Annotated in this window: 98 protein-coding genes, 1 tRNA gene, 1 other RNA gene, 3 pseudogenes and 1 riboswitch (2 of these 104 cut by a window edge); of the genes and pseudogenes, 46 read left to right on the top strand and 57 right to left on the bottom strand. The window is 68.7% G+C overall.

Features of this window, described 5'->3' with window-relative positions; all coding sequences use genetic code 11:
* Positions 1–387, bottom strand: partial view of a dihydroxy-acid dehydratase gene (gene ilvD / locus WS78_RS14670; protein ID WP_059574779.1) — the beginning only. 1287 nt of this gene lie to the left of the window's left edge; the window shows 387 of its 1674 coding nt (coding positions 1–387); the start codon lies at positions 385–387; the stop codon falls past the left edge of the window.
* A 172-nt stretch (positions 388–559) separates the two neighbouring features.
* On the opposite strand from ilvD, the gene WS78_RS14660 reads away from it, so the two are divergent.
* Together WS78_RS14660 and lgt are read left to right on the top strand one after the other, a co-directional pair.
* Positions 560–1531, top strand: a complete 972-nt coding sequence (locus tag WS78_RS14660; RefSeq protein WP_059574851.1) for a LysR substrate-binding domain-containing protein — start codon at positions 560–562, stop codon at positions 1529–1531.
* A 107-nt stretch (positions 1532–1638) separates the two neighbouring features.
* The gene (lgt, locus tag WS78_RS14655; protein ID WP_038745204.1) at positions 1639–2529 is read left to right on the top strand and encodes a prolipoprotein diacylglyceryl transferase; all 891 of its coding nucleotides are present in this window, start codon (positions 1639–1641) and stop codon (positions 2527–2529) included.
* A 389-nt stretch (positions 2530–2918) separates the two neighbouring features.
* On the opposite strand, the gene WS78_RS14650 is transcribed toward lgt, so the two are convergent.
* The 5 genes from WS78_RS14650 to WS78_RS14630 all read right to left on the bottom strand — a co-directional run bounded on the left by WS78_RS14650 (position 2919) and on the right by WS78_RS14630 (position 5315).
* On the bottom strand, positions 2919–3656 hold the full coding sequence (locus WS78_RS14650) for an SIMPL domain-containing protein (RefSeq protein WP_038745300.1): 738 nt from the start codon (positions 3654–3656) through the stop codon (positions 2919–2921).
* Positions 3657–3853: 197 nt separating this feature from the next.
* The gene (locus tag WS78_RS14645) at positions 3854–4315 is read right to left on the bottom strand and encodes an EVE domain-containing protein (protein WP_038745202.1); all 462 of its coding nucleotides are present in this window, start codon (positions 4313–4315) and stop codon (positions 3854–3856) included.
* 75 nt (positions 4316–4390) lie between these two features.
* A non-coding RNA gene (gene ssrS, locus WS78_RS14640) (6S RNA) lies at positions 4391–4572 on the bottom strand.
* A gap of 81 nt (positions 4573–4653) precedes the next feature.
* Positions 4654–4968 (bottom strand): cell division protein ZapA, encoded by a 315-nt coding sequence (locus WS78_RS14635; protein ID WP_038745200.1) that lies wholly within the window; start codon positions 4966–4968, stop codon positions 4654–4656.
* Complete coding sequence (locus tag WS78_RS14630; RefSeq protein ID WP_038745198.1) at positions 4965–5315, bottom strand: hypothetical protein; 351 nt, start codon at positions 5313–5315, stop codon at positions 4965–4967. Before WS78_RS14630 ends, WS78_RS14635 begins: the two co-directional genes overlap by 4 nt.
* 202 nt (positions 5316–5517) lie before the next feature.
* A riboswitch (cobalamin riboswitch) is annotated at positions 5518–5779 on the top strand.
* Positions 5780–5847: 68 nt separating this feature from the next.
* Here WS78_RS14630 and WS78_RS14625 point away from each other — a divergent pair.
* From WS78_RS14625 to cobC, 6 genes are all read left to right on the top strand, one after another.
* Positions 5848–7965 (top strand): TonB-dependent receptor domain-containing protein, encoded by a 2118-nt coding sequence (locus WS78_RS14625; protein WP_059574849.1) that lies wholly within the window; start codon positions 5848–5850, stop codon positions 7963–7965.
* 96 nt (positions 7966–8061) lie between these two features.
* Positions 8062–9063 (top strand): FecCD family ABC transporter permease, encoded by a 1002-nt coding sequence (locus WS78_RS14615; protein WP_059574847.1) that lies wholly within the window; start codon positions 8062–8064, stop codon positions 9061–9063.
* Complete coding sequence (locus WS78_RS14610; protein WP_038745196.1) at positions 9060–9884, top strand: ABC transporter ATP-binding protein; 825 nt, start codon at positions 9060–9062, stop codon at positions 9882–9884. Before WS78_RS14615 ends, WS78_RS14610 begins: the two co-directional genes overlap by 4 nt.
* A 43-nt stretch (positions 9885–9927) precedes the next feature.
* Positions 9928–10983 (top strand): nicotinate-nucleotide--dimethylbenzimidazole phosphoribosyltransferase, encoded by a 1056-nt coding sequence (gene cobT / locus WS78_RS14605; protein ID WP_038745194.1) that lies wholly within the window; start codon positions 9928–9930, stop codon positions 10981–10983.
* A 6-nt stretch (positions 10984–10989) separates the two neighbouring features.
* Positions 10990–11748, top strand: a complete 759-nt coding sequence (locus tag WS78_RS14600) for an adenosylcobinamide-GDP ribazoletransferase (RefSeq protein ID WP_059574777.1) — start codon at positions 10990–10992, stop codon at positions 11746–11748.
* A complete protein-coding gene (gene cobC, locus WS78_RS14595) occupies positions 11733–12317 on the top strand; it encodes an alpha-ribazole phosphatase (RefSeq protein ID WP_059574775.1) in 585 nt (194 codons plus the stop codon). The genes WS78_RS14600 and cobC overlap by 16 nt, the downstream gene beginning before the upstream one ends.
* A 441-nt stretch (positions 12318–12758) precedes the next feature.
* Here cobC and WS78_RS14590 read toward each other — a convergent pair whose 3' ends face one another.
* From WS78_RS14590 to cobU, 4 genes are read right to left on the bottom strand one after another with little or no spacing between them, the layout of a single operon-like run.
* Positions 12759–13673: a cobalamin-binding protein gene (locus tag WS78_RS14590; protein WP_059574773.1), complete on the bottom strand. Its 915-nt coding sequence runs from the start codon at positions 13671–13673 to the stop codon at positions 12759–12761.
* 4 nt (positions 13674–13677) lie between these two features.
* Positions 13678–14727, bottom strand: coding sequence for a threonine-phosphate decarboxylase CobD (gene cobD / locus WS78_RS14585; RefSeq protein WP_059574771.1), 1050 nt, complete (start codon positions 14725–14727; stop codon positions 13678–13680).
* Positions 14720–15664: an adenosylcobinamide-phosphate synthase CbiB gene (gene cbiB / locus WS78_RS14580; protein WP_038745184.1), complete on the bottom strand. Its 945-nt coding sequence runs from the start codon at positions 15662–15664 to the stop codon at positions 14720–14722. Before cbiB ends, cobD begins: the two co-directional genes overlap by 8 nt.
* On the bottom strand, positions 15658–16215 hold the full coding sequence (cobU, locus tag WS78_RS14575) for a bifunctional adenosylcobinamide kinase/adenosylcobinamide-phosphate guanylyltransferase (protein ID WP_059574769.1): 558 nt from the start codon (positions 16213–16215) through the stop codon (positions 15658–15660). The genes cbiB and cobU overlap by 7 nt, the downstream gene beginning before the upstream one ends.
* Before the next feature lie 64 nt (positions 16216–16279).
* Here cobU and WS78_RS14570 point away from each other — a divergent pair, with 64 nt between their 5' ends.
* The 3 genes from WS78_RS14570 to WS78_RS14560 all read left to right on the top strand — a co-directional run bounded on the left by WS78_RS14570 (position 16280) and on the right by WS78_RS14560 (position 19314).
* Positions 16280–17866 carry a cobyric acid synthase gene (locus tag WS78_RS14570; protein WP_059574767.1) on the top strand — a complete coding sequence of 529 codons (1587 nt, stop codon included), beginning with the start codon at positions 16280–16282 and terminating at the stop codon, positions 17864–17866.
* A 151-nt stretch (positions 17867–18017) separates the two neighbouring features.
* Positions 18018–18434: a DoxX family protein gene (locus tag WS78_RS14565; protein WP_038745177.1), complete on the top strand. Its 417-nt coding sequence runs from the start codon at positions 18018–18020 to the stop codon at positions 18432–18434.
* 253 nt (positions 18435–18687) lie between these two features.
* Positions 18688–19314, top strand: a complete 627-nt coding sequence (locus WS78_RS14560; RefSeq protein WP_059574765.1) for a ParA family protein — start codon at positions 18688–18690, stop codon at positions 19312–19314.
* A gap of 607 nt (positions 19315–19921) precedes the next feature.
* On the opposite strand, the gene panD is transcribed toward WS78_RS14560, so the two are convergent.
* The 5 genes from panD to WS78_RS14535 form a co-directional block, all read right to left on the bottom strand.
* A complete protein-coding gene (gene panD / locus WS78_RS14555) occupies positions 19922–20308 on the bottom strand; it encodes an aspartate 1-decarboxylase (RefSeq protein ID WP_059574763.1) in 387 nt (128 codons plus the stop codon).
* Positions 20309–20362: 54 nt separating this feature from the next.
* Positions 20363–21202, bottom strand: a complete 840-nt coding sequence (panC, locus tag WS78_RS14550) for a pantoate--beta-alanine ligase (RefSeq protein WP_038745170.1) — start codon at positions 21200–21202, stop codon at positions 20363–20365.
* A 148-nt stretch (positions 21203–21350) separates the two neighbouring features.
* A complete protein-coding gene (locus WS78_RS35905) occupies positions 21351–21542 on the bottom strand; it encodes a hypothetical protein (protein WP_145986802.1) in 192 nt (63 codons plus the stop codon).
* Between the two features lie 243 nt (positions 21543–21785).
* Positions 21786–22661 carry a segregation and condensation protein A gene (locus WS78_RS14540; protein ID WP_038745165.1) on the bottom strand — a complete coding sequence of 292 codons (876 nt, stop codon included), beginning with the start codon at positions 22659–22661 and terminating at the stop codon, positions 21786–21788.
* 4 nt (positions 22662–22665) lie between these two features.
* Positions 22666–22854: a DUF3460 family protein gene (locus WS78_RS14535; RefSeq protein ID WP_038745162.1), complete on the bottom strand. Its 189-nt coding sequence runs from the start codon at positions 22852–22854 to the stop codon at positions 22666–22668.
* Between the two features lie 209 nt (positions 22855–23063).
* On the opposite strand from WS78_RS14535, the gene WS78_RS14530 reads away from it, so the two are divergent.
* The 3 genes and pseudogenes from WS78_RS14530 to WS78_RS14520 form a co-directional block, all read left to right on the top strand.
* Positions 23064–24881: an autotransporter assembly complex protein TamA gene (locus WS78_RS14530; RefSeq protein WP_038745159.1), complete on the top strand. Its 1818-nt coding sequence runs from the start codon at positions 23064–23066 to the stop codon at positions 24879–24881.
* 15 nt (positions 24882–24896) lie between these two features.
* Positions 24897–28976 carry a translocation/assembly module TamB domain-containing protein gene (locus tag WS78_RS14525; RefSeq protein WP_059574761.1) on the top strand — a complete coding sequence of 1360 codons (4080 nt, stop codon included), beginning with the start codon at positions 24897–24899 and terminating at the stop codon, positions 28974–28976.
* A 230-nt stretch (positions 28977–29206) separates the two neighbouring features.
* Positions 29207–29437: pseudogene (locus tag WS78_RS14520) on the top strand (hypothetical protein); the annotation flags it as partial.
* Between the two features lie 360 nt (positions 29438–29797).
* On the opposite strand, the gene metG reads toward WS78_RS14520, so the two are convergent.
* Together metG and WS78_RS14500 are read right to left on the bottom strand one after the other, a co-directional pair.
* Entirely contained in the window at positions 29798–31969 is a 2172-nt protein-coding gene (gene metG, locus WS78_RS14510) for a methionine--tRNA ligase (RefSeq protein WP_038751800.1), read from the bottom strand.
* A gap of 463 nt (positions 31970–32432) precedes the next feature.
* The gene (locus tag WS78_RS14500) at positions 32433–33080 is read right to left on the bottom strand and encodes an OmpA family protein (RefSeq protein WP_038751797.1); all 648 of its coding nucleotides are present in this window, start codon (positions 33078–33080) and stop codon (positions 32433–32435) included.
* A 372-nt stretch (positions 33081–33452) separates the two neighbouring features.
* On the opposite strand from WS78_RS14500, the gene apbC reads away from it, so the two are divergent.
* The 5 genes from apbC to WS78_RS14470 all read left to right on the top strand — a co-directional run bounded on the left by apbC (position 33453) and on the right by WS78_RS14470 (position 38981).
* A complete protein-coding gene (gene apbC / locus WS78_RS14490; RefSeq protein WP_059574757.1) occupies positions 33453–34541 on the top strand; it encodes an iron-sulfur cluster carrier protein ApbC in 1089 nt (362 codons plus the stop codon).
* A gap of 131 nt (positions 34542–34672) precedes the next feature.
* Entirely contained in the window at positions 34673–35212 is a 540-nt protein-coding gene (gene sodC, locus WS78_RS14485) for a superoxide dismutase [Cu-Zn] (protein ID WP_038751791.1), read from the top strand.
* A 104-nt stretch (positions 35213–35316) separates the two neighbouring features.
* The gene (gene dcd, locus WS78_RS14480; protein WP_009892477.1) at positions 35317–35886 is read left to right on the top strand and encodes a dCTP deaminase; all 570 of its coding nucleotides are present in this window, start codon (positions 35317–35319) and stop codon (positions 35884–35886) included.
* Positions 35887–35988: 102 nt separating this feature from the next.
* Positions 35989–38268: an arginine/lysine/ornithine decarboxylase gene (locus WS78_RS14475; RefSeq protein WP_038751788.1), complete on the top strand. Its 2280-nt coding sequence runs from the start codon at positions 35989–35991 to the stop codon at positions 38266–38268.
* A gap of 2 nt (positions 38269–38270) precedes the next feature.
* Positions 38271–38981 (top strand): lysozyme inhibitor LprI family protein, encoded by a 711-nt coding sequence (locus WS78_RS14470; protein ID WP_038751786.1) that lies wholly within the window; start codon positions 38271–38273, stop codon positions 38979–38981.
* Positions 38982–39115: 134 nt separating this feature from the next.
* Here the strand turns inward: WS78_RS14470 and WS78_RS14465 are convergent, their stop codons facing one another.
* The 5 genes from WS78_RS14465 to WS78_RS14435 form a co-directional block, all read right to left on the bottom strand.
* Positions 39116–39787: an HAD family hydrolase gene (locus tag WS78_RS14465; RefSeq protein ID WP_059574755.1), complete on the bottom strand. Its 672-nt coding sequence runs from the start codon at positions 39785–39787 to the stop codon at positions 39116–39118.
* Between the two features lie 292 nt (positions 39788–40079).
* On the bottom strand, positions 40080–41489 hold the full coding sequence (gene argH / locus WS78_RS14460; RefSeq protein WP_059574753.1) for an argininosuccinate lyase: 1410 nt from the start codon (positions 41487–41489) through the stop codon (positions 40080–40082).
* A gap of 438 nt (positions 41490–41927) precedes the next feature.
* Positions 41928–44219 carry a fimbria/pilus outer membrane usher protein gene (locus WS78_RS14450; RefSeq protein WP_060821368.1) on the bottom strand — a complete coding sequence of 764 codons (2292 nt, stop codon included), beginning with the start codon at positions 44217–44219 and terminating at the stop codon, positions 41928–41930.
* Between the two features lie 772 nt (positions 44220–44991).
* Positions 44992–45735, bottom strand: a complete 744-nt coding sequence (locus WS78_RS14440; RefSeq protein WP_059574746.1) for a fimbrial biogenesis chaperone — start codon at positions 45733–45735, stop codon at positions 44992–44994.
* A gap of 7 nt (positions 45736–45742) precedes the next feature.
* On the bottom strand, positions 45743–46261 hold the full coding sequence (locus tag WS78_RS14435) for a Csu type fimbrial protein (RefSeq protein ID WP_038751765.1): 519 nt from the start codon (positions 46259–46261) through the stop codon (positions 45743–45745).
* A gap of 439 nt (positions 46262–46700) precedes the next feature.
* On the opposite strand from WS78_RS14435, the gene WS78_RS14430 reads away from it, so the two are divergent.
* On the top strand, positions 46701–47711 hold the full coding sequence (locus tag WS78_RS14430; protein ID WP_059574844.1) for a Csu type fimbrial protein: 1011 nt from the start codon (positions 46701–46703) through the stop codon (positions 47709–47711).
* Between the two features lie 69 nt (positions 47712–47780).
* Here the strand turns inward: WS78_RS14430 and WS78_RS14425 are convergent, their stop codons facing one another.
* Positions 47781–48593 (bottom strand): helix-turn-helix transcriptional regulator, encoded by an 813-nt coding sequence (locus WS78_RS14425; protein ID WP_038751763.1) that lies wholly within the window; start codon positions 48591–48593, stop codon positions 47781–47783.
* A 183-nt stretch (positions 48594–48776) separates the two neighbouring features.
* Here WS78_RS14425 and WS78_RS14420 point away from each other — a divergent pair, with 183 nt between their 5' ends.
* Entirely contained in the window at positions 48777–49532 is a 756-nt protein-coding gene (locus WS78_RS14420) for a class I SAM-dependent methyltransferase (protein ID WP_038751760.1), read from the top strand.
* Positions 49533–50113: 581 nt separating this feature from the next.
* Here the strand turns inward: WS78_RS14420 and ppc are convergent.
* Positions 50114–53098: a phosphoenolpyruvate carboxylase gene (ppc, locus tag WS78_RS14415; RefSeq protein ID WP_059574744.1), complete on the bottom strand. Its 2985-nt coding sequence runs from the start codon at positions 53096–53098 to the stop codon at positions 50114–50116.
* Between the two features lie 333 nt (positions 53099–53431).
* On the opposite strand from ppc, the gene hemC reads away from it, so the two are divergent.
* Genes hemC through WS78_RS14395 form a run of 3 tightly spaced genes read left to right on the top strand, consistent with a single transcriptional unit; the run spans position 53432 to position 57580 of the window.
* The gene (hemC, locus tag WS78_RS14405) at positions 53432–54403 is read left to right on the top strand and encodes a hydroxymethylbilane synthase (protein ID WP_059574743.1); all 972 of its coding nucleotides are present in this window, start codon (positions 53432–53434) and stop codon (positions 54401–54403) included.
* Positions 54403–56385 carry a fused uroporphyrinogen-III synthase HemD/membrane protein HemX gene (gene hemDX / locus WS78_RS14400; protein WP_059574741.1) on the top strand — a complete coding sequence of 661 codons (1983 nt, stop codon included), beginning with the start codon at positions 54403–54405 and terminating at the stop codon, positions 56383–56385. The genes hemC and hemDX overlap by 1 nt, the downstream gene beginning before the upstream one ends.
* 4 nt (positions 56386–56389) lie before the next feature.
* The gene (locus tag WS78_RS14395) at positions 56390–57580 is read left to right on the top strand and encodes a heme biosynthesis protein HemY (protein WP_038751746.1); all 1191 of its coding nucleotides are present in this window, start codon (positions 56390–56392) and stop codon (positions 57578–57580) included.
* A gap of 108 nt (positions 57581–57688) precedes the next feature.
* Here the strand turns inward: WS78_RS14395 and WS78_RS14390 are convergent, their stop codons facing one another.
* The 3 genes from WS78_RS14390 to WS78_RS14380 all read right to left on the bottom strand — a co-directional run bounded on the left by WS78_RS14390 (position 57689) and on the right by WS78_RS14380 (position 61381).
* Positions 57689–58996 carry an MFS transporter gene (locus WS78_RS14390; protein ID WP_059574739.1) on the bottom strand — a complete coding sequence of 436 codons (1308 nt, stop codon included), beginning with the start codon at positions 58994–58996 and terminating at the stop codon, positions 57689–57691.
* A 67-nt stretch (positions 58997–59063) separates the two neighbouring features.
* Positions 59064–59822 (bottom strand): SDR family oxidoreductase, encoded by a 759-nt coding sequence (locus tag WS78_RS14385; RefSeq protein ID WP_059574842.1) that lies wholly within the window; start codon positions 59820–59822, stop codon positions 59064–59066.
* Between the two features lie 119 nt (positions 59823–59941).
* On the bottom strand, positions 59942–61381 hold the full coding sequence (locus WS78_RS14380) for an aldehyde dehydrogenase family protein (RefSeq protein ID WP_059574737.1): 1440 nt from the start codon (positions 61379–61381) through the stop codon (positions 59942–59944).
* Between the two features lie 160 nt (positions 61382–61541).
* Here WS78_RS14380 and ppa point away from each other — a divergent pair, with 160 nt between their 5' ends.
* A complete protein-coding gene (ppa, locus tag WS78_RS14375; protein WP_038751738.1) occupies positions 61542–62069 on the top strand; it encodes an inorganic diphosphatase in 528 nt (175 codons plus the stop codon).
* Positions 62070–62127: 58 nt separating this feature from the next.
* Here the strand turns inward: ppa and WS78_RS14370 are convergent, their stop codons facing one another.
* The 3 genes from WS78_RS14370 to WS78_RS14360 form a co-directional block, all read right to left on the bottom strand.
* On the bottom strand, positions 62128–62715 hold the full coding sequence (locus WS78_RS14370; protein ID WP_059574735.1) for a GIY-YIG nuclease family protein: 588 nt from the start codon (positions 62713–62715) through the stop codon (positions 62128–62130).
* Positions 62716–62817: 102 nt separating this feature from the next.
* Positions 62818–64212 carry a DHA2 family efflux MFS transporter permease subunit gene (locus tag WS78_RS14365; protein ID WP_059574733.1) on the bottom strand — a complete coding sequence of 465 codons (1395 nt, stop codon included), beginning with the start codon at positions 64210–64212 and terminating at the stop codon, positions 62818–62820.
* Positions 64213–64967: 755 nt separating this feature from the next.
* Positions 64968–66146 (bottom strand): GNAT family N-acetyltransferase, encoded by a 1179-nt coding sequence (locus tag WS78_RS14360; protein ID WP_038751730.1) that lies wholly within the window; start codon positions 66144–66146, stop codon positions 64968–64970.
* A 155-nt stretch (positions 66147–66301) separates the two neighbouring features.
* Here WS78_RS14360 and WS78_RS14355 point away from each other — a divergent pair, with 155 nt between their 5' ends.
* Both WS78_RS14355 and WS78_RS14350 read left to right on the top strand, forming a co-directional pair.
* Positions 66302–68005: an NAD+ synthase gene (locus WS78_RS14355; protein WP_059574731.1), complete on the top strand. Its 1704-nt coding sequence runs from the start codon at positions 66302–66304 to the stop codon at positions 68003–68005.
* A gap of 60 nt (positions 68006–68065) precedes the next feature.
* Positions 68066–68404 (top strand): P-II family nitrogen regulator, encoded by a 339-nt coding sequence (locus WS78_RS14350; protein WP_004193987.1) that lies wholly within the window; start codon positions 68066–68068, stop codon positions 68402–68404.
* A 335-nt stretch (positions 68405–68739) separates the two neighbouring features.
* Here WS78_RS14350 and WS78_RS14345 read toward each other — a convergent pair whose 3' ends face one another.
* The 5 genes from WS78_RS14345 to WS78_RS14320 all read right to left on the bottom strand — a co-directional run bounded on the left by WS78_RS14345 (position 68740) and on the right by WS78_RS14320 (position 73800).
* The gene (locus WS78_RS14345; RefSeq protein ID WP_059574840.1) at positions 68740–69828 is read right to left on the bottom strand and encodes a porin; all 1089 of its coding nucleotides are present in this window, start codon (positions 69826–69828) and stop codon (positions 68740–68742) included.
* 782 nt (positions 69829–70610) lie between these two features.
* On the bottom strand, positions 70611–71378 hold the full coding sequence (locus WS78_RS14335; protein ID WP_082717284.1) for an ABC transporter ATP-binding protein: 768 nt from the start codon (positions 71376–71378) through the stop codon (positions 70611–70613).
* Between the two features lie 34 nt (positions 71379–71412).
* A complete protein-coding gene (locus WS78_RS14330) occupies positions 71413–72126 on the bottom strand; it encodes an ABC transporter permease (protein WP_038753552.1) in 714 nt (237 codons plus the stop codon).
* Complete coding sequence (locus WS78_RS14325) at positions 72123–72812, bottom strand: ABC transporter permease (RefSeq protein WP_038753554.1); 690 nt, start codon at positions 72810–72812, stop codon at positions 72123–72125. Before WS78_RS14325 ends, WS78_RS14330 begins: the two co-directional genes overlap by 4 nt.
* Positions 72813–73023: 211 nt before the next feature.
* Positions 73024–73800 carry an ABC transporter substrate-binding protein gene (locus WS78_RS14320; protein ID WP_038753556.1) on the bottom strand — a complete coding sequence of 259 codons (777 nt, stop codon included), beginning with the start codon at positions 73798–73800 and terminating at the stop codon, positions 73024–73026.
* Positions 73801–74176: 376 nt separating this feature from the next.
* Between WS78_RS14320 and WS78_RS14310 the strand changes: the two genes are divergently transcribed.
* Positions 74177–74875 (top strand): pirin family protein, encoded by a 699-nt coding sequence (locus tag WS78_RS14310; RefSeq protein WP_038753558.1) that lies wholly within the window; start codon positions 74177–74179, stop codon positions 74873–74875.
* Between the two features lie 785 nt (positions 74876–75660).
* On the opposite strand, the gene WS78_RS14305 is transcribed toward WS78_RS14310, so the two are convergent.
* Positions 75661–76206, bottom strand: a complete 546-nt coding sequence (locus WS78_RS14305; RefSeq protein WP_038753561.1) for a periplasmic heavy metal sensor — start codon at positions 76204–76206, stop codon at positions 75661–75663.
* A 242-nt stretch (positions 76207–76448) separates the two neighbouring features.
* Here WS78_RS14305 and WS78_RS14300 point away from each other — a divergent pair, with 242 nt between their 5' ends.
* A complete protein-coding gene (locus WS78_RS14300; protein WP_010102282.1) occupies positions 76449–77174 on the top strand; it encodes a response regulator in 726 nt (241 codons plus the stop codon).
* Positions 77158–78471 carry an ATP-binding protein gene (locus tag WS78_RS14295; protein ID WP_059574727.1) on the top strand — a complete coding sequence of 438 codons (1314 nt, stop codon included), beginning with the start codon at positions 77158–77160 and terminating at the stop codon, positions 78469–78471. Before WS78_RS14300 ends, WS78_RS14295 begins: the two co-directional genes overlap by 17 nt.
* Positions 78472–78534: 63 nt before the next feature.
* Here WS78_RS14295 and WS78_RS14290 read toward each other — a convergent pair whose 3' ends face one another.
* Positions 78535–78801, bottom strand: a complete 267-nt coding sequence (locus WS78_RS14290; RefSeq protein ID WP_004198606.1) for a double-stranded DNA-specific endonuclease — start codon at positions 78799–78801, stop codon at positions 78535–78537.
* A gap of 500 nt (positions 78802–79301) precedes the next feature.
* On the opposite strand from WS78_RS14290, the gene WS78_RS14275 reads away from it, so the two are divergent.
* A complete protein-coding gene (locus tag WS78_RS14275; protein ID WP_059574725.1) occupies positions 79302–81059 on the top strand; it encodes an ABC transporter permease in 1758 nt (585 codons plus the stop codon).
* Positions 81060–81101: 42 nt separating this feature from the next.
* On the top strand, positions 81102–82442 hold the full coding sequence (locus WS78_RS14270) for an ABC transporter ATP-binding protein (protein WP_038753568.1): 1341 nt from the start codon (positions 81102–81104) through the stop codon (positions 82440–82442).
* 345 nt (positions 82443–82787) lie between these two features.
* Here the strand turns inward: WS78_RS14270 and WS78_RS14265 are convergent, their stop codons facing one another.
* Both WS78_RS14265 and WS78_RS14260 read right to left on the bottom strand, forming a co-directional pair.
* A complete protein-coding gene (locus tag WS78_RS14265) occupies positions 82788–83294 on the bottom strand; it encodes a hypothetical protein (RefSeq protein WP_038753574.1) in 507 nt (168 codons plus the stop codon).
* Complete coding sequence (locus tag WS78_RS14260; protein ID WP_038753578.1) at positions 83291–83842, bottom strand: hypothetical protein; 552 nt, start codon at positions 83840–83842, stop codon at positions 83291–83293. Before WS78_RS14260 ends, WS78_RS14265 begins: the two co-directional genes overlap by 4 nt.
* A gap of 288 nt (positions 83843–84130) precedes the next feature.
* Between WS78_RS14260 and WS78_RS14255 the strand changes: the two genes are divergently transcribed.
* From WS78_RS14255 to WS78_RS14245, 3 genes are all read left to right on the top strand, one after another.
* Entirely contained in the window at positions 84131–84328 is a 198-nt protein-coding gene (locus tag WS78_RS14255; protein ID WP_038753581.1) for a hypothetical protein, read from the top strand.
* Between the two features lie 131 nt (positions 84329–84459).
* Entirely contained in the window at positions 84460–85878 is a 1419-nt protein-coding gene (gene otsA, locus WS78_RS14250) for an alpha,alpha-trehalose-phosphate synthase (UDP-forming) (protein ID WP_038753583.1), read from the top strand.
* Entirely contained in the window at positions 85871–86485 is a 615-nt protein-coding gene (locus WS78_RS14245) for an AAA family ATPase (RefSeq protein WP_038753586.1), read from the top strand. Before otsA ends, WS78_RS14245 begins: the two co-directional genes overlap by 8 nt.
* A gap of 154 nt (positions 86486–86639) precedes the next feature.
* On the opposite strand, the gene WS78_RS14240 is transcribed toward WS78_RS14245, so the two are convergent.
* The 4 genes from WS78_RS14240 to WS78_RS14220 all read right to left on the bottom strand — a co-directional run bounded on the left by WS78_RS14240 (position 86640) and on the right by WS78_RS14220 (position 90629).
* Complete coding sequence (locus WS78_RS14240) at positions 86640–87254, bottom strand: glycine zipper domain-containing protein (RefSeq protein ID WP_059574723.1); 615 nt, start codon at positions 87252–87254, stop codon at positions 86640–86642.
* Positions 87255–87754: 500 nt separating this feature from the next.
* Positions 87755–89128 carry an MFS transporter gene (locus tag WS78_RS14235; RefSeq protein WP_038753592.1) on the bottom strand — a complete coding sequence of 458 codons (1374 nt, stop codon included), beginning with the start codon at positions 89126–89128 and terminating at the stop codon, positions 87755–87757.
* A 123-nt stretch (positions 89129–89251) separates the two neighbouring features.
* Positions 89252–89755 carry a YbhB/YbcL family Raf kinase inhibitor-like protein gene (locus WS78_RS14230; protein WP_038753594.1) on the bottom strand — a complete coding sequence of 168 codons (504 nt, stop codon included), beginning with the start codon at positions 89753–89755 and terminating at the stop codon, positions 89252–89254.
* 493 nt (positions 89756–90248) lie between these two features.
* Positions 90249–90629, bottom strand: coding sequence for a DUF5594 family protein (locus tag WS78_RS14220; RefSeq protein WP_038753597.1), 381 nt, complete (start codon positions 90627–90629; stop codon positions 90249–90251).
* A gap of 157 nt (positions 90630–90786) precedes the next feature.
* Here WS78_RS14220 and WS78_RS37090 point away from each other — a divergent pair, with 157 nt between their 5' ends.
* Positions 90787–91143 carry a hypothetical protein gene (locus WS78_RS37090; RefSeq protein WP_038753600.1) on the top strand — a complete coding sequence of 119 codons (357 nt, stop codon included), beginning with the start codon at positions 90787–90789 and terminating at the stop codon, positions 91141–91143.
* A complete protein-coding gene (locus tag WS78_RS37085; protein ID WP_161788700.1) occupies positions 91109–91453 on the top strand; it encodes a hypothetical protein in 345 nt (114 codons plus the stop codon). Before WS78_RS37090 ends, WS78_RS37085 begins: the two co-directional genes overlap by 35 nt.
* 201 nt (positions 91454–91654) lie before the next feature.
* Here WS78_RS37085 and WS78_RS14210 read toward each other — a convergent pair whose 3' ends face one another.
* Entirely contained in the window at positions 91655–92008 is a 354-nt protein-coding gene (locus WS78_RS14210) for a hypothetical protein (RefSeq protein WP_059574721.1), read from the bottom strand.
* Between the two features lie 171 nt (positions 92009–92179).
* Here WS78_RS14210 and eco point away from each other — a divergent pair, with 171 nt between their 5' ends.
* Positions 92180–92719, top strand: coding sequence for a serine protease inhibitor ecotin (eco, locus tag WS78_RS14205; RefSeq protein ID WP_038753609.1), 540 nt, complete (start codon positions 92180–92182; stop codon positions 92717–92719).
* Between the two features lie 97 nt (positions 92720–92816).
* On the opposite strand, the gene WS78_RS14195 is transcribed toward eco, so the two are convergent.
* The 3 genes from WS78_RS14195 to WS78_RS14185 all read right to left on the bottom strand — a co-directional run bounded on the left by WS78_RS14195 (position 92817) and on the right by WS78_RS14185 (position 95136).
* A complete protein-coding gene (locus WS78_RS14195) occupies positions 92817–93968 on the bottom strand; it encodes a serine hydrolase (protein WP_059574719.1) in 1152 nt (383 codons plus the stop codon).
* 179 nt (positions 93969–94147) lie between these two features.
* On the bottom strand, positions 94148–94372 hold the full coding sequence (locus WS78_RS14190) for a hypothetical protein (RefSeq protein ID WP_038753614.1): 225 nt from the start codon (positions 94370–94372) through the stop codon (positions 94148–94150).
* Complete coding sequence (locus tag WS78_RS14185) at positions 94369–95136, bottom strand: hypothetical protein (protein ID WP_145986798.1); 768 nt, start codon at positions 95134–95136, stop codon at positions 94369–94371. The genes WS78_RS14190 and WS78_RS14185 overlap by 4 nt, the downstream gene beginning before the upstream one ends.
* Positions 95137–95163: 27 nt before the next feature.
* On the opposite strand from WS78_RS14185, the gene WS78_RS14180 reads away from it, so the two are divergent.
* Positions 95164–95646 carry an inhibitor of vertebrate lysozyme family protein gene (locus tag WS78_RS14180; RefSeq protein ID WP_038753620.1) on the top strand — a complete coding sequence of 161 codons (483 nt, stop codon included), beginning with the start codon at positions 95164–95166 and terminating at the stop codon, positions 95644–95646.
* 230 nt (positions 95647–95876) lie between these two features.
* On the opposite strand, the pseudogene WS78_RS38195 reads toward WS78_RS14180, so the two are convergent.
* The 7 genes and pseudogenes from WS78_RS38195 to WS78_RS14140 all read right to left on the bottom strand — a co-directional run.
* Positions 95877–96403, bottom strand: a pseudogene (locus tag WS78_RS38195) (tyrosine-type recombinase/integrase); the annotation flags it as partial.
* Between the two features lie 164 nt (positions 96404–96567).
* Positions 96568–96642, bottom strand: a tRNA-Arg gene (locus tag WS78_RS14170).
* Between the two features lie 558 nt (positions 96643–97200).
* The gene (locus tag WS78_RS35895) at positions 97201–97413 is read right to left on the bottom strand and encodes a hypothetical protein (RefSeq protein WP_156437517.1); all 213 of its coding nucleotides are present in this window, start codon (positions 97411–97413) and stop codon (positions 97201–97203) included.
* 78 nt (positions 97414–97491) lie between these two features.
* Positions 97492–98370 carry a tetratricopeptide repeat protein gene (locus WS78_RS14160; RefSeq protein ID WP_226377151.1) on the bottom strand — a complete coding sequence of 293 codons (879 nt, stop codon included), beginning with the start codon at positions 98368–98370 and terminating at the stop codon, positions 97492–97494.
* Between the two features lie 457 nt (positions 98371–98827).
* Entirely contained in the window at positions 98828–99307 is a 480-nt protein-coding gene (locus WS78_RS14155; RefSeq protein ID WP_226377150.1) for a hypothetical protein, read from the bottom strand.
* A 391-nt stretch (positions 99308–99698) separates the two neighbouring features.
* Positions 99699–100010, bottom strand: a complete 312-nt coding sequence (locus WS78_RS14145; protein ID WP_152611718.1) for a hypothetical protein — start codon at positions 100008–100010, stop codon at positions 99699–99701.
* A gap of 336 nt (positions 100011–100346) precedes the next feature.
* Positions 100347–100529 (bottom strand): rubredoxin, encoded by a 183-nt coding sequence (locus tag WS78_RS14140; RefSeq protein WP_038748749.1) that lies wholly within the window; start codon positions 100527–100529, stop codon positions 100347–100349.
* 279 nt (positions 100530–100808) lie between these two features.
* Here WS78_RS14140 and WS78_RS14135 point away from each other — a divergent pair, with 279 nt between their 5' ends.
* From WS78_RS14135 to WS78_RS14115, 5 genes are all read left to right on the top strand, one after another.
* Positions 100809–101216 carry a DUF4399 domain-containing protein gene (locus WS78_RS14135; protein ID WP_038748730.1) on the top strand — a complete coding sequence of 136 codons (408 nt, stop codon included), beginning with the start codon at positions 100809–100811 and terminating at the stop codon, positions 101214–101216.
* Positions 101217–101377: 161 nt separating this feature from the next.
* Complete coding sequence (locus WS78_RS14130) at positions 101378–103324, top strand: ATP-binding cassette domain-containing protein (RefSeq protein WP_038748728.1); 1947 nt, start codon at positions 101378–101380, stop codon at positions 103322–103324.
* 191 nt (positions 103325–103515) lie between these two features.
* Positions 103516–105498, top strand: a complete 1983-nt coding sequence (locus tag WS78_RS14125) for a DNA topoisomerase IV subunit B (RefSeq protein ID WP_059574712.1) — start codon at positions 103516–103518, stop codon at positions 105496–105498.
* A 58-nt stretch (positions 105499–105556) separates the two neighbouring features.
* Positions 105557–107875 carry a DNA topoisomerase IV subunit A gene (gene parC, locus WS78_RS14120; protein ID WP_059574710.1) on the top strand — a complete coding sequence of 773 codons (2319 nt, stop codon included), beginning with the start codon at positions 105557–105559 and terminating at the stop codon, positions 107873–107875.
* Positions 107876–108618: 743 nt separating this feature from the next.
* Positions 108619–109077 (top strand): CopD family protein, encoded by a 459-nt coding sequence (locus WS78_RS14115; protein WP_038748723.1) that lies wholly within the window; start codon positions 108619–108621, stop codon positions 109075–109077.
* Between the two features lie 63 nt (positions 109078–109140).
* On the opposite strand, the gene WS78_RS14110 is transcribed toward WS78_RS14115, so the two are convergent.
* Positions 109141–110025, bottom strand: coding sequence for a LysR family transcriptional regulator (locus WS78_RS14110; protein ID WP_059574708.1), 885 nt, complete (start codon positions 110023–110025; stop codon positions 109141–109143).
* A 105-nt stretch (positions 110026–110130) separates the two neighbouring features.
* Here WS78_RS14110 and WS78_RS14105 point away from each other — a divergent pair, with 105 nt between their 5' ends.
* Positions 110131–110592 carry a multidrug/biocide efflux PACE transporter gene (locus WS78_RS14105; RefSeq protein ID WP_038748747.1) on the top strand — a complete coding sequence of 154 codons (462 nt, stop codon included), beginning with the start codon at positions 110131–110133 and terminating at the stop codon, positions 110590–110592.
* Positions 110593–110689: 97 nt separating this feature from the next.
* A pseudogene (locus WS78_RS37585) lies at positions 110690–111048 on the top strand (histone deacetylase family protein); the annotation flags it as partial.
* Positions 111049–111187: 139 nt separating this feature from the next.
* Here WS78_RS37585 and WS78_RS14095 read toward each other — a convergent pair.
* Together WS78_RS14095 and WS78_RS14090 are read right to left on the bottom strand one after the other, a co-directional pair.
* Positions 111188–112396: a chromate transporter gene (locus WS78_RS14095; protein WP_059574706.1), complete on the bottom strand. Its 1209-nt coding sequence runs from the start codon at positions 112394–112396 to the stop codon at positions 111188–111190.
* A gap of 139 nt (positions 112397–112535) precedes the next feature.
* Positions 112536–113793, bottom strand: the 3' portion of a protein-coding gene (locus WS78_RS14090) for a bifunctional diguanylate cyclase/phosphodiesterase (RefSeq protein WP_059574704.1). Its footprint extends 1103 nt past the window's final position; the window shows 1258 of its 2361 coding nt (coding positions 1104–2361); its start codon lies off the right edge, out of view; it ends in the stop codon at positions 112536–112538.

Here is a 113793-nt window from a genome sequence, read left to right as displayed (position 1 = left end):
GCCCGGCATGTTCTTGTCGCAGCCGCCCACGACGACGACGCCGTCCATCCATTGGCCCTGCACGCAGGTCTCGATGCAGTCGGCGATCACCTCGCGCGACACGAGCGAGTACTTCATCCCTTCGGTGCCCATCGACATGCCGTCCGAGATCGTCGGCGTGCCGAAGATCTGCGGGTTCGCGTCGGCGGCCTTGACGGCCGCGACGGCTGCGTCCGACAGGCGCTGCAGGCCCGCGTTGCACGGCGTGATTGTCGAGTGGCCGTTGGCGATGCCGATCATCGGCTTGTCGAAATCGTCCTTCTGGTAGCCGAGCGCGTAATACATCGAGCGATTCGGCGAACGGGCCACGCCTTGCGTGATGTTCTTCGAGCGGCGGTTGTACGACATGGGGACTCCATCCATCGACTGGTTGACTGTGGGGCGGCGCGCTGCATCGGCGCGGTCCGGCTCAGGTGGGCAAGAATGCAGTTTCTCTTAGAGAATGTCCAATATATTATTCATCACTTATTAGGTCGATTTTCATATTAATCCGTCGGTCGACAAGGACGTGGAGAGCGATGTGACCCCTGATTTACGCCAATGGCGCTATTTCGTCGCCGTCGCCGACGAGCGGCACTTCGGCCGGGCCGCCGAGCGGCTCTCGATGACGCAGCCGCCGCTGTCGCAGGCGATTCGCGCGCTCGAGGACGCGCTCGGCGTCGCGCTGTTCGCGCGCACGAAGCGCTCGGTCGAGCTGACCGCGGTCGGCTCGGCGCTGTTGCCCGACGTGCGGCGGCTGATCGCCGCGGCCGACGCGCTGCCGCCTCTCGCGCAGAGCCTCGCGCGCGGCGAGGCGGGGTCGCTCGCGCTCGCGTTCGTGTCGACGGCCGACTACGGGCTGCTGCCGCAGCTGCTGCGCGAGTTCGGCGCGCGCTATCCGCACGTGCGCCTGCAACTGACCGAGGCGACGAGCGACGTGCAGATCGAGGAGCTCGTCGCGGGCCGCATCGACGCGGGGCTCGTGATTCCGCCCGTGCCGCCGCGCCATGCGGCGTCGCTGTCGTATCTGCCGGTGCTGCGCGAGCCGCTCGTCGTCGCGATGCCGGCCGACGCGAGCGAGGCGGCGGGCGACGCGCCCGTGCGGATCGCCGACATCGCGTCGCTGCCGCTCGTCATCTTCCCGCGTCGTTTGGCGCCCGGCTTTTATGACATCATTACGGGCTGCTACGGCGCGGCGGGTGTCGCGCCGCGCATCGGCCAGGAGGCGATCCAGATGCAGACGATCGTGAGCCTCGTGTCGGCGGGCATGGGCGTCGCACTGGTGCCGCAATCGCTGCGTAACCTGCGGCGCACGGGCGTCGTCTATCGCGCGCTCGCCGCTACGGCGCCCGTCGTCGAGACGGGCCTCGTGTGGCGCACGGGCGACGTGAGCCCGGTGCTCGCGGGCTTCATCGACGTCGTGCGCGGCGACGCGCAGCGGGTGTCGCCCTCCGATCCGCCGGCCGGCGTGCCTGGCCGGGCGCGCGCGGGCAGGCTCGCGGCGCGCCCGTGAACGTTCGCGCGGCGCGCCCGTCGAACCGCGGTTGCCGCATGCGCGTCGCCTCGAACGTCGGCGTCGCCGTGCGTGCCGCATCGATTCAGAACCATCAACGCTAACTCATGATCATTCATCCGAATTTCGATCCCGTCGCGATTCACCTCGGCCCGCTCGCCGTGCGCTGGTACGGGCTCATGTATCTCGTCGGCTTCATCCTCGCGATCGTCGTCGGGCGGTTGCGCCTGAAGCTGCCGTACGTCGCCGCGCAAGGCTGGAGCGCGAAGGACATCGACGACATGATGTTCTACGGCGTGCTCGGCGTCGTGCTGGGCGGCCGGCTCGGCTATGTGCTGTTCTACAAGGCCGGCTACTACTTCTCGCATCCGCTCGACATCTTCCGGGTGTGGGAGGGCGGGATGTCGTTCCACGGCGGCTTCCTCGGCGTCACGTTGGCGATGGCGCTGTTCGCGTGGCAGCGCAAGCGCCACTGGCTCGAAGTGACCGACTTCGTCGCGCCGATGGTGCCGACGGGGCTCGCGGCCGGGCGTCTCGGCAATTTCATCAACGGCGAGCTGTGGGGCCGCGTGACGAGCCCCGACGCGCCGTGGGCGATGCTGTTCCCGGGCGCGTCGCGCGACGACGCCGCGTGGCTCGCCGCGCATCAGGATCTCGCGGCGAAGTGGGATCTGAACGAGGTGTTCCTGTCGCACCAGATGCTGCCGCGGCATCCGTCGCAGTTGTACGAAATCGCGCTCGAGGGCATTGCGCTCTTCATCGTGCTGTGGTTCTTCTCGCGCAGGCAGCGGCCGATGGGCGCGATCTCGGCGCTGTTCCTGATCGGGTATGGCCTCGCGCGCTTCACGGTCGAATTCGCGCGCGAGCCGGACGATTTCCTCGGTTTGCTGACGTTCGGGCTGTCGATGGGGCAGTGGCTGTCGCTGCCGATGATCATCGCGGGCGTGCTGATGATGGTCTGGGCGTATCGGCGCGGGGGCGTCGCGAAGACGGCCTGATCGAGCGGCGCCGCGCGGCTGCGTGCGATCGCGCGGCCGCCGGCCCGGCGCGAACGGCGTGGGCGGCGGGCCGCGCTTGCGCGTACGCTGATTGCGGCGCACGGCGCACGGCGCACGGCGCACGGCGCACGGCGCACGACGCACGACGCACGGCATACGGCACATGACGCGCGGCGTACGATGCGCACCGTGCCGATACGCGGAACGCCGGGCCTGCCTTTCACGCGCGCAACGTGCGGCCAGCGCTCGTGATCGCGAGCAATCGAACAACCTGCGACATGCGATCGCAAGTTCCGACATGCACGAAGCGCAATAAAAAACGCCGGCGAGAAGCCGGCGTTTCGTCGACGGCGGGCGGCGCGCCACATTGCCGCCCGCGCCGCTTCATTTCACTTCATCTGCACCGAACCGTTCACGTTGACGGTCACGGTCGTCTTGCCGCCTTCGACGGCGATCGGCGCGCTCGCCTTCGCGCTGTCCATCGCGGGCGCGGCCATCGCGAACATCCGCGGATACGGCTGCACGTTGCGGCCGCTGCCGACGTTCACTTCACGGATCGAATAGTTGCTGTAGCCGAACGCGCGCGTCGCTTCCTCGGCGCGCGTGCGGAACGCCTTGATCGCTTCCGACGTGAGCTTTTGCTCGGCCGCGCGCTGCGCTTCGGGCGACAGCGAGAACGCGACGTTGGCCACCTGCATCATCGGGCTCAACTGGCCCGCGAGCTTCGACGCGGCCGCGAAGTCGTGCGACTCGAGCACGACCTCGGTGCGGCCGCGCCACGCGGAGATCTTGCCGTCACGGTCGATGCTCGGCGACACCGAGAATTCGCCCGTGCGCGCGGTGACGCCCGATACGCCGCGCGCCTGCGCGAGCGCCGCGTCCGCGCGCTTGTTCAGCTCGGCGGTCAGCGTGCCCGGATCTTTCGCCTGTTGTTCGTAGAACAGCGTGATGTCGACGACGTCCTGCGGAACATCGGTGCTCGCCTGCGCGGACAGCGACAGCACGCCCGCGGGCGGCTGCATCTGGCCCATGCTTTGCGCGCGCGCCGCGGACGGGGCGAGCGCGAAGGCGATCGGCAGCGCCGCCGCGAGCGTGACGGCAACGGCTAGAGCGGATTTTTTCGTCATTGTTGACTCCTTGAGCGTAAGCGCGCACGCGACATGCGGCGTGCGGGGCGCGGACGGACGCCGCGCTTCTTTCGAAACGCCCGGCGGATGCGGCACTGCATCTGTCGAGCGCCCGTTAGGCTGTCGAAAGCGGGCCGAGGTTCCGGCCGGCGCGGCTTCGCGCGCCGGGTCTGACAATGTTTGACGTGGCCGCCGCGTCACTTCATCAGGCGCTTCGTGATGAAGCGCCATTCTTCGGGCGTGACGGGCGTGATCGACAGCCGGTTGCCCTTCGCGAGCACGCGCATGTCGGCGAGTTCCTCGTGCTCGCGCAATGCGCCGAGGGAAACGAGCGGCGTCTTCTTGACGAAGCGCACGTCGACGAGCACCCAGCGCGGGGATTCCTGAGTCGACTTCGGATCGTGGTACGGACTTTGCGAATCGAATTGCGTCGGATCGGGGTAGGGCGTCGACGTGACTTCCGCGAGCCCCGCGATGCCGGGCTCGGGGCAGCTCGAGTGGTAGAACAGCACGCCGTCGCCGATCCGCATCGTGTCGCGCATGAAGTTGCGCGCCTGATAGTTGCGCACGCCGGTCCACGGCAAGGTTTGGTCGGCGGCGGCGGCGAGGTCGTCGATGCTCGCCTCGTCCGGTTCGGATTTCATCAGCCAGTAGCGCATGGATCGCAACGACTCGACGCAATGAAAAGGCTGCACAAAAGGAAACGGCATCGGGCTTTGCCCGATGCCGTCGAATAGGCCCCCGCCTTGGCCGCTAGGCCGGCATCCTGAACCTGAGGTTCAGAATTGGTCGCAGTTAGCAGCACTTCGGGTACATCAGACAGAGTGACGCGCGCGCCCGTGCTACAAATTTCCGCAACCGTGCACATGGCATTGGTTCAAGGAATATATGACCTTGGCGAACCAGGCAGGGAAGCTGACTTAACTGTTCGAATCACCTTTGAATTCAGCGGCTTGAACGCGATAGATCAAGCAGTGGCCGAACCTGGTGAAGCATTTTACTGCACCTCGTGCTGTGCGAGCACTGCACCGAGTTGTTCATTCATTTGATGCATTGTACGCCGGATTTCTTCCGCAGGGAACGCTTCTCCGTGACGCACGCTCTGTTGCAGCCTCAGCAGCTCCGATGCGAGCGACAGCGCGGCCATCACGGCGATGCGATCGGTGCCGCGCACCGAGCTGTTCGCGCGGATCTTCGACATTTCCGCATCGACGCGCGCGACCGCCTCGACGAGCGCCGCTTCGGTTTCGGGCGAGCAGGCGAGGCGATACGCCTGGCCGAGAATCGACACTTCGATCTGCTTGGTGCTCATGCCTGTTCTCCGTGGCTCGCCGTGCCTTCGGCTTCATCGCTTGCCTGCGGCGCGAGCAGGTCGAGCTGGTTTTCCGCATCCGGCACGCTTTTCGTGCGCGGCAATTTTTCGAGAATCGCGTTGAGCTTCACTTGCGCGTCGTCGATCTTCGCCGACAGCGTGTCGCGCTCCGCTGCGAGCGCGTTGCGCTCGTCGCGCAATTGCTCGAGTTCCGAGCGCAGCGTTTGCGCCTGCGTGCGCAATTGCGCGACCTGCTCCTCGAGCGCGAGCCGTTCCGCTTGATGGCGTTGATTCAGCGCGATCAGACGGCCGATGTTTTGAGATAGGGTTTCGAGTTCGTTGAGCATGTGCTGCGTCCTCTAAAGACCCAGCATTTTAGCGCGGAATAAGCGACTTTCCGATATCTGTAACGTTTCTAGACGTAACACCCCTGCTTCTCGCCGCGAAATCTCTTCGTCGTTCGTTGATGTCGATCGTGTCGACGACACACGGCGCGACGTTTCTTGCGCTGCGTCGTCGCGCTTTCTTGACGCTGCGGCGCGCGCGCTCCTAAACTGGCGCCGCCTCGGTGCTCGCGCGCTTCGCGCGCGGTTAAACGGGAAGCAGGGCGCGACGTCCGCCGGGACCGAGCCAACCTGCGCTGCCCCCGCAACGGTAAGCGATCGCATCGAATCCGATGCAAGCCGCACTCTCGATGCGTCGGCACGGCCGGCTCGGCCGGCCGCCGGCGTGGTGCCACTGCGCGTTTCGCGCGGGAAGGCGAGGCGGTGACGTCGCGAGCCCGGATACCGGCCGCGGCGGGGAGACGGGCGCGCCCGTCTCCGTGATGCAGGGCCTGCGGGGAAGCGGGCCCCGCTGTGGCTCAACAGGATGTCGTTCATGCGTACCCGTTTCGTCCGCGCAGCGCTCGCCGCTCTGTCCGGACTGCCGTGCGTCGCGCTCGCGCAAGGCGCCGCGGCTGCTCAGCCTGCTTCAGCTGATTCTTCCGTTTCTTCTTCATCGTCTGCGATTCCAGCGGACTCCTTGTCGTCCGCGGCTCCGCCGCCTTTCGCATCCGAACCGGCGTCGGCGTCGGCAACGTCAGCGACATCGGCATCGGCATCGGCATCGGCATCGGCGTCGACATCGACATCGACATCGACATCGACATCGACGTCGACGTCGACGTCGACATCGACAGCGACAGCGACAGCGACAGCGACAGCGACAGCGCCTTCGCGTTCGACGCCCGGCGCGCAGCTCGCGCCGATCGTCGTCACCGCGCAGCGCGCGCCGCAGAAGCTTGCCGACGCGATCCCGCAGACGACGCTCTTCGATGCGCAGGACATCGCCGACAGCGGCGCGACCGATCTGCCCGGCCTGCTCGCGCTCGCGCCCGGCGCGCAGATCGTGCGCAACGGCGGGCCGGGCGCGAGCGCGAGCCTTTTCCTGCGCGGCGCGCAGCCGACACAGTCGCTCGTGCTCGTCGACGGCGTGCGCGTCGATTCGGCGAGCCTCGGGCAGGCGCAGATCAGCCAGCTGCCGCTCGACCAGATCGATCGCGTCGAAGTGGTGAACGGCAACGTGTCGTCGCTGTATGGGTCCGGCGCGATCGGCGGCGTCGTGCAGGTGTTCACGAAGACGGGCGGCGATCATCCGCCGCGCTTCGATTTCTCGGCGGGCTACGGCAGCTATCACACGCAGACGCAAAGCGCGGGCGCATCGGGCCGGCTCGATGCGGACGGCCGGACGACGTTCAGCGTGTCGCTCGCGCGCTTCAAGACGGACGGCTTCTCGTCGCTCGATCCCGCGCTCAAGCCGCAGGCCAATCCGAACGCGAACGGCTATCTGAACGAAAGCGCGTCCGCGTCGCTGCGGCACCGGTTCGACGACAGGTGGGACGCCGGCGTCACGTACTTCCAGGCGAACGGCAAGGCGAGCTTCGACGACGCATACGGCGCGCCGACCGATCTGAATGATCTGTACAGCCGTGTCCAGCAGGTGTCCGCGTTCGCGAACGGCAAGCTCGCCGACTGGTGGACGACGCGCGTGAACGTGTCGAGCGGCAAGGACCGCAGCCAGTCCGCGCTCAACGGCGCATACACCGACCACTTCAATACCGACAACCGCCAGTACACGTGGCAGAACGATTTCGCGATCGCGCGCGGCCACAAGCTTCAGGCGGGCTACGAACGGCTCGACCAGTCGTTCGAATCGAACGTGTTCGCCGCGCCCGAGCGCCACGTGAATTCCGGCTGGCTCGGCTATACCGGCCGCATCGGCGACAGCCAGTTCCAGGCGAACGTGCGCCGCGATCAATACTCCGATTTCGGCGGCGCGAACAGCTACTATCTCGGCTACGGGCTCGACGTCACCGAGCGCTGGAAGGTGTCCGCGAGCTATTCGAGCGCGTTTCGCGCACCGAGCTTCAACGATCTGTACTATCCGAACGCGGGCAATCCGTCGATCCGGCCCGAGCGCAGCCATTCGGTCGAGGCGGCCGTGCAGTATGCGTCGGATGCGGCGGGCGTCGTGCGCGTGACCGCGTTCCAGACGCGCTACACGAATCTCATCGACTATCGCCCCGGCGCGAGCGGCCCGTACTATGTGGCGCAGAACGTCGGCCGCGCGAAAGTGCAGGGTGTCGAAGGATCGTGGCAGGGGCATGTCGGCAAGACCGACGTGCGCGTTGCGGCGACGCTGCAGAACCCGGTCGATGAAACCGCCGGCCAGGATCTGAACCGGCGCGCGCGGCGCTTCGCGTCGGTGTCGGCGAATCGCTCGCTCGGCGGCTGGCGCGTCGGCGGCGAGTGGCTCGTGAGCGGCCCGCGCGACGATTACGGCAATCGTCTGGGCGGATACGGCATCGTCAATCTGTCCGCGCGCTACGACATCACGAAGTCGTGGTACGTGAGCGCGCGCATCGACAATCTGTTCGACAAGGACTACGAGCTTGCATATGCATACAACACGCCGCGGCGCGGCGCCTATGTCACGCTCGGCTGGCAGCAGCGCTGACGGCCGGCCGCGGCTTCGGCGCAGTCGGTGCCGCGCGCGCCGCTCGCGCCTTCGCGCGCGGGAGGCGGCATGAGAGCCGACGCGCGCGGCGCCGGCATGCACGCCGCGCGCGCGGCCGCGATCTGGGCCGCGCTCGCGCTCGTCGCATGCGCGGCGTTCGTCGCGTCGCTCACGCTCGGCAGCGTGCCGGTGACGCCGCTTGACGCGTTCGCGGCGCTCGCTCATCGCGCGAGCGCCGATCCGCTCGCGGCCGACATCGTCCGCACGCTGCGGCTGCCGCGCGCGCTCGCGGGCTTCGGCTGCGGCGCGCTCCTCGCGCTCGCGGGCGCATTGCTGCAGGTGCTGCTGCGCAATCCGCTCGCCGAGCCTTACGTGCTCGGCGTGTCGGGCGGCGCGGCCGCGTTCGCGCTCGTCGCGATGATCGCGGGCGGCGCATGGTGGATCGTCGACGCGGCGTCGTTCGCGGGCGCGCTCGCGTCGATCGCGTTCGTGCTCGGGCTCGCACGCCGCGAGCTGTGGCGCGGCGAGCCGCGCGACGCATCGCCGCGCCTCTTGCTCACGGGCGTCGTGATCTCGGCGGGCTGGTTCGCGCTCATCACGCTGATGCTCGCGATCGCGCCCGAAGAGCGCTTGCGCGGCATCCTGTTCTGGCTGTCGGGCGACCTGAGCGGCGCGGCGTCGCCGTGGTTCGCGCTGGCGGCGCTCGCGCTCGCCGCGTTCGTCGCGTTGCCGGTCGCGCCGCAATTGAACGTGCTGCTGCGCGGCGACACGGCGGCGGCCGCGCTCGGCGTGCCGGTCGCGCGGCTGCGTTTGCGCATCTATCTGATCGCGTCGCTCGCGGCGGCCGCGGCCGTCACGACGGCGGGCACGATCGGCTTCGTCGGGCTCGTCGTGCCGCACGCGCTGCGGCTCGCGTTCGGCAACGATCAGCGGATGCTGCTGCCCGCCTCGATGCTCGCGGGCGGCGCGGGCGTGATGGCCGCGGACCTGCTCGCGCGCACGGCGATCGCGCCCGCGCAATTGCCGGTCGGCGTGATGACCGCGCTGATCGGCGTGCCGCTGTTCCTGTGGATGCTGCTGCGGAGGGCTGCGCGATGACGACGCACCGCGCGCCGACGTCGCGCTCGGCCCGCTACGGCACGCTGCGCGTCGTGCTGAAGGCGGGCGCGCGCACGCTGCTCGACGACTTCACGCATACGTTCTATCCGGGCGAGCTGTGGTGCGTCGCCGGGCCGAACGGCGCGGGCAAGACGACGCTGATCACGACGCTCGCGGGGCTCGCGAAGCCCGCGGCGGGCCATGTCGAGGCGGACGGCGTGCCGCTCGCCGACTGGCGGCCCGAAGCGCTCGCGCGGCGGCGCGCGGTGATGGCGCAGACGCTTTACGACGCGTTCAGCGCGAGCGTGTTCGACACTGTGCTGCTTGGCCGCTTTCCGCATCTGACAGGCTGGGGCTGGGAGCGCCCCGACGATCGCGCGGCCGCGCACGCGGCGCTCGCGCGGCTCGGGCTCGAATCGTTCGCCGCGCGCGACGTGCTGTCGCTGTCGGGCGGCGAGCGGCAGCGCGTCGCGCTCGCGGCCGCGCTGTGCCAGGACGCGCCGCTGCTGCTGCTCGACGAACCGCTCGCGCACCTGGACCTGCATCATCAGATCGACTGTCTCGTCGCGCTCGCCGACTGGCTGCGCGCGGGCGAACGCACGGCGATCTTCTCGTGCCACGACCTGAATCTCGCGCGCCGCTTCGCGACGCACGCGCTGCTGCTCGACGGCAACGGCGCCGCGCACGCGGGCCCGGTGCGCGACGTGCTGACGCCCGAGCTCGCGAGCCGCGCGTTCGGCTATCCGCTCGTGCTGATCGAGCGCGACGGCCACGAGGCGCTCGTGCCCGCATGGCCCGGCGCGCCCGGCCGCATCATCTGACCGACGCGCATCGCGCGACCCATTCCACCCACGAGGCGAACCGATGACCTCCACCTACTCCCTGCCGCACATCGCCCCGCTCGACGACGCCGCGCTGCGCGCGACGCTCACGCGCACGATCGATCACAAGACGAAGCCGCCCGGCAGTCTCGGCCGCCTCGAAGCGCTCGCGCTGCAGCTCGGCCTGATCCAGCGCACCGCCGCGCCGAGCGTCGCGCGTCCCGTCATGATCGTGTTCGCGGGCGACCACGGGATCGCGGCCGAAGGCGTGAGCCCGTATCCGCAGGCGGTGACCGCGCAGATGGTCGCGAACTTCGTGGCGGGGGGCGCCGCGATCAACGCGTTTTCGGGCGTCGCGGGCCTCGCGCTCGAGATCGTCGACGCGGGCGTTGCGTCGCCGCTGCCCGAATCGCCGCAACTGGTCGGCGCGGCGATCGCGCGCGGCACGCGCAACTTCGCGCACGAGCGCGCGATGTCGCGCGACGAAGCGCTCGCCGCGCTCGCCGCGGGCGCCGCGCGCGTGCGGCATCACGCGGCGCTCGGCACCAACGTGATCGGCTTCGGCGAGATGGGGATCGCGAACACGTCGGCGGCCGCGTGCGTGATGAGCCGCCTGCTGAACGTGCCGATCGACGCGTGCGTCGGCCGCGGCACGGGGCTCGACGACGCGGGGCTCGCGCACAAGCGCGCGGTGCTCGGGCGCGCGCTCGCGCGGCACGCGGACGCGATCGAGCCGCTCGACGTGCTCGCGACGTTCGGCGGCTTCGAGATCGCGATGATGGCGGGTGCGTTCATCGAGGCGGCGCGCGCGCGAATGGCGATTCTCGTCGACGGCTTCATCGCGACCTCCGCGCTCCTCGTCGCCGACGCGCTCGCGCCCGCGGTGCGCGAATACTGCGTGTTCTCGCACGTGTCGAACGAAGCGGGGCATCGGCGCATGCTCGAGCATTTCGGCGGCGAGCCGCTGCTCGCGCTCGATCTGCGTCTCGGCGAGGGCACGGGCGCCGCGCTCGCGCTGCCGCTCGTGCGCGCGGCGGCGGCGTTCGTCAACGAGATGGCGAGCTTCGAGTCGGCGGGCGTCGCGAACCGCGATGCGTGACGCGCGATGAATCCGCTCGCCGAACTGCGCTACTTCGTCGTCGCGCTCGGGTATTTCACGCGCGTGCCGGTGCCGCGCGCGATCAGCGGCGCGGCCGTCGATCTCGCGCACGCGGCGCGTTACTTTCCGCTCGTCGGCGTGTGCGTCGGCGCGCTCGCGGCGGCCGTGCATCTCGCCGCGTCGCGCGTGTGGCCGACGGGCGTCGCTGCGCTCCTGTCGATCGCGGCGACGCTCGTCGCGACGGGCGCGCTGCACGAGGACGGCCTCGCCGACAGTTGCGACGCGTTCGGCGGCGGCTACACGCGCGACGACGTGCTGCGGATCATGCGCGATTCGCGGATCGGCACGTTCGGCGCGGCGGCGCTCGTGATCGCGCTCGCGCTGAAATGGCAGGCGCTCGCCGCGATGCCGCCCGCGCGCGCCGCGTGGACGATGATCGCCGCGCATGCGGCGAGCCGCACGCTCGCCGCGAGCCTGCTCGTCACGCTCGACTACGCGCGCGCCGAAGGCAAGGCGCAGCCGGTCGCCCATCGGATGCGCGCGAGCGCGTTGATGTTCGCGGCCGCGCTCGGTCTGCCGTGGCTGTTCTGGCCCGACTGGCGCGCGGGCGCGCTCGCGCTCGCGGTGACGCTCGCGTTGCGCGCGTGCATCGCGCGTTATCTCGACAGGCGCATCGGCGGCTACACCGGCGATTGTCTCGGCTTCGCGCAGCAGGTGTTCGAGCTCGCGATCTATCTGGTGATGCTCGGATGGATCTCGTCCTGATTCGCCATCCGGCTGTCGCCGTCGAAGCGGGCGTTTGCTACGGCAGCAGCGACGTGCCGCTCGCGGCCGACGCGGCGACGGGCGCGGCCGACGTGCTGCGCCGGCTCCGCGTGCTCGGCGCGGGCGCGGCGGGCAACGTGTGGTCGAGCCCGCTCGCGCGCTGCGCCGACGTCGCGCGCGTGCTCGCGCGAGAGGCCGGCGCGCCGCTCGAATGCGACGTGCGGCTGCGCGAGATCGATTTCGGCGCGTGGGAGCTGAAGCGCTGGGATGCGATCGGGCGCGACGCGCTCGATCGATGGAGCGCGGATCTGATGCATGCGCGCGAGCACGGCGGGGAGAGCGCCGCGCAGTTCGTCGCGCGCGTGCGGCCGGCGCTGGCGACGCTCGCCGATGCGGCGCGCGCGAGCTGGGCCGTCACGCATGCGGGCGTGATGCGCACGCTGGCGTCGCACGCGCTCGATGCCCCGCTCGAAGCGATGCTCGCGCGGCCGATCGCGGTGGGCGGCGTCGTGTGGCTGCGACGCGTCGGCCACGCGGGCGGCTGGCGGCTCGTGCATTGGGACGAGTGAAGCGTGCGTGAGCGCGCGCCGCGCTTCGTGTTCGCAGTGGGCCAATGAGGCGCTCGACGCTTGCCGGGGCGACGGCGAGCGCATCGGTTCGGATTGGCGGATTCGACGCGGCCACGATGCGCCTGCGTTCCAGTCATGGAGAGAAGGCGGCATGCGCTTGCTGAATTGCCGGCAGACGTCGCTGCTCATCAGGAATGCCGCCCACGAAATCGCGAACACGGCGAAGAAGATTCAGTACAAACGGCGCTGCGCCATGGCAGCGCCGCGATCGGACGCGATCGGCGTCGTGCGGCGCATTGCTGCGTTCAGGCGTCGACGAACGACGTCGCGCGCGTGCGCAGGCGGATCGCGGCCGCCGTTACGGTCCGGCCTGCATGCTTGCGTGCGCAACGAGTTGCGCGCGCGCTCGTATCCGGGCGACGCAGTGTGGATCGCGCCGCGTCACGGCCTCGGCCGCCGCGCGCGCGCGACGTCGAGATCCCGGCACAGCGCTTCGGCCCCTTGCGCGATGCGCGGCGCGGGTCGCGTCAGCAGATCGCCGTCGATCGCGAACAGATTGCCCCGCGCGACCGCGGCGAGCTTCGGCCACGCGCGCCAGCGCGAGAAATCGGGCAGCGCGTCGCGCGTCGCGGTCGCGCCGGCCGCCGTCGTCACGATCGCTTCCGGATTCGCGGCGAGCACCGCTTCTTCGGTGACGGACGGCGCGACCGGCTTCAGTTGCGCGAACACGTTGCGTCCGCCGCACAGCGCGATCACGTCGCTGACGATGTGGTCGCCGTTCAGCGTGATGAGCGGCTTGTCCCACGCCTGGAAGAACACCGTAACGGGCGGCCGGTTCGCGTAACGCGCGCGCAGTTGCGCGATCCGCTGCCGGTACGCGTCGGCCGCCGCCGCCGCGCGCTCGCGCGTGCCGAGCAGCGCGCCCAGCTTGTCGAGCGACGTCGCGACGTCGTCGAGGTGCCGCGGCTCGCTGAAGTAGAGCGGGATGCCGAGCGCGCGCAGCCGCTCGGTCTCGCGCTCGGCGTTGCCGTGGCGCCAGACGACGATCAGATCCGGCTTGAGCGCCGCGATCCGTTCGAGATCGAGCGCCTTGTTCGAGCCGACGCGCGGAAGCGCCTTCGCGGCGGGCGGGTAGTCGCTGTACGACACCGCGCCGACGAGCTTCGCGCCGCCGCCCGCCGCATAGATGAGCTCGGTCACGTGCGGCGCGAGGCTGACGACTCGTTGCGCGGGCGCGGCGAGCGTGATCGTGTGGCCGGCGTCGTCGGTGACGGCGATTCTCGCGTGCGCGGCGGTGACGCAGAGCGCGCTCGCGCACGCGACGGCGATACGAAGGACAGGGGCGAGCTTGGGCATCGATTTATTGCGCCGCTCCGGCGGCGTTCGTCAACGTGGCCGGCAGCGCCGGCACGCAATCGGCGAGCGCGTGTTCGAGCCGCCGCCATTCGTTCTCGAGAGCGGGCAGCCCGATCCGCACGCTCGGCGCGTGTGCGAAGTAGCGCGTCCAGATGCCGCGCGCGGCGAGCGCCTCGTGCAGCGCATGCGCGCGCGGATCGGCGGTCCAGCTGAACAGCGGCGTCGCGTGCGCGACGAAGCCGTTCGCGCGCAGCAGCGCGGCGAGGCGCGCGCCGTCGTGAGCGAGCCGCTCGCGCGTCGCGCGCTGCCATGCGTCGTCCGCGAATGCGGCGAGCACTGCGTGGCGCGCCGGGCCGCTGACGGTCCACGCGCCGAGCGCGTCGCGCAGCCGCTCCAGCAGCGCGGGCGCGGCGAGCGCGAAGCCCGCGCGCACGCCCGCGAGACCGAAGAACTTGCCGACCGAGCGCAGCACGACGAGGCCGTCGCGATGCGTATGCGCGGCGAGCGACGCGCCCGCGTGCGCGTCGGCGTCCGCGAACGCCTCGTCGACGACGAGGGCGCCGCCGCGCGCGACGAGCTGTGCGTGCCACCGCAGCAGCCGCGCGCGATCGATGCGCTCGGCGGTCGGATTGTTCGGATTCGCGACGATCGCGTAGGTGAGCGCCGCGGGCAGCGCGTCGCTGCCGCAGTCGAGCGGCGCGCCCGCGTGGCCGTGACGCGCGAACGCGGGCGCGTACTCGCTGTATGCGAGCGGCGCGACGCCGACCGTGCCGCGCTCGAACAGCGCGGGCAGCGCGCGGATCGCCGCCTGGCTCCCCGCGACGGGCAGCACGTGCGCGGCGCTCGGCGCGCCGTAGTGGCGCGCCGCGTGCGCGGCGAGCACGCCGTCGTCCTCGGGCAGCCGGCGCCATGCGTCGGCGGGCACGGGCGGCACCGGATAGCCGTGCGGATTGATGCCCGTCGAAAGATCGAGCCACGCGTCGCGCGGGATGCCGTAGCGGAGCGCGGCTTCGTGCAGGTTGCCGCCGTGCGTGATCGCCGGTGCGTCAGCCATGGTGCGTTGCAATGGTGAGCGCCGCGCCCGCGATCAGCAGCGCGAGCCAGAGAATCATCGTGCGCGCGACGAGCGACAGCGCGGCCGCGACGTGCACGGGCGCCGCGGGCTCGCCCGCGCCGAGCACCGGGCGATCCTCGAGCGCGCCGTGATAGACGGCGGGGCCGCCGATCACGACGTTCAGGCTGCCTGCGCCCGCCGCCATCACGGGGCCGGCGTTCGGGCTGTCCCAGTGGCGCGCCTGCGCGCGCCAGCAGCGCCACGCGTTCGCGGTGTCGCCGAGCAGCGCGTAGCTCGCGGCGGTGAGGCGCGCGGGCGCCCAGTTGAGCGCGTCGTCGATGCGCGCGGCCGCCCAGCCGAAGCGCGCGAAGCGCGGCGTCCGGTAGCCCCACATCGCGTCGAGCGTGTTCGCGAGCCGGAACAGCAGCGCGCCGGGGCCGCCCGCGATCACGAACCAGAAGAGCGCGCCGAAGATCGCGTCGTTGCCGTTCTCGAGCGCCGATTCGACCGCCGCGCGCGCGAGCGCGGCTTCGTCGGCGGCGCTCGTGTCGCGCGACACGATGCGCGAGGTCAGCGTGCGCGCGGCCGGAAGATCGCGGCGCAGCAGCGCGGCGGCGATCGGCGCGATGTGCTCGGCGAGGCTGCGCGCGCCGAGCGCGAACCACAGCAGCGCGACGTGCAGCGCGGCGGCGAGCGGCCACGGCAGCGCCGCGACGAGCCATGCGGCGAGCGCGACGGGCGGCGCGACGGCGGCGAGCCACGCGGCGAGGCCGGCGAGCCGGCCGCGTCGCCCGGTATTGAGTGCGCGCTCGAGCTGCGCGGCGAGCCGCCCGAATGCGACGAGCGGATGCGCGGTGCGCGGCTCGCCGACGAGCTTGTCGACGATGCAGCCGGCGACCGCGAGGATGGCGACGGCGGGCAGCGACAGCATCAGCATCGCGATTCGCCCTCGTGCTTGATCGTGACGGGCAGGCCGGCCACGCACAGCGTGACGCGTGTCGCGAGCGCCGCGACGCGCTGATTGACGCGGCCGAGCGTATCGACGAAGCGGCGCGTTTGCGCGCCGAGCGGCACGACGCCGAAGCCGATCTCGTTGCTGACGACGATCATCTGCGCGCGGCTCGCGCGCAGCGCCGCTTCGAGCTCGGCGACGCGCGCGTCGCACAGCGCGTCGTCGACGCCCGGGCCGTCGGCGGGGCAGAGCAGGTTCGTGAGCCAGAGCGTGAGGCAATCGACGAGCACGCAGGCGCGCGGGTCGTCGAGCTGCGCGATCGCGCGCGCGAGCTCGACGGGCGCTTCCACGAGCGTCCAGTCGGCCGGCCGGCGCGCGCGATGATGCGCGACGCGCTCGGCGAATTCGTCGTCGGCGACGCGGGCGGTGGCGATATACGTGACGGGCCGGCCGCCGGCGGCGGCGAGCCGTTCGGCGTGCGCGCTCTTGCCCGAGCGCGCGCCGCCGAGAACGAAGGTGAGATCGCGCGGAGTCATCGCGTGATTGTAACGGGCCGCGCGATAATGCGGCCTTCGCCATTCGTCGCGCGCCTCGCTTACGATGACCGCCAACGCCAACGCCAACGCCAACGCCAACGCCAACGCCAACGCCAACGCCAACGCCAACGCCAACGCCAACGCCAACGCCAACGCCAACGCCAACGCCGCCCGTCCGCGCGGCGCGCTGATGATTCAGGGCACGACGTCCGACGCGGGCAAGAGCACGCTCGTCGCCGGGCTCTGCCGGCTTGCGCGCCGCGCGGGCGTGCGCGTCGCGCCGTTCAAGCCGCAGAACATGGCGCTCAACAGCGCGGTGACGGCGGACGGCGGCGAGATCGGCCGCGCGCAGGCGCTGCAGGCGCTCGCGGCGGGCATCGACGCGCATACCGATCTGAACCCCGTGCTGCTGAAGCCGACGGGCGACCGCGGCGCGCAGGTGATCGTCCACGGCAAGGCGCGCGCGAATCTGAACGCGCGCGCCTATCACGACTACAAGCCGGTCGCGATGCGGGCGGTGCTCGAATCGTACGGCCGGCTGCGCGCCGCGTACGACGCGGTGATCGTCGAAGGGGCGGGCAGCCCCGCCGAGATCAATCTGCGCGAAGGCGACATCGCGAACATGGGGTTTGCCGAGGCGGTCGACTGTCCGGTCGTGCTCGTCGCCGACATCGATCGCGGCGGCGTGTTCGCGCATCTCGTCGGCACGCTCGCGTGCCTGTCGGACAGCGAGCGCGCGCGCGTGCGCGGCTTCGTGATCAACCGCTTTCGCGGCGATCCCGCGCTGCTCGAGCCGGGGCTGCGCTGGCTCGAAGCGCAGACGGGCAAGCCCGTGCTCGGCGTGCTGCCGTACCTGCACGGGCTCACGCTTGACGCGGAAGACATGCTGCCCGCGAGCGCGCACACGTCGGCGTCGCGGCGCGACGCGGGCGTGCTGCGGGTGGTCGTGCCCGCGTTGCCGCGGATCAGCAACCACACCGATTTCGACGCGCTGCGCGTGCATCCGCGCGTTGATTTTACGTACTGGAAGAGCGGGCCCGTGCCCGACGCCGATCTGCTGATCCTGCCCGGCTCGAAGAACGTGCTCGCCGATCTCGCATGGCTGCGCGACGCGGGCTGGGACGCGCGGATCAAGCGCCATTTGCGCTACGGCGGCAAGGTGATCGGCGTCTGCGGCGGCATGCAGATGCTCGGCCGCGCGCTCGATGATCCGCACGGGGTGGAAGGCGCGGCGGGCGCGGCGAGCGCGGGCCTTGGCCTGCTCGACTACGCGACGACGCTCACGCCGCGGAAGACGCTCGTCAACGCGACGGGGCGGCTCGCGTTCGCGGGCGGCGCGCGCGTGTCCGGCTACGAGATCCACATGGGGCAAACGCATGGGCCGGCGCTCGCGTCGCCGGCGCTCGTGCTCGCGGGGGCGGACGGCGAGCGGCCGGACGGCGCAGTGTCGGCGGACGGGCAGATCCTCGCGACCTACCTGCACGGGCTCTTCGACACGCCCGACGCGTGCGCGGCGCTGCTCGAATGGGCGGGGCTCGGCGGCGCGGAGCCGGTCGACTATCCGGCGTTGCGCGAGGCGTCGCTCGAGCGGCTTGCGGACACGCTCGCGGCGCACCTCGATCTCGATCGCGTGTTTGCGGCGTTCGCGTGATGTCGGCGGCGGCTCGTCGGATTGCCTCGTCGTACCCTTGGCGTCATTAATTCCAAATAGGAAATAATATAAGTCTGATCGGCTGTTTTTTGCCGAATTTGGTTCGAATAAAGTGCATTCCATCCAAACTTCGACGAAAGGGAACCCCAACATGGATTCGAACCGTTTGAACGATGTCGGCGCGGCGTTGCTGCGCGTCGCGCTCGGCGTGCTGTACCTCGCGCACGTCGCGCAGAAGGTCTTCGTGTTCACGCTGCCCGGCACCGCGCAGTTCTTCGCGTCGCTCGGCCTGCCGGGCTGGCTCGCCTACGTGACGACGGTCGTCGAGCTCGTCGGCGGCCTCGCGCTTCTCGCAGGCGTGCGGGTGCGGCTCGCGTCGCTCGTGCTGCTGCCGTTCATGCTCGGCGCGACGATGACGCACTTGCCGAACGGCTGGAGCTTCGCCGCGCCGCACGGCGGCTGGGAATATCCGGCGTTCTGGGCGCTCACGCTCGTCGTCCAGGCGCTGCTCGGGGCCGGCGCGTTCGCGCTCGGCGGCGCGCGCGGCTTGGCCGGCAGGGCCGCGTAAGCGGCGTTCCGGCTGCTGCGGCCGCCCGTTCGCGGCGGCTTGGAGCGGCCGTCCGCGCCGGGGGCCGTGGCGGCGCGGCGAGCGTCGTTTGGGCCGCGCGAGCGCCGCTTCGCCGTCGTCCGTTCGCCCAAGTGCGGACGAACCCGTTTCGGTGCAGGCGCATTTGCCGATATCATCGCTCCCTGTATCCGCATTTTTCGCGGCGCGGCGCCTGTGCCAGGCGTCGCGCCGCGCGGCTTCTTCGGGGGAATTCATGACGGTGATCGTGGTGGCGAATCCGAAGGGCGGCGTCGGCAAGAGCACGCTGTCCACCAATCTGGCTGGGTATTTCGCGGCGCAGGGCGCATGGGCCGCGCTCGCCGATCTCGACCGGCAGCAGTCCGCGCACGCGTGGCTCGATCTGCGGCCGGCCGCGCTGCCCGCGATCGAGACCTGGGCGCTCGATCCCGATTCGCCGTCGAAGCCGCCGCGCGGTCTCGAATACGCGATCGTCGATACGCCGGCCGGCCTGCACGGCAACCGGATGAACGTCGCGCTCGAGTTTGCCGACAAGGTGATCGTGCCGCTGCAGCCGTCGATGTTCGATATCCTCGCGACCCAGCAATTCCTCCAGCGCCTCGCGAGCGAGAAGGCCGTGAAGAAGGGCGCGATCAAGGTGGGGATCGTCGGGATGCGGGTCGACGCGCGCACGCGTTCGGCCGAGCAGTTGCACCGCTTCGTCGAAGGGCTCGATCTGCCGGTGCTCGGCTATCTGCGCGACACGCAGAACTACGTGCAGCTCGCCGCGCACGGCCTCACGCTGTGGGACGTCGCGAAAAGCCGCGTCGAGAAGGATCTCGAGCAGTGGGAGCCGATCGTCGAGTGGGCGTTGAAGACGTAGCGTGCCGGCGGCGGTGGCGCGCCGGGAGCGGCGGCTGACGGCGTCGCACGCGGCTTGCGCGCGGCTTGCGCGCGTCGCGCGTTCGCGGCGGCATCTCGAGGCAACATCTCGAGGCGACATACCGGGCCGAGACGGGCGATCGGCCCGTATTCGATAGTCGGGGAAAGGGCGGCCGGAATGGCGGGGGCGTTGCATGTCGCGTGCCGCATCTCGCATGTCGGATGCGTTGCCGAGCCGCTTCGTGCACGCGCCGGCATCGGCTTCGCGCAAACCGTCCGTGTCGAAACGCCGGCGGCGTCGGCAGCAATCGCGAGTGCCGGCACCATGGAAGTCGCGCGAAGCGCCGCACCGGGATTTCGGCGCGACACGCCTCGATTGCGCCGCCGTGCGCCGCGCATATTGCTGCGCCGCGCCCCGGATTCGTCATACCGGCGGCGCGGCCCGTGCGATACCGCCTACGCCGCCATGCCGTCACCGGCTACACGGCTACACGGCCTATGCCGCCTGACACCGCCTGATACGGTCCGAAACGGCCAGAAACGGCCAGAAACGGCCCGATACCGCCCGATACCGCCCGAAACCGCCCGCGCAGCCGCCCGGACGCGGTTCAGGTCCAGTTCTGCGTCGGCACGTGATCGCGGCTGCCCTTGATCTTGTTGTCGTCGCCGACGAACACGAGATTGGGCTTCCAGCCGGCCTTCAGCTCTGCCTCGTCGATCATCGCGAACGCGGCGATGATCACGAGGTCGCCGAGCTGCGCGCGGCGCGCGGCCGAGCCGTTCAGCGAGATCATTCCGCTGCCGCGCTCGCCCTTGATCGCGTACGTCGAGAAGCGCTCGCCGTTGTTGATGTTCCAGATGTCGATCCGCTCGTTCTCGACGATGTTCGCGGCTTCGAGCAGATCCTCGTCGATCGCGCACGAGCCTTCGTAATGCAGCTCGCAGTGCGTGACCGCCGCGCGGTGGATCTTCGATTTCAGCATGTGGCGCTGCATGATGGGCTCCCTTGGTGCTACCAGACGAAGAGCGGCCGGCTGCGTGGCCGGCCGTCAGATTTCCAGATTGTCGATGAGGCGCGTCGGGCCGAGTTTCGCGGCCGTGAGCACGACGAGCGGCTCGCCCGCCTCGGTTTGCGCCGCAGTCGGCGCGACGAGGTTCGCGCGCCGGCGGATCGACACGTAGTCGGGCTTCCAGCCGCGCGCGGCGAGGTGGCCGAGCGCGCGTTTCTCGATCGCCGCGAGGTCGCGCTCGCCGCCCAGCACCGCGTCGCGCACTCGCGCGAGCGTCTTTGCGAGCTCGGGCGCCTCCGCGCGCTCGGCCTCGCTCAGATAGCGGTTGCGCGACGACAGCGCGAGGCCGTCGGCGTCGCGCACGGTTTCGGCGGCGACGATGTCGACGGGCAGCGCGAGCTGCTGGCACATCCGGCGCACGATCATCAACTGCTGATAGTCCTTCTTGCCGAACACGGCGACGCGCGGCTGCACGCACGCCATCAGCTTCGTGACGACCGTGCACACGCCGGTGAAGAAGCCCGGGCGAAACTCGCCTTCGAGGATGTCGCCGAGATCGTGCGGCGGCTGCACGCGGTATTCCTGCGGCTCGGGGTACATGCCCTGCTCGGTCGGCGCGAACAGCACGTAGACGTTTTCCTTCTGCAGCTTCTCGATGTCTTCCTGCAGCGTGCGCGGGTACTTGTCGAAGTCCTCGTTCGGGCCGAACTGGAGCCGGTTCACGAAGATGCTCGCGACGACCGGGTCGCCGTGCTGGCGCGCGAGCCGCATCAGCGACAGGTGGCCTTCGTGCAGGTTGCCCATCGTCGGCACGAACGCCGTGCGGTTCTGGCCGCGCAACTGGTCGCGCAGTTCCTGGATCGAGCTGATGACTTTCATGAGTGGGCGGTTCCTCGCGCGGCGGGCGCGTTGGCCGCGCGGAGGCGGCGTGGTCGGGATCGTCGTGGCCGGAACGCCGCGCAGGGCGTCGAGCGTCGGCGATTGTAGAGGATTTGCCGCTTTAGCGCATCGATAAAAGCACGATCGTTCACTTTAATCGGCGAACACGGGGCGCGGGCGCGTGGATCAAATGGGGGAAGCCGAATTGGCGGCGGCGGTGCGGCTTCGCCAAGGTCGGCGGCGGAATCGAATTCGCGCATCCGCAGACGCGGAACCCACGCATCCGCCGTACGCCGGCGCGCGTCACCGCTTCGACGGCCTGCACGGCATTGATCTTCACGCGTCGTCACGTATCGTTACATGTCGGCGTGCGGTTGGCCGCCGTTACACGTGACGCCTGGAATCGTCGGATGAAATGGCGCGGCGCGCGCGCCGGCACGCGCGAACACGGTTGATTTCGCGCCATGTCCGCGCGCGCGACGAACCGAAGCGACGACGCGGAAGAAGAGGGGGGCGCACGGCAAGCGCATCCGCGCCCGGCCGCGGCGTTTGCGCGCAGCGCCGGGCGCCGCGCGAAACGCGCTCAAGCCGGCAGATAAGCGAGCCGCACGTAGATCGGCGCGAACGGTTCGGCCTGCGTGATTTCGACGAGCGATTCGCGCGCGAGCTCGAGCATCGCGATGAAGTTGACGACGACGACGGGCACGCCGCGCGACGTGTCGAACAAATCGGCGAACTCCATGAAGCGCGCGTTCTGCAGCTTGCGCAGGATGAGGCTCATGTGCTCGCGCACCGACAGCTCCTCGCGCGAGATCTTGTGATGCTGGACGAGCTTCGCGCGCTTGAGCACGTCGGCCCACGCGGCGCGCAGGTCGTCCGAGTTCACGTCGGGGAAGCGCGGCGTGATGCTCTGCTCGATGTACACCTCGGCGCGCAGGAAGTCGCGGCCGAGCTGCGGCAGCCGGTCGAGACGCTGCGCGGCGAGCTTCATCTGCTCGTATTCGAGCAGGCGCCGCACGAGCTCGGCGCGCGGGTCCTCCGCGTCCTCGCCCGTGTCCACCTTCTTCACGGGCAGCAGCATCCGCGACTTGATCTCGATCAGCATCGCCGCCATCAGCAGGTACTCGGCCGCGAGCTCCAGATTCGATTCGCGGATCTGGTCGACGTAGCCGAGATACTGCGCGGTGACTTCCGCCATCGGAATGTCGAGCACGTTGAAGTTCTGCTTGCGGATCAGGTACAGCAGCAGATCGAGCGGGCCTTCGAACGTTTCGAGAAAGACTTCGAGCGCGTCCGGCGGAATGTACAGATCCTGCGGCAGCTTGAAGAGCGGCTCGCCGTACAGGCGCGCGAACGCCGCGACGCCGTCGACCGTGTCGGGCGTCGAATCGGCGCCGGCGGGCGCGGCGATCGCGTCTTCGGGCTGCGCGCTGGCGCTGGCCTCGTCGGCGGCGCTCACGGCGTCAGAAGTTCTGATAGTAGACGTACGAAGTCTGGCGCACGCGCGATTGCCGCTGCGCGTCGCGCTCCTCGAGGTCGATCGGCTGCTTGTCCCACAGCAGCGAACGGCCCTTGCGCTGTTCTTCTTCGAGCGTCGGCTTCTGCTGCTTCAACTGATTCAGGAATTGCGTGATGTCGGACTGGTACGGCATGGCTTGGCTTTCCGTTCTGAGCCGGGCGCGGCGCGCCCGCGGGTTCGATCGACGAGATTTTACCGCAACGCCGGGAACAGCCGGCGGTAAAGCGGCGTCGAATGCGCGGGCGCCATGCGTCGGCGTGGTCGAACGCGCGTTCTGCGCGCATCGCACTGTGTTCAAATGACGGCTTTGGTCCGACGAAATTCTTACAGCGGAGGTCTTGTTTGGCAGGGCGGGCACCACGACAGCATGCATCCACGCGCGCCGCGCGCGGCGCGCCGAGCCGCTCGCCCGGATGGCGCGCATTTGCGCGGCGCGGCCTGCGCGCGTTGCTCGCCGGCTGCGCGGCCGCGCTTGCCGCGCCCGCGTTCGCGAAGTACGCGGTCGAGATCGACGCGCCGCGCGCGGTCAGGAGCCTCCTCAAGCAGCATCTCGACATCGCCCGCTTCGCGAAGCGCGAAGACCTGAGCGAGGACCAGTTCGACTTCCTCGTGACAGCGACGCCGCAGCAGGTGCGCGAGCTCGCCGCGACGGCCGGCTACTTCTCGCCCGTCGTGCGTACCGACGTGCGCACGACGGGCGGCGAGCGCCGCGTGACGGTGTCGGTCGATCCGGGCGCGCAGACGGTGGTGTCAGCGGTCGATCTGAAATTCGACGGCCCGGTCGAGAGCGAGGACCCGAAGCAGGAGACCGCGACGCGCCTCGCGTTCTCGCTGAAGCCGGGCGACGCGTTCACGCAGTCCGGCTGGGACGACGCGAAGAACGCGGCGCTCAGGCAACTGCAGTCGCGCCGTTATCTCGGCGCGAAGATCACCGCGTCGGAGGCGCGCATCGATCCGCGCACGCGCGAGGCGACGCTCGCGGTGACGTTCGCCAGCGGGCCGACGTTTACGATCGGCGAGCTTAACGTGTCCGGCACGCGCCGCTATCCGGAGAAGATCGTGCGCAACGTGAATCCGCTGTCGCCGGGCGAGATCTACGACGCGAAGCGCATCGCCGAGCTGCAGCGCCAGTTGCAGAACACGCCGTATTACGCGAGCGTCGCGATCGACGTGTCCGACGACGCCGCGCGCCCGCTCGACACGCCCGTGCACGTGAAGGTCAGCGAATACCAGTACAACAGCGTGCGCGGCGGGATCGGCTACGCGACCGACACGGGGCCGCACATCCAGGGCTCGTACACGTATCTCGACACGTTCGGCGCCGCGTGGCCGCTGTCGGTGTCGGGGCGGGTCGACCAGATCCAGCAGTACGGGCAGGTGCAGCTGTCGATGCCGCCCGGCTCGCGCGCGTGGACCAACAGCATCCTCGCGTCGTACACGAACACGAACGTGTCGGACACGCGGATCTACAGCGCGCGCGTGGGCGCGCAGCGCACGCGCAACGCCCAGTTCATCGATTATTCGTATTCGCTGATGCTCTATCAGGACCGGCTCGACCAGAACGGCGCCGGCCCGACCACGAGCCGCGCGCTCGTGCCGCAATGGGCGTGGACGCGCCGCAACGTCGACGATCCTCTGTTCCCGCGCTCGGGCAACCTGATCCACGCGGAAGCCAGCTTCGCGGTGAAGGGCGTGCTGACCGACCAGACGTTCATCCGCGGCTACGCGCGCGGCCAGCAGTACGTGCCGATCGGCAAGCGCGACCTGTTCGTGTTTCGCGCGGAGCTGGGCGGCGTGTTCACGAGCGGCAGCTCCTCGGGCGTGCCTGCGTCGCTGCTGTTCCGCGCGGGCGGCTCGAACTCGGTGCGCGGCTACGGCTATCAGAGCATCGGCAATTCGGTCGACGGCTCGGTGCTGCCGACCAAATACCTCGTGTCGGGCACGGCCGAATACCAGCACTGGTTCAATCGCGACTGGGGCGCGGCGACCTTCTTCGACATCGGCACCGCGACCGACGCGTGGGGCGAGAAGGTGTTCTATCCGGGCGCTGGGCTCGGCGTGCGCTGGCGCAGCCCGGTCGGCCCGGTCAATTTCGATCTCGCTTACGGCTTGAAGAACAAGAGCGTGCGTCCGTATCTGACGCTCGGCATCGCATTCTGATTTTTTTCATTTGGCATGACGAAGGACGTATCCGAACCGACTCCTCCCAACGCACCGGACGGCGGCGCGCCCGGCGGCGGGCGCGCGCCCGAGCCGAAGCGGCGGCGCTCGCCCGGCCGGCGCGCGCTCGCCGCGCTCGGATGGGCGGCGCTCGTCGCCGTCGTGCTCGTCGTCGCGACGGCGGGCGCGCTCTTCGCCGCCGCGACGACCGAGCGCGGCACGCAGCTCGCGTGGCAAGCGGCGGTCAAGCTGCTCGGCGGGCGGCTCGCGGGCACGCTCGAAGGCGGCACGCTCGCGGCCGGCGTGCGGCTCGAACAACTCGCGTGGACGAGCCCCGACGGCTCGGGCACCGAAGTAAGGATCGATCGCGTCGCCGGACGCTGGGCGCTCGCGCGCGCGCCGTGGCGCTTCACGATCGCGTCGCTGCGCGCGGGCACGATCGACGTGCGCGTCGCGCCGTCGCCGCCTTCGCCGACGGTGATGCCGAAGGATCTGCAACTGCCGCTGCAACTCGCGATCGACGATCTGCGCTTCGACAAGCTGCTGATCCGCGAAGCCGGCTCCACGACCGAGCTCGACAGCCTCATCTTCCGCGGCGCGAGCGACGGCCGACATCACGACGCGACGCTCGAGCGGCTCGACACGCCGTTCGGCTCGCTCACCGCGAACGCGCGGCTCGACGGCGTGCGGCCGTTCGCGATCGAAGGCGGCGCGACCTATGCGGGCAAGTTCTCGGGCGAGCCGGTCGACGCGCGCGCGCGCGTGTCGGGTTCGCTCGAGGCGCTCGTCGCGGATCTCGACGCATCGGGGATGAAGCTCGCGGGCCGCGCGCACGTCGAGGCCGCGCCGTTTTCAGACGTGCCGCTCACGCGCGCGTCGATCGTGTTCGATCACGTGAATCCGCGCGCGCTGTCGCCGGGCGCGCCCGTCGCGGATCTCGCGGTGCGCGCGCAGCTCGAGCCCGCGACGCCCGATGCGAACATGCCGAAGGCGTTCGTCGTCGCGGGCCCGGTGTCGATCGTCAACGCGAAGCCCGGCGCGCTCGCCGACGAGTTGCTGCCGCTCGTCGACGCGCACGCGAACGTGCGGCTCGACGCGCACGCACAGCGCATCGACGCGCTCGCCGTGCGCACGATCCGCGACGGCAGCGTGACGGGCGGCGGCGCGCTCGCGAACGGCCGCGGCAAGTTCGACCTGAAGGTCGCGAATCTCGATCTGAACGCGTTCGTCGCCGCGCTGCGGCCGACGCGGCTCGCGGGCCCCGTCGGCGTCGCGCTCGAGCCGGGCGTGCAGACGATCGACTTCGACCTCGCCGACGCGAAGCTCGCGCTCGGCGCGAAGGCGAAGATCAAGCTCGATGCGAAGCAGACGACGATCGCCGACGCGCGCGTGACGGCGGGCAAGGGGCGCGTCGAGCTCGCGGGCGTGCTCGAGCACGACGCGCGCTCGACGTACGACCTGAAGGCGAGGCTCGTCGATTTCGATCCGCTCGCGCTGGCGGCGGCCGGCGCGAAGGCGGGCGGCGGCAAAGGCGCGAAAACCGCAAAGGGCGCGCAAGCCGCGAAGGGCGGCGGCGCGAAGATCGCGCAGGCCGCGGGCCCGCGTGCGGGCACGGCGCGCGTGAGCGGCACGCTTGCCGCGACGGGCGCGCTCGCGCCCGGCTTCTCGACGAAGGCGCAGTTCAAGCTCGGCGACAGCGTCTACGACGGCCTGCCGATGACGGGCGAGGGCACCGTGCAGATGGCGGGCGCGCGGATACTGCCGAGCAACGCGAATCTTTCGATCGCGGGCAACCAGGTCGATTTGCGCGGCAGCTTCGGCGCGCCCGGCGACCGATTGCGCTTCAACGTCGACGCGCCGCAGCTCGAGCGCCTCGGCTTCGGCCTCGCGGGCCTCGTGCGCGCGAACGGCGAGCTGACGGGCTCGTTCGCGCATCCGAATGTCGTCGCCGACTACACGGCGACGGGCGTCGTGTTCGGCGCGAACCGGATCGGTTCCGCGCAAGGCCGCGCGGACATTCGCGACGGCGCGAAAGGCGCGCTCGTGTTCACCGCCGACGCGAACGACATCGCGCTCGGCTCGATCAGCCTGAAGACGCTGTCCGCGCATTTGACCGGCACGCGCGCGAAGCATGCGTTCGACGCGACCGCGGTCGGCATCGCCGAAGGCCGCGTGATCAATCTCGCCGTCGCGGCGAACGGCGGCGTCGTCGAAACGCGCGACGGGATGCGCTGGGACGGCACCGTCACGCGGCTGTCGAATCGCGGCACGCCGTCGATCTCGCTCGATTCGCCGCTCGCGATCTCGGCGGGCGCGCAGCGCTTGACGCTGAGCGCGGCGAAGCTGTCCGTCGAAGGCGCGACGCTCGATCTGAAATCGTTCGCGCTCGAGCGCGGCCGGCTGCGCACGGCGGGCGCGATCACGAACCTGTCGGTGGCACGCGCGCTCGAGATTCGCGCGGAGCTCACGGGCAAGCGTTCGCCGCTGCGTACCGACCTGATCCTCGATGGCGACTGGGACGTGACGCTCGGCGACACCGCCGCGGGCTACGCGCAGATCCGGCGCCGAAGCGGCGACGTGACGATCGAGACTGGGCGCGGCGTCGCGTCGCTCGGCATCGGCGATCTGTCGGCGCGCGCGACGTTCGTGCCGGGCAACCGGCTGAGCGCCACCGCTCACGCGAAGGCGAGCCGCATCGGCACGCTCGACGCGAACGTCACAGTGCCGTTCGCGTTGCGCGACGGCGTGTTCGGCATTGCCGAGGACGGACCGCTCACGGGCCGCGTCGACGCGGACGTGCCGGCGCTGCAATCGACGGGCGGCCTGTTCGGCCCGAGCTATCTGCTCGACGGCCGCGCCGCGCTGAAGCTGACCGTCGCGGGCACGCCCGCGAAGCCGAAGCTCTCGGGCGCGCTGACGGGCGACAACCTGTCGGCGACGCTCGTCGACCAGGGCGTGCAGTTGAAGGGCGGAATCGTGCGCGTGAAGCTGACCGAGAACCTCGTCGAGTTCCAGCAGGTCGAGTTCCACGGCGGCGACGGCACGCTGCGCGCGATCGGCCGCGTGCGGCTCGACGGCAGCGAGCCGGACCTGACGGCGAGCATCGTCGCCGACAGGCTCGAGATTTTCGCCGCGCCGGACCGTAAGCTGTCGCTGTCGGGCAAGGCGGTCGTCGAGAACGACGCGCCGCGCGGCGGCATCGCGATCAACGGCAAGTTCGCCGTCGATCGCGCGCTGTTCGATTTGCCGGAAGAGGCGGCGCCGCATCTGTCGGACGACGTCGTGATCGTGCGCCCGGGCAGCCTCGAGCGCGGCGAGACGAAGACGGGCACCGCGATCGCGAAGCCCGCGCCCGCGACCGAGAAGCCCGCGCCGTCGCTCGCGCCGCGCGCGAACATCGACATCGGGCTCGGCCGCGACTTCCGCTTCAAGGGCCACGGCGCGGATTTGCGGCTCGCCGGCACGGTGACGGTGATGAGCGCGCCCGGCGTGCCGCTGCGCGCGGTCGGCAACGTGCGCGTGACGGAAGGCTCGACCTATACGTCGTTCGGCCGCAAGCTCTCGATCGAGAACGGCTTCTTCACGTTCAACGGGCCGGTGTCGAATCCGGGCATCAACATTCTCGCGATGCGACGCAACCAGGAAGTCGAGGCGGGCGTGCAAGTGACGGGCACGGTGCAGTCGCCCGCCGTCAGGCTCGTGTCCGAGCCGAACGTCAACGACAACGAGAAGCTGTCGTGGCTCCTGTTCGGCCACGGCACCGATCAGGGCAACAACCTCGGCCAGCAGAACGCGATGACGACGGCGCTCGCGCTTCTCGGCAGCGCGACCGGCAAGCGCGTCGCGCAGACGGTCGGGCTCGACGAAGTGTCGGTCGGCCGCAGCGACGTCGGCCTGACCGATCCGCAGGTCGTGCTCGTGTCGAAGGCGATCAACGAGCGCTTCGTGCTCGGCTACGAGCAGGGGCTGCAGTCAGCGAGCAACGCGTTCAAGGCGACGATCAACCTGACGCGGTTCTGGGCGATATCCGCGTATGGCGGCACGTTCCAGGGCGTCGACCTCAACTACACGCGGCGCTTCGATCGCTGGTGGTGACGCGTGCGGCGCGGCGTTCGTCGCGCCGCCGGCGGCGTGCGATGCCGCCCCGTTGCACGACGGGCGCGATGCGTGCGCCGCTTCATGCATCGCTTGCGCGGCGCGCGCCGCCGCGTAAGCGCCCGCTTGACATTCATCGAGGAAATTAATCTTCGCATCGTTGTGTCGGCGCGTGAGGCACGCGCGACTGCGCGCGCTCGATTCGAATGCGGCGCTGGCGCAGCGTGCCGCACGGGATGTTCTATCGCGACGACAAGAGCGGGCCGCTCGCCGCCGCCGCGTACAGCCGGATGGTGATCGGCTGGACCCAGGGCGAGCAGTACACGTCGCGCGAGTTGTCGGCGATGCTGGCGGACGCGGGCTTCACGTCGATCGAGACGATTCCGGGCTTCGGATATTTGAGCTTCGTCACGAGCGTGAAGGCGAGGCACGGCAGGGGATGCCCGACGTGTGAGGCGTGACGCATGAAGCGTGAAGCGCGGCGCGCGACGTAGCCGGTGAGGCGTGAGGTGTGAGGCGTTCGGCGCTCAGCGCCGCACATGGACGTGGCGCGAAACGCGAGCGTCGAACCGCGAACGTCGAACCGCAAAACGCAAAACGCAAAACGCAAAACGCAAAACGCGATGCGCGATGCGCGATGCGCGATGCGCGATGCGCGATGCGCGATGCGCGATGCGCGATGCGCGATGCGCGATGCGCGATGCGCGATGCGCGATGCGCGATGCGCGATGCATGCGACTGGGCCATGCCGCGTACGTTCCCGCAGAAACGCGGAGGGCCGCGAAAGCGGCCCTCCGGATCTATCGCGTCGATGCGCTCGCTTACTTCACGCGCATGCCGGGCTTCGCGCCGCTATGCGGCTCGAGAATGTAGAGGCCCGGTTCGGCCTTCTCGTCGGCCGCCGACGCGGCGAGCACCATTCCCTCCGACACGCCGAACTTCATCTTGCGCGGCGCGAGGTTCGCGACCATCACCGTCAGCTTGCCGACGAGCTGCTCCGGCTGGTACGCGGATTTGATGCCGGAGAACACGTTGCGGGTCTTCTCCTCGCCGACGTCGAGCGTGAGCTGCAGCAGCTTGTCCGAGCCTTCGACGGCCTGGCACGCGACGATCTTCGCGATGCGCAGATCGATCTTCGCGAAATCGTCGATCGCGATGATCGGCGATGCATCGTCGTCGGCGGGCGCCGCCGCGTTCGTCGCGTTCGCGGCCTTCGCGCTTTTCGCATTCTTCGCGACGTTGCCGCCGCCGTTCGCCGCGCCCGCGTCGGCCGCGGCGGTGCCTTGCAGCGAGCCGCGGTTCGCGGCGAGAAGCGCGTCGATCTGCTTTGGATCGACGCGGGTCATCAGGTGCTGATACGCGCGGATCGGCTGCTCGGACGACAGCGGCCGGTTCGCGTCGGCCCACACGAGCGGCGCGATGCCGAAGAACGCTTCGACGCCTTGCGCGACGCGCGGCAGCACGGGCTTGAGCGCAAGCGACAGCAGGCGGAACGCCTCGAGGCTCACGCTGCACGTTTCGTGCAGCGCGACCGCGTTCGCCGGGTCCTTCGCGAGTTCCCACGGCTTCGCGGTGTCGACGTAGCCGTTGACCGCATCCGCGAGTTCCATCGTCTGGCGCAGCGCGCGGCCGTACTCGCGCGCCTCGTAGTGCGCGGCGATCTGCGGCACCGCGTCGCGCAGCGTCGCGAGAAGCGGATGGTTCATCGCGCTGTCCTGCACGCGGCCGTCGAAGCGCTTGAGCAGGAAGCCCGCCGCGCGGCTCGCGATGTTCACGTACTTGCCGACGAGGTCGCTGTTCACGCGCGCCTGGAAGTCCTCGAGGTTCAGGTCGAGGTCTTCCATCGTCGCGTTCAGCTTCGCGGCGAAGTAGTAGCGCAGCCATTCGGGGTTCAGGCCCGTGTCGATGTAGCTTTGCGCGGTGATGAACGTGCCGCGCGATTTCGACATCTTCGCGCCGTCCACGGTCAGGAAGCCGTGCGCGAACACGTTGGTCGGCGTGCGGTGGCCCGAGAACTCGAGCATCGCGGGCCAGAACAGCGTGTGGAAGTACAGGATGTCCTTGCCGATGAAGTGATACTGCTCGGTCGTCGAATCCTTCTTGATCCACGCGTCGAAATCGATGCCGCGCTGCTCGCACAGGTTCTTGAAGCTCGCGTAGTAGCCGACGGGCGCGTCGAGCCACACGTAGAAATACTTGCCGGGCGCGCCGGGGATCTCGAAGCCGAAGTACGGCGCGTCGCGCGAGATGTCCCAATCGGCGAGCTTCGCTTCGCCCGCGTCGCCGAGCCATTCGCGCATCTTGTTGGTCGCCTCGGGCTGCGCGAGGCCGCTCACCCATTCGCGCAGGAAAGCCTCGCAGCGCGGATCGGACAGGCGGAAGAAGTAGTGCGTCGACGTCTTGCGCACGGGCGTCGCGCCGGACACGACCGAGTACGGATTGACGAGATCCGTCGGCTGGTAGGTCGTGCCGCACACCTCGCAGCTGTCGCCGTACTGGTCCTTCGCGTGGCACTTCGGGCACTCGCCCTTGATGAAGCGGTCCGGCAGGAACATCTCCTTGACGGGGTCGTATGCCTGCTCGATCTCGCGCTCGGCGATGAAGCCCGCCTCCTTCAGCGCGAGATAGATCTTCTCGCTCAGCACGCGGTTCTCGTCCGAATCGGTCGTGTAGAAGTTGTCGAACGACACCCCGAAGCTGTCGAAGTCGCGCTTGTGCTCGCGCCACACGCGCTCGATCAGCTGCTTCGGCGTCACGCCCTCCTGCTCGGCGCGCAGCATGACGGGCGTGCCGTGCGTGTCGTCCGCGCCGATGTAGTAGATCTCGTGGCCGTGCATTCGCATCGTCCGCACCCAGATGTCGGTCTGGATGTACTCGACCAGGTGGCCGATGTGAATCTGCCCGTTCGCATAGGGCAGCGCAGACGTGGCGAGGATCTGGCGCCGGCTTTGCGGCGCGCCTGCCTGCACGGAGTTGAGGTCGGATGCGGACATAGGGTCTCTGAAGGGACTGCTTGGGGAAAATCGTAGGGAAGCTGCGATTCTAGCAGGGCGGCCGCTTGGCCGAAGTGCGGGCCGGCCGCGCGCAGCTGCGCACTTCCGGCCGGGTCGCGGCGCGGCGCTCGCCGGCGCGTTCGTCACGCGTCACGAATCGTAATATTCGGCGAATTGAAAGCCGCGCGTAAAGCGGCTATGTTTGCGTCGGCTGGCAACGCGGCGGGGCGGTCGGATGTTGCGGCGCAGCGCGGTTGCGTGCGGGCAAAAAAAACCGGGGCGGACTTTGCCCCGGAGCAACAACGACAAGAGGAGAATGGTGACGCGCCGGCAGCACCAGTCACGTACCGTAAAGACAGACTACGCAGCTCGGAAGAAGTTCGAAAAATTTTTCGAGTTGTTACGAGCTGCCTCGAAAGCCTTGTCCGGCGGGGCTCGGCGCGCCATTCTCCGGCGGTCGAAATTACTGCGCCGCTTGCGGAGCGCGCAGGTAGATCTCGACGCGGCGGTTCTGCGCGCGGCCGGCTTCCGTCGCGTTGTCGGCGATCGGGTTCGACGCGCCCATGCCTTGCGCCGACAGGCGGCCGCCCGCGACGCCGCGCTGCGACAGCGCGTTCACGACGCTTTGCGCGCGATTCTGCGACAGTGTCTGGTTGTGCGCGGCCGACCCCGTGCTGTCGGTGTAGCCGACGACTGACGCGGTGATCTGCGGGTTCTGGTTCAGCGTCGACGAGAGGTCGTTCAGGAGCGGCGTGAACGCCGGCGTGATCGCATACTGGTCGGTCGCGAACGTGACCGAGCTCGGCACGTTCAGCTTGAGCGAGCCGTCCGGCTGTTCGGTGACCTGCGTGCCCGTCTGTTGCGCGGACGGCGCGAGCTTGTTCTTGATCGCTTGCCAGTTGTAGCCCGTCACGCCGCCGACGAGCGCGCCGACGCCGGCGCCGATCGCGGCGCCCTTGCCGCCGCCCGCCAGCGCGCCGATGCCCGCGCCGAGCGCGGCGCCGGTACCGGTGCCGACAGCCGTGTTGGTGCCTTGCGGGGTTGCACAACCCGCCAGCAGGGCGCCGGCGAGAGCGAAAACGGACAAGCGCGTCGCGATTTTGGTATTCATCTTGGTTTCCTCTCTTGAGTGACTCGACAAGAACAAAAAAGAACCGCTCTTTCGGCGGGGGTTGCCCGCGCGCCGGCTGTGCGGGCGCGAGCGCATCGATCAGTCCTGCTCCGGGCGGCCGGGCCTGCCGCGATTGCGGACAAGCCCCGTTCGCCAGGATGGCTGTTAGGACCAAGCGCGCCCCAGCCTCTACAATATAGGCGGTGTGGCCCCGATGTGGCCCCGAAGCGCGCCGCCCGCGAAGATTGCTCCGCAAGTCGGCTTTCCGCAATGGCGTGCAATAAATTCTTTCACTTTTCTCGCTTTTCGCCCTGATATTTGAAGGTAGTTGACGTTTTAGGCGATTTTGAGCGACGTTCCCACGGAGTTTCGATGAGTATCGACAGGGCGCTCGTCGACGCCGCACTCGCGGCAGTCGTCGACCCGAACACCGGCCGCCCGTACGCGGCGCACCGCGGCATCCGCAACGTGACGATCGACGGCGACACCGTTTCGGCCGACATCGTGCTCGGCTATCCGGCCAAGAGCCAGTTCGACGACGCGCGCGCGCGGGTCGCCGCGGCGTTGTCCGCCGTGCCGGGCGTGCGCGACGCGCGCGTCGCCGTGTCGCAGGAAATCGCCGCGCATGCGGTGCAGCGCGGCGTGCAACTGTTGCCGAACGTGAAGAACATCGTCGCGGTGGCGTCCGGCAAGGGCGGCGTCGGCAAGAGCACGACGGCCGTGAACCTCGCGCTCGCGCTCGCGGCGGAAGGCGCGTCGGTCGGCATCCTCGACGCCGACATCTACGGTCCGTCGCTGCCGACGATGCTCGGCATTCACGAGCGGCCGGAGTCGCCCGACAACAAATCGATGAATCCGCTCGTCGGCCACGGGCTGCAGGCGAACTCGATCGGCTTTCTGGTCGGCGAGGACAATCCGATGGTGTGGCGCGGCCCGATGGCGACGTCGGCGCTCGAGCAACTGCTGCGCCAGACCAACTGGCGCGATCTCGACTATCTGATCGTCGACATGCCGCCCGGCACGGGCGACATCCAGCTCACGCTCGCGCAGCGCGTGCCGGTGACGGGCGCCGTGATCGTCACGACGCCGCAGGACATCGCGCTCCTCGACGCGAAGAAGGGCCTCAAGATGTTCGAGAAGGTGAACATCCCGATCCTCGGCATCGTCGAGAACATGAGCATCCACGTGTGCTCGAACTGCGGGCACGAGGAGCACGTGTTCGGCGCGGGCGGCGCCGAGCGGATGGCGCGGGAGTACGGCGTGACCGTGCTCGGCAGCCTGCCGCTCGACATCCGCATCCGCGAGCAGGCGGACAGCGGCGCGCCGACCGTCGTCGCGGACCCGCAAGGCAAGCTCGCCGAGCGCTACCGCGCGATCGCGCGGGGCGTCGCGATCGCGATCGCCGAGCGCGCGCGGGACATGTCGTCGAAGTTTCCGACGATCGTTGTACAAAATACGTAAAATCCCGGCAGGGCCGCGTCGGACGGTGTCGGCGGCGTGGCGAGTCACGGTATCATGACGACTTTCCCGAAGGTCCCCTTTACCGGCCCGGCGGGCGCTCGTCCGAGCGTTCCGCCCGGCATGAGGATCGCATGAAACGACGACTCGACGGCGTGCCGGGGTGGCTCGCGCTCAATGCGCCGCTTGTCCTGGCCGCCATCGGCCTTTTGGCCGGCTGCACCACTTTTGCATCGCAACACGAAAAGCGCGCCGACGCGCTGCTCCAGCCGACGGTCGGCAGCCAGGCGCGCGGCACCGTGACGCTCGCCGAGCGGCCCGACGGCGTGCAGGTCACGTACAACTTCGCGGGCTTGCCGCCCAACACCGATCACGCGCTGCAAATCCACGAGCGCGGCGACTGCAACGCCGCCGACGGCTCGAGCGCGGGCGCCGTGTTCGCGCCCGCGGCGGACCGCCTGCGCGCGGGCGCGCGCGTCGGCGGCGATCTCGGCAACATCCACGCGGATGCGAACGGCGTCGCGGCGGGCTTCATCGTCGCGCCGGACGTCGCGCTCGACGGCGTGCGCTCGGTGCTCGGCCGCTCGGTGCTCGTCCACCGCGATCCGGGCGACCCGGCGTTCCCGCAGCACGGCGCGGGGCCCGCGCTCGCGTGCGGCGTCGTGCGGCAATGACGCGAGTCGGTCCGTTCGCGATCGCGTAAAATGTGCGCCTTTCACGGCCGCCGGAACGTCCGGCGGCATTCATCCAGACACGCAGCGTTTTCCGGCGCCTTTTTATGAGCATCAAGTCCGACAAGTGGATTCGGCGCATGGCCGAAGAGCACAAGATGATCGAGCCGTTCGTGCCCGATCAGGTTCGCGCCGCCGAGGACGGCCGCAGGATCGTCAGCTACGGCACGTCGAGCTACGGCTACGACATCCGCTGCGCGGACGAATTCAAGATCTTCACGAACATCAATTCGACGATCGTCGATCCGAAGAACTTCGACGAAGGCTCGTTCGTCGATTTCAAGGGCGACGTGTGCATCATTCCGCCGAACTCGTTCGCGCTCGCGCGCACCGTCGAGTACTTCCGCATTCCGCGCACCGTGCTGACCGTCTGCCTCGGCAAGTCGACGTACGCGCGCTGCGGGATCATCGTCAACGTGACGCCGTTCGAGCCCGAATGGGAAGGCTACGTGACGCTCGAATTCTCGAACACGACGCCGCTGCCCGCGAAGATCTACGCGAACGAGGGCGTCGCGCAGGTGCTCTTCTTCGAGAGCGACGAAGTCTGCGACGTGTCGTACGCCGACCGCGGCGGCAAGTATCAGGGACAGCGCGGTGTCACGCTGCCGAAAACCTGATCTGCTTGCATATCGATCTGACCTATCGCCAGTCCGGGTGACCGCTGCGCCAGGGCCTGTTCATGCCCGCGCGCCGCGGTCGTTCTTTTTGGAGAATCGCCCATGAAGTTTCGTTTTCCCGTCGTCATCATCGACGAAGATTTTCGCTCCGAGAACATCTCGGGCTCCGGCATCCGGGCGCTGGCGGAGGCGATCGAGAAAGAAGGCGTCGAAGTGCTCGGCCTCACGAGCTACGGTGACCTGACGTCGTTCGCTCAGCAGTCGAGCCGCGCGTCGTGCTTCATCCTGTCGATCGACGACGACGAGCTGATGCTCGGTGAAATCGGCGCGGACGGCGAGCTGCCCGAGCTCGCGACGGCGATCATCGAGCTGCGCGCGTTCGTGACCGAGGTGCGCCGCCGCAACGCGGACATCCCGATCTTCCTGTACGGCGAGACGCGCACGTCGCGCCATTTGCCGAACGACATCCTGCGCGAGCTGCACGGCTTCATCCACATGTTCGAGGACACGCCGGAGTTCGTCGCGCGCCACATCATCCGCGAGGCGAAGGTCTATCTCGATTCGCTCTCGCCGCCGTTCTTCAAGGAGCTCGTCAAGTACGCCGACGAGGGCTCGTACTCGTGGCACTGCCCCGGCCACTCGGGCGGCGTCGCGTTCCTGAAGAACCCGCTCGGCCAGATGTTCCACCAGTTCTTCGGCGAAAACATGCTGCGCGCGGACGTCTGCAACGCGGTCGACGAGCTCGGCCAGCTGCTCGACCACACGGGCCCCGTGGCCGCGTCCGAGCGCAACGCCGCGCGGATCTTCAGCGCCGATCACCTGTTCTTCGTGACGAACGGCACGTCGACGTCGAACAAGATCGTCTGGCACGCGACCGTCGCTCCAGGCGACATCGTGCTCGTCGACCGCAACTGCCACAAGTCGATCCTGCACGCGATCACGATGACGCATGCGATCCCCGTGTTCCTCACGCCGACGCGCAATCACTTCGGCATCATCGGGCCGATTCCGCGCGACGAGTTCAAGCCGGAGAACATCCGCAAGAAGATCGAGGCGAACCCGTTCGCGCGCGAGGCGCTCGCGAAGAACCCGAACGCGAAGCCGCGAATCCTGACGATCACGCAGAGCACGTACGACGGCGTGGTCTACAACGTCGAGCAGATCAAGGATCTGCTCGGCGACCTCGTCGACACGCTGCACTTCGACGAGGCGTGGCTGCCGCACGCGGAGTTCCACCCGTTCTACCAGGACATGCATGCGATCGGCGCGGGCCGGCCGCGCACGGGCGCGCTCGTGTTCGCGACGCACTCGACGCACAAGCTGCTCGCGGGCATTTCGCAGGCGTCGCAGATCGTCGTGCAGGATTCGGAGAACCGCACGTTCGACAAGCACCGCTTCAACGAGGCGTACCTGATGCACACGTCGACGAGCCCGCAGTACGCGATCATCGCGTCGTGCGACGTCGCGGCCGCGATGATGGAGCCGCCGGGCGGCACCGCGCTCGTCGAGGAATCGATCGCCGAGGCGATCGACTTCCGCCGCGCGATGCGCAAGGTCGACGCCGAGTACGGCGCCGACTGGTTCTTCAGCGTGTGGGGCCCGGACAACCTGTCGGACGAGGGGATCGGCTCGCGCGCCGACTGGCTGCTGAAGCCGAACGACCGCTGGCACGGCTTCGGCCCGCTCGCGGAAGGCTTCAACATGCTTGATCCGATCAAGGCGACGATCATCACGCCGGGGCTCGACGTCGACGGCGAATTCGGCGAGACGGGCATTCCGGCCGCGATCGTCACGAAGTATCTGGCCGAGCACGGGATCATCGTCGAGAAGACGGGCCTGTACTCGTTCTTCATCATGTTCACGATCGGCATCACGAAGGGCCGCTGGAACTCGATGGTGACCGAGCTGCAGCAGTTCAAGGACGATTACGACAACAACCAGCCGCTCTGGCGCGTGCTGCCCGAGTTCGTCGCGCAGTATCCGCTTTACGAGCGCGTCGGCCTGCGCGATCTCTGCACGCAGATTCACGACGTGTACCGCGCGAACGACATCGCGCGCCTCACGACCGAGATGTACCTGTCGGACATGGAGCCGGCGATGAAGCCGTCCGACGCGTTCGCGAAGCTCGCGCACCGCGAGATCGACCGCGTGCCGCTCGACGAGCTCGAAGGGCGCGTGACGAGCATCCTGCTGACGCCGTATCCGCCGGGCATTCCGCTGTTGATTCCGGGCGAGCGCTTCAACAAGACGATCGTCAACTACCTGCGGTTCGCGCGCGATTTCAACGAGCGCTTCCCGGGCTTTCACACCGACATCCACGGTCTCGTCGCGGAAGAGATGAACGGGCGCATCGAGTACTACGTCGACTGCGTGCGCGATTGACGATGACGGCAGTCCGCAAGACGCTCGCGCGCCTGGCCGCCGCCGCGCTCGCCGGATGGCTCGCGGCGGGCGCGGCGCACGCGGAAGTCGCGGCGGCCGATCCGATCGACGTCGCGATGCGGCAGTGTCTCGCGCGGCGCGACCGCTCGTCGACGGCGGGCCAGATCCAGTGCATGGACGAGGCGCGTCAGCGGTGGCTCGGCGAAGTCGACGCCGCGTACCAGCGGCTGCAGAAGGCGGCGCCCGCCGACGCGCGGCGCGGCTGGCAGGAGAGCCAGCGCCGCTGGCTCGCGTGGCGCAAGGACGAGGCGCATCTGGTGCGCGCGGTCTACGAGACGACGCAGGGGACGATGTACGCGATGGCGAGCGCCGACATGCGGCTGCAGCCGGTGCGCGACCGCGCGCTCGCGCTGCGCGGCGCCGCCGACCGCTACGCGCAGCCGGGCGGCGACAAGGGCGCCGTGCACCGCGTGCGGCCTTGCATGCGCGATGCGGCTTGCGAGCATGCGCTCTTCGACATGAACCGCTATTACGCGAAATTGCAGGCGCGGATGCCTGCGGCCTCGCTGCCGACGCTCGTCGCCGCGCAGCGCGAGTGGGCCGCGTTTCGCGACGCGACGACGCCGCTTATCAGCGAGGACGGGCGCGTGGATCTGATCGGCGCGCGCGTCGCGACGCTCAAGCGGTTCTCGGAGACGGTCAACAATCGCTGAGCGCTGAGCGCTCAGCGCCGAGCGCGCCGCGGCCGGGGTTCGTCTCCCGTTTCTTTGGCGCGAGCCGGTGAGGCCGCCCGCCGCCATCCTCGTGTCGATCTTGCGTGTCCGCTGCGCGGCGGCGCCGCGTCCGCTCACGCGTGCGCGGCGCGCGGCCCGAACCACGCGGGCACGAGCGCGACCGCGTCGTCGAGCGAATCGAGCACGCGCAGGCTCAGCGCGACGATCTCGGGTGTCGGCGCCTTCAGGTCCGGCACGGTGACGACGGACGCGCCCGCGCGCGTTGCGGCGAGCGCGCCGAAATCGCTGTCCTCGAACGCGACGCACGCGTGCGCGGGCAGGTTCAGCCGTTCGGCCGCGAGCCGGTAGACGGCCGGATCGGGCTTGCCGCGCTCCACTTCGTCGCCGCCCGCGATCGCGGCGAAGCGCTCCAGCACGCCGACCGCGTGAAGCCGCGTGCGAATCACGTCGCGCGTGGACGACGACGCGACCGCGCACGGCACGCCGGCGTCGGCGAGCGTCGTCAGGAGCGCGTGCGCGCCCGCCTTCAGCGGAAACTTCGGATGAGGCTGCGGTGCGGCGAGCTGCGTGCGCACCTGCGCGGACACCGAGCGGAACGCGTCGTCGCCGAGCAGGCCGGCGAGGATCGTCTGGCCTTCGCGGAACGAGCGGCCGACGATCTGCAGATAGTCGGCGGACGACAGCGCGACGCCGTGCGCGCGCGAGACGTCGATCCACGTATTCATGATGGTCCGCTCGGAATCGACGAGCAGGCCGTCCATATCGAAGATTGCCGCTGAGAACATGGGTTGTCGTCCGTGTATCGAGGCGTGGGCCGCGGGCTGCGCACCGTCGCGCGTTCGGGCGGCGTCGCCAGCGTGGTCGCCGAGCGCGCGGGCAGCCGAAAGCGGTGCGCGGCGATCGCCGCGTGTCGCTTGCCGCGCCCGGTTTCGCGTTAGCCGTGTGCCCGTCGATCGCGACGAGCCGCCGGCGCATATCGGCGCGGCCGGGCGCGCATCGCTTTGTGGGCTGCCCGGCGTTTCGCCCGGCAAATAAAAAAGACGGACACCATTCGGTGTCCGCCACGTGCATGCGAGCTTACTTGCCGAGCGCCGCGCGCGCCGCCTTCGCCGCCGCGCGCACCTGGTCCGGCGCGGTGCCGCCCGGATGGTTGCGGCTCGCGACCGAGCCTTCGAGCGTCAGATAGTCGAACACGTCGTCGCCGATCAGGTGCGCGACGTTCGGCAGCTCCTGCTTCATTTCGTCGAGCGAGAGGTCCGCGAGATCGATGCCGCGCGCGTCGCAGACCTTCACCGCATGCGCGACCGCCTCGTGCGCGTCGCGGAACGGCAGCCCGCGCTTGACCAGATAGTCGGCGAGATCCGTCGCGGTCGAGAAGCCCTGCAGCGCCGCCGAGCGCATCGCGTCCGGCTTCACCGTGATGCCCGCCGCCATCTCCGCGAAGATCCGCAGCGTGTCGGCCACCGTGTCGACCGTGTCGAAGAGGGGCTCTTTGTCTTCCTGGTTGTCCTTGTTGTACGCGAGCGGCTGGCCTTTCATCAGCGTGAGCAGCGCCATCAGGTGGCCGTTCACGCGGCCCGTCTTGCCGCGCGCGAGTTCGGGCACGTCCGGGTTCTTCTTCTGCGGCATGATCGAGCTGCCCGTGCAGAAGCGATCGGCGATGTCGATGAAGCCGACGCGCGGGCTCATCCACAGCACCAGCTCCTCGGAGAAGCGCGACACGTGCGTCATCACGAGCGCTGCCGCCGCCGTGAATTCGATCGCGAAGTCGCGATCGGATACGGCGTCGAGCGAGTTCGCGCAGATGCCGTCGAAGCCGAGCGACTTGGCCACCGCGTGACGGTCGATCGGATAGCTCGTGCCCGCGAGCGCGGCCGCGCCGAGCGGCAGGCGGTTCACGCGTGCGCGGCAGTCGCGCATGCGCTCCGCGTCGCGCGAGAACATCTCGACGTACGCGAGCAGGTGATGGCCGAACGTGACGGGCTGCGCAACCTGCAGGTGCGTGAAGCCCGGCAGGATCGTGTCGGCGTTCTTTTCGGCGAGGTCGATGAGCGCGCCGCGCAGGTCGTTCAGCAAGCCGCCGATGCGGTCGATCTCGCCGCGCAGCCACAGGCGGATGTCGGTCGCGACTTGGTCGTTGCGCGAGCGGCCCGTGTGCAGGCGCTTGCCGGCGTCGCCGATGAGGGCGGTCAGGCGCGCCTCGATGTTCAGGTGGACGTCCTCGAGATCGAGCTGCCATTCGAATTCGCCGCGCTCGATCTCGCCCTTGATCTGCGCCATCCCGCGCTCGATCGCGGCGAGATCGTCGGCGCTGATGATCTTCTGCGCGGCGAGCATGTTCGCGTGCGCGAGCGAGCCGGCGATGTCGACGAGCGCGAGGCGCTTGTCGAAGAAAACCGACGACGTATAGCGCTTGACGAGCTCGGACATCGGTTCCGAAAAGCGGGCCGACCAGGCCTCGCCCTTTTTGTGCAGTTGGGACGTCATGGCGATTCTTGAAAGGGGAGTGGAGCGGCGCGCGCCGCGAACGGACAACGCGGATTCTAGCATTCGCGCGGTGGGCGGCCGGTGGGGCACGGTCGGGGCGGCGCGAGGGGGCGGAGCGCGTGCGCCGGCGGTTTCGGCGCGCGTGCGGGCGGGCTGCACGGCGACGGGCGATACGGCGGGCCGGCGCGGGGGCGCTTGCGCGGCGGGCGCGATGGGGGCGCGATGGGTGCGCCGCTCGCGGCGGTCGCGAGCGGCGGCCGCTGTCATGGACGCGGCGTCGCCTGATAGATACGGCGGCGCAATCGGGGCGAACGGTGTGAACGTGCAAACGGCGCAAACGGCGCAAACGATGCAAACGATGCGACCGAACGCCGGCGCCCGGCCGAGTCGGCCGACGCGCCATCGCGGATCGCGCGACGCGCCCGCGTGCGCATCGCGTCACTTCAAATCGCAGGTGAGCGGCCCGATCGTCGGCGGCGTGCCGTCGGCGGGGCGCGTGTAATCGAACGCGACCGCGCAGCGCTTGCCGCGGCCCGTTATCTCCAGATGATTGACGGCCGCGAGGCCGGTGACGAACGTGAGCCCGTCGTAGCCGACGATCGTGCTCGCGCCGCTTTCGCGATGCGTGACCGCAAGCCCGGGCGGCAGCGGCGCGCCGGACGCATCCTCGAGCACGATCGACGCCGATGGCTCGCGCGCGATCGAGAAATGCGCGAGCACGCCCGAGCGTGACTGCGGGACGACGTTGCGGATCGTGTCGGATATGCGCGCGTCGAGCGGCAGCTTCAGCGTGTCGATGCCGATCCGGTTGTTCTGATACGCGTTCAGGTCGGGGATCAGCAGATGTCCGCCGCGGTCGGTCGTGCCGATCACGCGATTCTCGTGCGTCACCGGCACGCCCGCCGATCCGTCCGTCGATACGAGCGCGAAGCCGTCGTCGATGCGCCGGGCGAGGTGCGCGTTGCCGTCCATCAGCACGACGGCGCCCGTCACGTCGAGCGCCGCGTTTTGCCGCCCCGCGATCGTCTGTGCGAGCGCCGTCACTTCGCCCGCGCGGCCGAGGTATTGCGCTTGCGCCTGGCCGTAGCGCGTGCCGCCCGCGTCGCCCGCCTGCGCGCTCCAGCCGAAGCCGCCGCCGTAGTCGGGCGCGCGCATCGCGTTCACGTTGTAGACCGTCTTGCCGTTCTGCCGGCCGGCGTTCGTGTTGACGGACGTCCGGTCGCCGAGCGCGACGTTCAGGCTCAGGAACACGCCGCGCGAGTCGCGCTGATGGAAGTCCTGGAACGCGCTGATGTTGATCGACGCGAGGCTGCCGACGTTTACCGAGTACGACACCGAGCCGATGCGCGACGCCTGCAGGCCGGGGTACTTGAGACCGATGTAGCTGATCGCGAACGTCTGCGACCGGATGAACGGCAGCGACAGCGTCACGCGATCGGTCGCGCTCGGCACCGGCGTGCCGTCGCGCGCGGCGAGGTCGCCGTAGTTGCCGAACGCGCGCAGCGTCTCGGCGTCGATCGAGAAGCGCGGGCGCACGAGCTGATAGCCGATGCCGACCTGCGTGCCGGTGAGGCGCCCGAGGCTCTGCGCGACCGACGCGCTCGCGACGCCCGCGCCGCCGAGCCGCACGAGCGTGCCGGCGCCCGCGTTGTAGAGGCCGGGCGTCGCTTCCGCATGCGCTTCGACGGTCAGGCTGTCGGTCGCGCCGTAGCGCGCGGTCGCGCTCGCGGCCGGACGGCGCGCGTAGTCGAACGAGCGCAGGCCCCACGCGCGCCGCAAAAAGCCCGCCTCGACCGAGTAGCTCGCGAGGCCCGGCGCGAGCATTCGCGTGTCGATGTAGAGCGGCAGCGACGTCGCGATCGTGCGCCCGAGCGCGTCGCGCGTGACGACGGTGGCGTTGCCCCCGCCCGTGATGCCCGGCACGCTGTTGATGACGAACGGGCCGCTCGGCACGTCGCTGCTGAACTGGCGCACGCCGTTCACGTACAGATCGACCGTCGACGGCACGACGGCCGTGCCCGCGAGCGAGGGCACCGGGAACGTCACGAGATCGGGGCGCAGCGCGAAGTTGCTGCGCCATTGCAGGCCGCCGAGGCGCAGCGAGCGCGTCCATGCGAGCGACGACGAGATCGTGTCGCCGAACTGCGTCGTCGTGAGCGAGTTCGGATCGGACCTGCTCCACGACGTGTCGTAGCGCGTGTAGCGCTGGCCGCCGTGCTGGAAATACGCGACGCCCGTGCTGCTGAACACGCCCGCCGGATCGAAGTAGCGCGCTTCGTGCCAGAGCGCGGCGCCCGCGCGGTCGGTCGTCTGCGCGTACAGGTCGTAGTTCAGCACGACGCCGCGGCCGGCGCTCGCGGGGACCGTCGGCGCGAGCGCGCGCGTGTCGAACGTGTGCGGGATGCGCAGCGAGTCGGGCGCGTCGAGGTCGATGGTTTGGCGCGCCGCGTCGTAGCGGTAGCGCAGCGAGTCGAGCGCATCGAGCGCGACGAGCGCGTTCGCCGGCTGCCGCAGCCGGGACGTCGCGATGCCGATGTCGTTCAGGTCGTCCTGGCTCGCGTAGAAGCGGCCGTCGGCGACGACGAAGTGCACGATCAGGTGCGTCGGCTGGCCGTTCAGCGAGACGGCGAGATACAGGTCGTTCGCGGTCACGGTTGCGTCCGCGCCGGGCACGGGCAGGCTCGTCGTCGGGTTGGGCGGTGCGGACAGCGCGGGGGGCGCGGCGGCCACGGCGAGCGGGGTTCGGGCGTTGGCCGAAGCGGGGGAGGCGCGCGATGCGGCCGGTGCGGGCGACGTCGCCGGAGAGGGCGATGCCGGCGATGTGGGCGACGCGAACGGCAACGGCGATCCGCCCGGCGAAGGCGACGTGGACGGCGACGGCAATGCCGATGGCGAGGATTGCAAAAACGGCAACGACGGGTGCGACGAGGACGGCGAGGATGACACAGACGACAAAGACGACAAAGACGACAAAGACGACAAAGACGGCACGGACGGCACGGACGACACGGACGACACGGACGACACGGACGACACGGACGACACGGACGACACGGACGACACGGACGACGCAACCGACTCGCTCCCATTCGCCACCGCCGCGAACCCGCCCGTCGACGTCACCGCGTCAACCGTTGCGGGCGCAACGACCGCGCCGGCCGCCGCCGCCGATGCGCCGCCCGATCCCGCGCGCACGGCGGCGCCGCTGAGCACGCGATCGACGGACGCCCCCGCGGATGTCCTCACGGAGCCCGACGCGAGCACGGCCGGACTCGCCGGCGCGGCGCGCGTTGCCGCATCCTCGGCGCCGGTTTCACCCGAAGCCGATGAGCTTTGCGCGTGCGCGCCCCGGCTCGCCGCGGCAGCGGCGAATGTCGCGGCGGCGAGTGCGATCGTCAGTCCGACGAACCGTCGATGCCGCCCAGGGTCCGTCGAGCGATGCGCGATGCGGACAGTCGGCACGTTCGAGCGAGTGGTTTGGAGGAACGGTCGAAGTGTGTCGTCAAGGCGGGCTCACGTCCGCCTCGACAGGTTGGGTGTTGATCGTCGCGCGCACCTTGCGGATGCGCGGCACGATCCGCGTCGCGTCGAGATGCAGCGGCCACTGCCGCATGCTGCCGGCGAGCGCGTAGCCGAGAAGGCCGGGGGCGATCTCGTAAGTCTTGCCGGCGTCGTCGACGAGCCGCACCGATGCGACCTGCGCATGCCGCCCGCCGTCGTTCGCCACGCGCAACAGCCAGCCCGACGCGCCGCGCACGATACGCCATGTGAGCTTCGGCGGGCCGAGCGCGGTGTCGGGCGCGACGAACACCGGAATCGAGTAGCGCAGCCGGATCGCGATGCCGTTGACGACGGGCGCGTCGCGCGTCGGCAACTCGTCGATCAGCACGCGATAGCTTTCCTCTGCGCGCGGCTTGTCGTGCGCGACGCGCACGAGCCGCACGAGCTGCTCGCTCTGCCCGCCGATCTGCAGCAGCGGCGGACTCGCGACGAGCCCCGGCGCGGGCACGAGCACGTCGTCGCCCTGCTCCTGGCTCCAGCGGAAGGTGCGCACCTGCCCGTAGATCGCCCGCGCGTCGGGGTTGCGCAGCATGACGCCCGCCGCCGGATTGTCGGCCGCCATCTCGACCGTGACGGGCGAGATCTGCAGCGTCGCGGCGCGGGCGGCCGGGACGGTGGCGGCAGCGACGGCGAGAACGGCGAGAACGGCGAGAACGGCGAGCCACCGGCGGACGAGCGACGTCACGGGCGGCTCAGAACGTGATGGTCGCGGTGATGGTCGTCTGGTAGGTGTCGGGTTGCGGCGTCGTCTGTGCGGGCACCTGGCCGTACACGGTCAGCGTCTGCGCGGTGCCGTTGCCGGTGCCGCTCACGGTGTCGGTGCCGACCGTGTTGCCCCACGGCGTCGAGTGTCCCGCGTTCTGATAGAGCTGGAAGCCGACCGTCGTGCTGGTGTTGCCGGACGCCGTGCCGGCGAGCAGGCGGCTCGAGACGCTCGAGCCGGACACGCTGCCCGGGTCGAGGCCGACGTTGTACGTCGTCGTGTTCGTGCAGGTGACGGACAGCGTCGTCTGCTGATTGACCGCCGACGCCAGCACGCCGGTCGTGCCGAACGACAGCGGGTTGGCGGAGATCGTGCAGTTGGCCTGGATCGTCAGCGAGACGTTGAAGGTGGCGGTGGCAGTCGCGGCCGATGCCGGACGAAACGACGGCGTGGCGACGAGGACAGCGGCGGCGAGGGCCGACAACAGAGGGCGTTGAAGGACATGCATCGCAATCGCTCCGTAGCTATGGTTATTTTCCCGTCACTATTCCGCCGCAGGCATCGAAATGTCAGGTGCGCCGTTCAATGAGCGCGCGATAAGCCGAAGACATGATTTTTTTGCGTTCCTAACAAGCCTAGTCGACGATTTCATTCCCGGCAACGGGAAAATGCCGGTGAATGATCGGGAGAAAAGCCTACGTAACCGGTGCAATACACTTTCAGGCAATGACGGCAAAATTCGTGAAAGCCGGATGGCCGCCGACGGCCGCCGGGCGGCGTTTTTCGGCCGGCGTGCAGTCGGCCGGATTCGGTCGGCCGGATTCGGATGAACGAATCCGGATGAATTCGGAATTTCCTCGCTGCGTGTCGGCGACGGTCGAGCCACTTTATGCCGTTCGCCGAAAATCGAATGGCGCGTGCCGATGGTTATACTGAAGCCGGTCCGAATGCTTGAGATACGTCAAAAAATGGCGATGACAAAATTCAGGCAGCGCGATTTGAAACAATGGCTGCTCGCGATGCTCGTTGCGTTGCTGATGGCGGGCCCGTGGAGCGCCGCACGCGCCGAGACGTGCTCGGTCACGACGCCCGCGCCGGATTTCGGCTCGGTCGACCCGATCACGCTCGCGGCCGTCACGACCACCGCGACGATGACCGTCACCTGCACGTGGTCGGCCGCCACGCTGACGCCCAGCGTGCTCGTTTGCCTGAATCTCGGCGGCACGCCGCCGCGCTATCTGACGAACGGATCGAACCAGATGCAGTACGACCTGTATCAGGATTCGGGCCACACGCAGAGCTGGGGCTCGACGTATTACGGCACGACGCCGATCTCGCTCACGCTCGTGAAGCCGGCGCTCAGCACGACCGCGAGCTCGAACGTCACGATCTACGGGCAGATCGCGGCGAACCAGCCGACCGTGCCGACGGTCGGCAACGCGAGCACCACCTATTCGCAGACGTTCGGCGGCACGCTGACGTCGCTCGACTACAGCTTCTACACGCTGACGCCGACGCCTTGTGCGTCGCAGGCGTCGGCGGGTACGTTTGCATTCACGGTGAACGCGACCGTCGTCAACGATTGTTTCATCAACGCGACCAACGTCGCGTTCGGCTCGACGGGCGTGATCCAGAGCGCGCTGAGCGCGACGGGCACGATCAGCGCGCAATGCACGAACGGCGACGCGTTCCGGATCGCGCTGAACGGCGGCGGCAGCGGCGACGTGTCGTCGCGGGCGATGCAGCGCACGGGCGGGGGCGGCGCCGTCAACTATCAGCTGTATCTCGACGCCGCGCATTCGACGATTTGGGGCGACGGCACGTCCGGCACGTCGACGGCGACGGGAACGGGGAGCGGCCTGTCGCAGTCGCTCACCGTGTACGGCCAGGTGCCCGTGCAGACGACGCCCGCGCCCGGCACCTACAACGACACGATCACCGCGACGATCACGTTCTGACGAACCTTCGCCCGGCGTCGCGCGACGCGGCTCGCGTTCGCATGCGCGCGCGGGCCCGGGTTCCCGCCGTCACGCGTGTTCCCGAACCAGCACGACGAGCTTCAGGTCTTCGCGATGCGCGGGCTTGAGCGTCATCTGCTGATAGACGACGCGCCCTTCGCGCGGATGGTCGAACGCGCGTTCGCCGCCTTCGCGCTCGCCGACGTCCTGCGACGCCCAGTAATGCGCGAACGCGTCGCTTTCGGCGAGCAGCGAATCGATCAGCGCACGGGTGGGCGCGTCGCTCAGATGGCGAATCGTGTCGGCGCGGAATTCTCCGACGAGCCGCCGCGCGCGCGTTTCCCAATCGACGATCAGCGCGCGCGCCGCGGGCGACGTGAACGTGAAGCGCAGCAGGTTGCGCTCGCCGCGCTCGCCGTCGAGCCAGCCGGTGAAGAGCGCGGCGGCCGCGTCGTTCCACGCGAGCGCGTTCCATTGGCGATCGAGCACGTACGCGGGCGTCGCGATGAGCTTCACGGCGGCGACGAGCGTTTCCGGCGCGTCGGTCGCCGCGAACTCGGGCTCGGCCGGGTCGCGCTGCGCGGCGAGCTCGAACAGATACGCGCGCTCGGCGCGCGACAGCCGCAGCGCAACCGCGATGCGCGCGAGCGCGTCGGCCGACGCCGACACTTCGCGGCCCTGCTCGATCCACGTGTACCAAGTGGGACTCACGCCGCAGAGCTGCGCGACCTCCTCGCGGCGCAATCCCGGCGTCCTGCGCCGCGGGCCGGGCGGCAGGCCGAGCGCCTGCGGAGACAGCCGCTCGCGGTGCGCGCGGATGAATTCGCCGAGCGCGCGGGCGGGCGTTGAGTCGAGGGACGGTGGGGCGGACGGGCGGCTCATCTGGGTCGGGCGATGCGTGAGGGCGAACGGAAATACGGCGCTCCGATCGCCAGGCTGGTGGAGCGGATACCAGGATAATCGATTGTCTTGTACCGGTACAAATCGGGTTCTATTGTAGCGGCTCACGGCGGCCGATGCAGTCGGCCGGCCGTCTGCGATCCCCACGCGACAAGGAGTCAGCGCATGAAACATCACGATCAGGTCGCCGACGCGTTCGGCACGACCGCATCCGCCTATTTGACGAGCGCCGTCCATGCGACGGGCGCCGATCTCGACACGCTCGCCGCCGAGATCGCCGGGACGCCCGGCGCGCGCGTGCTGGATCTCGGCTGCGGCGCGGGCCACGCGAGCTTCGCCGCCGCGCGCGGCGGCGCGAAGGAGGTGGTCGCGTACGATCTCGCGCCGCAGATGCTCGCGACGGTCGAAGCCGCGGCGCGCGAGCGCGGCCTCGCGAACGTGCGGGTCGAGCAGGGCGCGGCGGAGCGGCTGCCGTTCGCCGACGCGTCGTTCGACTGGATCGTGAGCCGGATGAGCGCGCATCACTGGCACGACGTGCCGCGCGCGCTCGCCGACGCGCGCCGTGTGCTGAAGCTGGGCGGCCGCGTGCTGTTCGTCGACATCGCGGGCGCCGATCATCCGCTCGTCGACACGCATCTCCAGGCGGTCGAGGTGCTGCGCGACGCGTCGCACGTGCGCGATTACCGCGTCGACGAGTGGCTCGCGTCGTTCGCGCAGGCGGGTTTCGCGGCGCGGGTGCGGGCGCGCTGGCGCCTGCCGATCGCGTTCGACGGCTGGATCGCGCGGATGAGGACGCCCGACGTGCGCGCGAACGCGATCCGCGCGCTGTGGGCGGGCGCGCCCGATGAGGTGCGCGCGTACTTCGACGTGCGGCCGGACGGCTCGTTCGAGCTCGATGCGGTGATGATCGACGCGCGCTGACGCGGCGGCGGGGCGGGGGATGGGCGGGGCGCTGGGAGATCGGGGAAGCCGGGACGGCGAGGCGTCGAAGTGCCGAGGCGCCGGGCACCTTGCGCGGCGATTGCCGGGAACGCGGTGCCGGGCGTTGATAACCGATAAGCGAGAGCTGGGAGCTGGGAGCTGGGAGCTGGGAGCCCAGAGCCCAGAGCCCAGAGCCCAGACTCCAGACTCCAGACTTCAGACCAAGCGCCGAGCGCCGAGCGCCAAGCGCCGAGCCAAGCCAAGCCAAGCCAAGCCAAGCCAAGCGTGCATCGCGATACGCCGAATCCTCGGCGCGCGGAGCCGCGCGACGTCAAGCCCGAGCACGCGAGAAAGCCGCGCGGCGCGCCCCTCGCGCGGCGCCGTTCCTTCCCGGCACGTGACCGAACAGCGCCGGCCCCACACGCCGATTGCAGGGCGCAGGCCGCGCGAAAGCCGTCTGGCGAACCAACCGCCCCGAGCAAAAAAACGGCCGCGCACGTGCGCGGCCGTCACCGTTTCGACGTCGGCAAGCGAGCCTCGCGCACGGCACGGCGGCGCCCGCGCGCAAGGCCGCGCAGCGCTCAGCCGGTATTGCGCAGCCCGGCCGCGATCCCGTTGATCGTCAAGTGAATTCCGCGCCGCAGGCGCGCGTTCGTGTCGCCCGCGCGGTGCCGCTTGATCAGCTCGACCTGCAAGTGGTTCAGCGGATCGAGATACGGGAAGCGGTTCTTGATCGAGCGCGCGAGGAGCGGATTCGCGGCGAGCCGGGCGCCGCTGCCCGTGATCTCGGCGAGCGCGTCCGACGTGCGGTGCCATTCGGCGACGATCCGCTCGAACACGTGCTTGCGCAGCTTCTTGTCGGCGACGAGCTGCGCATAACGCGACGCGACCGCGAGATCGGTCTTCGCGAGCACCATGTCCATGTTCGACATCAGATGCGCGAAGAACGGCCAGGTCTTGTTCATCTTCTTGAGCAGCGCGACGCGCTTCGCGCGCTCGCCGGCATCGTTCGCGCCGTCGAGATAGGCGGCCACCGCGCTGCCGAAGCCGTACCAGCCCGTCAGCAGCAGCCGGCACTGGCCCCACGAGAAGCCCCACGGAATCGCGCGCAGATCCTCGATCTTGCGGTTCTTCGGGTCCTGCAGCTTGCGCGACGCGGGCCGGCTGCCGATGTTCAGCTCGGCGATCTCGGTGATCGGCGTCGACGAGAAGAAGTAGTCGGTGAAGCCGGGCGTCTCGTAGACGAGCGCGCGGTAAGCGGCCATCGCGGCGTCCGACAGCGTCTGCATCGCCGCCTCGAACGCGGGCAACTGCTTCGGCGCGTTGCTGTGCGGCAGGAGCGTCGCCTCGAGCGTCGCGGCGACGACCGTCTCGAGATTGCGCCGGCCGATCTCCGGGTTCGCGAACTTGCTCGCGATCACTTCGCCCTGTTCGGTCAGGCGGATCTGGCCGTTCACCGTGCCGGTCGGCTGCGACAGGATCGCCTGGTAGGTCGGGCCGCCGCCCCGGCCGACCGTGCCGCCGCGCCCGTGGAAGAGGCGCAGCTTGATGCCGCGCTCGCTGAACAGATCGACGAGCGCGAGCTCCGCGCGATAGAGCTCCCAGTTCGACGTGAGGAAGCCGCCGTCCTTGTTGCTGTCCGAATAGCCGAGCATCACTTCCTGCTCGTGGCCCTGGTGCGCGAGCAGCTCGCCCAGGCCCGGCAGCGCGAAGAACTCGCGCATGATGTCGGGCGCGTTGCGCAGGTCGGCGATCGTCTCGAAGAGCGGGATCGCCATCAGGCCGTTGCGCGCGTTCGCATGCGGCGTGCCGAGCGTGCCTTCGAACAGGCCCGTCTCCTTCTGCAGCAGCAGCACTTCGACGAGGTCGCTCACCGTCTCGGTGTGCGAAATGATGTAGTTGCGCACCGCGCGCGGGCCGAACTGCGCGCGGATCGCATGCGCGCGCTCGAGCACGCCGAGCTCGCTCATCGCGAGGTCCGAATAGTCGAGATACGGCGAGCGCAGCGGCCGAGGGTCCGCCAGCGCCGCGAGCAGCACGCGCAGCTTGTCTGCTTCGGGCAGCGCCGCGTAGTCGGGCTCGACGCCGCCGCGCGCGAGCAGCTCGGCGATCACCGCTTCGTGGATGTCCGAGCTCTGCCGCAAGTCGATGCTCGCGAGGTGGAAGCCGAACGCCTCGGCCGCGCGCATGAGCGGCGCGAGGCGCGGCGCCGCGAGCGATTCGCCGTGATGCACGGCGAGCGAATCGGTCAGCACGCGCAGGTCGGCGACGAATTCCTCGGCGTCCGCGTACGGCGTCGCGCGCACGGGCGCGGCGCCGCGGCCCGCGCTCCTCACGGGCACCGCGCCTTCGCCGAGCCGCACGCGCGCGCTCGCCGCGAGCCGCGTGTAGACGCCAATCAGCGCGCGGCGATACGGCTCGTCGACGCGGTGCGGCGACTGGTCGGGCGACGCGGCCGCGAGCGCCTTCAGCGCGTCGCTCGCGCCGACGAGCAGGTTCGACACGGAGAGCTCCGCGCCGAGCTTGTGCACCTGCTCGAGGTAATGCTCGAAGATCACCGCGGCCTGGCGGTTGATCGCTTCGTCGAGCGTCGCGGCGGTGACGTTCGGGTTGCCGTCGCGGTCGCCGCCGATCCAGCTGCCCATCTGGAAGAACGCCGGCACGCGCGCGGGCAGGCCGTGCTCGGCGAGCGCCTCCTCGATGTCCGCGTAGAGCGCGGGCAGCTCGTCGAGGAACGTCGCGCGGTAGTACGACAGCGCGTTCTCGATCTCGTCGGCCACCGTCAGGCGCGCGTCGCGCAGCATCCGGGTCTGCCAGAGCGTCGTCACGCGCGCGCGCAGGAGCGCCTCGTTGTGCGCGAGCTCGCGCGTGGTGAGCGGCTGGTCGCGCTCGGCGAGCAGCCGCGCGATGTCGTGCTGCGCGTCGAGAATGCTCTTGCGCTGCACTTCGGTCGGGTGCGCGGTCAGCACGGGCACGATGAGCGCGCCTTCGAAGAACCGCCGGATCGTCTTCGGCGACGCGTCGCCCGCTTGCCTGAGCTTGTCGAGCGCGTAGGCGACGGTGCCCGCCTGCGGCGCGGAGCCCGCGAGCGCGTGGATTCGGCGGCGGCGATTGTGATGGCGGTCCTCGGCGATGTTCGCGAGATGCGAGAAATAGCTGAACGCGCGCACGACGCTCACCGTCTGCTCGGGCGTGAGCTTGCGCAGCATCTTCTCGAGCGTCTGCGCGGCGGCCTTGTCGTCCTCGCGGCGGAACTTGACGGCGGTTTGGCGGATCGTTTCGACCACGTCGAACACGGCGTCGCCTTCCTGTTCGCGGACGACGTCGCCGAGCAGTCGGCCGAGATAGCGGATGTCCTCGAAGAGCGGGCGGTCCTTGTCTTCGCGCGTGCGGCCTTGCGGTTTCGCGTGCGCGGCGTTCGCCGGCGCGAGTGCTTGCGCGGCGGCGCCGTTCGGCTTGCGCGCTGTTTTCGCGGCGCGGCGGGCGGGGGTGTCGGCGGTCGCCGGGGCGTAGGAGGACGAGACAGCATTGCGGCGCGTCGCGCGCGCCGATCCGGAAGACTTCACGATTGATTTCCTTGGGAAAGCACGAGTGAACGGGAACTGCGGTCCAGCAACAGCGAGCGCGATCAAGCGGCGCGGCGTCGCGCGCTGCACGGTGCGTGACGCGCGTCGCGCGCGGCCTCGTCGGACGACGAAACCGGGCGACGCGGCGAGCGACGCGACGACTGCGGCGCCGGGCCCGCGTGCGGACGCCGGATTCCGCCTCGAACCGAACGATCGTTCGGGATCTTGACGCAGACCGTGCGGGCCGCGCGCACCGGCCGTCCGGCGGGCGGAGGCGCAAGGCGCGCGTGCTACCATAGTCCGTTCCTAATCCCGTCCTTCGATGTCCCTGCAATGAACTCCGAGACTCTTTCGGCCGAGCTGCCTGCGACGCTGACGATCGCGTCGCGCGAGAGCCGCCTCGCCATGTGGCAAGCCGAGCATGTGCGTGATGCGCTGCGCAAATTATATCCAGCTTGCGACGTGAAAATCCTCGGGATGACGACGCGCGGCGATCAAATTCTCGATCGTGCGCTCTCGAAGGTCGGCGGCAAGGGCCTCTTCGTGAAGGAACTCGAGAACGCGCTCGCCGACGGCCGCGCGGATCTCGCCGTGCATTCGCTGAAGGACGTGCCGATGGAGTTGCCCGAAGGCTTCGCGCTCGCGGCCGTGATGAGCCGCGAGGACCCGCGCGACGCGTTCGTGTCGAACGACTACGCGTCGCTTGCCGAACTGCCCGCGGGCGCCGTCGTCGGCACGTCGAGCCTGCGCCGCGAGGCGATGCTGCGCGCGCGCCATCCGCACCTCGACGTGCGGCCGCTGCGCGGCAATCTCGACACGCGGCTCGCGAAGCTCGACCGCGGCGACTACGCGGCGATCATTCTCGCCGCCGCGGGCCTGAAGCGCCTCGGCCTCGCCGCGCGCATCCGCGCATTGCTCGACGCCGAAGACAGCCTGCCCGCCGCGGGCCAGGGCGCGCTCGGCATCGAGATCGCCGCGCGCCGCGCGGACGTCGCCGCCTGGCTCGCGCCGCTGCACGACGCCGCGACCGCGCTCGCCGTCGAGGCCGAGCGCGCTGTGTCGCGCGCGCTCGGCGGCAGCTGCGAGGTGCCGCTCGCCGCGCATGCGGTGTGGCAGGGCGACGAACTGCGCCTGACGGGCAGCGTGTCGACGACGGACGGCGCCCGCGTGCTCGTCGCGCGCGCGCAGGCCCGCGCCGCGACGCCCGCCGACGCGCTCGCGCTCGGCCGCGCCGTGTCCGACGATCTCGAGCGCCAGGGCGCGCGCGCGCTCGTCGCGGCGAGCGCGCAAAAGGGCGGCGCGTGATGGCGGGCGCGCCGCGCGCGTTCACGGCGGTGCTCACGCGCCCCGACGGACAATCGGCGGAGCTTGCCGCGCAGCTTGCCGCGGCGGGCCTCGACGTGCTCGACTTTCCGCTCATCGACATCGCGCCGCTCGCCGACGACGCGCCGCTCGCCGACGCGTTCGCGCGGCTCGATGCATACGCGCTCGTCGTGTTCGTGTCGCCGAACGCGATCGATCACGCGCTCGCGCGGCTCGGCGCGATCTGGCCGCATCCGCTGCCGATCGGCGTGGTCGGGCCGGGCAGCGTCGCCGCGCTCGCGCGGCATGGAATCGCGGCGGGCGCGCATCGCGTGATCGCGCCGCGCGAGCCGGACGACGGCGGCGGCGAGCCGCACTACGATTCCGAAAGCCTCTTCGCCGAGATCGTCCGCGCGTTCGACGGCGAGGCGAAGCTCGCCGGCAAACGCGTGCTGATCGTGCGCGGCGACGGCGGCCGCGAATGGCTCGCCGAGCGGCTGCGCGAAGCGGGCGCCGAGGTCGAGCTCGTCGCCGCGTATCGGCGCGTGAGCCCGGAGCCTTCGATCGGCGCGTGGGAGCGCGTGCATGCGCTGCTGTCGGGCGCGCCGCACGCGTGGCTCGTGACGAGCTCGGAAGGCGTACGCAATTTGCGCGAGCTCGCGCACGAGCATTTGAACGAGACCGAGATCGACGCGCTGACGCACGCGCAGTTCGTCGCGCCGCATCCGCGGATCGTCGAGACCGCGCGCGCACTCGGTTTTGATAGGATTACGCTGTCCGGCGCAGGCGATGAGCGCATCGTCCGCGCGTTTCGTACGTTGGCCGATCAGGCCGATCAACCGGCGACTGCCGCTCCGATGCCTTCTCGCATGACAGACACCAACGATACCAAAGACGTCTCTTCCAAACCGGCCGCGGCCCCCGTTGCGCCGCCGAATCAACCGTTTACGCCGTTTGAAACGAAAGAGCGGCGCAGCGGCTCGAGCGCGGCGCTGTGGTTCGTGGTCGCCGTGATCGCGGCCGCGGCGGGCGTCGGCGGCTATGCGCTGAACCGTAAGGTCGATCGCCTCGACCAGCACGCGGTCGAGCGGCAGAAGGCGCTCGACGCGCAGACGGCCGAGATCCGCACGAAGACCGATCAGGCGCTCGCGAGCGTGCATCAGGCCGATTCGCAGTTGTCGCAGCTCGAAGGCAAGCTCGCCGATGCGCAGACCGCGCAGACCGCGCTGCAGCAGCAGTATCAGGACCTGTCGCGCAATCGCGACGCGTGGATGATCGAGGAAGTCGGCCAGATGCTGTCGAGCGCGAGCCAGCAGCTCCTGCTGACGGGCAACACGCAGCTCGCGCTGATCGCGCTGCAGAACGCCGATTCGCGGCTCGCGTCGTCGCAGAGCGCGCAGGCCGTCGTCGTGCGCAAGGCGATCGCGCAGGACATCGAACGGTTGAAGGCCGCGCCGTCGGCGGATCTCACCGGGCTCGCGATCAAGCTCGACGACGCGATCGGGAAGGTCGACGCGCTGCCGCTCGCGGGCGAAGCGATCGCGCCGCACGCGCAAACGACGCCAGACGTCGCCGCGAACGCCGAGCAGGCGGCCGCGGCGGCGGGCGAGCCGCGCTGGAAGGCGTGGTGGCGCGGCTTCTCGGCGGGCATCGGCGCGCAGCTGAAGTCGCTCGTCGAAGTGCGCCGCATCGACCACGCGGACGCGATGCTCGCGTCGCCCGAGGAAGGCTACTTCGTGCGCGAGAACGTGAAGCTGCGCCTGCTGAGCGCGCGGCTGTCGCTCCTCGCGCGCAACGACGGCGCGATGAAGTCCGATCTGCATGCCGCGCAGGCGGCCGTCGCGCGCTACTTCGACGGCGCGTCGAAGGACACCCGGATCGTTCAGGATCTGCTCAAGCAGGTCGACGCCGCGTCGCTGACGGTCGCGGTGCCGAACCTCAACACGAGCCTGAACGCGGTTCAACAGTTCAAGAGCCGGGGTTGACGACATGACGCTGCGTGGAATCATTTGGCTCGCCGTGCTGTTCGCGATCGCCGCGGCGCTCGCGACGGTCGGCCGCTTCGACACCGGCCAGGTGCTGATCGTCTACCCGCCGTATCGCGTCGACGTGTCGCTCAACTTCTTCGTGCTCGCGATCATCGTCGCCTTCATCGTGCTGTATGCGCTGATGCGGATCGTGCGCAACGTGTGGCGGATGCCGCAGCGCGTCGCCGCGTATCGCGCGCGGATGCGCAACGAGCGCGCGCAGGCCTCGTTGCGCGACGCGCTCGCGAACCTGTACGCGGGCCGCTTCTCGCGTGCGGAAAAGGCCGCGCGCGATGCGCTCGCGGTCGACGCGAACCAGGGCGCGGCGAGCCTCATCGCCGCCGCGGCGACGCACCGGATGCACGAGTATGCGCGTCGCGACGAATGGCTCGCGAAGGTGAGCGGGCAGGAATGGCAGGACGCGCGCCTGCTCGCGACGGCCGACATGCGTGCGGACGGCCGCGACGCCGAGGGCGCGCTCGCCGCGCTCGCCGAGATGCAGGCGTCGGGCGGCAAGCGCATCCATGCGCAGCAGATCGCGCTGCGCGCGCAGCAGCAACTGAAGAACTGGGGCGAGGTGCTGAAGATCGCGAAGGCGCTCGAAAAGCGCGAGGCGCTGCATCCGGCCGCCGCCGTGCGTCTGCGCCAGCAGGCGGCCGAGCATCTGCTGCGCGATCGCCGGCACGACGCCGACGCGCTCCTCGAAGTGTGGCAGTCGCTGTCGGCCGCCGAGCGGCAGTCGCCGCGCCTCGCGGATCTCGCGGCCGAATTGCTGATCGCGCTCGAGCGCCGCCAGGAAGCGCGGCGAATCGTCGAGGACGCGCTCGCGCACAACTGGAACGCGCGGCTGCTGCGCCGCTATCCGGACACGGCGGGCTCCGACGCGCTGCCGCTGATCCAGAAGGCGGAGGGTTGGCGCCGGGAACGCCCGGAAGACGCGGACCTGCTGTTCGCGCTCGGCCGGCTGTGCCAGCAGCAGCAACTGTGGGGCAAGGCGCAGTCGTTCCTCGAATCGGCGCTGAAGCTCGCCGACGACGAGCCGCTCAAGATCCGCACGCATCGCGCGCTCGCGCGCCTGTTCGAGCATCTCGGCGAGACCGACAAGGCCGCGCAGCATTATCGCGAAAGCGCGCTCTCGATCACGGTTGTTTGAGCGTTCGCGCCGGGGCGTCGCCCGGCGCGCGGGCGGGACGCAAAGAAGACGGCGGCCTTGGTGGCCGCCGTTTTCGTTTTTGCCGGCACGGGCGCGCCGCGCGTCGAATCAGATGTCGACGAGCGCCTTCGGCACCGACAGCGCGAGCAGGCCGCCCAGCAAGAGGAACCCGGCGAGCATGTACATCCCGGCGTCGTTCGACGCGGTCGCCTGCTTGAGCCAGCCGACGAGGTACGGGCTCAGGAAGCCGGCCAGATTGCCGACCGAATTGATGATCGCGATGCCCGCGGCCGCGGCCGTGCCGCCGAGAAACGCGGTCGGCAGGCTCCAGAAGAGAGGCAGCGTCGTCAGGATGCCCATCGTCGCGATCGTGAGGCCGAGCATCGCGAGCACCGTGTCGTGCGCCCAGACGACCGACAGCACGAGCCCGAGCGCGCCCGCCGCCGCGGGGATCGCGAGATGCCAGCGCCGCTCGCGGCGGCGGTCCGCGCTGTGCGCGATCGCGAGCATCGCGACGACGGCCGCCGCATACGGCACGGCGGACAGCAGGCCGATCGAGAACGTGTCGGTCACGCCCGTCGACTTGATCAGCGTCGGCAGCCAGAAGCCGACGCCGTAGAGCCCCATCACGAACGAGAAATAGATGAGGCCCATCAGCCACACGCGCGGGCTCGCGAACACGACGGCGAGCGGCAGGTCTTCTTTGCGCGCGTCCTCGAGCGCGATGTTGCGCGTGAGGAGGGCCTTTTCATCGTCGTCGAGCCATGCCGTCTTCGCGATCCGGTCGTCGAGCGCGAACAGCAGCAGGATGCCGACGAGCACCGACGGCACGCCCTCGAGCAGGAACAGCCACTGCCAGCCGTGCCAGCCGTTCGCGCCGTCGAACGTTTTCAGGATGTAGCCGGAGATCGGGCCGCCGACGACGCCCGACAGCGCGACGGCCGTCATGAAGAGCGTGGTCATCCTGCCGCGGCGGTGCGCTGGATACCAGTAGGTCAGATAGAGGATCACGCCGGGGAAGAAGCCCGCTTCCGCGACGCCGAGCAGGAAGCGCATCGTGTAGAACATCGCGGGCGTCGACACGAACATCGTCAGCGCGGAGATGATGCCCCACGTGACCATGATCCGCGCGATCCACACCCGCGCGCCGACCCGGTGCAGGATCACGTTGCTCGGGACCTCGAACAGAAAGTAGCCGACGAAGAAGATGCCCGCGCCGAGGCCGTAGACCGCGTCGGACAGATGCAGGTCGGACGCCATCTGCAGTTTCGCGAAGCCGACGTTCACGCGATCGAGATACGCGACCACGTAGCAGAGCAGCAGCAGCGGCGCGAGCCGCCACGAGACCTTGCGGTAGGTTGCCGCCTCGAAGGCGGACGGCGGAGTCGGCGTGAACGCCGGCGCGGTGCTGGCCATGATGTCTCCTCTGGCACGTTTGAATGGCGGCAGGCGGGGTGGAGCGCGGGCGGGCGGCGCGGCGCGTTCAGACGCAGCGGCCGCCGTCGACTTCGACGCACACGCCGGTGACGAACGCCGCGTCGTCGGATGCGAGATAGAGCGCCGCGTTCGCGATGTCCTGCGGCGTCGACAGGCGGCCGAGCGGGATCGTCGCGATGAAGCGCGCGCGGTTCTCCGGCGTGTCCGGCACGCCCATGAACTCGGCCGTGAGGCCGGTCTCGCCGAGCACCGGGTTCACGCAGTTCACGCGAATCCGGTCGGCTCCGAGCTCGACGGCGAGAGTCTTGCTCGCGGTGATCATCGCGCCCTTCGTGCTGTTGTACCAGACGAGGCCCGGGCGCGGCCGCACGCCAGCGGTCGACGCGATGTTGACGAACGCGCCGCCGCCCGCTTGGCGAAAGTACGGCACGAACGTCTGCACGCTCCAGAAGAGGCTCTTCATGTTGACCGCATACACGCGATCGAACTCGGCTTCGGTGACGTCGAGCACCGGCTTGTTGCGATGCGTGGTGCCCGCGTTGTTGACGACGACGTGCACGCCGCCGAACGCGTCGAGCGCGGCGTCGAGCAGCGCGCGCCAGTCGTTGCCGCGCGACACGTCGCCCGCGATGGCGAGCGCGCGGCCGCCCGCGAGCGCGATTTCGCTCGCGACGCGCTCGGCCGCCGCCGCGTTCAGATCGTTGACGACGACGCACGCGCCCTCGCGCGCGAACGTTTTCGCGATGCCTTCGCCGAAGCCCGAGCCTGCGCCCGTGACGACGGCCGTCTTGCCGCTCAACCGCATCGATTGTCTCCTGGATCTTGTCGTGAACGTTGCGAACGTTGCGAACGCGAACGCCGCCATGACGACGGCGGGCGGTGACGCGCGCTCGCGCGCTGTGCCGTGCGGCATTGCGCGCCCGCTCAGTCGTGCTTGAGCGCGATCGTCTTCAGCACGGTGAAGCCGTACAGCGCCTCGAAGCCTTTCTCGCGGCCGTAGCCCGAGCGCCCGGTGCCGCCGAACGGCAGCTCGACGCCGCCGCCCGCGCCGTAGTTGTTGACGAACACTTGCCCCGCGCGCAGCCGGCGCGCGAGCCGCATCTGGCGCGCGCCGTCGCGTGTCCACACGCCCGCGACGAGCCCGTACGGCGTGCCGTTCGCAAGCGCGAGCGCTTCGTCCTCGTCGGCGAACTTCATCGCCGCGAGCACCGGGCCGAACACTTCCTCCTGCGCGAGCCGGTGCGTGTGCGGGACATCGCGCAGCAGCGCGGGCGCCTGGTAGAAGCCCGTTTCGGGCGCGTCCGGCACGACTTCGCCGTGCGCGGCCATCACGATGCCGTCGTGCTGCGCGTCGGACAGGAAATCCCACACGCGCTGCTGCTGTTTCGCGCTGATGAGCGGCCCGCAGTCGAGATCGGCGCGGCCGGGGCCGACCTTCAGCCCGTTGAACGCGGTGGCGAGACGCTCGACGAGCGGCTCGTAGACCGCCCTGTCGATCAGCACGCGGCTGCCGGCCGAGCAGGTCTGGCCGGCGTTCTGCACGATCGCCGATACGAGCACGGGCAGCGCGGCGTCGAGATCCGCGTCGGCGAACACGATCTGCGGCGACTTGCCGCCCAACTCGAGCGTGACGCTCGCGTGGTGCTCGGCCGCCATCTGCGCGACGAGGCGGCCTGTATCCGGCGAGCCGGTGAACGAGATGTGATCGATGCCCGGATGGCGTGCGAGCGCCGCGCCCGCTTCGTGGCCGTAGCCCGTCACGACGTTGAGCGCACCCGCGGGAAGCCCGGCTTCGGCCGCGAGCGCCGCGACGCGCAGCACCGACAGGCACGCGTCCTCCGACGGCTTGACGACGCACGCGTTGCCCGCGGCGAGCGCCGCGCCGACGCTGCGCCCGAGGATCTGCATCGGGTAGTTCCACGGCACGATGTGGCCCGTCACGCCGTGCGGCTCACGCAGCGTGAGCACCGTGTAGCCGTCGCGGTAGGGGAGCGTCTCGCCGTGCAGCTTGTCCGCCGCACCCGCGTAGAACTCGAAATAGCGGGCGAGCGCGTCGGCGTCCGCGCGCGCCTGCGTGAGCGGCTTGCCGGTGTCGCGCGACTCGATGAGCGAGAGCTCCTCGCGGCACGCGGCGACGAGCATCGACAGCCGGTAGAGCATGCGTCCGCGCTCGGCCGCGCTCGCCGCGCCCCACGGGCCGCCGAACGCGGCGCGGGCCGCGTGGACGGCCGCGTCGACGTCGGGCGCCGTGCCGCGCGCGAGCCGCGCGAACGGCTCGCCGTCGGACGGATCGATCACGGCGATCGTCTCGCCGCTCGCGGGCGCCGCCCATGCGCCCGCGATGAAATGCTTCGCCTCTTCCATGCTCGCTCCCGGCTGCTCGGGCCGTGTCTGATCGTTGGCCGATTATCGGCCGAACGCGACGCAAGCGCCATCGGGCGATTGGCTATAATGCGCTTTCCATCGGAGGCGCCCGCGAGGCCGCCATCCGTCCCGATTCCCATCCGAACTTCAGAGAACGCTCATGAGCTTCAGCAACGTCCCGGCCGGCAAGGATCTGCCGCAAGACTTCAACGTGATCATCGAGATCCCGGCGCAAAGCGAGCCGGTCAAGTACGAAGCCGACAAGGAACTCGGCCTCCTCGTCGTCGACCGCTTCATCGGCACCGGCATGCGCTATCCGGTGAACTACGGCTTCATTCCGCAGACGCTGTCGGGCGACGGCGATCCCGTCGACGTGCTCGTCATCACGCCGTTTCCGCTGCTCGCGGGCTCGGTCGTTCGCGCGCGCGCGCTCGGCATGCTGAAGATGACCGACGAATCGGGCGTCGACGCGAAGCTCGTCGCGGTGCCGCACGACAAGGTCTGCCCGATGACGGCGAACCTGAAGTCGATCGACGACGTGCCCGCGTACCTGAAGGATCAGATCAAGCACTTCTTCGAGCAGTACAAGGCGCTCGAGAAGGGCAAGTGGGTGAAGGTCGAGGGCTGGGACGGCATCGACGCGGCGCACAAGGAAATCACCGAAGGCGTCGCGAACTTCAAGAAGTAAGCGGCGCGACGGCGCTCGCCGCGGCGCCGTCCGGTTGCGCGAAACCGCGCGTGTCTCGTCAAGAGGCCGCGCGGTTTTGTTTGGTGCGCGTCCGCTGCGGGGCCGCCGCGCGGGCGGAACGCGCGCGCGCAGGCTCCGCTCTCCTTCCCGAAGTCGTCGGGGCCCCGGAAGACCCGGTCGCCGTCTGTTTCGATATTTTCGCCGCGTTTGGGGCCTTCTTCGGCTTCGCGGCGCGATCCGCGGTAGCCGTGCCGCCCGTCGTCATCGCCGCGCCGATTGCGGTTGCGGCTTCGGCCGTCGCCGTTTCGGCGATGCCGGCTGCCGGCGCGGGTGTCGCGCAATCGCCGTCCGCGCGGCGTGTCGCGCCGGCGTCAGGGGCCGGCAGCACCGACGCGAGCGAGAGCGAGCCTCCCGCTAGCGCGCGCTTTTGCGTCGGCGTCAGCCGTTTGACCCAATATTCGGCGCGCGACGCGCTCGAGCGATCGGCGAGCTCGAACGACGCGAGCACGGCCCTCGGCTTGCGCGCGCGCGTGTAGCGCGCGCCCTTGCCTTGCGCGTGCTGCGAGAAACGTGCGGCGACGTCGGTCGTGATGCCGGTGTAGACGCTGCCGTCAGCGCATTCGATCAGATACAGATACCAGGACATGAAGGGCGGCGTGATGCGAAGCCGCCAGTGTCGCAGAAATTGCGCGGCGCGAGCGCGCGATTCGCCCGTCGGTTCATCCGGCGGCCGCCCCCGGTCGCGCGGCTAGCGGTGCGCGACCGCGTGGCCGGGCCGTGTGCGCGTCGCGGGCGCTTCCTGGATGCGCCGGAAGATCGCCGCGGACACGAGCGTCACCACGCCGACGCAAACGAAGCTCAGCTTGAAGCCGAGCAGCGACGAGCCGGTCTGCTCGCCAAACAGGCTCGTGAGCCCGCTGCCCACCGACGCGCCGAGCCCCATCGACAGCATCTGCACCATCGAATACAGGCTGTTGCCGCTCGCCGCGTCGCGGTGCGGCAGGCCTTTCAGCGTCACGCTGTTCATTGCCGCGATCTGAATCGAGTTGATCGCGCCGAAGATCGCAATCAGCGCCATTTCGGCGACGAGCGGCGTGTCGGGGCCGATCGCCGCGAACAGCGCGATCACGGCGCCGACGATCAGCGTGTTGACGAACAGAAACGTGCGATAGCCGTAGCGGCGAACGAGCGGCGCGATCCACGGCTTCGCGATCACGCCCGCGATGGCGGCCGGCACGAGCATGAGCCCCGAGCGCAACGGAGAATAGCCGAATTCGAGCTGCATCATCAGCGGCAGCAGGAAGGGCGTCGCGCCGATGCCGATCCGCGAGACCAGGTTGCCGGCGAGGCCGACAGCGAAGTTCGGTTCGCGAAAGAGTTCGAGCCGGAAGAGCGGATTCGCGCGCCGGCGCGCATGGGCGACGTACATGATCGCCGCGGCCGCGGCGATCGCGGTCACGCCGAGGGTCCAGTCCGTGTAGCCGCCGTCGGACAACGCGTCGATCGCGAGCGAGCCGACGATCATCGCGCTCGACAGCAGCGTGTAGCCCGTGTAGTCGAACGGCGGAGGATCGATCGGCTCGTCGCGCGGCATGTAGCGGCGGACGGCGACGAGGCCGACCGCGCAGATCGGCAGGTTGACGAGGAACACCCAGTACCACGACATCGACTGCGTGAGCCAGCCGCCGAGCGTTGGGCCGAGGATCGGCCCGATCTGGCCGAAGATCGACACGAACGCGAGCGCGGCCACGTATTCGTCGCCGGGCACACCGCGCAGTACCGCGAGCCGGCCGATCGGCAGCAGCATCGAGCCGCCGATGCCTTGCAGCACGCGGGCGACGACGAGCTGCGTCGCGCTCGTCGCGGCCGCGCAGCAGAGCGAGCCGAGCGCGAACACGACAATCGCGACGAAGAACACGCGACGCGTGCCAAAGCGATCCGCGAGCCAGCCGGACGCGGGCGTGAGGGTGGCCATCGTCAGTGTGTAGGCGGTGACGACGCCGTGCATCGAGAGCGCGTCCTGGCCGAGCGCGTGGGCGATCGACGGCAGCGCCGTGTTGACGATGGTCGTGTCGACGGACTGCATGAAGAACGCGGTGGCGACGATCCATAGCAGCGTCGTTCGGGAAGAGGTGTTGGGCATGAGCGCGGACCGATGAGTTGGGTGCGTCGCGCCTGGCGCGCGCGACGCAAGCCCCGCCGCCTCGGGCGGCGCGCAGCGCTTGCCCGAGATCGTCGGGGGCGTTGGTTAGTGGGCGCGCGTGTCGAGGCGCGTGGCGGGCGGCAGGCAGGCGGCCGGAGCGGCGCCCGCCGCGCGGGCCGCTCGGCGAGCGCCGAGGGGCGGGAAGCCCGATGGCTTGCGCCGCCGCGCTGGTTTCGCAGACGCCATTTCAAACGGCGTTTCGGGACTGATATAGGGCGATAAGAATGGCCGGCGCGTGCCGTTTAGAATCGGCAGATGGAATGACATCATTTAATACTCCTAATTGATAATCCGCATGAAGATTCTCAACCAAAAGATCAAAATGTCTCCCCATCCTCTCCGACCGCGTCAGGCGGTGCGCCGAAGGGTGAAGCTAGCGGGTGGCCTTGGAATATGAGTGTTTTTATCGATTTTCAGAATATCGAATCCGAAAATCAGAAACAGGGACGAAAGCGAATGAAATCCGCCTCTCTCTATTTCGGTGCGCATTAAGCGCACCGAAAGTCTAGGGGTTTTTGTGTGAATAGTGCAACCGAATAATCTTTCAATTTCCGATTTGGAACGAATGATAATCAAATATCTCGCATAACCTGTTGAGGGAAATGAATGGCGATGCCGTTTGGGAGGCCGGCGCGCCGCGCTCGCGCGACTGCCGGCCGCGGGACGAGGCGCACGCCGCGGGCATCGCGTCGTGGTCAGCGTTCGCCGTCCCTGAACGGATTGTGCTCGCGCAACTCGTCGACGTAGGCGTGAATCTGGTTCGCCTCCTGCGAGAGGAAGCGGCCCACCGCGTCGGCGAACGCCGGATGCGCGAGCCAGTGCGCGGAGCGCGTGACGGTCGGCATGAAGCCGCGCGCGAGCTTGTGCTCGCCTTGCGCGCCGCCTTCGAACGTGTCGAGCCGCTCGTCGATGCAGAATTCGAGCAACTGGTAGTACGCGGTTTCGAAATGCAGGCACGGCACGTGTTCGAGCGCGCCCCAGTAGCGGCCGTACAGCGTGCCGCCGCCCGACGCGTCGCGCTGGTAGACGGCGAGCGCGCTCGCGATCGGCCGGCCGTCGCGCTCGGCGATCACGAGCAGCAGGTTCTCCGGCATCGTCGCGCCGATCTCGCGGAAGAAATCGAGAGTCAGATACGGGCTCGAGAAGTGCTCGCGGTACGTCTGGCGGTAGCAGCGCGCGAAGAAACGCCAATCCGCGTCGGTCGCGTCCTCGCCGCGCACGCGCCGGAACGTGACGCCCGCTTGCGCGACCTTGCGGCGTTCCGCGCGGATGTTCTTGCGCTTCTTCTGCTCGAGCGTGCCGAGGAACGCGTCGAAATCGCGGTAGCCGTCGTTGAGCCAATGGAACTGCACGCCTTCGCGCAGCATCATCCCCATGTCGGCGAGCGTGCGCGCCTCGTCTTCGGTCGGAAACAGCACGTGCAGCGAAGACACCTCGCTCTGCTCGGCGAGCGCGACGAGCGTCGCGGCGAGCCGGCGGCGCGCGTCGTCGTCGACGGCGAGGAGCCGGCTGCCCTGCACGGGCGTGAACGGCACCGCGCACAGCAGCTTCGGGTAATACGGCAGCTCGTTGCGCTGGTATGCGTCGGCCCACGCCCAGTCGAACACGTATTCGCCATACGAATGGCGCTTCGCATAGACGGGCGCGGCCGCGACGAGCGCGCCCGTCGCGGCGTCCGCGAGCGTGACGAAGCGCGGCGTCCAGCCGGTGTCGTCGACCGCGCAGCCCGCGCGGTGCAGCGCGCTCAGGAAGGCGTGTTTCAGAAAGGGTGTCGGGCGCGGCGCGCGCGCGACGAGCGCGTCCCACTCCGCGGCGCTTGCGTCGAGCGGAGACGACAGGATGCCCATGCGATAATCGCAGCGTTCGTGTTTCAACGATCCGAATCCGTTTCTTTAGTGGCCGGTTGTACCTGTCAGTACCCGTTCGTACCCGTTTGCACCGTCGGCCAGGCGCGCTGTCGCGCCGGCCGGCCGTGCGTTTGATCAAAGCTGTTCGCGCCGCGGCCCGAGGAGGCCGCGCTGATCCCGTGATGAAGACGACCCGTATCGCACTTGCCCAACTCAACGTCACCGTCGGCGATTTCGCCGGCAACGTCGCCAAGATCGTCGCCGCCGCACGCGCCGCGCACGACGCCGGCGCGCAGCTTCTGATCGCGCCGGAACTCGCGCTGTCGGGCTATCCGCCCGAGGATCTGCTGCTGCGTCCCGCGTTCTACGCGGCGTCCGACGCGGCGCTCGCCGCGCTCGCCGCGCAACTCGCGCCGCTCACGGGGCTCGCGGTGCTCGTCGGCCATCCGCTGCGCGGGACCGGCGCGGGCGCGCCAAGCGCCGATGGTAATGCAAACCGCGCGATCGAGCGCGGCGTCGCGCCCGTCGACACGTACAACGCGGCGTCGCTCATCGTCGGCGGCGAGATCGTCGGCACGTACCGGAAGCAGGATCTGCCGAACACCGAGGTGTTCGACGAGAAGCGCTACTTCGCGACCGACGCCGCGCCGTACGTGTTCGAGCTGAACGGTGTGAAGTTCGGCGTCGTGATCTGCGAGGACGTGTGGCACGCGTCGGCCGCGCAGCTCGCGAAGGCCGCGGGCGCGCAGGTGCTGATCGTGCCGAACGGCTCGCCGTATCACATGAACAAGGAGGCGGTGCGCATCGACATCCTGCGCGCGCGGATTCGCGAGACGGGCCTGCCGATGGTCTACGTGAACCTCGTCGGCGGCCAGGACGAGCTCGTGTTCGACGGCGGCTCGTTCGTGCTCGACGGCGCGGGCGAGCTCGTCGCGAAGATGCCGCAGTTCGAGGAAGGCCACGCGATCGTCGAATTCGACGGCGCCCGGCCGCTGCCCGCGCGCATCGCGCCGGCGCTCTCGGTCGAGGCGCAGGTGTATCGCGCGCTCGTGCTCGGCGTGCGCGACTACATCGGCAAGAACGGTTTTCCGGGCGCGATCATCGGGCTGTCGGGCGGCGTCGATTCGGCGCTCGTGCTCGCGGTCGCGGTCGACGCGCTCGGCGCCGGGCGCGTGCGCGCGGTGATGATGCCGTCGCGCTACACGGCCGACATCTCGACGACCGACGCGGCGGACATGGCCAGGCGCGTCGGCGTGCGCTACGACGAGATCGCCATCGCGCCGATGTTCGACGCGTTCCGCGCGTCGCTCGCCGCCGAATTCGCGGGCCGCGCGGAAGATGCGACCGAGGAGAACATCCAGGCGCGCATTCGCGGCACGCTGCTGATGGCGCTGTCGAACAAGTTCGGCTCGATCGTGCTGACGACGGGCAACAAGAGCGAGATGGCAGTCGGCTACTGCACGCTGTACGGCGACATGGCGGGCGGCTTCGCGGTGATCAAGGACATCGCGAAGACGCTCGTCTACCGGCTCTGCCACTACCGCAACGCGGCGGCCGAGTACGGCAAGCCCGACATCATTCCCGAGCGAATCTTGACGCGCGCGCCGTCCGCGGAGCTGCGCGAGAATCAGACCGACCAGGACAGCCTGCCGCCGTACGACGTGCTCGACGCGATCATGCGGATGTACATGGAAGAGGACCGGCCGCTCGCGGACATCGTCGCGGCGGGCTATTCGGAGACGGACGTGAAGCGCGTCACGCGGCTCATCAAGATCAACGAGTACAAGCGCCGCCAGGCGCCTGTCGGCATTCGCGTCACGCATCGCGCGTTCGGGCGCGACTGGCGCTATCCGATCACGTCGCGCTTCACCGAGAGCATCGACTGACGCGGCGCGCGGCGTAGAATCGGCGGACGACTTTCATTCATTCGACGCAAGGGGCACATCATGAAACGCATCACCGCCATCATCAAGCCGTTCAAGCTGGACGAAGTGCGCGAGGCGCTCGCCGAAGTCGGCCTGACCGGGCTCACCGTGACGGAAGTGAAGGGCTTCGGCCGCCAGAAGGGGCACACGGAGCTCTATCGCGGCGCCGAGTACGTGGTCGACTTCCTGCCGAAGATGAAGATCGAAGTGGTCGTCGCGAACAATCTCGTCGATCAGGTGATCGACGCGGTGATCGGCGCGGCGCGCACCGGCAAGATCGGCGACGGCAAGATCTTCGTGTCGGATGTCGAGCGCGTGATCCGGATTCGCACGGGCGAGGAGAACGAAGCGGCCGTTTGACGCCCCGGATGCGCGCGGCCGCCGGTGCGGCGGGGCCGGGCGGCTTCGGCCGCGCGAGGTCGCCGCCGAGGAGTTCGCCCGCGCATCGCCCGCAGCGCCCACAGCGCCCATAACGCTTGCAACGCGCGCACGGTGTTCGACGCCGCGCCGCGCGGATATCGGCCGGCGCGCCGATCGCGCAACATACGCCGCGCAGCGCGCCATGCGCTTTCATGCGTATCCGCGCACGCGACACAAATAAAAAAAACGGTGCGACACCCCAAGGTATCGCACCGGTACGCGCCTCTCGCAGCAGCGTGAAAAGACTATCGGTTCGAATGATCCAGCGCGTGTGCTTAGAACAGGTGCTGGATGCCGGCGTACACGCCCGTCTGGTTGCCGCCGAACTTCGGGTTGCCCGTGGAGATGTCGGTGCCGGCCGGGTTCGCGTTCAGGCCGAAGTTCGCGGTCTTGCTGTTGCGCACCGTCGCGACCTGCACGTCGAGCAGCGTGCGCTTGGACAGGTTGTACGAGCCGCCGACCGTGTAGATGTTCGCGTTGCCGCCGCCGTGGTTCGCGTTCACGTGATAGACGGCCGCGATCAGCGCGGCGGCGGGCGTTGCCTGCCACGTCACGCCGCCCCAGACTTGCTGCGTCGTCGTGATGCCGTTGTTCACGGCCGGGCCGCCGTCCGCGTGCGATGCCTGGTACGCCGCCTGCAGCTTGAACTGGCCGAGGAACACGTTCACGCCGGCGAAGTATTCGCGCGAGTAGTTGAACACGTCGTCGAGCTTGCCGTTGGCCGGATCGCGCGCTTCGTCATAGAGGCCGCGGATCTGGAAGAGCGACGTCGTGTAGGTCAGTTGCAGGCCCGCGCTGCGGCCCTGGCTCGTCGAGCCGTTGCCGTTCCAGTTCGTCGCGTTCGACAACGCGTATTGGCCGTAGACGTCGAAGCCGTAGAGCTTCGGCGATTGATACGAAATGTTGTTGCTGGTCTTGTTCCAGTTGCGGCCGCGCACGAGCGACGCCGTCGACCACGACGACTGCCCGAACGGGTCGAAGTCCCACACGCCGTTCGCGATCGCGAGCTCGCGGCCGAGCAGCAGGGTACCGTATGCGTCGTTGGAGATGCCGATCGTCGCCCAGCGATTCCAGAGGCTGCCGCCGCCCGGGCCGTTGCCGTTCATCGTGTCGAAGCTGCCTTCGAGCTGGAACACGATCTTGTTGCCGCCGCCGATGTCCTCGGAGCCCTTCAAGCCCCACAGGCTCGTGCCCCAGTCGCCGCTTTCCGCGCGCCAGCGGCTCGTGCTGCCGCCGTTCGCGCTCGGCAGGCCGTTCATGTATTCGATGCCGGCGTCCAGACGGCCGTACAGCGTCACGCTGCTTTGAGCGTGAGCCGCCACTCCGGCAGTCGCCAGTACTGCCGCGAGCATAGCTTTCTTCATCATCTCCTCCATACCCTGTCAAAAAGTCAACCCAGAACTGCGCAACCTGTCCGGCTTTGCGTGCCGGACAAAATGGGGTAACCAGAGAGACCGCGTGCAGGCCGGATGGGCGACGCACTTGAGCGAAGCGAACGGGAGTGCCGTTTTGCGGGCCCGTGCGGCCGATTGGCCTTGCCGGGGTCTCCTGTTGTCATGAAGTCAAACTACATTTCATGACTTTCGTTTTGCTACTTTGGTTACTAATTTAGCAAAAATACACTTTTGTGGCGACGAAAATCGTTGTTTGACTAGCACGTGTCGCCAAATCGCCATATATGTGTGCGCGGCACCGCCGGACGACTTTCGTCAACGCGGCCGAATCCCTTGCCCGTCAAGGCACGCACGGAATCCGGGGGCATGGGTCAAGGATTGCCACTATTGACGCTGGAAATTCGTGCGGTTAAAAGCGCCGGCGCCGATTGCGTCAGGAATCCGTAATGAAAACGCGGCTGGCGGACCGGGCGCGCGGCCGCCGTTTCGCCGTTTCGCCGTTTGCGACGCGGCGCACGGCGGAGCCGGCGTCAGCGTGCGCGAGCGGTCGATGCGCCCGCGATCCGTTTCTACGAGGGAATCGGCGCGAGCGCGCAGAGCGAGTGGGTGCGTTACCGGCTCGCGGGCGACGCGCTGCGCGCGTTCGCGAGCGAAGCGCCCGCGGATGCCGCGAAAGAGTTCGAGCCGGATGCGGCGTGACGAGACGGTGGCGCGGGCGGGGCGTGCGCCGCACGGCGCGCCTGCTCGGCGGCTTACTTGAGGCTGCCCGACAGGAACTGCCTCAGGCGCTCGCTCTTCGTGTTGCCGAACACGTCGGCGGGCGCGCCTTCTTCCTCGACCCGCCCCTGGTGCAGGAACATCACGTGGTTCGACACGTTGCGCGCGAAGCCCATCTCGTGCGTGACGACGATCATCGTGCGCCCTTCCTCCGCGAGCTTTTGCATCACCTTGAGCACTTCGCCGACGAGCTCCGGGTCGAGCGCCGACGTCGGCTCGTCGAACAGCATCACGTCCGGATGCATCGCGAGCGCGCGCGCAATTGCGACGCGCTGCTGCTGACCGCCCGACAGATGCGACGGATACTGCTTTTCCACGCGCGGCGCGAGGCCCACCTTCTCCAGATATTCGCGCGCGCGCTCCTCGGCCTCGCGCTTCGGAAGGCCGAGCACGTGCACCGGCGCCTCCATCACGTTCTCGAGCACGTTCATGTGCGCCCACAGGTTGAAGTGCTGGAACACCATCGCGAGCTTCGTGCGCACGCGCTGCAGTTGCTTCGAATCGGCCGCCTTGAGCGCGCCCGTCTTGTCCTGCGCGGTGCGCACCTCCTCGCCGTCGACGAAGATGCGGCCGGCATTGGGCTGCTCGAGGAAGTTGATGCAGCGAAGCATCGTGCTCTTGCCCGAACCGGACGAACCGATCACGCTGATCACGTCGCCCGCGTTCGCGCGCAGCGAGACGCCCTTCAAAACTTCGTTGTTGCCGTAGCGCTTGTGGAGATCGTCGACGAAGAGCTTGTGCATCTGGGTGTTTATCTGAGGCATGTCCGGGCGAAACTCATTTGCCTTGCGGGCGCAGGTATGCGAGCCAGCGACGCTCGGCGCGGCGGAACAGCCACACGAGCGTAAACGAGATCGCGAGGTAGAGAAGGGCGGCGATGCCGAATGCGTGGAACGACATGTAGGTCGCCGAATTGACGTCGCGCGCGATCTTCAGGATGTCGGGCACGGTCGCCGTGAACGCGACCGTCGTCGCGTGCAGCATCAGGATCACTTCGTTGCTGTAGAGCGGCAGCGCGCGGCGCAGCGCCGACGGCAGCACGATCCGCCGATACAGCGTGAACGTCGACATCCCGTACGCGCGCGCCGCCTCGATCTCGCCGTACGAGGTCGACTTGATCGCGCCCGCGAAGATCTCGGTCGTGTACGCGCAGGTGTTCAGCGTGAATGCGAGCAGCGTGCAGTTCATGCCGTCGCGGAAGAACGCGTCGAGCATCGGCGTGCCGCGCACGGCCTGCAGGCTGTAGAGGCCCGTGTAGCAGAGCAGCAGCTGCACGTAGAGCGGCGTGCCGCGAAACACGTACGTATAGAGCCACACGGCGCCGGAAAGCCACTTCTTCCTCGACACGCGCGCGACCGCGAGCGGCACGGACAGGCAGAAGCCGATTCCGATCGACACGACGAGCAGCCACAGCGTGATCGCAAGGCCGGTGAAGCGATACCCGTCGGTATACAGGTAATTGCGCCAGTATTCTTGGATCAGTTCGATCATAGGTCAGCCTTGCGTACGCCTGTCGAATAGCGCTTCTCGAGCCACATCAGCACGAAGTTCGAGATCGTCGTGATCGCGAGGTAGATCGCGCCCGCGAGCAACGTGAAGAAGAAGAAACGCAGCGTGCCCTTGCCCGCGTCCTGCGACGCCTTCACGACGTCGGCGAGGCCGATGATCGACACGAGCGCCGTCGACTTCACGAGCACTTGCCAGTTGTTGCCGATGCCGGGCAGCGCGAAGCGCATCATCTGCGGGAACATGATTCGCGTGAACACCTGCCAGTTCGTCATTCCGTACGCGCTGCCCGCCTCGAGCTGGCCGCGCGGCACCGCGAGGAATGCGCCGCGGAACGTCTCGGTGAAGTACGCGCCGTAGATGAAGCCGAGCACGAGCACGCCGGCCGCGAACGGATCGATGTCGATTTGATCCCAGTTCATCAGATCGGTGAACTGATTCAGCCAGATCTGCAGGCTGTAGAAGAGCAGCAGCATCAGCACGAGGTCCGGCACGCCGCGGATGAGCGTCGTGTAGAGCGTGCCGATTCCGCTCGACAGGCGGTTCTTCGACAGTTTCGCCGCCGCGCCGACGAGGCCGAGCAGGAACGACAGCGCGAGCGACAGCACCGCGAGCTTGACGGTTTGCCAGGTGCCGGAGAGGATCAGCGGGCCGTAGCCTTGAAGAAACATATGAAGTCCTTGACGGTGCGTCGTGCGCGCCGCGAAAGACGCGGCTCGCGTGTTGCGCGAGACGCCCCGTGCGTGTCATCGCCGTTCCGCTTTCGCGGATCGCGCCGTCGCGCCCGCGATCGGCGGGGCGGCGGCGCTTCACGGCGCGTGGTGTCGACCGCTGGTGCTGCGCGGGCCGCGCGCCGGTCGCTCGGCGCGGCCCGCTCGGCGCTCATTTCGCCGAATAGATGCTGTACGGGAAGTACTTGTGCGACAGCTTGTCGTACGTGCCGTCCTTGTGCATCGACGCGAGCGCGCGGTTGATCGCGTCCTTCAGGTCCGCATCCTCCTTGCGCAGGCCCATCGCGGTGCCGTCGCCGAGCGTCTTCGGGTCCTTCGCGGCCGCGCCCGCCCACGCGAAGCCCTTGCCGCGCGGCGTGCGCAGGAAGCCGTAGTCGGCCTGCAGCTCGTCTTGCAGCGTCGCGTCGAGGCGGCCGGAGCCGAGATCGGCGTACACCTGATCCTGGTTCTGGTACGACACGATGGTCACGCCCTTCGGCTCCCAGTGCGTCTTGGCGAACGTCTCCTGGGTCGAGCCCTGCTCGACGCCGACGCGCTTGCCCTTCAGCGATTCGACGCTCGGCTGAAGCGGCGAGCCCGCCTTCGCGATCATTCGCGCGGGCGCGTCGTACAGCTTGTCGGAGAAATCGATCTGTTCGCGGCGCTTGTCGGTGACGGTCAGCGACGACACGATCACGTCGAATTTCTTCGCCTTCAGCGCGGGGATGATTCCGTCGAGATCCTGCGGCGTCCACACGCACTTCGCATTGATCCGCTTGCAGACTTCCTTCGCGAGATCGACGTCGAATCCGACGATCTCGCCGCTCGGCGCGGTCGATTCGAACGGCGGATAGCTGGCGTCGACGCCGATCCGCACGGTCTTCCATTCCTTCGCGAAGGCGCCGCCCGCCGCGAGGGCGAGGGCCGCGCACAAGGCGAGCTTCTTCATGTCGTTCCTCTTCCTGACTTCCCCGGCCGCGCGGCCGGACGCGTCCGGGCATGCGCGCGCCGGGCGTATTCTAAGGCGGCCAAAATTCGCGTTCGTCGACCTCGGCGCGCCTCGAAAGGGGGCGCAGCGCCGTCGACGGCGGCCAAAAGCGCGGTATTTTACCCGAACGCCGGCCGCGGCCTAGAACAAACGATGCGCGCGTTTCGCCGGGCGCGCGTTTCGCCCGGCCGCACGCGAGCGCGAAGGGCGGCGCGCCGGGAATCGTTCGGACGATTGCATGGATCGCCGCAACGATCCGGTGCAACCGTGCAGGATTGTTGCATGCGCGTGCGACCCCTACATTCGAGGCTGTCGACATTTCTCAATGGGAGGCGTCATGTTTCAGATCCGCCGCGCGGGCGATCGCGGCCACGCCAATCATGGCTGGCTCGATAGCCATCACAGCTTTTCGTTCGCCGACTATCGCGATCCCGAGCACGTGCACTTCGGCGCGCTGCGCGTGCTGAACGACGACCGCATCGCGCCGACGCGCGGCTTCGGCATGCATCCGCATCGCGACATGGAGATCGTCACGTACGTGCTCGACGGCGCGCTCGCGCACCGCGACAGCATGGGCAACGGCTCGATCATCCGCGCGGGCGACGTGCAGCGGATGAGCGCGGGCACGGGGATCGTGCACAGCGAATACAACGCGTCGCGGGAGGCGCCGCTGCATCTGCTGCAGATCTGGCTGCTGCCGACCGAGCGGGGCGGCCGGCCCGGCTATCAGGAGGTGCGCTTCGCCGACGCGGACAAGCGCGGCCGGCTGCGGCTCGTCGCGTCGCCGGACGGGCGCGACGGATCGGTGTCGATGCGCGCGGACGCGTCGATCTATGCGGGCCTGATCGACGGCGACGAGCGCGCCGAGTTCGCGGTGCCGGGCGGGCGGCGCGTGTATGTGCACGTCGCGCGCGGCGGCGTGACGGTGAACGGCAACGCGCTCGAGGCGGGCGATGGTGCGCGCATCGCCGACGTCGAGGCCGTCGTGTTCGAGCGCGGCGAGCGCGCGGAGGTGCTGCTGTTCGATCTCGCGTGATGCGGCCGGCGGCGGACGATGCGCCTGCCGAATGCGGGCGGGGCGGCGGATGTCGAAGGTCGAAAGTCGAAAGTCGAAAGTCGAAAGTCGAAAGTCGGACACTGACACGGACACGAAGCCGAAAAGGTCGAGGAGCGAAGTCGCTCGGCATGGAAAGGCGCGACGCGCTGGAGGTCGAAGTGCGAAGCGGTTGACGCGCCTTGGGCCGAAGCGCGAGGAAGCCGGAACGCGGCGAGGGTGGCGCGGCAAGAGGGCGGGCCGCGCCGATGTGAAAACGCCGCGAGCGGGCGAGAGCCGGTCGCGGCGTTCGTACCGGCGGCGGCCCGCGGCGAGGGCAATTCGGCCGGGCTGATGCGGCCGACGACACGAGACCGCGCGACGAGACCGTGCGCAGGACGCGCGCCGAACGACGGGACAACGGGCGAAGTCGATCGGGCGCGCAGCGGTTTCGCGAAGCCGGGGCCGCACCCAGGGGCGGCGGATCATGCGGGGCTGACTTGGCGGATCGGGCGCGCGGGCGTGCCGGACGCGACGTTGCGGCGCATCGCATGCGCCGATCGACGTCCGGCTCGGGCGGCGGGCGCGGCCCGAGACGAGAAGTGACGCAATGTCGCGCACCGCTCCGCGCCATACCGCGCCGCATCGCTCCGCACCGCTCCGTACCGCTCCGTACCGCTCCGTACCGCGCGGCACCGCGCGGCATCGCACCGCCGCACCGCATTGACGCGCCTCCCGCGACGGCGGCTACCCGATCGCGTCGCCGGGCGCGTCCGCGCGGCCCGTCTTCACTGCTGCGGCGCGGGCGCCGATGCGCCCTTCGCCGCGCGGCGCTGCTCCCAGCGCTCCTTCATCTTCGCGCGCCGCTCGTCCATCTTCGCGAAATGCTGCTTGATCGCCGTGCTGACGGTCGCCTTCTGCTGGTCGTTCAGGCCGTTGTAGAACGCGAGCCACGCGGACGCCGTTTGCTCGCGCAACTGCGCGTTCTGCTGCTCGGCCTGCTGGCGCGCCGCGTGCAGCGCGTTCAGGTCGAGGATCGGCTGGCTCTGCTGGGCCTGGAACTGCTGGCGCAGCGCGTCGTGGCTCTTGCGCATCGCCTCGCGGTTCTGTTTCGCCGTGTTGACGGCGGCCTGCCATTGCTGCTCCTGCGCGGCGCTCAGGTTCAGCTTGTCGTGGATGCGCTTCATCATCATGAACGGGCCGCCGTCCATGTGATGATGCTCGCCCGGACCGCCCGGCGGCGGCATGTCGGGCGGCGCGGCGTGCGAGACGGCGCTGAACGACAGGGCGAGCACGGCGGCGGCGATGGCCAGGCGGGAAGTCTTCTTATACATTGAGCAACTCCTGTATTGAAAAGTCCGGTGCTGCGGCCGGCTCGGCGGTGGGGCGGTCGCGCCTCGCCGTCTGTCGGCGTATCCGGTAAGGCGCAGCGTATCCAAGCGCCGCCGCCGCCGTGTTACGTGCGCCGCGGCCGCGATTACCGCGCATTACACTTTGCTTGCGCGGTAATCCGCAGTAACCCTTTCAGGGATTTGTTTCGCTCAGCCCCGACAACCCGCACGGTAAACTTCACGCCATGACTACTCAGATCCTCATCGTCGACGACGACCAAGAATTGCGCGACCTGCTGCGCGACTACCTCGTGCGGCAAGGCATCGAGGTGTCGGTGCTGCACGACGCCGCTTCGCTCGAAAAGCGCCTCGAACGCGAGCGCCCCGATCTCATCGTGCTCGACCTGATGATGCCGGGCGTCGACGGCCTGACCGCGCTGCGCCAGCTGCGCGCGGCGGGCGACGACATTCCCGTGATCATGCTGACCGCGCGCGCGGACGACGTCGACCGCATCGTCGGCCTCGAGCTCGGCGCGGACGATTACCTGGGCAAGCCGTTCAACCCGCGCGAGCTGCTCGCGCGCGCACAGGCGGTGCTGCGCCGCCGCCGCGCGACGCCGTCGGCGGCCGCGCCCGAGCAGCGCGAGCCGTACGCGTTCGGCCGCTTCGTGCTCGATTTCCAGGCGCGCACGCTGTCGGTGGACGGCAAGCCGGCGACGTTGTCGAGCAGCGAATTCGCGCTGCTGAAGATTTTCGTCAATCATGCGCTGCGCACGCTCACCCGCGAGCGCCTGCTCGAGCTGCTGCACGGCCCCGAATACGACGGCACCGACCGCGGGATCGACGTGCAGGTGTGGCGTCTGCGCCGGATTCTCGAAACGGACCCGTCGACGCCGCGTTTCATCCAGACGGTGCGCGGACGCGGCTACGTGTTCGTGCCGAACGGCGAGGCTCATGCGCAAACCCATTGATTCGCTGTTCGGGCGGCTTGCGCTCCTCGTCGTCTGCGTGCTGCTGCTGTCGCATTTCGCGTGGTATTTCGCGATCCGGCTCGAGCGCAATCAGTTTCAGACGCGCTACGCGGTCGAGGAGGCGGCGTTCCTCGTCGACGCGGTGCGCCAGCACGCGGAGCGCTCGCCCGACCAGCCGCTGCCGTCGCGCGTGCGGCTCGTCGCGCCGGGCAGCGGCGACGTGCCGGACGCGAAGCAGGATCTGCCGCCGCCGCTCAGGCGCTTCGCCGACGATCTGCGCGACCGCTTGCCGTCCGGCACGCAGGTGCGCATCGGCAAGCCGGGCCATCCGCCCGTGCTGTGGGTGAAGCAGCCGACCGACCGCGACTGGATCGTCGTGCCGGTGCAACCGCTGCGGCCGTCGCGCTCGCTCGACCGGATGGTGATCTGGCTCGTGATGATCTTCTCGGCCGCGGTGATGGCGGCGCTCTTCGCCGCGTGGCAGCTGCAGCAGCCGCTCAGCTCGCTCGCGCGCGCGGTCGCGCGCTTCGGCCGCGGGATGGCGGTGCCGCCGCTGCCCGAGCGGGGGCCTCGCGAGTTGCGCCAGCTCACGCACGGCTTCAACCAGATGGTTCAGCAGGTGTCGCGCGCGGAGAACGATCGCGCGGTGATGCTCGCCGGCGTCGCGCACGATCTGCGCACGCCGCTCGCGCGGATGCGGCTGCGCGCCGAGATGATGGACGACGCGCGGCTGCGCGACGGCGTCGTGCGCGACGTCGACTCGATGACGCACATCGTCGATCAGTTCCTCGTGTTCGCGCACGGCGACGCCGACCGCAGCGAGCCCGTGTCGGTCGATCAGGCGTGCGCGCGGATCGCGCGCACGTACCGCGCGGTGTCGCCGAACGCGCCCACCGTGCGCACCGAGCTCGCGGCGGGGTCGGGCTTCCGCCTGCCGACGGCGACGCTCGACCGGGTGCTGTCGAACCTGCTCGACAACGCGCACGCGTACGGCGCGCCGCCCGTCGTGATCGCGACCGCGCGCACCGCGGCGGGTTACACGCTGACGGTCAGCGACCACGGCAAGGGCATCGCGCCGCGCGATCTGGCGGACGCGACGCGCCCGTTCGTGCGGCTCGATCCGGCGCGCGGCGGCAACGGCCACAGCGGCCTCGGGCTCGCGATCGTCGAGCGGCTCGTGCAGCGCACGGGCGGCGCATGCGAGATCGGGAACCGGGAAGAAGGGGGCTTGCGGGTGGCGATGTCGTTTCCGTTCGACGTCGTGCCGAAGGTCGAACCGCAGGCGGAGGCGTCCTGACGCGCCGCCGCGCGGGAGCCGCGGCGCCCGGCGCGATCGCGCCGGACGGCCGCGGGCGGCCGGTCACTCGCCGAAGAGCGTGCTGAGCGTCTCGGCGGCGTTGCTGTCGATCGTGTTGTAGGTGACGCTCGTCGCCTCGAAGATGTAGAGCGTCGTGTACTTGCCGACACGCTCGAGGATGTCCTCCTGCAGCGTCTCGGGCACGATGTTCATGTTCAGATACCAGGCCGTCGACGACAGCCGCGTCTGGAACGAGCCATATTCCTGCATCAGTTGATCGAACGCATCGGCGTCCTGGTCCCGGCACACGATAACCAGATTTCCTGCCATTCACTCCTCCTGATTGACCATCGGTCCCGCTTGGGGCTAATACCGATCATACCCGCTTCGGCGTGTCCGTTCGTCGACGAAAGCCTCGCTTGGCGGGCGCGCGCGTCGCGCGGGCGCTCGGGCGGGTTCACGGCAGGGCCGGATCGCGGCATAATTCGACGTTGCGGCGCAGCAGCGGCCAGCCGGCGCACCGCCACCCCTCGCAGATTCGCCCGCCGCCCGCCCGTTCCGGGCCCGATGCGCTCGCGGCCGGGCGGGGTTTCCACAGTTCGTCGTCCGGAAGGTTGTGCCTGAAATACAGGATGTAGTAGTGTCGTGCCGTCGCGTGCGGGCGGGTGCCGCGTCGCGAATGGAAACGGCGGGAAATCGGCGTGTCGGGGTGCCGTGCGGCCGTTTCTGCAGTTAAAACGAATTACCGTGTACGTGCGCCTTGCCATGAGTCACATTCGCTTTCTGGCTTTATTTTTCGATTCGCACGGCTTTGCCGGGGAGGGCGCCTGATGGATCTCGGATTCTTCAATCCGAATCGGACCGCCAACGCATCCGCGTGGCGCGTCCTGCCGAACCGCTGGGACTTCGTCGCGTTCCCGCTCATCATCTGCGTGATCGCGATGGCCGCGATCGGTTTTCACGAGACGCTTGCGCCGTTCGCGACGCTCAATACGCAGAAGATCTCGCTCGATCCCTCGAACCTGCCCGAGTACGCGATGCGCACGACGCTGCGCATGCTGGCGGCGATGATGGCGTCGCTCGTCTTCACGCTCGTCTACGGCACGCTCGCCGCGAAGAGCCGCCGGGCCGGCATGGTGCTCATTCCGATCCTCGACATCCTGCAGTCGGTGCCGGTGCTGGGCTACATCTCGTTTACGGTGACCTTCTTCATCGCGCTGTTTCCGGGCCGGGTGCTCGGCGCCGAGCTCGCCGCGATCTTCGCGATCTTCACGAGCCAGGCGTGGAACATGACGTTCAGCTTCTATCAGTCGCTGCGCACGGTGCCGCGCGATCTCGACGAAGTGTCGCGCGGCTTCCACCTGACGTCGTGGCAGCGCTTCTGGAAGCTCGAAGTGCCGTTCTCGATGCCGGGCCTCATCTGGAACATGATGATGTCGATGTCGGGCGGCTGGTTCTTCGTCGTCGCGTCCGAGGCGATCACCGTCGGCAACAACACGATCACGCTGCCGGGCATCGGCGCTTATCTCGCGCAGGCGATCGCCGACAAGAACCTCGGGGCGGTCGGCTGGGTGATTCTCGCGATGACGGTCGTGATCATCGCGTACGATCAGTTGCTGTTCCGGCCGCTCGTCGCATGGGCGGACAAGTTCCGGATGGAGACGACGAGCTCGGGCAACGCGCCGGAGTCGTGGTTCCTCGACCTCGTGCGCCGCACGCGCCTCATTCATCAGCTGCTCGTGCCGGCCGGCTGGTTCCTGGCGAAGACCGCGCGGCTGTCGTTTCGCCTGCCGTCTTTCGACGCCGTGCGTTTCGCGACGCCCAAGATCGACAAGCAGGCGTCGCGCGTCGCGGACTTCGGCTGGGCGATCCTCGTGCTCGCGGGCACCGCGTACGTGATGTGGCGCGTCGTCGCCTACGTGCAGACGGGCGTGTCGCTCGCCGAAGTCGGCCACGTGTTCGTGCTGGGTTTCATCACGCTGCTGCGGGTGTTGCTGCTCATCGTGATCGCATCGCTGGTCTGGGTGCCGATCGGCGTGTGGATCGGCCTGCGGCCCGCGATCGCCGAGAAGGTGCAGCCGCTCGCGCAGTTTCTCGCGGCGTTCCCGGCGAACCTGCTGTTCCCGGTGTTCGTGATCGTAATCGTGCGTTTCCACCTGAACGCGGACATCTGGCTGTCGCCGCTCATCGTGCTCGGCACCCAGTGGTATATCCTGTTCAACGTGATCGCGGGCGCGACCGCCTATCCGAACGACTACCGCGAAGCGGCCACCAATTTCCGCATCCGCGGCTGGCAATGGTGGCGGCAGGCGATCCTGCCCGGCATCTTCCCGTACTACGTGACGGGCGCGATCACCGCGTCGGGCGGCGCGTGGAACGCGAGCATCGTGTCGGAGCTCGTCCAGTGGGGCGACACCAAGATCCAGGCGCACGGCCTCGGCGCGTACATCGCGCAGACGACGGCCGCGGGCGACTATCCGAAGATCATCATGGGCATCGCCGTGATGTCCCTGTTCGTCACCCTGTTCAACCGCCTGTTGTGGCGTCCGCTGTACGCGTACGCCGAAGCGAAGCTGCGTCTCGATTGAGACTGATGTCAGCCGATTGAGACCGACCGAGAGCGAAACGCGATGCAAAACCCGAATGCTGTAAATGCACCCGTCCAGACGCCGCCCGCGCCGCCGCGGGGCAGCGAAGAAATCCTGCGCGTCGAGAACGTGAGCCGCGGCTTCAACAAGACGCAGGGCGAGCTGCTCGTGCTCGACGGCGCGAACCTGTCGCTGCGCGAAGGCGAGATCGTCGGGCTGCTCGGCCGCTCGGGCTCCGGCAAATCGACGCTGCTGCGCATCATCGCCGGGCTGATCGAGCCGACGGGCGGCGATGTCACCTATCTCGGCAAGCCGCTCAACGGCCCGGCCGAGGGCGTCGCGATGGTGTTCCAGACGTTTGCGCTGTTTCCGTGGCTCACGGTGCTGCAGAACGTGGAGGCGGGCCTCGAGGCGCTCGGCGTCGGCGCGCGCGAGCGGCGCGAGCGCGCGCTCGCCGCGATCGACCTGATCGGTCTCGACGGCTTCGAGAACGCGTATCCGCGCGAGCTGTCGGGCGGCATGCGCCAGCGCGTCGGCTTCGCGCGCGCGCTCGTCGTCGATCCGACGCTGCTGCTGATGGACGAGCCGTTCTCGGCGCTCGACGTGCTGACGGCCGAGACGCTGCGCACCGACCTGCTCGATCTGTGGACGCAGGGCCGCATGCCGATCAAGTCGGTGCTGATCGTCACGCACAACATCGAGGAAGCGGTGTTCATGTGCGACCGGATTCTCGTGCTGTCGTCGAATCCGGGCCGCGTGATCGCCGAGATCAAGGTGCCGTTCAAGCATCCGCGCAACCGGCTCGACCCCGCGTTCCGCCGGCTCGTCGACGACATCTACGCGAAGATGACTGCGCGCCAGGTCGGCGAAGCGACGAAGAAGGGGCTCGAGCTCGGCAGCTGGCTGCCGCAGGTGTCGACGAACCTGATGGCGGGCCTCATCGAGACGCTCGCCGCGCCGCCGTATCACGGCCGCGCGGACATGCCGGAAATCGCGCGCACGCTGCATCTCGAGGTCGACGATCTGTTCCCGATCGCCGAAGTGCTGCAGTACCTCGGCTTCGCCGACGTGCGCGAGGGCGACGTGTTCCTGACGCCGCCGGGGCGCGTGTTCGCCGAGTTCGGCACGCAGGAGCGCAAGATGATGTTCGCCGAGCATTTGCTGCGCCACGTGCCGCTCGCCGCGCGGATCAAGAAGGTGCTGAACGAGCGCCCGGGGCACCGCGCGCCGCGCGTGCGCTTCGAGCAGGAGCTCGAGGATTTCCTGTCCGACGGCGCGGCCGAGGAGACGCTCGACGCGGTGATCGACTGGGGCCGGTACGGCGAGATCTTCTCGTACAACGATCAGACCGAGATCTTCAGTCTCGAGGACGTCGAGTCCTGAGCGGCGGCGGGCCGCTTGCGGCCCGTGCGGGACGAGCGGCGGCGCGGACGGGAGAGCCGCTTGCGCTTGCCGCGGCTGCTTGATGCGTTGCCGCCTTATGCGTCGGCACCTCATGCGTTGCCGCCGGGATGCGCTGCGCACGGGCGCAAGCGCGTTGGCTTCGTTTGCGTGCCGCCGTTGCGCCTCGTGCTTTCCGCGGAAGAGGGCGAGGCGCGCATCGCTGGCGCCGTCTCGCCGCCGAATTCGCGCGGCCCTGTCGTGGCGTAAGGCTGGCGAGTAAGGCCGGCGTGGAGCGCGGCCGGGCTTATCAGGCAGCCGCAACCGGCTCGCGGCGTCCGCGTCGCATCACTGCAGATTGCCCCAGCGCTCGACGGCCGGCTCCGCCGACGCCCATTGCCAGCCGTGCGCATCCTGGCACGCGTTCGCCAGATACCAGTCGGCGCGCGCGCCGTCCTTCACCGAAAACGCGAATTCCTTGCAGAGCGCGAGCGGCGTCTGGAACGCGCGCGTCACGCGCACTTCGCCTTCGCCGTTCTCGAGCGGCACCTTGTTCTTCACTTGCCACGCGCGCGTCTCGCCGACGGCGAGTCCGCCCGCCGCCTGCGCGATCGCATCCTGCTGATTCTTGTGCAACTGCTTCATCGTGCGGTTGACGGCCTCGTCGGTCGCCGCCTGCACCGCGATGCCGACGCCGATGCCGACAGCCGGATTCGCGGTGACAAGGCCCGTCGCCGCGCCCGCGAGCGCGCCGCTCGCCGCGCCCACCGAGCCGCAGCCGGAGAGGCCGAGCGCGGCCGCGGCGAACGCGAGCGCCGCCGCGAGCGGCAGCGCCGCGCGCGCGCTCACGCTCATTGCAGCGCTCCCCAGCGGCCGGTCGCGGGCTCAGCGGACGCCCATTTCCACGTCGGGCCGTCCCGGCAGATCGTCGCGACATAGAAGCCCGATTGCGCGGGCTCGCTCTGCTTCGCATCGGTGTCGACCGAGAACACGATTTCCTTGCAGTCGAGCGGCCCGACGCTGATGAGCCGGCTCACAGTCACGCGGCCGTGCTCGTCGTCTTCGATCGGAAACGAGTGATGCGTCGACCAGGGCGCGACGCCGCCGACGTCGAGCGGCCCGGCGGCGGTGGCGATCTGCGCCTGCGAGTAGCGATGCGCGACGCGTTGCGTGTACTGGACGCCCGCTCGCGCGCCGGCGACGGCGCCAAGGCCGATACCGGTCGCGACGGCGGCGTTGTTGGTGACTTTTGACGCGATGGCCGCCCCGGCGATACCGGCGCCCGCCGTCGCGCCTTCGCTATAGAGCGAGTTGCAGCCTGAGAGCAGCGTCGAGAAGGCGGCTGCGCCGAGCGTGGCCGAGGCGACCCAGCGGCGCGCCGGCCGTGCGATGCGATGGTTCATCCCTGAATGCGGTCCTGTCTTCGTGCGCCGCGCGTTTCGCGTAGCGACCGTAGAGCGCCATTGTTCTGCAATTGTCCGACGAGAAATGCAAACAATTGACAAACGTTTGCCGCGCACGCGGAGCGCGCGCGAGCGGCAACATTGTGGTGCAAAGCGCCGGAGAGGGGTCGAATCGTTACAAATTGAATGTAATTGTTACCGTGAACCCTGCTCGACGATCCTAAACTAAACGGCTATGGACTGTTTCACCGACGGCCTTGCGCCGCTCCGATCATGAGACACCCTGCCATGCGCCGCTCCAAGCGCCCCGAGCATCGCGGGCGCGACGCCGGTACCGGCCCGTCGCGGCCGGTCAACGCCACGACCACTCCCGCGCCAGCCGGCTCCGCGCCGCACACGCCTTCGGACGGCGATCACAACCAAGGCGGCACGCGCCCGGAAGGGCTCGACTATCAGCGCGATCTCGGCTCGGAGCAGGACGCATGAGAACGTCCTTGTTACACATGCTTGCATTTTTAACGCTTGAAACGTCGCGAGGTGGCATGCGACTTGCCTGATTCGGCGGGAAGGCTGTAACCCGTTCGCCGGGCAATCTGACTACAGGAGGGTAAGCCGTAATGAGCAGATTGATCGTGGTATCGAATCGCGTGGCGGCCGGCCAGGATGCGCGTCCGACCGCGGGCGGGCTGGCGGTCGGCGTGCTCGACGCGCTGAAGGAGACGGGCGGCGTCTGGTTCGGCTGGAACGGCGAGATCGCCGGCGCGCCCGAGGCGCCCGTGATCGAGCGGGACGGCAACGTGACCTACGCGACCGTCGGCCTCACCCGCCGCGACTACGACCAGTACTACCGCGGCTTCTCGAACGCCACGCTCTGGCCCGTGTTCCACTATCGCGGGGATCTCGCGCGCTTCGATCGCCAGGAATACGCGGGCTATCTGCGCGTGAACTGCGCGCTCGCGAAGCATCTGCGCGAGCTCGTGCAGCCCGACGACATCATCTGGGTGCACGACTACCACCTGCTGCCGTTCGCGCATTGCCTGCGCGAGCTCGGCGTGAAGAATCCGATCGGCTTCTTTCTGCACATTCCGTTCCCGTCGTCCGAGGTCCTACGCACCGTCCCGCCGCACGAAGAGCTGATGAAGTTCATGTGCGCGTACGACGTCGTCGGCTTGCAGACGGAAAACGACAAGCAGGCGTTCGTCGACTACATCGAACGGCGCGGGCTCGGCACGTCGAGCGAGGACGGGATACTGCACGCGCACGGCCGCGTCGTGAAGGTCGCCGCGTATCCGATCGGCATCTATCCGGACGCGATCGGCAAGGCGGCCGTCGAATACGGCTCGCGCAAGGCGGTGAAGGCGCTGCGCGACACGATGGGCGAGCGCAAGCTCGTGATCAGCGTCGATCGTCTCGACTACTCGAAGGGCCTCGTCGAGCGCTTCCAGGCGTTCGAGCGGATGCTCGCGAACGCGCCCGGCTGGCAGGGGCGCGTGTCGCTCGTGCAGATCGCGCCGCCGACCCGCTCCGACGTGCAGACCTATCAGCGCATCCGGCAGACGCTCGAAGGCGAGGCGGGGCGCATCAACGGCCGCTTCGCGCAGCTCGACTGGACGCCGATCCAGTACCTGAACCGCAAGTACGAGCGCAATCTGCTGATGGCGCTGTTCCGGCTGTCGCAGGTCGGCTACGTGACGCCGCTGCGCGACGGGATGAATCTCGTCGCGAAGGAGTACGTCGCGTCGCAGGATTCGAACGATCCGGGCGTGCTCGTGCTGTCCGAATTCGCGGGCGCCGCGGCCGAGCTGCCGGGCGCGTTGCTCGTGAACCCGTTCGACCTGTCGCAGATGGCGGAGTCGCTCGAGCGCGCGCTCGCGATGCCGCTCGAGGAGCGGCAGGCGCGCCACGCGGAGAACATCGAGCGGCTGCGCGGCAACGATCTGTCGGTGTGGCGCGATTCGTTCCTCGCGGATCTGCGCAGCGTCGCGACGGCCGCGTCGGTCACGCAGCGCGCGGGGCGGCGCGTCGCGAATGCTTGACGCGGGCGCCGACGCGCGCGCGGGCGAACCGGGCACCGACGCTGATGCCGATGCCGATGCCGCGGTCGCGCGTTTTTTCGTGATTACGGGCGGGCCGGGCTCGGGCAAGAGCACGCTGATCGATGCGCTCGAAGCGCGCGGCTGCGCGCGCTCGCACGAAGCCGGGCGCGGCGTGATCCAGGATCAGACGGCGATCGGCGGACATGCGCTGCCGTGGCGCGATCGCGCCGCGTTCGCCGAATTGATGCTCGGTTGGGAAATGCGCTCGCATCATCTCGCGCGTCGCGCGCGCGGGCCGGTGTTCTTCGATCGCGGCGTGCCCGACGTGATCGGCTATCTGACGCTGTCCGCGCTGCCCGTTCCCGCGCATCTCGCCGCGGCCGCCGAGCGGTTTCGCTATTGCCGCGACGTGTTCATCGCGCCGCCGTGGCCGGAGATCTATGTGCAGGATGCCGAACGCAAGCAGGATTACGCGCAGGCGGTGCGCACTTACGACACGATGGTCGACACCTACGCGGCGTGCGGGTATCGGCTGATCGAACTGCCGCGCGCGAGCGTCGACGAGCGTTGCCGCTTCGTTCTCGATTTCGTCGCGGCGGCGGCGTGACCGCCGCCGCGATTCTTGCCTCTTCTTTCCGGCATCAACGGGCGAGCGCGCCGATCGACGCCGCATCGGCACGCTCGCCCGCCTCGCCCTCGCTTCGGTTTCCTTCCTGATTGCCGCCGTCGTTCGGGTATTTCACTGAATGCGGCCGCGCCGCTCACGCGTGGCGGTGCGTCGGTTGCTGCGCGCCGTTGAACGGCTCGGGCGTGCGGGTCGGATCGAAGTCCGCCCAGCGGCCCGACTGCCAGCGCCCGGTCGCGCGCTCGATGTCGCTGCCGCCCGCATCGGCGAGCACGCGCGCGGCGTCGGCTTGGGAGTCGGCCGTCACGTGTACGGCGACGAGCATTCCGGACGAGCGCATCTCGTGATGGATCGCCTCGTGCGCGAGCTCGCGCGCATGCGCGCGCGTGAAGTCCTCCTTGTGCATCATCCGGCCGAGCCATCCGCCGAGATACGCGCCCACGCCCGCCGCACAGATCGCGACGACGAGCGATGGCGTGAGGAGCGAGAACAGCGCGACGCCGAAGATCGCGCCTGCGACGGCGCCGATCGTCGTGCTGTGTCTCGCGTGTTGCAGCGCGCCGACGGGAGGCGGCGCGGCCGGGTGTTCCGCGTGGGACAGGTATTCGGATGACGGTCGCGCGTGCTGGCCGCGCGGATTGACGAAGAACAGACTGACATCCTCGGCGACGAAGCCGCTTTCGAGAAGCCGCTTGGCGGCGGTCTCGGCGGCGCGCTGCGTCGTGAAGCGTGCTGCGACGATCAATGACATGGCGCCCTCCTGACGGTTGCGTGAAGACCAACCGAAGCCCGTCGCCGGAACGGCGGACGCGCTCGATTCGCGGCGCGGGCATGTATTGGACAGGCGGCGAGGTAAGGAGTGCTGGCCGAGGCGGGGCGTGCGTGCGGAATCGGGCGACGACGGCCGGAGGGCGGGCGGAGATTTAGCGGGGTAGGAACGTGGAGCCGTCGCGCGGGTGTCGTTGGCGGCAGGGCGGTGGGCGCTTCGCGCGGCGGTCATGGGGCGGTCATGAGCCGGTCATGAGGGGCGGATCGTCCGAACGGCCGAGTCGACGAGGCCGCGCCGCGCTGCGAAAGTGGCGGGACGTTGAGGGCCGGATGCGCGGCGACGGATCGCGGGAGAGCGCGGGATGAACAGGCGATGCGGGCGGATGGCGCTTCGGCGCGGAGGCGACGAAACCGGCCGGGAAACGGCGTGCGGCGGGCCGCGCATCCACCACGGGGCCGACGGCCGCGGCGAGCGGCTTTGCGTTACCCCGCGGCGGCGGCCGTGTCGCGTTTCGCCCTGATTCTCATCAGGCTGACGGCGGCGGCGACGGCGGCGAACGCGGTCGCTGCATAGAGCGCGATCGTCGGCCCATGCTGCGGCGCGACGCCGAAGATCAGCGCGACGAGCGCGGCGCCGAGCGTCTGCCCGGTGAGCCGCGCGGTGCCGAGCATCCCGCTTGCGCCGCCCGCGCGTTCGCGCGGCGCGGACGACAGGATCGCGCGGTTGTTCGGCGACTGGAAGAGCCCGAAGCCCGCGCCGCAGAGCGCCATCCGCCAGACGATGTCGACGGGCGCCGGATGCGCGCCGATCGTTGCGAGCGCGAGGAGGCCGGATGCGAAGAGCGCGAGGCCGATGCCGCCCAGCGCGCCCGCCGAATAGCGGTCGGACAGCACGCCCGCGAGCGGCGCGGCGACCACGATGACGAGCGGCCACGGCGTCATGTAGAGCCCGGTCTGCACCTGCGAAAAGCCGAGCGTGTTCTGCAGCCAGAACGGCAGCGCGACGAACGCGAGCATCTGCGACGTGAACGACGCGACCGACGTGCCGATCGACAGCGCGAAGATCGGGATGCGCAGCAGATCGACGGGCAAAAGCGGCGCGGGCTGCGACAACTGGCGCCTGACGAAGAAGTAGCCGATGACGACGGCCGCGAGTGCGGTGGCCGCGACGTTCGCGCGATTCTCGCCGTGACCGAGCCCGTCGACGGAGACGATCAGCAGCCCGAACACGCACGCGTTCATCGCCGCGCCGATGAAGTCGTACGGCGCGTCGCGGCCCGGATTCACGGGCAGCGCGCGCAGGCTGCCGTACACGGCGGCGATGCCGATCGGCACGTTGATCGCGAAGAGCCACGGCCAGGGCGCGACGGCGAGCACCGCGGACGCGACGGTCGGCCCGACCGCCGACGACAGCGCGACGACCATGGCATTGATCGCGACGCCGCGCCCGAGCTGCGACGACGGATAGATCATCCGCACGAGCGCGGTATTCACGCTCATGATGCCGGCGGCGCCGAAGCCCTGGATCACGCGCAGCGTCGCGAGCGCGGGCAGCGTGCTCGACAGCGCGCAGCCGAGCGATGCCGCGGTGAAGAGCGCGAGCCCCGCGATGTAGACGCGCCGGTAGCCGATCCGGTCGCCGAGCGACGCGAGCGGCAGCAGCGAAATCGTGACGGCGAGCTGGTACGCGTTGACGATCCAGATCGATGCGGCGTCGGAGGCGCGCAGATCGCGGGCGATCGTCGGCAGCGCGACGTTCGCGATCGCGCCGTCGAGTACGGCGAGCGTGATGCCTAGCGCGACGCAGACGATCGCCCAGTAGCGTTGCGGGAGCGGCAGTCCGGAGTCGGCGTTCATGGCGGAAGCGATGGCGAGGCGAGGGAGCGGCGATTCGTTGCGGATGCAACCGCCGGCATGCGCGCAGCGGCGCGCGGCCGGTGGCGAAGGGCCGGGGGCGAGGCGCCCGGCCCGGACGGCGGCTCACTTCAGTTCGTAGAGACCGGTGTAAGTCGCCGAATCGACTTCGTTCAGATGGATCATGAAGCGGGCGACCGCGTTGGTCGTGTCCTTCGTGACGGGCAAGGTATCGACCTTCAGCGCGTGCAGCCGGAAGACGTAGCGGTGCGGCTTGTCGCCGCGCGGCGGCGCGGCGCCGCCGAAGCCTTCGTCGCCGTAGTCGTTGCGCACCTGGACGGCGCCTGCGGGCAGCGAAGCGCCGCCCGCGCCGCCCGCGCCTTGCGGCAGGTTCGTTGCGTCGACGGGGATGTTGACGACGGTCCAGTGCCAGAAGCCGCTGCCCGTCGGCGCGTCGGGATCGTAGACGGTGAGCGCGAGGCTCTTCGCATCGGCGGGCACGCCTTCCCAGTGAAGCGCGGGCGACCGGTTGCCGCCATCTACGCCGAAGCCTTCGTGGTGGTATTCCTGTGCCTTCGGCATGAAGCCGTTGGCCGGAAACTCGTCAGTCCAAAGCCGGAAATCAGCCATGGGGGCCTCCTTGTGAAGTTCGACAGAATGACGCTCGCGGCGCGGCAACGCATGCTCGCAAGCGTCGGCATGAGCCGATCGAGTGTATCACCGGCGCCCGAATCGTGAAGTCGGGCGGCGTGCGGGAGTGAAGGCGCGCGGCGACGCCTATCGTGCGTGGCGCGACGGTATGCGCAAGCGGTGCGGAAGCGCTTGCGGCACGAGTTGCTCGAAGCCGCGCGGGTAGGGACGCGGCTGCTCGGGATCGGGCAATCGGGCGATCGGGCGATGGGGTGATGGGGTGATGGGGTGGCGGAGCGCTCGAAAGCGCTGCGGCAGGGCATGATGCTCGTCGTCCGTCGCAGTAGGACGCCCGATCGATTGATCGGCCAATCGACGCATTCTGCCGGACGGGCTTGTTTCACGACGCACCGAACTCGCCCGCCAACCGCCGCCCGCCGCCCGCCAACCGCCAACCGCCCGAAGCGGCTCGCCCGCTGCCCGCGTGCTGTCGTCACGCCTCGAAATCGAGCCCGCCGAGCAGCACGAGCACTTCGGCCTGCGTGCGCGAGCCGAAGTCGATGCCGCGCGCGTTTTCCCAGGCCGGCAGCTTGAGTTTCAACGCCGCGAGATAGCGCTCGAAGCGCGCGGCGCCGTCCGGCGCCATCAGGCGCTCGATCTCGTCGGTGTCCCACGTGAGCACGATGTCGAGCGGATGAGCGTAGCCGCGCACGTGCTCGGCGTGCGGCGAGACGATCCGCACCTGCGTCGGATGGCCGTGACCGCCGTAGCCGACGACCTCGGTGTTCGCCCGTCGCTCGAGCAAGTCGCCGATTGCGCGCGCGATGCGCGGTGCGAACTCGGTATCGAATCGGCGAGCGGTGTGGGGGTTCATCGAGGGCGTCTCCTTTGTGCCAAAAATCGTAGCACGGCCCAGGCGGCGCGCGCGCGGATGTGACACGCGTAATTGCGCGTTACCACTTGCTGCATCTATTACGGCCGGCGGCGCCCACAATGGGCCTCGTCATGCACCACGTTTGGCGGAGTCCATCATGAAGAAGATCGCGGCAGTTCTGGTGACGGCGGGTAGTCTCGCGCTCGCGGGGCCGGCCGGCGCGCACGATCGCGGCGGCGACATCGTCGGCGCGCTGATCGGCGGCGCGGTGCTGGGCGCGATCGTCACGTCCGCGCTGAATCCCGCGCCGGCCGTCGCGTACTCGGCGCCCGTCTATCAGGCCCCGGCCTATCAGCCGGCGCAGTATCAACCCGCGCCGGCTTACGGCGCGCCGCCCGCGGGCTATTGCTACGATCAGTATCGACGCGCTTACGTCGATTGCGGCGCGCAAGCATACGATGGCGGCGGTTACGGCGCGTATGGCTACGCGCAGCCGCGGCCTGCCGGTTGGTGATGTGAGCGTCCCGCTTGAGCGGCGCGCCGATGCGCGGGCCGCCGCGCACGATCGGGCGGGCTTCGGTTCGATGCGGCGCGCATCGGATCACGCCGAAACCGCCGAAACCGAAACCGCCGAAGCGATGGGGCGGAGGAGCGTGTGGCCGTCGGATGATCGTAGGGCTCTGAAGACGACGGCAGTCGGCCGGCGGGTCGCCGAACAGAAGCGCGTCAAATGGACGTACGCCGCCAAATGCCGCGTCCGGGCGTTCCGCGAGACGCGCGCGATAGGTGACGCAGCGGCGGGTGACGCAGCGGCGCTGCGCTAGACGGGCGGCCGCGGCCGCCCGCCCATTGACGGGCCGCGCGACAGCGTCACCGACGCCCCGAGCATCCCTCACGCGAACCCGAACCGAACGGCGGCGCCATGAGCGCACGTGAGCGCGCCCGTCGCGATCAACCGGACCATGGCCAGCCCGGTCGCGCTGCTTCCTTTCTCGATACAACTCGTTGCAAATCCACGGTTGGCGTCAGTGCCTTCCGCCACGGCCACCGCCGTGGCCGCCGCCGCCCGGCCAATCGTTGCCCCCGCGGACATTGCGCCCGCCAGCCGGGCCACGACCGCCTTGCCAGCCATTGCCGCGACCGCCGCGCCACTGGTCGCCGCCTCGCCAGCGGTCGTCGCCGCGCCAATGGTCGCGGTCCCGCCATCCGCCGCCGCCCCAGATGTTCACCGTTCCGTACACGGGCGCGTAGCCTGGCACGTACGCGTAGTCGCCCGGATAATACGGTTGCGCGTAGCCATAGCCGTAACCGTTGTCCGGCACGGCGACGCAACCGGCAAGGAGCGCAGCGGCCCCGAGCGAAGCGACGAGTTTCAGCATGACTTTCTCCCTTCTCCCTGTTTTCACTGCCGTTTGCATTGTGATTCGCTCGAACTCGCTTGGTGCGAAGCGAATTGTGTCTGCACATTACAATCACGTAAGCAGTCGCAGTGCGGAAGCCGGCTGTGCGCCGCGCTTCCGTTCAATTCAATCACTCATCAGGAGCACCGTATGAAATCAGCCTCTCGCTTGGCCGCCTGGGCGGCGTGCGCCGCATTCGTCGGCTTCTCCGGCGTCGCGGCGGCGGCGAGCGCCGCGACGCCCGCCGCGGGCGTCGATCCCGCGTCCGCGCCCACGCCGTCCGCGGAAGACATCAAGATGTTCCCGGCCGCCCAGGCGGGGCAGAAGCGCGAGGTGATCGTGCTGCCGGCCGAAAAGCTGGAGGACGACATTCGCGTCGAACTGGTGATCGGCAAGAAGATCAAGGTCGATTGCAACCAGCACTGGTTCGGCGGCGAACTCAAGCACGAGACGGTCAAGGGTTGGGGCTATCCGTATTACGTGCTCGCCGACGTGAAGGGGCCGGCCGGCACGTTGATGGCGTGCCCGGGCCAGGAAGCGCAGGAGGCGTTCGTGCCCGTGCGCGGCGGCGGCTACCTGTTGCGCTACAACAGCCGTCTGCCGATCGTCGTGTACGTGCCGAACGAGTTCGAGGTTCGATACCGGTTGTGGTACGGCTCGAACGAAGTGGCGCGCGCGGTCGAGAAGTAAGCCGCGCCGTGTCCGTCGATCCGGAGCCGCGGCGGCGGCCGCACGCGATGCGTGCGGCGCGCGGACCGCGGCGCCCCGGCGCGCGCAAGCGAAGGCATCACGGCATCGAGCACGTGAGCCAGTTGCGGATTTTTCGCGCGTCCGCAAGATGGTCGCTCGGCCCCGGCGCGCCGAGCAGCACGATGTCGACCGGGCGTCCGCGCACCGCGTAGCGGAGCACGACGCAATGGCCGGCTTCGTTGATGAAGCCCGTCTTCTGCAGCACGATGCTTGAATCGCCGGCGCGCACGAGCGCATCCGAATTCACGTACTGGAGCTGGCCGCGGCCGGGGAAGACCGTCTTCGACGTATCGGTCGAGAACGTCTTGATGCGCGGATAGCGGTTCGCCGCGGCGACGAGCCGCGACAAATCGCGCGCCGTCGACACGTTGCGCGGCGACAGCCCGGTCGCGTTGACGAAGTGCGTACGCTTCATGCCGAGCGTGCGCGCCTTGCGGTTCATCGCGGCGACGAACGCGGGCCGTCCGCCTGGATAGTCGCGCGACAGCGCCGCCGCCGCGCGGTTTTCCGACGACATCAGCGCGATGTGCAGCATGTCGCGGCGCGACAGCACCGAGCCGACTTTCAGCCGCGATCCCGTGAATTTCTCGTAGTCGCGGTCCTGCGCGCTCACGCGCAGCGGCCGCGACATCGGCGCGCGCGTGTCGAGCGCGACCATCGACGTCATCAGTTTCGTGATCGACGCAATCGGCACGACACGGTTCGCGTTCTTCTCGATCAGCACCGCGCCCGTCCGTTCGTCGACGACGTAGGCTGCGCGCGAACGTAACAGGCTGCGTGACGCGGCCGTGTAGCCGCAGCTCGCGAGCAGCTTCGGCTTCTCGGCCGCGACGACGGCGCGGTGCGGCGCGCGCTGGCGCTTGCGCGTCGGCTGATGCGCAAGCGCGGTCGAACGCGCGCGATGCCCGGTCTTGCGGTGGAGCGCCATGCGCTTTTGCTTCGCATGCGGATGACGATGCCGCGCGCGGGCGGCGCGCTTGACGTGCTTCACCGGCTTCGCATGAGCGCTGCGCGCGACGCGACAGGCGCTGCCGTGCGCGGCCGACGTGCGAGCGCAGGCCTTTCCCGCCGCATGGGCGGGCGACGCGAGCGCGACGCACAGAACGGACGCGAACCAGACGACGCAGACGGCGGACATCAGACGGACGAGAAAGTGACGGGTGCGCGGACGATGCGGCGTGGAGGGCATGGCGATCGGGAGCGGAGTGGGAGTCGGGCGAACGTGTCGCGCGATAGGACAGCGGAGCGGCCGGGAAATTCGCGGCGTCGGCGATTTCGATGGCTGCGGCGGAGTTCGACGGAAGGCGCCGCGCGAGCGGCGGCGAAGGATGGAGAGCGCGAGGCGACGCCTGCGCGTGCGGGCGCGCGTCACTCCCAGATGCCGCGCACGGCGACCGCGACGATCACCGGCACCGAGAAGACGAGCGGAATTGCGAAATACGGCGCTTCGCGGTCGACGAGCCACGTGTAGATCACCCATGCCGCGCCGAGGCCGAACGTGACGAGGCCGATTAGCGCGGCGAAGATGTTCAGCACGAGGTTCGACGGGCGTCTGCGTTGCTGGGTGGCGGGATCGGGCGGAGTGGTTTTCATCGCGATTCGGAAGGCTTCGTGGCGGCCGCGCGCAGGCGGCTCGCGGCGGTCGGGCGGTGGCCGACGCGCCCGCATGGTGCGCAGGGCGACGCTCGGTCGCCCTCGTCGGCTTTGCGCGCGGCCTCCGGAGGAGCGTCGGATCGACGGCAATCATCGCAGCAAAGCGCGCGGCCTTGCAAGGCACGCATCGCGCGCGCCAGCCGGCAGCGCGGATGTCGATGGCGGTTCGAACGGAGCGCGACATGGATTCGGCCGCGATGAACGCGCGCTTCGATGTCGAGGCGCCAGCGGATTCGCCGACATTCGGGGGGCAGAGGATCTGATGCGCCGCAGGTCGACGCCGACATGAAGCGATGCGAGTCCATCGCGCCGACGATGCCGAATCGCGGCACGAACATCTGCTTGTTCAAGCTCGCCTCGATTGGCGCGTCGAGCGTTTCCTTCCGCTGTCCCACCCGGAATTCGGGCCGCCGGATGCGCGCCGGCAGCGCGGCAGCGCTTTCCGTTTGGCTCGCGCCGTTGCCGCTCGCTCGATGTCGTTCATTCGGGCAATCGCTTTGATTGCTCGAACGCCGAGCCCCGCGAATCGAGCGGCGACGGACATTGCACAAGAGCATGTGAACGGCAAGGCATTCAATCGAAGTCGAGGCGGGCGCCGGTCGCGACACGATGCGGGCATTTATTGCGCGTTTTCGCGCCGAAGCCGAACGGTTGCTCGCCTGCTCGCCGCGCGGCGGAACTTGCCGACCGGGCTTGCGTCTCATTCGAAACGAATTTTCCCGGGGGCATTCATGATCATTCGACATTATCGTTCGACCGCTCGCCGCGCGGCGCTCGCCGTCCTGGTTGCCGGCATCGCGGGTGCGGCGGCGGCCGCCGACGAGCCGGCGCAGACGCCGACTTTTTCCGAGGCCATCGCGCAGAGCGCGCATCGCGCCGAGTGGCAGCGGATGATCGCCAGCGAGAAGCGAGTGCCGGAATGGCTCGCAAGCGACAACCGGGTCAGCTCGCCGTACCGGCGCGAGCAGGTCGAGGGCGCGTCGTATCTGGTGGGCTGGATGTGCAAGCCGCACGATTGCGCGGCCAATCAGTTCTACGGCGTGATCGACGAGGATTCTCATCGGGTGTGGGGGATGCTGGTGACGCTGCCGGAGACGCCGGGCGCATACGACGCGCCGAGCAAGTACGCGAGCTTCCGCTGGTTCGGCATGCCGGACGAACGGATGAAGGCGTATCTGCAGGATCAATTGAAGCAGGACCCGAACTGGAAGTGATGCGGAACGCGCGGCCCCGGACGGATGAATGGTCGAACGGGGCCGCAGATGATCGCCGATCGGAGTGCGCGCGGTCTGGTTGCGGAGGGGGCGTGCTTTTTGCCTGAGCCGATCAATCCGTTTGGCGGCGATGCGTGACGGGCGAGGGGCGCCTTGCGGATCTGGCCGCGCGATGACCGAGCGTTATGGAGTGGTCTGTAGCCCCGACAGCGTCCGGTCATGATCCCTTACTGGAAGACCGCGCGAGAGCGCCGGAGGATTTGCTTCGCCGTCTCGCGTATCCCGCGTGCCTCGGCTTCGCGAACGATGCTCAGCATGTGCGGCGAATCGATCTCCGCGATCGGGCGAGCGCCGATCTTCCGAAACACGTCGACCTCAAGCGAATTCAGCACCTTCTCCGCGTAGCCGTCGCTCCAGCCCGGACGCTGGGAGCCGTACCACTCGCGCGCTACTGCCTCGAATGAGTTTGCCGCCGCGATTTCGGCGGCCCGTTTTGCGTCCTTCTTCGCTTCGCCCGGATCGATGCCGGCCGCGATCTGTTCGCGGGCCTCGTCGCACTTCTTCCGTGCCGTCGCGAGCGTGACGGCCGGATAGGCGCCTAGGGTGAGCGTTTTCTGTTTGCCGAGGAAGCGCTAGGACAAACGCCGGTACTTCGCGCCGTTCGGTTGGACGAGCAAGAACATTCCGTTGCCGTCCGTGAGTTTGTACGGGGCCGCGCTGGCCTTCGCGTTCCGTACCTGCACGGCGTGAGCGGCATTGTTGGTATCTCTGTTGTTGGTATCGGCTGATACCAGCAAAAAATACCAACACTTTCTCCGGCTGTCGCGGAGCAACCTTGGGTAACGATGGGAGCTAGAAGGCCGCCAGACGGGCCCGAGCGGGGGATTTCTTGTGAATCTTGGGGATGGCTGGGAGCATGACTGGTCCCCCCGACAGGAATCGAACCTGTATCTAGCGCTTAGGAGGCGCTTGTTCTATCCATTGAACTACGGGGAGCGGATAGTTTGAGCGGATGGACCGGCGCTTTGTGAGTCAGGCGCCTAGCCTTGTTCCGCTTGCCTTTCCAGGATTGTGCCTGCTCGCGGATGACGCGAAATGACGGGCGGTGAAGCACGGCTCAATACCCTCGCTGCTACAACACAATCGCTACAAATCGACCTTGTAGCTCCGTGCGTTATCGCCGCATTGCGATAGTGCACGGACGGGGGCATGCATGCTTCGATCCTGAAGATCGGCGATCGCTGGCGGGCCCAGGTCCTCAGCCCTCAGGACCGTCAGCGAGGGTAGACGAGTATACCAAAGACTTTTCGAACAAAGGAGGCCGCGAGGCTTGGGCGCGCGATATCGAGTCCGGGATCGCTTTCGTTTGCCTCATGCGCCGAGCATCGCGCGACCAACTCTCGATCGTTTGCCGTTGATCGGGCCGGGAAAGCAATGCTGCGACGCCCCGGGGCCTGATGAGATCGTCGAGATATTCGGGCGGTTCGCTGAGCATCCGCAGCGGAAGCAGGCCGCGCCCGACGTCATTCGCGTCGCAACGAACGGCGCGTTTCATCACGGAGAACGGTTCCGTTTGACCGTGGTCTCGATCGACCCCGGTGGGTCGGCGAGCGTGCGCTTGCTTGACTGCGCGACGCGAGGTGTCCGCGCATTCGATTCGAACGCCTCGCCGTCATAGGCGAGGCGTTTGTCGAAATCGTCTCCGCGCCATCCGCCGGCGACAGCGTCGAACGCTTTGTGCTTGACGCCGCCAAGCGCCAACCGCATGCGCCGCGAGCAGCGACCAGCGAGCAAAGGCGTCGGAGCCGGCGGCCTTTCAACTCGGAGCCGACCGTGTTTGGCCACCTACATGCGATCGAGCGACAAAGCGCAAACATTCTTGTCGGGCGGGCAGTATTCGGCGAGCCGGCTCCGCGCGCTGTCGTAGTCCTTTTGCTGCTCGGGTGTCAAATTTCCTAGCCCGATTCTTTCATAGGCCTGCGTCAAGCCGAAATAGGCCCAGCTGTTGCCTCTGAAACTCGTGTACGCGTTGTGTTCCGGGTCGTCGTCGCCGAGCGACGCGTGGAGCGTCTTGATCGCCTTGTCGTATTGGCCTAGGCCGATCTGGAGCGCGGCCAGGGTTTGCCCGACCGGAACCATCCAGTAAGGCGGCTCGTCGTAGTTCATCTTGTCCTGCTGCTTGACGGAGCGTTCGAGAATGCGCACCCCGCGTTGCGCGTCGTCTTTCATCTGGTCGATCCGCGCGCGCGCGACCGATTGCATGATCTGTGCCGTCTGGCTGTTCATCACTTCGTCGGGCCGCTCTTTCCTGAAGGCGATCACGTCCTTTACAAGTTTCGCGTACGCACGTTGCGCGCCGCGAACATCGTGTTTGCGGACGTATGCAAGCGCTCGTGCGTAATTCCAGGAAACGCTTGCAAAGCGCCAGTCCTTTTCTGTCCCGTGCGGCGGCGGCTGCCGGATGATCTCGTCCGGCGACATGAAATACGGCAGCGATTGGTAATAGACGCCGCGATAACGGTCGGTCCGGAACGTAATGCCTTCGCCTTCCGATTCCCGCAGGCGATCAGCCGTGGCATGCGCGTCGTCATTGGGTGCGGACATCGCGCAAGGCGCGCTCAGCGAAGCCACAAGGCCGATCGTTCCATACAGGCAAGCTTGCCTGAGCCGGTTCCGAAGGTTGCCGTCGCCGCAAGAACGCGAATGATTTTCGGTTGTTCCCATTGCATGCTCTCCCGGAAATTGAACGCCTCGCGCTGCCGTGCTGGCGAACCACTGTGCCGCGAGCCGATCTCAATGCCTCATTCGCGCGACATGCGCGCTCGCGGCGCGGACGTTGATCCGAGGCGGCGTGCCCGGACCGGTTGCGGCTGCCGTGCGAAGTCGACGGCCCGAACGGCGCGTTCTGCGCGGTGCGGCTGCCCGTAGCGCGCGGCGCGGGCAGCGATCACACCATGCGGGCGCGGCTCGCGCCCGCGGCACGAGCTGCCTGCGATGCAGCGCGCCGATCTCGACGAGGCTGAGCGCGCGAGCCGTTGGGCGCGCGTCGAACGCGCCCCGTGCATTGTCGAAGCCGATCACCGACGATGCGATCGCTCATCGCTCATCGCTCATCGCTCATCGCGCGTCACCGCTGCGGCACACACCATCCGAGCGCGAATCGAGCGTTCATCCCCGCTCGTTATTCCCCAACGGTCACTTTTCCGGTTATCGCGTCCACGAACACGAATTTCCTCGCCTGGCGGAGCCCCGAACCGAAAATATAGAGGGGGTTTCCTCGTTTGGGGCCGAGCGGATTGCGCAGCGTGACCGTATCGTATGCGCCTGTTTGCCCCGCTGCCTTCTTCGCGCGATCGGCCTCGTCCAGATCCAGCTTGACGGGCCATTCGATCACCACGTCTCCGACCCAGGGCGCTGGATAAAGCACGGGGGAACCGAATTCGTCGTAGCTTGTGGATTCGATGATGACCGTGTTGTTCTCGTCTTGAAACACGACTCGCAGTTTGTCGATTTGCTTGGGGTCAGTGGTCGGGCCGCCTGAGGCCACACCATCCACTTCATAGAGCTTGGCGTGCGGATACTGCTTGGTCACTTTGTTGATTGCGATAGTCACCCTTCCTTTGAAACCTAGAACAGTTGTCGACATGGTGGTTTTCTCCACTGAGCGGTAGGCTTCCTCAATATCGAGGGGCGTCGCGTGTCTTCAGGTCACGCCCAGCGTATTTAAGGTATCCGACGGCCGAAGTTCAACCTGGAAAATGTAGTGGGATTGCCGCAGGTTTGCCGGGCATCGCCGTTTCCGCGAGGGCGGCCTTGCGCGCGTGGCCGGGTGGAATCCGTTCCGCCGCGCGATGGCGGGAGCGCATTTGTTTCACGCGACCCAGGCGATCGACCAACGAGGCTTCGCCATCGTCGGCAAGCTGCGTGGTTCATTGTTGCGGGTTGGCGCACTGACAGGCGCTGCGATGACAGACGTGCAACACGCTCTGAGAACGTGGAAGACGCGCTTCCGCGCGAAATGGAGCCATTCGTGGTCGAGCTCGGTGAGAGTTTCACGTTCGCCGCGCGTCGGAAGCGGCGGCGGCACGGTGATGGCGCTCAAGTGGATGGCTACCTTCCTGCAACGTGACCCAGCCGAATGCGGCCATGACGGTCAGCAGGCCGAGCAGGAACGCGAGCGATAGAAATCTGCCGAGATTGCTGGCCGCTTCTCCCGTCGAGCTGGCGGGTGCTTGCCTGGATGATTCCGCCTGTGCCACGTTTTCTCCTCCCATGGTCGTCCGTATTGATTCGCTGCGTGTGCATCCGACGGGATTGTACGTTCCAAAATGGAACTTATAGGGCAGAGGAATGCTTTCAAACATCGCCGGGAACGCGTGATCCCGGCGAAGCGCGCTAGGACAGGGCGCGTGAAAGCGGGAGCGCCCGTTTCGAACAGCGCATCGGCCGAAAAAAACGCAGTCTTACGCGAATTCTTTCAACGCCGATGAACGTGCAGGAGGATGGGATGGGGCGCACGGCCGCCTTGTCCGGCGACCATTTCGGCGCGTGAACGGCCGCCCCCGAAGCGCATGAGTCTGGTTGCTTGCGACGACCTGCGTTGGGGCCGGCCTGGTGAGGCAGGGGAGATGGGCCGCTGCGGCAGCGCGGAACAGGCATCGAGCCCCCGCCTTAGCGCCCCGCCGGCCGGATCGCCGGGCTCAGAACTCCACGACGACGAAATCTTCCTTGCCGACGTCGCACAGCGGGCAGCGCCAGCCGTCCGGAATGTCGGCGAAGCGGGTGCCGGCCGCGATGCCTTCGTCCGGCAAGCCGTCCGCTTCGTTATAGACCCAGCCGCAAATCAGGCAGACCCAGCTCTTGTATTCGACCACTTCGCTCATGTTGCACTCTTGAAGAACCATTGCATTCGACGTCGTCCGATCGCGCGAACGCGGCGCGTCGGGCGGCGAAAGGCGCAATGGTACCGGATTTGCCGCGAACGCCTGTCGGAGCGCGGCGCGGGGCGGGCGCGCCCGCGGCCTGCCCGCGGGCGTCGCGAGCCGGTGCGCCGGGCGTGCGCCGCCGGTCGGCCGGGCGTCCCGGAGCGGCGCCGAGCCCGCGGCGCGGCGGCGGTTCGCGGTGTATCCTTCGATGGCCTTTCAACCCCAAAGGAGAGAGCGATGCTCTACAACAAATGGCTGGCCGGCGCGTTCACCGCGGCCGCGCTCTTCGCGTCCGCCTCGGCGCACGCGGAAGCGAGGGTGTACTTCGTCGAGCCGACCGACGGTGCGTCCGTCTCGAACCCCGTTCACGTGAAATTCGGCCTCGAGGGCGATGTGGCGCTTCGGCCCGCGGGCGACATGACGCCCAACACCGGCCATCATCATCTGCTGATCGACGGCAAGCCCATTCCGAAGGGCGACGTGATCCCCGTCAGCGAGCGTTCGCTGCATTACGGCAAGGCTCAGACCGAAACCGACGTGAAGCTGCCGCCCGGCCGCCATACGCTGACGCTGCAGTTCGGCGACGGCGCGCACCGCTCGTACGGCCCGGAGCTGAGCCAGACGATCACGATCAACGTCCAGTAGGCCCATTCGGGCAGTCCGGCACGCGAGGGCCGCCGCGCCAGGCCCTCGCCGCCGCCGGGCGCCGCCGCGCGGCCCGTCGCACTAGGCCGTCGTGCCATCTCGGCGTCGCGCTCCGCCCCCGGTACAATGAGCGCTTCCGATTTTTCTCCGCCGTCCTCCCCATGTCGCTTTATTCCATCACCGGCGCGCAACTCGCGTTCGGCCACGTCGCGCTGCTCGATCACGCGGATTTCTCGCTCGAAGCCGGCGAGCGCGTCGGGCTCATCGGCCGCAACGGCGCCGGCAAGTCGTCGCTGCTCAAGATCGTCGCCGACCTCGCGAAGCCCGACGACGGGCTCGTCACGCGCCAGCAGAGCCTCGTGACGGTCTACGTGCCGCAGGAGCCGGAATTCGAGGCCGGGCAGACGGTGTTCGACGCGGTCGCATCGGGCCTCGCCGGAACGCGCGCGCTGCTCGCCGAGTACGACGAGATCGCGCACCGGCTCGCGGACACGCCCGAAGGCGCGGAGCACGACGCGCTGCTCGCGCGGATGAACGCGCTGCAGTCGTCGCTCGATGCGACGGACGCGTGGAGCTGGCGCACGCGGGTCGCGACGACGCTCGCGCAGATCGGCCTCGACGGCGACACGCAGGTCGACGCGCTGTCGGGCGGCATGCAGAAGCGCGCGGCGCTTGCGCGCGCGCTCGTCGTGCAGCCGGACGTGCTGCTCCTCGACGAACCGACCAACCACCTCGATTTCGACGGCATCCGCTGGCTCGAGGAACTGCTCGTCGCGCAGCGCGCGGGCCTGCTTTTCATCACGCACGACCGCGCGTTCCTCGATCGCGTGGCGACGCGCATCGTCGAGCTCGATCGCGGCCGCCTGCTGTCGTATCCGGGCAACTTCTCCGCGTACCAGGTCCGCAAGGCGCAGCAGCTCGAAGTGGAGCGGGTGGAGAACGAGAAGTTCGACAAGCTGCTCGCGCAGGAAGAGGTGTGGATCAGGAAAGGCGTCGAGGCGCGGCGCACGCGAAGCGTCGGCCGCATCGCGCGGCTCGAGCAGATGCGCAGCGAGCGCGCGGAGCGCCGCAACACGCAGGGCAACGTGAGGCTCGACGTCGCGCAGGGCGAGAAGTCGGGCAAGATCGTCGCGGAGCTGACCGACGTGACGAAGCGCTACGGCGAGCGCGCGGTCGTCGACCGCTTTTCGAGCACGCTGATGCGCGGCGACAAGATCGGCTTCGTCGGCCCGAACGGCGCGGGCAAGACGACGCTGCTCAAGCTGATCCTCGGCGAAATCAAGCCCGACGAAGGCACGGTGCGCACCGGCACGAACCTGCAGGTCGCGTACTTCGACCAGATGCGCGCGCAGCTCGATCCGGAAAAGAGCCTCGCCGACACGATCAGCCCGGGCAGCGAATGGGTCGAGATCGGCGGCGTGCGCAAGCACGTGATGAGCTATCTCGGCGATTTCCTGTTCGCGCCCGAGCGCGCGCGCTCGCCCGTCAAGTCGCTGTCGGGCGGCGAGCGCAACCGTCTGCTGCTCGCGCGCCTGTTCGCGCGGCCGGCGAACGTGCTCGTGCTCGACGAGCCGACCAACGATCTCGACATCCCGACGCTCGAGCTGCTCGAGGAACTGCTGACCGACTACGACGGCACGGTGCTGCTCGTCAGCCACGACCGCGCGTTTCTCGACAACGTCGTCACGTCGGTGATCGCGTCGGAGGGCAACGGCCAGTGGCGCGAATACGTCGGCGGCTTCACCGACTGGCAGATCCAGCGCGAGCGCGCGCAGCGGATCGCCGATGACGACGCGGGCAAGCGCGCGGCGAAGGAGCCCGCGGCCGCGAAGGACGACGCGCCGAAGAGCGCGGCGGGCCGCAACGCGCAGCGCACGGTCAAGCTGTCGTTCAACGAGCAGCGCGAGCTCGACGCGCTGCCGGAGCGGATCGCCGCGCTCGAGGCCGAGCAGAAGGCGGTCGGCGCGCAGCTCGAGGACGGCTCGATCTTCTCGAAGGACCCGCAGGAGGGCGCGCGCCTGACCGAGCGCTTCGCGGCGCTCGACGACGAGCTTCTCGCGGCGCTCGAGCGCTGGGAGGCGCTCGAAGCGAAACGTAAGCCTTCATGAGTTCGCCGTTGCGGAACCAGTAAAATACGCCGCGTTCCGGACGGGGCCCGCGCGGCGCGCCGCCCGCTTTCGAAGCAATCCGAGCACGCCATTGTTTCGACTCGAATTTTTATCGAATTCAACGTTTTGTCCACGACGTTATCCACACGAGTTGGGGATAACGTCAAGGTGAATGACGAACCTGAGCTTCTATGTCTACGAAAAAGCCCGCAGCGGCGTATAGCGAAGCATCGATCAAGGTGCTGAAGGGCCTCGAGCCCGTCAAGCAGCGGCCCGGCATGTACACGCGCACCGAGAATCCGCTGCACATCATCCAGGAAGTGATCGACAACGCGTCCGACGAGGCGTTGGGCGGTTACGGCAAGCAGATCACGGTCACGCTGCATCCCGACCAGTCGGTGTCCGTCGAGGACGACGGGCGCGGCATCCCGTTCGGGCTGCATCCGGAAGAGAAGGTGCCCGTCGTCGAAATCGTGTTCACGCGGCTGCACGCCGGCGGCAAGTTCGACAAGGCGAAGGGCGGCGCGTACACGTTCTCGGGCGGCCTGCACGGCGTCGGCGTGTCGGTGACGAACGCGCTCGCGACGCGGCTCGACGTGACGGTCTGGCGCGACGGCAAAGTCGCGCAGCTCGGCTTCGCCGACGGCGACGTCGTCAAGCCGCTCGCGACGCAAGGCGCGGGCCGCGGCGAGAAGAAATCCGGCACGCGCGTAACCGTGTGGCCGAATCCGAAGTATTTCGATTCGCCGAACCTGCCGACGGGCGAGCTGCAGCGGCTGCTGCGCTCGAAGGCGGTGCTCCTGCCGGGCGTCGAGGTCGTGCTCGTCAACGAGAAGACGGGCGAGCGGCAGAGCTGGAAATACGAAGACGGCCTGCGCGGTTATCTGCTCGACGAGATGAACGGCAGCGAGCTGCTGATTCCGCTGTTCGAAGGCGAGCGCTTCGCCGATTCGCGCTCGGGCGACGACACGTTCGCCGAGGGCGAGGGCGCGTCGTGGGTGGTCGCATGGAGCGAGGAAGGCTCGCTCGTGCGCGAGTCGTACGTGAACCTGATTCCGACGCCCGCGGGCGGCACGCACGAATCCGGCCTGCGCGACGGCCTCTATCAGGCGGTGAAGAGCTTCGTCGAGCTGCACAACCTGCAGCCGAAGGGCGTGAAGCTGCTCGCGGAAGACGTGTTCGCGCGCGTGTCGTTCGTGCTGTCGGCGAAGGTGCTCGATCCGCAGTTCCAAGGGCAGATCAAGGAGCGCCTGAACAGCCGCGACGCGGTGAAGCTCGTATCGTCGTTCACGTGCCCGGCGCTCGAGCTGTGGCTCAACCAGCACGTCGAGCACGGCAAGAAGCTGGCCGAGCTCGTGATCAGGCAGGCGCAGGCGCGCACGCGCGCGGGCCAGAAGGTCGAGAAGAAGAAGAGCTCCGGCGTCGCGGTGCTGCCCGGCAAGCTGACCGATTGCGAGACCGAGGACATCGCGCGCAACGAAATTTTCCTCGTCGAGGGCGATTCGGCGGGCGGTTCCGCGAAGATGGGCCGCGACAAGGAATACCAGGCGATCCTGCCGCTGCGCGGCAAGGTGCTCAACACATGGGAGACCGAGCGCGACCGCCTGTTCGCGAACAACGAGGTGCACGACATTTCGGTGGCGATCGGCGTCGATCCGCACGGCCCGGACGACAGCGTCGACCTGTCGAACTTGCGTTACGGCAAGATCTGCATCCTGTCGGACGCGGACGTCGATGGCGCGCACATCCAGGTGCTGCTGCTCACGCTGTTCTTCAAGCACTTCCCGCAACTGATCGAGCGCCGCCACGTGTTCGTCGCGCGGCCGCCGCTGTTTCGCGTCGACGCGCCCGCGCGCGGCAAGAAGCCCGCGCAGAAGCTCTACGCGCTCGACGAAGGCGAGCTCGAGGCGATTCTCGATAAGCTGCGCAAGGACGGCGTGCGCGAATCGCAATGGACGATCAGCCGCTTCAAGGGCTTGGGCGAGATGAGCGCCGAGCAGCTGTGGGACACGACGATGAATCCCGACACGCGCCGCTTGATGCCGATCGCGCTCGGCGACCTCGACTTCGAGTCGACCGTCGCGCAGATGACGATGCTGATGGGCAAGGGCGAGGCCGCCGCGCGCCGCAACTGGCTCGAGGAAAAGGGCAACGAAGTCGAAGCGGATATCTGAGCGCGGCCGGGCGCGCGCCCGGCTTCGCACGCATCGCATAAACGGACACGAAATCTAGATGGACGACAACACTCCCGATCTTTTCGCCGAGCCGGCCGCGCCCGAGGGCGATTTCCTGACGCTCGGCCGCTACGCGGAGCGCCAGTATCTCGACTACGCGGTGAGCGTCGTGAAGGGGCGCGCGCTGCCTGACGTGAGCGACGGCCAGAAGCCCGTGCAGCGCCGCATTCTTTACGCGATGAACGAGATGGGCCTCGGCGACAACGCGAAGCCGGTGAAGTCCGCGCGCGTCGTCGGCGACGTGCTCGGCAAGTACCACCCGCACGGCGACCAGTCCGCGTACGACGCGCTCGTGCGTCTCGCGCAGGATTTCTCGATGCGCTATCCGCTCATCGACGGCCAGGGCAACTTCGGCTCGCGCGACGGCGACGGCGCGGCGGCGATGCGCTACACCGAAGCGCGCCTCACGCCGATCGCGAAGCTCCTTCTCGACGAGATCGACGAGGGCACGGTCGACTTCATGCCGAACTACGACGGCTCGTTCGACGAGCCGAAGCTCTTGCCGGGCCGGCTGCCGTTCGTGCTGCTGAACGGCGCGTCGGGGATCGCCGTCGGCCTCGCCACCGAGATTCCGTCGCACAACCTGCGCGAAGTCGCGGCGGCCGCGGTCGCGCTGATCCGCCATCCCGCGCTGCCGCACGCGGAGCTGATGCAACTCGTGCCGGGGCCGGACTTTCCGGGCGGCGGCCAGATCATCTCGAGCGACGCGGAGATCTCCGCCGCGTACGAAATCGGCCGCGGCAGCCTGAAGGTGCGCGCGCGCTGGAAGATCGAGGATCTCGCGCGCGGCCAGTGGCAACTCGTCGTCACCGAATTGCCGCCGAGCACGTCGGGCCAGAAGGTGCTCGAGGAGATCGAGGAGCTGACGAACCCGAAGCTCAAGGCGGGCAAGAAGACGCTCACGCAGGAGCAGATCAACACGAAGAAGGCGATGCTCGACCTGCTCGACGCGGTGCGCGACGAGTCGGGCAAGGACGCGCCCGTGCGGCTCGTGTTCGAGCCGAAGACGCGCACGATCGACCAGACCGAATTCGTCAATTCGCTGCTCGCGCACACGAGCCTCGAATCGAACGCGACGCTCAATCTCGTGATGATCGGCGAGGACGGACGGCCCGCGCAAAAGGGGCTCGCGTCGATTCTCGGCGAATGGGTGCGGTTCCGCCAGGCCACCGTCACGCGGCGCTGCCGCCACCGGCTCGGCAAGGTGAACGACCGGATTCACATCCTCGAAGGGCGGATGATCGTCTTTTTGAACATCGACGAGGTGATCCGCATCATCCGCGAATCGGACGAGCCGAAGGCCGCGCTCATCAGTGCGTTCGGCCTCACCGAGCGGCAGGCCGAGGACATTCTCGAAATCCGTCTGCGCCAGTTGGCGCGGCTCGAGAAGATCAAGATCGAGAAGGAGCTCGAGGAGCTGCGCGCCGAGAAGGCGAAGCTCGAAGAGCTGCTCGCGAACGAAAGCGCGATGAAGCGGCTGATGATCAAGGAGATCGAGGCCGACGCGAAGCAGTACGGCGACGAGCGCCGCACGCTGATCCAGCAGGAGAAGCGCGCGACGTTCGAGGCGAAGGTGGTCGACGAGCCGGTGACGGTCGTCGTGTCGCAGAAGGGCTGGGTGCGCGCGCTGAAGGGCCATGGGCTCGACCCGGCGAGCTTCTCGTTCAAGGCGAGCGACGGCCTGTACGCGGCGTTCCAGTGCCGCACGCCCGACACGCTGATCGCGTGGGGCAGCACGGGGCGCGTGTATTCGGTGCCGGTCCAGGTGCTGCCGGGCGGGCGCGGCGACGGCGTGCCCGTCACGTCGCTGATCGAGCTCGAATCGGGCTCGCATCTGCTTCATTACTTCGCGGCGCCCGCCGAGCAGCCGTTGCTGCTCGCGTCGAGCAACGGCTTCGGCTTCATCGCGAAGGTTGGCGACATGGTGAGCCGCGTGAAGGCGGGCAAGTCGTTCATGACCATCGACGAAGGCGCGGCGCCGCTCGCGCCGATGCCGGTGCTGGCGGATGCGTCGCAGGTCGCGTGCCTGTCGAGCGGCGGGCGTCTGCTCGTGTTCGGCATGGACGAGATGAAGACGCTCGGCGGCGGCGGACGCGGCGTGATCCTGATGGCGCTCGATCCGAAGGAGACGCTCGTGCAGGCGCTCGCGATCGATGCGGCGGGCGTCGTGCTGACGGGCACGGGCCGCGGCGGCAAGGCGCAGGAAGAGGCGCTGGCGGCGCGCGCGCTCGAGCCGCACGTCGGCAAGCGGGCCCGCAAGGGGCGCGCGCCGGATACGAAGCTGAAGGTGAGCGGATTGCGCCCGGTGCTCGGCTGACGGGGCGCGGCGCGGGAGCGTGCGGCGGGGCCGCGTGCCCGCATCGAGATGCGGGCGCGGGGCCCGGCCGGATCGTCGGGTTTCGGCTTCGGAACGTTTCGGCGCCGTCGGGCGGCTTCGGGCTGCTTCGACGTCGGCGCAGTGCCGCGCGGCCGTGACGTCGGCCGCTGCGATGTCGACCGTCGCCGGAAATCGGCCGCTGTCGCGGGCATTCGGAATAGTTTGGTTGCTGGCGATTCGATCTTCGTTCGTCGTTCGTCGCATCGCGATCGACGGTCAGGTTTGTGGTTCAGGGCAGTAACGAGTACGCTGCTGCGAACGGCGAACGGCGAACGGCGAACGGCGAACGGCGAACGGCGAACGGCGAACGGCGAACGGCGAACCGCCGACCGCCGACCGCCGACCGCCGACCGCCAACCCTCTTCGTTCGTTATCCTTTGCGCACGATGTCGGCCATGGCGATCCGCGCGGCGGCGCACGTGTCGCGGCGTATCCGCAGCGCGTCAAGCGAATCGCACGCATCGTCGCAACGTCGACGAACCCGCAATCGACAAACGAAACGAACGAAACGCCGAAACGCCGAAGCGCCGTTCGACTAGAGCGGCGCACCCAAAAGCCGCAACCCGCGTGCATTGCGCTGAACCGTCGCGCGCCGCGGCTGTCGAATGCGCTCATCGTGTCGCGCGCCGTGCATCCGCGCGGCGCATCGGTCATCTGAAAACCGGAAAGAAAAGGTCCCCCTCATGTCTCACGCCATCGCCGTCGCTCTGTTTCTCCATCTGCTCGCGGTCGCGGTGTGGGTCGGCGGCATGGTGTTTGCGAACTTCTGTTTGCGTCCCGCGTTGTCCGATCTGTCGCCGCAACTGCGCCTGCCGCTCGTCGAAGCGGTATTCGGCCGCTTCTTCAACTGGGTCGCGGGCTCGGTGATCGTGATCCTGCTCACGGGCGGCTTCCTGCTCACGCAGTTCGGCGGCGCGCACGCGACGTGGCCGCTGCATGCGATGGCGGGGCTCGGCGTGGTGATGATGCTGATCTTCGGCCACATCCGCTTCGCGCTGTTCCCGCGCATCCGCCGCGCGGTGCAGGCGCAGAACTGGCCGGACGGCGCGCGCGCGGTGAATGCGGTGCGTCTCCTCGTGATCGTCAACCTCGTGCTCGGCGTCGTGACGATCGCCGCCGCGGTGCTGTCGCGCGGCTTCTGACTTTCGGCGTCCCCAGTCTTCGACGCGCGCGCACGCGGGGCGTTTGTTTCCCCGATGCGCGCGTCACGGCGCGAGCATCGTCTCCAGCAGCCATGAGCCGGCTGGTCCGAGCGGCCGGCCGCGCGACCACACGGCATCCACCGGCACGCGCCGCGGCCAGCCGCGCGCATTGAGCTCGACGAGCTGTTCGCGCGCGAAGTGTTCGACCATCCAGCGCGGCAACTCCGCCCAGCCGAAGCCCGCCACCGCCATTTCCAGCAACAGCAGATAGCTCGGCGCCGACCAGCAGCGCCGCCCCGCGACGAGCCCCGTTTCGATCCGCTCGCCGTGCGGCGCCACGTAGGTATTGAGGCGCAGCTCGCGTGCGTCGTGCAGCGCGGCGAGCGGTACTTCGGCGTCGCCGTACGCGGCGAACGGATGCTGCCGGCCGACGTAGAGCCCGATCTCCGAGCGCTCGGCGACCGTCGCCGCGCCGATGTCGGGCGGATAGGTGCTGCGCGCCGCCATCAGGCCGAGCTGCGCGCGGCCTTGCTGGATCAGGTCGAGCACGTCGTCGTGCTCGGCGATCTGACATTCGAACTCGAGCGTCGGAAAGCGGCGGTCGAGCGCCGCAAGCGTCTGCTCGTATCGGCTCGACTGATAGGTGTCCGACACGACGAGCGTGAGGCGCGCCTCCTCGCCGCCCGCAAGACGCGCGGCGACCTGATCGATCGCCTCGCTCGCCTCGAGCACGCGCTGCACTTCGGGCAACAGCGCGCGGGCCGCGTCGGTCAGCGTCGGCTGGCGCGTCGAGCGGTCGAACAGCGTGACGCCGAGGTCGATCTCGAGGTTCGCGATCGCTTCGCTGATCGTCGACTGCCGCTTGCCGAGCTTGCGCGCGGCGGCCGAAAACGAACCGAGGTTGGCGGCCTCGGCGAACGCGAGCAGCGCTTCGGGGGAGTGGCGCATCGCGCATGCTCCTTTGATATATCGGAAAAACCGATCATATCAAATTGGATTATTACGGTTAATCCGATGAAAATAGCGCCATCTCATTCACCGATGGAGCTTTTCATGCAAATGCAAATGACCAGGCACGTGCCGACGAAGACGCTGGCCGAGCGCGTCGTGCACGCGCTCGCGTTCGAAGTGACCGCGATCGCGATCTGCGCGCCGGTCGTCAGCTGGGTGCTCGGCCTGTCGCTCGTGCACGTCGGGGTGTTGACGGCGGCGGTATCCGTGATCGCGATGGTGTGGAACGTCGTGTTCAACGCGCTCTTCGAGCGGATCGAGCGCCGCTATCGTCTCGCGCGGACGTTCGCGGTGCGCGCGATGCATGCGATCGCGTTCGAACTCGGCCTCGTCGCGATGGCGCTGCCGCTCGCCGCATGGTGGCTCGGGATCAGTCTGCTCGAGGCGCTCTTGCTCGATTTCGGCATCCTGCTGTTCTTCCTGCCGTTCACGTTCCTGTTCAACCTCGGCTACGACCGTCTGCGTGCGCGCTGGATCGCGCAAAGGGCGGTGGCGTGGCGATGAACGGAATCCGATTCTTCTTCGATGGTCCCTTTCGAAAGCCGGCGCGACGCCGGCTTTTTCTTTTTGTGCAAGCGCGTCGCGGCGCGCTTCGTCGTAGGTGCCCGAGCGCGCGGCGCGGCTCGTCGCGGCGGCGCTCGCGATGAGCCTTTCCGTGCGCGAGCCGGCCGACTTCGGTGTTGCGCCGATCGCGGCCGTGCACGACATGAACTAGCTGCGCTTTCTCGACGCCGCGCATCGCGGGTGGAACATGATGCGGGAGGACTGGGGCGACGCAGTGATGTCGGAGGTGTTCGAGCGCGAACCGAACGCGCTGTGCTGCGCGGCGTGCTCGCGCGGGCGGGCCGCTATTTTGCCGACGGCAGTTGCCCCGTCGGCGCGGACACGTGGCGCGCGACGCATCGCCAAAGGCCGCGAAGCGGGAGGCGGGCGGCAGCGAAGCACAACGCAGCGAACGAAGGGGGAGACAAGTACGGCGCGACGCGAAACGCGACCGTGAAGCGAATCGACGACTCGAATCAACGACTCAAATCAGCAACTCAAATCAACAACGCGAAACCACGAGAAACAATAGATCGCGGAAAACCTCGGGCCGCATTCACCCATGCGCCGCGAGAATCAGCCAGCCGCCGCACGCGGCCGCGACCGCGCCGTATAGCGCATAGACGGGCACCTTGAATCGCGCGAGGCACAGCCAGGCGATCACGCCCGTCGCCCAATACACCGGCTCGACGGGCGTCTTCGCGACGAGCCGCACGGCCGCGATCGCGAGGAACGCGGTGGTGGCCGCGCGCAGCACGCGCATGCCGCTCGCGAAGCGCGGATGCAGCTTCAGGCGCTCGACGTGCCGCCGCGCGAAGATGACGAGGCAGCCGGACGGCACGAACAGCGCGACCGTCGACAGCAGCGCGCCGCGCCAGCCGTCCTCGAGATAGCCGAGAAACGGCACGACGTTCAGGAGCGGCCCGGGCGACACCGGCGACAGCGTGAACGCGAGCATGAAGTCCTGCTCGGTGATGCCCGTCGCGCGCGAGACGAACAGCGATTTCAGCACGGGCAGCGCGGAGAAGCCGCCGCCGAAGAGCGTCATGCCGGCGCCCGCGAGGCGCGGCCAGAATAGCGACGATTCGTATTCGATCGGCAGCGGCAGCGCGAACAGCGCGATCAGGACCGCCAGCGATACGAGGAGCCGCCATTCGCGCGCGGGCAGCGCGAGCCGCAGCGTCTCGCTGCTGCGGTGCCCGCCCGCGAGCCAGCCGACGGCGAACGCGGCGGTCAGGATCGCGACGAACGTGGCCGGGCTGTGCGCGAGCGCGAGGAGCACCGTCGCGAGCGCGGCGATCACGCGCTCGAGCGGCGCGTGCACCAGCGCGCGGATCTGCCTGAACCAGGTGAGCCCGATCAGCGCGGCGAGCACCATGCCGAAGTGATGCAGCAGCACGGGCGACGCGAGCGTGCGCACGAACGGCGTCTGGTAGAAGATCGCGAAGACCGTCATCGCCGCGAAGAACGGCAGCACGCTCGCGATGCCGGCGATCCACGCGCCGGCGTGGCCGCGCAGCGCGTGCCCGACCTGAACCGCGACGTTGCAGCCGACGGGGCCGGGCATCATCCACGCGAGCGCGACGAGATCGGCGAACGAAAGCGGATCGATACGCCGCTCATGGTTGACGTAATGCTGCTCGAGCTGAGCTATCATCGCAAGACCGCCCCACGACACGGCGGAAACGCCTGTCACGGTCTTGAACAATGCCCATAGCGATTCTCGCTCGCCGCAACACGCGGCCTCCACGCTTGCGATTGTCATGCTGATGTCCAAGTGCGGTCGTGGACGCACCCGCGGCCACATGTGCGTCGCACGTTCCATTGTGCACTCGGAAAACCGGTAGTTGTATGAGCGAAAACGAGTACGCACCGGGCGCGCGGCGCAAACGAGGGTGCGGTGTTTAGTCGCCGCCCGTCGATTGTTTAGCGGTGCTCGCGATATCCCGGCGCAGCGGGGAAGCGCTGTCGCCGCCGCATACGCCGAAGCGCGCGAGAAGGGCCGGAATGCCGTCGGCGGGCACCGGCCGGGAGAACAGGAAGCCTTGCGCCTCGATCCGGCCGAGCGCGGTGAGCCAGGCGATCTGCTCCTCGGTTTCCGTTCCCTCGACGACGACCGTGAGGCCGAGCGAGCGTGCGAGGTGCACGATCGACGACACCATCACGCAGACGCTGCGGTCGGCCGGGATCGCCTGGATGAACGAGCGGTCGACCTTCAGCGTGTCGACCGAGAAGCGGTGCAGGTACGACAGCGACGAATAGCCGGTGCCGAAATCGTCGAGCGCGACGCGGATGCCGAGCTTCTTCAGCGCGACGATCTTCTCCGACACGAGCTCAGGGTATTCCATCATCGCGGTCTCGGTGATCTCGAGCTCGAGGCGGCGCGCCTCGATCCCGGTCTCGACGAGCGCGCGCGAGATCGTCTCGATCAGGTCGCCGCGCCAGAACTGCACGGGCGAGATGTTGACGGCGAGCGTGAGCTTGTCGTGGCCTTCGTTGCGCCAGCGCGCAAGCTGCTCGCACGCGGTGCGGATCACGAAATCGCCGATCGGCACGATGAGTCCGGTCGATTCGGCGATCGAAATGAATTCGTTCGCGGAGATCACGCCGTGTTCCGGATGGTCCCAGCGCACGAGCGCCTCGAAGCCGGTGATGCAGCGGTACGTGAGGTCGATCTTCGGCTGGTACGCGAGGAACAACTGCCCGTCCGCCAGCGCGACGCGCAACTGCTGTTCCCAGCGCATCAGGTGATCCGCGCGATGCGACAGATGCGGCGCGTAGAACTGATAGCAGTTCTTGCCCGCGTCCTTCGCGCTGTACATCGCGAGGTCCGCCTTTTTCAGCAGGTCGATCTCGCTTTCGTTCTCCACCGAATGCAGCGCGATGCCGATGCTCGCGTGCAGCACGAACGAGCTGCCGCGCACGTCGAACGGCTCGGCGAACATCCGCACGATCGCCTCCGCGAGGCGCTCGGCGCGCCGCTCGACGTCGTCGCCCTTCACGACGACGACGAACTCGTCGCCGCCGATGCGCGCGAGCGCGCCTTCGTTCACGACCGCGTCGGACAGGCGCGCGGCCGTCATCTGCAGCACGATGTCGCCGGCGTTGTGGCCGAGCGTGTCGTTGACGGTCTTGAAGTTGTCGAGATCGATGAAGAGAATC

Source organism: Burkholderia savannae (assembly GCF_001524445.2).
In the GTDB taxonomy this organism is placed as follows: domain Bacteria; phylum Pseudomonadota; class Gammaproteobacteria; order Burkholderiales; family Burkholderiaceae; genus Burkholderia; species Burkholderia savannae.
Note: the sequence above shows the minus strand (reverse complement) of the source record. Positions and strands in the feature narration are given on the sequence as shown.

Coding starts and splice junctions, on each gene's coding strand:
- lgt (WP_038745204.1), top strand. CDS start 1,639: ATGATCATTCATCCGAATTTCGATCCCGTCGCGATTCACCTCGGCCCG.
- WS78_RS14650 (WP_038745300.1), bottom strand. CDS start 3,656: ATGACGAAAAAATCCGCTCTAGCCGTTGCCGTCACGCTCGCGGCGGCG.
- WS78_RS14645 (WP_038745202.1), bottom strand. CDS start 4,315: ATGCGCTACTGGCTGATGAAATCCGAACCGGACGAGGCGAGCATCGAC.
- WS78_RS14635 (WP_038745200.1), bottom strand. CDS start 4,968: ATGAGCACCAAGCAGATCGAAGTGTCGATTCTCGGCCAGGCGTATCGC.
- WS78_RS14630 (WP_038745198.1), bottom strand. CDS start 5,315: ATGCTCAACGAACTCGAAACCCTATCTCAAAACATCGGCCGTCTGATC.
- WS78_RS14625 (WP_059574849.1), top strand. CDS start 5,848: ATGCGTACCCGTTTCGTCCGCGCAGCGCTCGCCGCTCTGTCCGGACTG.
- WS78_RS14615 (WP_059574847.1), top strand. CDS start 8,062: ATGCACGCCGCGCGCGCGGCCGCGATCTGGGCCGCGCTCGCGCTCGTC.
- WS78_RS14610 (WP_038745196.1), top strand. CDS start 9,060: ATGACGACGCACCGCGCGCCGACGTCGCGCTCGGCCCGCTACGGCACG.
- cobT (WP_038745194.1), top strand. CDS start 9,928: ATGACCTCCACCTACTCCCTGCCGCACATCGCCCCGCTCGACGACGCC.
- WS78_RS14600 (WP_059574777.1), top strand. CDS start 10,990: ATGAATCCGCTCGCCGAACTGCGCTACTTCGTCGTCGCGCTCGGGTAT.
- cobC (WP_059574775.1), top strand. CDS start 11,733: ATGGATCTCGTCCTGATTCGCCATCCGGCTGTCGCCGTCGAAGCGGGC.
- WS78_RS14590 (WP_059574773.1), bottom strand. CDS start 13,673: ATGCCCAAGCTCGCCCCTGTCCTTCGTATCGCCGTCGCGTGCGCGAGC.
- cobD (WP_059574771.1), bottom strand. CDS start 14,727: ATGGCTGACGCACCGGCGATCACGCACGGCGGCAACCTGCACGAAGCC.
- cbiB (WP_038745184.1), bottom strand. CDS start 15,664: ATGCTGATGCTGTCGCTGCCCGCCGTCGCCATCCTCGCGGTCGCCGGC.
- cobU (WP_059574769.1), bottom strand. CDS start 16,215: ATGACTCCGCGCGATCTCACCTTCGTTCTCGGCGGCGCGCGCTCGGGC.
- WS78_RS14570 (WP_059574767.1), top strand. CDS start 16,280: ATGACCGCCAACGCCAACGCCAACGCCAACGCCAACGCCAACGCCAAC.
- WS78_RS14565 (WP_038745177.1), top strand. CDS start 18,018: ATGGATTCGAACCGTTTGAACGATGTCGGCGCGGCGTTGCTGCGCGTC.
- WS78_RS14560 (WP_059574765.1), top strand. CDS start 18,688: ATGACGGTGATCGTGGTGGCGAATCCGAAGGGCGGCGTCGGCAAGAGC.
- panD (WP_059574763.1), bottom strand. CDS start 20,308: ATGCAGCGCCACATGCTGAAATCGAAGATCCACCGCGCGGCGGTCACG.
- panC (WP_038745170.1), bottom strand. CDS start 21,202: ATGAAAGTCATCAGCTCGATCCAGGAACTGCGCGACCAGTTGCGCGGC.
- WS78_RS14535 (WP_038745162.1), bottom strand. CDS start 22,854: ATGCCGTACCAGTCCGACATCACGCAATTCCTGAATCAGTTGAAGCAG.
- WS78_RS14525 (WP_059574761.1), top strand. CDS start 24,897: ATGACGAAGGACGTATCCGAACCGACTCCTCCCAACGCACCGGACGGC.
- metG (WP_038751800.1), bottom strand. CDS start 31,969: ATGTCCGCATCCGACCTCAACTCCGTGCAGGCAGGCGCGCCGCAAAGC.
- WS78_RS14500 (WP_038751797.1), bottom strand. CDS start 33,080: ATGAATACCAAAATCGCGACGCGCTTGTCCGTTTTCGCTCTCGCCGGC.
- apbC (WP_059574757.1), top strand. CDS start 33,453: ATGAGTATCGACAGGGCGCTCGTCGACGCCGCACTCGCGGCAGTCGTC.
- sodC (WP_038751791.1), top strand. CDS start 34,673: ATGAAACGACGACTCGACGGCGTGCCGGGGTGGCTCGCGCTCAATGCG.
- dcd (WP_009892477.1), top strand. CDS start 35,317: ATGAGCATCAAGTCCGACAAGTGGATTCGGCGCATGGCCGAAGAGCAC.
- WS78_RS14475 (WP_038751788.1), top strand. CDS start 35,989: ATGAAGTTTCGTTTTCCCGTCGTCATCATCGACGAAGATTTTCGCTCC.
- WS78_RS14470 (WP_038751786.1), top strand. CDS start 38,271: ATGACGGCAGTCCGCAAGACGCTCGCGCGCCTGGCCGCCGCCGCGCTC.
- WS78_RS14465 (WP_059574755.1), bottom strand. CDS start 39,787: ATGTTCTCAGCGGCAATCTTCGATATGGACGGCCTGCTCGTCGATTCC.
- argH (WP_059574753.1), bottom strand. CDS start 41,489: ATGACGTCCCAACTGCACAAAAAGGGCGAGGCCTGGTCGGCCCGCTTT.
- WS78_RS14435 (WP_038751765.1), bottom strand. CDS start 46,261: ATGCATGTCCTTCAACGCCCTCTGTTGTCGGCCCTCGCCGCCGCTGTC.
- WS78_RS14430 (WP_059574844.1), top strand. CDS start 46,701: ATGCTTGAGATACGTCAAAAAATGGCGATGACAAAATTCAGGCAGCGC.
- WS78_RS14425 (WP_038751763.1), bottom strand. CDS start 48,593: ATGAGCCGCCCGTCCGCCCCACCGTCCCTCGACTCAACGCCCGCCCGC.
- WS78_RS14420 (WP_038751760.1), top strand. CDS start 48,777: ATGAAACATCACGATCAGGTCGCCGACGCGTTCGGCACGACCGCATCC.
- hemC (WP_059574743.1), top strand. CDS start 53,432: ATGAACTCCGAGACTCTTTCGGCCGAGCTGCCTGCGACGCTGACGATC.
- hemDX (WP_059574741.1), top strand. CDS start 54,403: ATGGCGGGCGCGCCGCGCGCGTTCACGGCGGTGCTCACGCGCCCCGAC.
- WS78_RS14395 (WP_038751746.1), top strand. CDS start 56,390: ATGACGCTGCGTGGAATCATTTGGCTCGCCGTGCTGTTCGCGATCGCC.
- WS78_RS14390 (WP_059574739.1), bottom strand. CDS start 58,996: ATGGCCAGCACCGCGCCGGCGTTCACGCCGACTCCGCCGTCCGCCTTC.
- WS78_RS14385 (WP_059574842.1), bottom strand. CDS start 59,822: ATGCGGTTGAGCGGCAAGACGGCCGTCGTCACGGGCGCAGGCTCGGGC.
- WS78_RS14380 (WP_059574737.1), bottom strand. CDS start 61,381: ATGGAAGAGGCGAAGCATTTCATCGCGGGCGCATGGGCGGCGCCCGCG.
- ppa (WP_038751738.1), top strand. CDS start 61,542: ATGAGCTTCAGCAACGTCCCGGCCGGCAAGGATCTGCCGCAAGACTTC.
- WS78_RS14370 (WP_059574735.1), bottom strand. CDS start 62,715: ATGTCCTGGTATCTGTATCTGATCGAATGCGCTGACGGCAGCGTCTAC.
- WS78_RS14365 (WP_059574733.1), bottom strand. CDS start 64,212: ATGCCCAACACCTCTTCCCGAACGACGCTGCTATGGATCGTCGCCACC.
- WS78_RS14355 (WP_059574731.1), top strand. CDS start 66,302: ATGAAGACGACCCGTATCGCACTTGCCCAACTCAACGTCACCGTCGGC.
- WS78_RS14350 (WP_004193987.1), top strand. CDS start 68,066: ATGAAACGCATCACCGCCATCATCAAGCCGTTCAAGCTGGACGAAGTG.
- WS78_RS14345 (WP_059574840.1), bottom strand. CDS start 69,828: ATGAAGAAAGCTATGCTCGCGGCAGTACTGGCGACTGCCGGAGTGGCG.
- WS78_RS14335 (WP_082717284.1), bottom strand. CDS start 71,378: ATGCACAAGCTCTTCGTCGACGATCTCCACAAGCGCTACGGCAACAAC.
- WS78_RS14330 (WP_038753552.1), bottom strand. CDS start 72,126: ATGATCGAACTGATCCAAGAATACTGGCGCAATTACCTGTATACCGAC.
- WS78_RS14325 (WP_038753554.1), bottom strand. CDS start 72,812: ATGTTTCTTCAAGGCTACGGCCCGCTGATCCTCTCCGGCACCTGGCAA.
- WS78_RS14320 (WP_038753556.1), bottom strand. CDS start 73,800: ATGAAGAAGCTCGCCTTGTGCGCGGCCCTCGCCCTCGCGGCGGGCGGC.
- WS78_RS14310 (WP_038753558.1), top strand. CDS start 74,177: ATGTTTCAGATCCGCCGCGCGGGCGATCGCGGCCACGCCAATCATGGC.
- WS78_RS14305 (WP_038753561.1), bottom strand. CDS start 76,206: ATGTATAAGAAGACTTCCCGCCTGGCCATCGCCGCCGCCGTGCTCGCC.
- WS78_RS14300 (WP_010102282.1), top strand. CDS start 76,449: ATGACTACTCAGATCCTCATCGTCGACGACGACCAAGAATTGCGCGAC.
- WS78_RS14295 (WP_059574727.1), top strand. CDS start 77,158: ATGCGCAAACCCATTGATTCGCTGTTCGGGCGGCTTGCGCTCCTCGTC.
- WS78_RS14290 (WP_004198606.1), bottom strand. CDS start 78,801: ATGGCAGGAAATCTGGTTATCGTGTGCCGGGACCAGGACGCCGATGCG.
- WS78_RS14275 (WP_059574725.1), top strand. CDS start 79,302: ATGGATCTCGGATTCTTCAATCCGAATCGGACCGCCAACGCATCCGCG.
- WS78_RS14270 (WP_038753568.1), top strand. CDS start 81,102: ATGCAAAACCCGAATGCTGTAAATGCACCCGTCCAGACGCCGCCCGCG.
- WS78_RS14265 (WP_038753574.1), bottom strand. CDS start 83,294: ATGAGCGTGAGCGCGCGCGCGGCGCTGCCGCTCGCGGCGGCGCTCGCG.
- WS78_RS14260 (WP_038753578.1), bottom strand. CDS start 83,842: ATGAACCATCGCATCGCACGGCCGGCGCGCCGCTGGGTCGCCTCGGCC.
- WS78_RS14255 (WP_038753581.1), top strand. CDS start 84,131: ATGCGCCGCTCCAAGCGCCCCGAGCATCGCGGGCGCGACGCCGGTACC.
- otsA (WP_038753583.1), top strand. CDS start 84,460: ATGAGCAGATTGATCGTGGTATCGAATCGCGTGGCGGCCGGCCAGGAT.
- WS78_RS14245 (WP_038753586.1), top strand. CDS start 85,871: ATGCTTGACGCGGGCGCCGACGCGCGCGCGGGCGAACCGGGCACCGAC.
- WS78_RS14240 (WP_059574723.1), bottom strand. CDS start 87,254: ATGTCATTGATCGTCGCAGCACGCTTCACGACGCAGCGCGCCGCCGAG.
- WS78_RS14235 (WP_038753592.1), bottom strand. CDS start 89,128: ATGAACGCCGACTCCGGACTGCCGCTCCCGCAACGCTACTGGGCGATC.
- WS78_RS14230 (WP_038753594.1), bottom strand. CDS start 89,755: ATGGCTGATTTCCGGCTTTGGACTGACGAGTTTCCGGCCAACGGCTTC.
- WS78_RS14220 (WP_038753597.1), bottom strand. CDS start 90,629: ATGAACCCCCACACCGCTCGCCGATTCGATACCGAGTTCGCACCGCGC.
- WS78_RS37090 (WP_038753600.1), top strand. CDS start 90,787: ATGAAGAAGATCGCGGCAGTTCTGGTGACGGCGGGTAGTCTCGCGCTC.
- WS78_RS37085 (WP_161788700.1), top strand. CDS start 91,109: ATGGCTACGCGCAGCCGCGGCCTGCCGGTTGGTGATGTGAGCGTCCCG.
- WS78_RS14210 (WP_059574721.1), bottom strand. CDS start 92,008: ATGCTGAAACTCGTCGCTTCGCTCGGGGCCGCTGCGCTCCTTGCCGGT.
- eco (WP_038753609.1), top strand. CDS start 92,180: ATGAAATCAGCCTCTCGCTTGGCCGCCTGGGCGGCGTGCGCCGCATTC.
- WS78_RS14195 (WP_059574719.1), bottom strand. CDS start 93,968: ATGCCCTCCACGCCGCATCGTCCGCGCACCCGTCACTTTCTCGTCCGT.
- WS78_RS14190 (WP_038753614.1), bottom strand. CDS start 94,372: ATGAAAACCACTCCGCCCGATCCCGCCACCCAGCAACGCAGACGCCCG.
- WS78_RS14185 (WP_145986798.1), bottom strand. CDS start 95,136: ATGAGACGCAAGCCCGGTCGGCAAGTTCCGCCGCGCGGCGAGCAGGCG.
- WS78_RS14180 (WP_038753620.1), top strand. CDS start 95,164: ATGATCATTCGACATTATCGTTCGACCGCTCGCCGCGCGGCGCTCGCC.
- WS78_RS35895 (WP_156437517.1), bottom strand. CDS start 97,413: ATGCGGTTGGCGCTTGGCGGCGTCAAGCACAAAGCGTTCGACGCTGTC.
- WS78_RS14160 (WP_226377151.1), bottom strand. CDS start 98,370: ATGGGAACAACCGAAAATCATTCGCGTTCTTGCGGCGACGGCAACCTT.
- WS78_RS14145 (WP_152611718.1), bottom strand. CDS start 100,010: ATGTTTGAAAGCATTCCTCTGCCCTATAAGTTCCATTTTGGAACGTAC.
- WS78_RS14140 (WP_038748749.1), bottom strand. CDS start 100,529: ATGAGCGAAGTGGTCGAATACAAGAGCTGGGTCTGCCTGATTTGCGGC.
- WS78_RS14135 (WP_038748730.1), top strand. CDS start 100,809: ATGCTCTACAACAAATGGCTGGCCGGCGCGTTCACCGCGGCCGCGCTC.
- WS78_RS14130 (WP_038748728.1), top strand. CDS start 101,378: ATGTCGCTTTATTCCATCACCGGCGCGCAACTCGCGTTCGGCCACGTC.
- WS78_RS14125 (WP_059574712.1), top strand. CDS start 103,516: ATGTCTACGAAAAAGCCCGCAGCGGCGTATAGCGAAGCATCGATCAAG.
- parC (WP_059574710.1), top strand. CDS start 105,557: ATGGACGACAACACTCCCGATCTTTTCGCCGAGCCGGCCGCGCCCGAG.
- WS78_RS14115 (WP_038748723.1), top strand. CDS start 108,619: ATGTCTCACGCCATCGCCGTCGCTCTGTTTCTCCATCTGCTCGCGGTC.
- WS78_RS14110 (WP_059574708.1), bottom strand. CDS start 110,025: ATGCGCCACTCCCCCGAAGCGCTGCTCGCGTTCGCCGAGGCCGCCAAC.
- WS78_RS14105 (WP_038748747.1), top strand. CDS start 110,131: ATGCAAATGCAAATGACCAGGCACGTGCCGACGAAGACGCTGGCCGAG.
- WS78_RS14095 (WP_059574706.1), bottom strand. CDS start 112,396: ATGACAATCGCAAGCGTGGAGGCCGCGTGTTGCGGCGAGCGAGAATCG.